Below are 111764 nucleotides of genomic sequence, written 5' to 3'. Positions count from 1 at the left end.
CGCCAAGGCGATGGACACGGAGGAATCTCCGGTAAAGGGACGCTTGCCAGCCAGCATTTCATAGCCGACGACGCCGAGCGAATAGACGTCGGAAGCCGGCGTGACGTCCTTGCCCTGTGCTTGCTCGGGCGATACATATTGCGCGGTACCCACCACCATGCCGGTGCGGGTCAGCGGCACGGCCGCGGCCGCCTTGGCAATGCCAAAGTCCGTGATCTTGACCTGGCCATTTTGCGTAATGAGGAGGTTGCCGGGCTTAATATCGCGGTGGACCAGCTCCATGCGGTGAATGATGGATAGGCCATGTGCTGCCTGCTCGAGGACGTCGAGAGCGAGCTCTTCTTGCAGCGTATTTTCGCGCGCCAAAAGGTCTGCGAGGGATTCGCCGCGCACATACTCCAAGGCCATGAAGCAGAACTTGCGGCCGTTATCCTCTAGCTCGCGGTAGTCATAGGTGGCCACCACGTTCTCGGATTGAATGGATTTGGCCGATTTCGCCTCGTTGCGGAAGCGGGAGAGGAATTCGTGATTATCGGAAAACTCCGGGCGCAGGACTTTGATCGCCACCTCGCGATCGTTGCGGGTGTCATCGGCCAGCCACACGGTGGACATTCCGCCGTGGCCGATGATCCACTGGAGCTCGTAGTCGCTGCCAATAAGTTCTTGGAGATGTTCTTTATTCTCAGCGCTATTCATTACTGCTCCCCCTGGTATGCGCGCAGGATGGCGCGGCCAATCGGGCCGGAAACCTTGCCGCCCGTAGCGGACTCACCCAAGTTACCACCATTTTTCACCACGACGCCCACGGCGATATCGCGTTCCGGATCGAAGGCAACGTACCACACGTGCGGGGCCAGCCCCTCGCCGTGCTCGGCGGTGCCGGTCTTCGAGGCAAAGCCGTTACCGTCATAGCCCCAGGACGAACGCTCAGAGGCATACATCAAATCAGTAAGCGTAGCCGCGGTCTCCTCATTAACCGCCTGGTCTGCCTTCTTGGGTTTGGTGGTGCGGACATCTTTCATCTGGGCGTCGGTAATGCGATTGACCAGGTAAGGCTGCATGCGGGTACCCTTATTGGCCACGGTGCCTGCCATGACTGCGGCCTGTAGCGCGGTCATGGTGACATCGCGCTGGCCGATGGCAGACTGCGCCGTGGCCGCACCGTCCGGCAAATCGCCCAAGGTGCCGCCGGAGGTGGACACGCCAAGGTCGTAGTTCTCACCCACGCCAAAGGCCTTGGCGTACTTGCGCAGCTCATCCGCGCCGATCTGCTCCGACATTTCCACAAACGCGGTATTGCAGGACAGCGCAAACGCGGTCTGGAGCGTTACCGAATCCTGGCCATTGCACTTTTGATTGGCGTAGTTGGTCAGCTCCGTAACCGTATCCGGCAAAGTAATGACGTTGGAACCGGTCAGCGTGGAAGAGGGATCAAAACCATTGTTTAGGCCTGCCGCAGTGGTGATGATCTTGAAGATGGAGCCAGGGGGCAGCGTTTCTGCACCGGCGTGGTTGACCAGCGGCTGGCCCTCCTGCTCTTGCAGGTTGGCCCAATTATCCTCGGCAGAATCGCCCATCAGATCATTGGGGTTATAGCCAGGGTTGGAGGCCATGGCCAGGACCTTGCCGGTGGAAGGTTGAATGGCAACCGCAGAGCCCTCGTAGCCAGGACCCACCAGCTGATCATAGGCAGCCTGCTGGAGCGCAGGATCGATGGTGACCTCCACATTTGCGCCCTGCTTCGGCTTATCGGCCAGAGTATCCAGCCAGTTTTGCTTCATTAAAGAATCATCAGAGCCATTGAGGATGTCATTTTGGGAGGACTCCAGTTCCGAGGCACCAAATTGGCTAGACAAGTAGCCGGTCAAGTTGCCAAAGGCCGGTGAATCAATGGGGTAGGAGCGCGAGTAGGTTTCATCCGGGTTCTGCGTCGACTGTGCCAACACGGTATTGCCCGCAAAGATCTGGCCGCGCGGAGTGGTCTGCATTTCCATGAAGCCGCGCATATTCCGTGGATTATGGGCGTACTTATCTTCAGAAAATGCCTGGATCACCGTCAAATTGACCAGCAAAATAGCGGTCAAAATGACGGCAAATAAGGACACTAGACGGATGGATCTATTCATCGGTGAGCCTCCTGGACCGACGGGAACATGGAGGTATCGCTCGGCGCATTGCTCGAGGTCTCCTGCATGGGGCGGCGAGCCGCGTTAGAGATCCGCAGCAAGATCGCCAACAATACATAGTTAGCCATGAGAGAGGAACCACCGGCAGACATGAATGGCGTGGTCAAACCGGTCATCGGCAGCAGGGCAGAAATACCGCCGGTGACCACAAAGACCTGCACGGCCAAGGTAAGAGAAAGACCGGAAGCCACCAGCTTGCCGTAGGTATCGCGGGTGCGCAGCGCAGTGCCAAAGCCGCGGGTGGCCAGCATACCGAAAAGCACCAGTACGGCGGCTAGGCCAATGAGGCCGAATTCTTCACCTATTGCGGCAAGGATGTAATCCGAGTGGGCCACCGGAACGAGTTCTGGATGCCCCTCGCCCAAGCCGCTGCCAGAGATGCCGCCGGAAGACAAGCCGAATAGCGACTGGGAAAGCTGGAAACCCGTGACGTCATAATTGCCGAGCGGGTCTAAGAAGTTAGAAAAGCGTTGCTGGATTTTTGCGGAGATCTGATAAATACCAAAACCGCCCACACCGACGAGGACAACGCCGATAAGCAGCCAGCTCACCCGGCCGGTGGCCATAAACAGCATGCCAAGGACGGTGCTAAATAACAGCAGCGCTGGGCCGAAGTCATTGGAGATACCCATGATGACGATCGCGACGGCCCAAATGATCAGGATGGGTGCGAGGTCGCGCAAGCGCGGCAGGGAGATACCCAGTACTCGGTATCCCGCCACGGTAAATAGGGAGCGCTTCTGCGTCAGCAGCATGGCAAAGAACAAGATCAGCAAGATCTTGGAGAACTCGCCGGGCTGGATTGAAAACGGACCCAAGTTTATCCAGATGCGTGCCTCCACGTCCGCAGGCTGCGGCCATACCAGCGGCAGGGCCAGCAGGACAAGGCCTGCGGCGCCCAAGATATAGGAGTAGCGCGTCAGTGACCTGTGGTCCTTTAATATGGCTAAGACCAGCACGAAGAGTACGAGTCCGACGATGGTCCACATGACTTGACGCACCGCGAGCCCGCTTTCATTGACCAGATCCAGGCGGGCCAACATGATAAGCCCGATGCCGTTGAGAATCGCCACAATGGGCAGCATGATCTGATCGGCATAAGGCGCTAAGAAACACATCACCAAATGGGCGACGGTGAAGACGCCAATGAATCCGCCAATAAGGTAAACCAGATCCATGGTCAGCGCGTTGTCTTGGGATAGCTCCAGGCTGACCAAAGTGATAGCAAAGACGATGGCGGCTAGGATGAGCAGGCCGAGTTCGGTTCCTCGGCTAAAAAACTTTTTCACAACCTACACCTCCCGGCAGGTGACGCCAGGCTTGTTCTTCTTGGCATCTTTTTTATCTTTTTGGCTCGGCGCAGTGATACATGGCTTGAGCGCCTTATCGCCCAAATCATTGACTTGCTGCTGTACCTCACCTAGATCACCAGTGGAGAGATGGTCGACGGCGCTGCGTTCAGATTCCGGTAGGTCCGTAACCTTTAGTGGTGCAAAGTCGCCCTTGCACGGCTCGCCGGAAAAGAGGAGCGAATTGCTGTCATTAATGCACACGTTTTGGTGCGTGGAGTGTAGTTCCTTGCCAAAGACGGAGTAGTCAGCACCCTGTTGGATGGTGATTTCCTGTGCCTCGTTGGTAGCCACGTAGTAATTATTGGACAAGAAGTTCTTCGCCCACAGTCCGGCACCGATGACCAACGCTAGGACGATGAGCAAGGCAAGGAGTACTTTCCAGCCGATCTTTCGGCCGGAAGTTTCCTCCTCCGCTTCGTCATCATTAGGCTCTGGGTGCTCGTCCTTGCCATCCGCCATGACGGCCGGCGGAATTACTTGAGGCTTGCGGGAGAGCTGTGCCGCCCGCGAGGCGGAAGAATCCGGATGGGTTGGTTCTTCCGTAGGACCCGCGAGGGCGCCTACGCGGAATGGTTCGTGCTCCTGGGGGCTTTCCTCGGTTACTTCACCAATAACCACGGTGACATTATCCGGACCTCCGGAGCGAATGGCCAGGTCTACCAGCGCGGATCCCGCCTGCTCGATGCTGCCTTGCCCCAGTGCGGTTTCAATAGTGGAGGCTGTTACCGGATCAGAAAGCCCATCGGAGCACAACAGGATACGGTCGCCGGGCTTGGCGTCGAGGGTAAATAGCGTTGCTTCGACCGGGCGGCCCGTATAAGCCTTTAGAATGAGGGACTTTTGCGGGTGCGACGAGACATCGCCTGGGTCCAGTTCGCCTTTATCGACCAAGGATTGCACGTAGGTATCATCCTTGGTGATCTGCTCGAGTTTGCCGTCGCGTAGCAAGTAGCCGCGGGAATCACCCACGTGGCAGACGCCGAAATCCGTGCCGTTGAAGAGCATGGTGGACAGCGTGGTGCCCATGCCTTCGGTTTCTGGGTGGGCCTTGACGTGATCACTAATGGCCTCATTGGCTTGTTCGGCGGCCGCTTCTAGTAGCGCCGTGGTGTCTTCTTGGCCCGGATCTTGGTCCAAGATTTCTAGGTGGTTGACCATCAGCTCGGAGGCAACCTCGCCCGCCGCGTGGCCACCCATGCCATCGGCCAAAATCAAAAGGTGAGGACCGGCGTAACCTGAGTCCTCGTTGTTATCGCGAATGAGGCCGCGATCGGACTTAGCAAAGAAGTTCAGCTTCAGTGTCATGCGTTCAACCTCACGGTAGTGCGCCCCAGTTTAATTTCGGAGTCCGCGCCGACTACCTCGGGTTGGTCGATGCGCACGCCATTGACAAAGGTGCCATTGCGAGATTCCAAATCTTCCACAACCCATTCGCTACCGCGGCGGAATAGCCGAGCATGGTGGCCGGAAGAATAGTCGTCGCCCGTGACAAAGTCGCAGTCAGAGGCTCGGCCCAGCGTGCAGTCCTCCAATGTGCCCAATTCCATATGGGATCCCTGCAAGGGGCCCTCAACGATGGACAGTTGCTTAATCGCTTCCCGACGCCGCGGTGCCCCCACCTTCTTCGATTGCTGGCGGATAGCCCCAGCAGATTTATTAGTATCGCGGCGCATGGCGTTTAAGGCCACCAGGATAAAAATCCACAGCAGAGCCAACAAGCCGATGCGAAGCGCCAGCATGATGACTGCATCCATGGCGACCTCCCTTCCTTAACTGAACTTAGTAGCTGTGCGAATCAAGGCCCGTGATGCGGACCTCGATGTGGGAATGGCCCATAGTGATCACATCGCCATCGGCCAGCAGCCAATTATCAATCGGCGTCTCATTCACCGTGGTGCCATTAGTGGACTGCAAATCCACCAGCACCGCATCCTGGCCGTTCCAGGTGATTTCCGCGTGCTGGCGGGATACGCCCGTATCCGGAAGGCGCAGGTCCGCGTCATTGCTGCGGCCGATAATATTGGAGCCTTCTTGCACGTGATAAACGCGCGAAGAGCCATCCTGCAGCATCAGGTTGACTGCGGGGCCCTGCGGCTGCGGGGCGGGTTGACTATCTGGAGCAATGAAAGCGGTAGTTACCGCGTCATCAGCCGTATTCTCGTGCTGCTCGGTCATCTGGTCCTCCTGACCATCAAAGTCGTGGAAAATAGCCTCAAAACCGGTCTCTTCCGTGGGCTCGTGATCAATAAACGAGGACACGCGAAGCTGACCCGTGCGCAAACCAGATTCCTCCGCCACTCGCACAATCACGGGGCCCGCGAGGGACCATCCGCTATTGCGAATAAACCGCGTCAACTGGTCTGCACAATCGGCCGGCAAATTGCGATCCTGCGACAAGTTCTCCAAATCCTTGGAGGAGACACCCACAGTCATCACATTCGGACTATAAAGGTTGTCATCGTCCCCGCGTGCGAGATTATCCTGGGCTTCCTGCTTTAAAAGCTCATCAATCTCCGCTGGAACGACCTTGCCGCCGAAGACAAGAGCCATGCCATTATCAAGGCCGCGTTGCATGGCGGAGTCCAGCTTCGCCAGCTTTTCCAAAAACGCCACGAGCCATTCTCCTTTCCACCATGCAGCGATCAGTAGCGATCAGTATAGTTTGTTCACTCCCTCGAAACGTAGATGGCGACGCGAAAGTTCCCAGAAATTTCGCTGCTCCTTCCCCGAAATAGTTTATTTTTCCTGCAGATTTGTAGTTCTGAGGAGCATTCGTGGTATCTTTATCAAGTCGCTAAGACATTCACACCCTGCCCGGGTGGCGGAATTGGCAGACGCGCTGGCTTCAGGTGCCAGTGTTCGATAAGGACGTGCGGGTTCAAGTCCCGCCCCGGGCACCATGAGCAGTTGAACAAACTGCACGACCGGAAGTAACAAACTCGAAAGGGTATGTTACCTCCGGTTTCTTTCGTTTTCCGGTTTTTAAGGGCCGAGGATTGAACGTGCGGGGATTGAGGGCGCACATCCCGTTTGAGGGCAATGTTTGATGTGACGATGGGTTATGGGTTCGCGAGTTCGGAGGGATTTCGCTAGGAGCGGAATCCGTGGCTTTTTTATGTGGGGATGGGGATTATTGACGGCATGGAACAATCAACGAAGAAAGCCGCATTAGTTACTGGTGGGTCGCGTGGTATTGGACGTGCGGTAGTAGAAACCCTTGCACGGGGTGGGTACGACGTTGTACTGACGTGGAATAGTAACCGCACCGCTGCGGATGAGGCGGTCACTGATTTGTCGTCCCGGGGCTATCAGGTTCGTGCTGTACGTGCAGATCTAAGTGCCAGTGATTCTGTCGAAGAAACGGTTAAAGAGCTAGCGCAAGAAGGTCTTTTTAATGTCGTTGTCAACAACGCCAGTGCCGGAACTGAGATCGGGCCCATAGTTGATACTGAGTTAGACGAATGGAATAAGGCCATCACTATTAATGCGACGGCCCCTTTCCTGCTTATTAAGCATCTTGCTCCTTCGATGCCTCAGGGAAGTTCCATTATTAATATTTCGTCGTTGAATACTTTGTTGCCGCAACCTGGGATCGCTGAGTATTGCGCGGGGAAGTCTGCTTTGGAAGCACTGACGCAAGTAGCTGCTAAAGAACTTGCAGCTAAAGATATTACGGTCAACGCAATTCGGCCAGGAGTAACAGATACCGACGGCCAGCAAGAGGCCAATCCGGACCCGGAACTAAGGCAACAGCTCGCACAGATGACCCCTATGGGTAGGTTGGGCCGCCCGGAAGATATTGCAAAGGTAGCCGCTTTCCTTGCGGGGCCAGAGTCGCGCTGGGTTACTGGCCAAATGATTACGGCCTCAGGCGGACTGTAAATCGGTGCTTGGATGTGTTTAGGCTGCTAGGCACAGGCCCTGATTCGACGAGTGTGAGGCGCGGTCGAGTAAATCGTCGATGCTGAGGTTTAAGGATTGGTGGATGCTGCGAATGACTTCTGAGGATGCTTCTTTCCTGCCACGTTCAATATCTGATAGGTGGGATCGTGACAGGTTTGCCTCATCGGCTACGTCTTGGAGAGTCTTGGATTGTGCTATCCGCGTTTGGCGAAGTGCTTGTCCGATGCGTGTTCGAAGCAAGTCGGGTGTTGGGTCGGTTGATAAGGAAACGAGTGTCAGCGGCATACTCTTACCCTACGGTCAATGTGCAAATCGCGCATAGCGAATTTGTGAATTGAAGTGCCCCGGGTTTTGTTCCGTACCCTCAAATTGACGGCATAGATTCAATCTCCGATGCCCACTTTCAAGGGTTCAGCCCGGTAGCCTCAGCCTGTTGATAAGAGATGCCCTAGCCTTTACTTTATCGGGCGAATGCGCGTACGTCTTACCGCGGGCTGTGGCTAAAAAGCTCGTCCACTGTTGATTGAAGAACATTTGCCACCCTTTTTGCTACCGAAAGGCGCAGATCGGCTCCCTGCTCAGCGGCATAGATTGTTTGGCGTGATACTCCTGCGGATTCCGCAAGTTTCGATTGGGTTAGCCCTTTCCGAATTCGCGTGGTTCTTAGCATGTTGTTTGTTCTATCGGGCGTTTGCATCTTTGTCACTGACATCAACGGCCTGAGCCACTGCAACACCGCCAAAAACCACCGCTAGCATTGCCAGGCCAGCGTATACATAGATATTGCCCCAACCCTGAGAGTAAAGAGTCACTAGGGCCATCATGATTAAGACGTTTACGGTTGCTACCAGGGTGCGTTGCTTAGTCACATTTCCTCCTCGGATGTCTTTAACGTCGGTGACGTAAATATACTTTACACAATGACAACCATTTAATGCCTAGGAAAGGTCAAATCAACGCTTATTGATCGCTATGAATTTTCCTAACAGAGAGGGGAAAGTCGGTTCTGTAAGTCGATCTTTCCTTTTGGCTCGTTCTTAAAGCAGAAAGCTTGAAAGAGTCTCCAATCTGCTGTTTTGGTTTTCCGGTTTTGGGGTGTGAGTAGAGGTGCTGGGCTCTCTTGGAGAGCAAAGTCGATGAGGTTCCAAAAATGCTTTTCACTCGCCCCGTTTCGTGCAGGGGTGGAAGGTTACCGGCCTGACCGAGGGGCTACTGACTTGTCGAATGTGTCGGTGCCAGGTGGTTGGGTTGCTGGATTAGGAGTTAGTAAATCCGCCGGATGGTTTAGTCCACCTGAGTGTGTATCGGTAGTAAAAACGTCGTTGAATGCGGCATCCGGGGAGAACAATTTTGGCTATGTCGCAAATTTCTTTCAGCGACTTTTGTGGTTTTGAAGTCTTCATACCGGGATAATATTCCTCACGATGGGCTTTACTCATCAAACGTACTGGGATGACGAGTGCTCCGGAGATGAACCAGTCGGCCGCAGTTTTGTTGGAGGCAATCCCTATCACGAATAGTTCTCCTCCGGGTGATAGGAGTTCTGCGAGCCGTTTGAGTGCCGGTTCGAGTGGGAGGTGGTGGAGTGTTGCCACTGCCGTGATGAGATCGAACTGCTGTCCTAGTAGTTCTGGGGCGTCGAAAACATCGCCGAGAATTACAGTTGCGTTTGGGACGGTGGCCAGAAGGGCCCTAGCCTGTTTGACTGCATGGGGGTCTGAGTCTATGCCTCTTACGTCATGGACTACCTCCGCGAATTTGCTGACTAGCAGTCCGTCTCCCGAACCAACGTCAAGGACTTTCGAATCCGGCCCCGGGGCAGCGGCGAGCAGTTCAGAATGGTAGGCCGTGTTGTGATTCCAGCGACTTGTCATGGCATGGTCAATTTTACCGAATTGGATGGAGCTGAATTGTCAGAATCTTGCAAGCTAACTATTGGGACAATCGTTCCATTACTAATTTGTAGTTCACTTGCCGCCGCAACAGACTCAGAGGAAGCGCAAGATGAGGCGTCCTGCGTTGCGTTTCGTCTATTTCGGTATTTTTTAAGAGACTGAATTGAGAGTGGAAAGGAAATGGAAGAGTTTACGGTCGGGGCTAGAGCAGCGGCATGCAGAGCTTGCAGTGAATGCTGCTCGTCTGTGGTGTGACATGGTGCTTACAACTTACAGTTCTGAAACCGCACCTTGGCGTTCCGAGGAGCCGGAAGAATAAGACTGTCAATCCAGTTGCGGAATGTCGACCGATAAACCTCTGGGAGATTTTATAAAACAAATGTTCTAATGCTCGTCTGGTCCTGCTGGCGAGTTTTTCATGTCCACAGTATGTGCTAGATAAGGGAAGGAAACGGTTTAGCGGTGATTCTGTGGCCTAATTTGCGGCCGATTGAAGCGCCTTAGTAGCGGAATTAATACTCGGGAGATTCCATATCCGCAGCTCGGGAGACACTTTTTGAAAAGCCATGCTGAGCTGCCATCGTGAACATCACACCACCAAGACCGGAGATGGAAATACTTTTCCACTCCGGTTCTTTTTGTGTGTCCTAGTCGCTATTCTTTTGCTTGGTGCGCAGCATATCCATGCTCATCACGGCGCCGATGATGGCGGCGTGATGTTGCTCATTGAGGCCCGGCGTGATGCGCAGGCGGTACGTGTTTTTGCCCATGAAGAAATTACCCATGCCAGTCCATTCGTTAGAGACGTCAGCAAGCAGGCGATCTTCTGAAGTGATGGAAAGGTTCCAATCCCAGAAGTCGCCGTGAATTTCGACGTCGGCAAAGCCCTCCATGGTCAAGTCCAACTTTGTCTTGAGCATGGAGAAACGCTTGGTGATAACGGCCATGGGCTTTTCGATTCCCGGCAAGTGCACCTCATAGGTATCCCGCAGAAAATTCGGCGGATCCGAAATCGTCATGACCGTCTGTAGCGGGTTGCCTTCAGCATCCGTGAGTGCGACCTCCAAGCTTCGAGAGGATTTAAACACCATGTCTTTGAGACTGGTGGATTGCAGGATAGTGCCCACAGGAGTGCCGTCTAGATCGGTGATCATGAACTGATCGTTGAGGAAGGACTTGGTCTGAGAAATTACGAGCTCGTCAAGTGTGAATAAATTTTGCGTCATGCCAGCCACTGTAGGGAAGCTGGTGGTTTTATTCCTCCTCCCTAGGGGTGGTTTTCTGCTGGCGCATGAGTGCTTGCGCTTCCTCGTAGGCGCGAGCGCGGTGGGCGGTCATGGTTTGGGCGAAGGTCTGCACCCAGTTTTTGTTCTTGTGCGCCAGTGGACCGGAGGGTTCGGTGGTGGTCCAGGTGCCATCTTCAAATAGCCAGATGATGTCGCGCGTATGCGGGTCCATGATATAAAAGGCCCGGCCATCGGTCTTCACATTGTGGTGGTGCTGGCACAGGCAGGCAAGGTTTGCCGGGGTGGTCGGCCCGCCATCCGCGTGGTTGATGCGGTGATCTTTCTGGCAGGCCGTGGCCGGGCGGTTGCAGCCGGGGTAGCGGCAGGTACCGTCAAATCCTTCCAGGTACGCGGCCATGGCCGCGGGAGTGACATAGCCCTTGACCTCGTGGTTAGGGTCCATCTCCCGGATTTTAGTGTAGGGCAGCGCATTGGAGCGCGCCGGGTCGAGCCAGCCCACGGACTCAATAAATGCCGGGGAATTGGGCACGTCGGTGGCCTTGTAGGCGTTGAGAATGATCTCGGGGGCTTGGGTGCGGCCGGTGAGGAGTGCAACGGCGGCGTCGGCAAGCGAGCAATCTAGCTCCAGCGCGGTCTGCCGGACGCACTTATCGACGCTCGCGATAACCGCCGGGTCCGCACTCAAAGTCACCGCCGAGGTGTTATCGCCCCAATTTTCCATGGTGTAGCGCGGCTGTGTAGGGCCCTGGGTGACGGCTAGTGTGTCATCGGCGAGGTTGATGAGCTCGTTGAGCTTGCGCTTGATCTGTGCCTGCGTACGCATGGTCTGGTTCGGCCGGGTAGGGGTGAGGTAGTCGGTGAGCTGCTCATCGATGCGCGCCACTACCTCCGGTGTGGGGTTACCCAAGCGGTTGAGGGACTTATTGATGGCAATAATCCGGTCGAGGTCTAAATGATAGAGGCGGTGCTGTAAGGCCTGCAGCTCAGGCAGCTCCTCCAAGCGGTGCAGCGCCATGAGGATATGGCCGATCCGGCCTTCGTTAACGCCGGTAGTGCGGTAGAGGGATTGGGTAACTAATTCGAAATCAGAATCGAGATCCGGGACTTGGCTCACCCAGAACTCGTACTCCGCCTTTCGCATCTCAAAGGCTAAGCGTGTGGTGGGGTCGGTGGTGTTGGTCGTGGAAAAGTAGGGTTCTTCCATGGCGCATAGTACCTAAATTATCGTGTGAACTGGTGTACGATTCACACCTTATAACACCCCTCGGACACGAGCCTTTTTCTCCACATTGAACCAGCTCAGGAGCTATATTCCGGATCTTTAGTGGGGAGGGAATTTTCGCTGCTTTGTGCCGCGTATTTCTTGTCCTGCTTGCGTATGAATCGCAGACCCCAGATAATAAGCGCCCACGTGATGAGGACGATAACGAGGAAGGTCGCCGGCCATTCACCCACAATCATGGTCGCGCCATTGAACAAGGTATGCAGGGCGATAGCGGCCAGCCAGAATCCGGCCACCTGCCAGTAGCCGTGGCGCGCGCCCACATAGAGCTTGCCGACGCCCCACGCCGCAACCCCCGTATACAGCGCATGGCCAAAGGCGCCAGTGAAGATTCGCCCGGTACCAGTAATGAGCACGCCCCAGAGATCGCCGTCCAGGTCATCGATGGCCGCGTTCAGGATGAACGGCACGTTTTCCATGGCATCGAAGCCTAGGCCTACCGCCATGCCGATCGCGGCGGCCTGGTAGGGATGTCGCACGTTTCCAAAGGCCGCAATAATAATGACGACGCCGAGGAGCTTGATGGTTTCCTCCGGAAGCGGCGAGTAAAAGGCCGCGTCCAAGTAGGCAAGCCCCAGCTTGTCTGAAATCCCCACCATTTGATCGTTGAGGCTTACCACCACCGGCTGGGCGAGCGCGCCCCAGAGGATGCCGTGCCACATCGGTCGCGGCCTAAACCACAAGAATCCCAGCCCGAGCGTCAGGCCCGCGCAGATGAGCGCGCCGAGGAGGCCAACCTCGGTAAACCGACGACCAGGCAAAAAGAAGCCGGAGACTACCAGGCCAAAAGCGATAAATAGCCAGTACAGATTCTTCATGCCTTTTCTACCTCCTGGGCGAGTTCTTCAGCGCGCGGTCCGCGCAGGGAAACGAACGTGGTGGGGCCATCGCCCTCGACGCTGATGGCTACTAGGTCGCCATCGACAAGCGTGCGCTTATCGCCGTCGCGCACGATGTCTCCTCCCGGCATGGCCGTGCCCTCGCCCATTGCCCGCAGGTACCGGCGGGTTGCTTGGTCTTTGTCCTGGACGCCGGCTTCCTTGGCGCGGATTTGGGTGCCATCACAGTCCCAGCGCGGATTGCCAGTGGTGGAGCCATCTTCTTCGAGGCAGGACAAACCGGGGATGCGAGCCGAGCCGGCCTGCACCTCAGAGGTGGGGTTGTCATACATGTCTGGCAGGAGCGCATTGGTGCCGTAGATGGCACCAAATATCACGCCCGCCGCGAGGATGAGTGGTGTGCTTTTCATACACTCAACGCTAGGTATGCCCTGCTCAGCGCGGTATCCTCCGCGGGGAGGATTAAGCCGGACATAGGGAGGATTTCTCCCCCATAAGTTCTGCCAAGCCCTGTGATAGGTTGGGTGCGTGTTTGAGGAGCTAGCGGAAGAAGCAGAAGCAAAGGACGAGCCCACCCGCGTGTGGTGGCAGTGGTGGGCACCCGTCGCCATGGCCGCGGTCTTTGTTGGCCTTCCGCCCGCGGTCTATCACCTAGTCTCCGGCGTAGTTCTGCTCATCCTCATGGCCGTGCTGACGGTGGTCATTGCTCTTGCCGACGGCGCCACCTTCCGCGCCTCCTGGACCATCTTTAGCGTGGCAGGGTTGGCCTATTTTGCCGCCATGTCCCTGTACTTCAACGAAGGCACCTGGATATACCTCCCGGTATTTGTTTTCCTGGCATGGGCCGCGAGCAGGCTGGGCGCCGTGGTGGGCTCTAAGGCAGGGAAGAGTTAATGGAAACGTGGCGCCTAGAGCACCCCGAAGTGGGCACCATCGAGGTGCAGCGCGGGTATGATGCCGAGTTCGCGGAGATGGGCCAGTGGCCTAAGAAAGCGAAGGACTTCACCCCGGTTCCAGGCGATGCCACCCTGCCGGAACGCCTCCGGCTCTGGCGGAAGAACCCGAGCCCACGCTTGCAGATTGTGGTGAACGGTCAGGTACGCAGCCGCCACGATCGGCCGCGTGCGGGCCGCTATTCACTTAAGAAGAAGATCGAAAAAGACCTCACCCTGCTCGAGAACTCCGCCCCGCGAACCAAGCCTTACCTAGATATCCAAGCCTCCCCCTTTGGCGAGCTCCTCGACGTCTACTACCGCAATGGGGAGGAGGCAGTCGCCCTCGATCCCCCGGCCGGCTCCGTGGGGGAAAAGCGCCGCCACGCCATGGAGGAAAGCTCCTTTAAACGGGTGCTGTATCCGCTTTTGGGTGGCTTGGGAAAGTCCGGCTGGGCCATTGGCGTGATCGTGCTAGGCCCGATCATCAGCCGCATTTTGTCCCGATTGCTGCCGGATTGGGAGCTGCCGGAGATTAACCTGCCGGATATCGCGCTCCCGGTGCCGGAGTTTCCGCAGATAGAGCTGCCGGTGCCGAATCTCGACTTCAACATCGACATCGATCTGCCCGACTGGCTCGTATTCCTCATGGATTACAGCAAGGTGTGGGTGCCGATCATCATTGCCATTGTGGTGGGCATTCAGGCAGTGCGCAATGCCAAAAAGTCTGAAGAAAAGAAGCACCAGTGGCAGCAGAATGGCGCGTATGCTGACGGCCATGAAGATTCACGGCGCGATTGATGCGGAGGGCCGGTGCAAGCATTGGCATTCCCCGCTGGACGTGGTGGCCAATAAGTGCGCCACCTGCGGGAAGTATTTTGCCTGCGCGCTGTGCCATGCCGAGCTCACTGAGCATGAGTTTGGGCCCATGCTTGTCGACGCCCCCTCGGTCCTCTGCGGCGCTTGCCGCACCGAAATGAACTATCACGCCTATTCCGCCGCGCCTGCCTGTCCCTACTGCGGGCATAAATTTAATCCCGGCTGCAGTGCGCATGCCGGGATCTATTTTCAGCTAGACCGCTAAGCGGTCCGGCCAAGTCAGTGTCTTAGAAGGAAGACAGCTGCTGCAGCTGCTGGATCTGCGGGATCTGTGGCAGCTGGAACTGGGATACGGCGTTCTGGGCAATCTTGGCCGCGTCCGGGATGCGGAAGGTCTGGCCCAGGAAGGGGACGTCGACAGTCGGCTGGCCAGGGATGGTGCCCAGCTCGATGACCTTGGCGTTCTTGGCTGGCGCTGGGGCAGGGGCCGGTGCCGGTGCCGGCTTTGGCGCAGGAGCATTGCCGCGCTGGCCGCCGGTGTTGACCGGCTTGCCCTGACCGGTGGTGCCGTTTAGGCCGCAGCGGGCAATGGCCTCATCCATGCGGCCGATGGCGCCGCGGACTTCGTTGCCGCGTGGGTGCACGGTGGCAACGGCGAGGGCCTGGGACTTCTTCTGGTTGTAGTCAGCGGAGTTGGTCCAGTATTGCTGTGCCTGGGAGCAGGAAATCTGGCCGGCAGGCATCTTGTCGAGGAGATTATCAACGGCGTCGGCATGGGCAGCGGCAGGGGCGGCAAGGGTTACGGTCAGGGCGGTAGCTGCAGATAGCAGCGCGGACTTACGTGCAAAGCTCATGCCAGACATCTTGCCACATTTGTTACGCCTGTGACAGGCCTAGGAAGCGATTGACCAGGCTGCGGTAGGCACGCACGGTGAGCTCGAGGTCCTCTAGGTAGAGGTGCTCGTCGTGGCTGTGCAGCTGCGAATTGGCACTAGCCATATCGCGGCCCTCGGCGTGCATGGCAAAGCCATAGGCATTGCCGCCCTTGCGGCGGGCGAAGCGCAGATCGGAGCCGCCGGTGGCGTGAACTGGGACAACGTCCTTGTCGGGGAAGAATTCCTTGGAGGTGGCCTCAATGGCGCGCCAGAGCTCGGTATCGGTGGAAGATTGCGTGGCATCTTCGGTGATGAGGTGCTCGATTTCTACCTCATCGGCCATGTCCCCGAGGGCGCTGCGCAGGAAGTCATCCAGATCCTCCTGGGTCTGGCCGGGGAAGGGGCGCACATCCATTTCCAGGTAAGCGTGCGAAGGCAGCACATTGATGGCGCCGCCCGCGCGCAGGACGGTCTCGGCGATGGTGGTGTGGCTAAAGGCGTGGGCGTAGGCGTCGAGGTTGCCGAACTTGGAGTAGTCACCCGTGCCGTCGATAAGCTCCTGCTCCGTCTGGGGATCAAACTTGAAGGTGCGCACGAAGCCCTCCCAGATCTCATTGGAGGCCGTGGGCGGCTCAGCGGTGGCGATGCGGCGAGCGACCTCACCGATCTTCACGATGGCAAAGTCCTTGCCATAAGGCGTGGAGCCATGGCCAGCATCGCCATGTACGTGCAGTCGGCGCTGGCCAGCGCCCTTTTCTCCCACGTTGAAGCCCACCGCGCCGGGCAGGTGGCTGCCGCCGGTCTCAGACAGGCAGTTCTTCCACGAAAAGGCATCGGGGTGGTTCTCGGACATAAAGCGCACGCCAAGGCCGCCGCGGGCCTCTTCATCGGCCATGCCGACGAAGGCGAGGGTGCCGCCCGTGTTACCGGTGCGGGCGACCTCGCGCGTGACGGCGGCCATGGTGGCGGTAATAAAGAGCATGTCTACGGAACCGCGGCCGTAGAGCTTGCCGTCCTCGATGAGGGCCTCGAAAGGCGGCTTGGTCCACTTGGGCTCATCCACGGGGACGACGTCTGTGTGGCCCATGAGGGTGAGCGGTTCCTTTTCTGGATCGCCGGGGACGGTTACCACGATGGAAACGCGGCCCGGGTGGGACTCGAAGCGCTCAATCTGTACGTCTTCGCCCGCGAAGAATTTTTCCAGGCTATCCGCATTGCGCACCTCGTGGCCGGAATCTGGGGTGAGGTCATTAACGCAGGCATTGCGGATAAGCTCTTGGAGGAGGGAGAGGGTGTCATCATAAAGCGTCATGCCCCCGAGGGTAGTTCCGTACAGATTTATATGTGGTTTTAACCAAAGTTGAACGCCGTTCAAGTAAGGTTTAGCACCATGAGCATCGTTGACATCGCCCGTGAGAAAGCCCTGGAGCAAGGCAAAGGCCTCAACCAGGAAGAGCTACTGCAGGTATTGCAGGTTCCGGATTCCCAGCTGGAGGAGATCGCCGATATTGCGCACCAGACCCGCCTGAAGTGGTGCGGCCCGGACGTATCGGTGGAAGGCATTATCTCCATTAAGACCGGCGGCTGCCCAGAGGATTGCCACTTCTGTTCCCAGTCCGGCCTTTTTGAGTCCCCGGTGCGCGCCGTGCGCCTGAACATCCCGGAGCTGGTGGAGGCGGCACAGAAGACCGCTAAGTCCGGCGCTACCGAGTTCTGCATTGTTGCCGCGGTGAAGTCCCCGGACGATCGCTTGCTGGACCAGGTGGGCGAGGCGATTGCCGCGATTAATGACGCCGTCGATATCGAGATTTCTTGCTCGCTGGGCACCCTGACCCGCGAGCAGGCGCAGCGCCTGAAGGATATGGGCGCGCAGCGCTATAACCACAACCTGGAGACCTCCCGTTCCTTCTTCCCTAATGTGGTCACCACCCACACCTGGGAGGAGCGCAAGCAGACCCTCGACTACGTGCGCGAGGTGGGAATGGAGGTCTGCTGCGGCGGCATCATCGGCATGGGCGAGTCCCTGGAGCAGCGCGCCGAGTTCGCCGCGCAGCTGGCAGAGATTGATCCGTGCGAGGTACCGATGAACTTCCTTGATCCGCGCCCGGGCACCCCCTTCGCCGATCGCCCGCTGGTTCCCTTGGGTGAGGGCCTGCGCGCCGTGGCGGCGTTCCGCTTGGCCATGCCGTCTACCACCTTGCGCTTTGCTGGTGGCCGCGAGCTTTCGCTTGGCGACGACGGCACTGAGCGCGGCCTCCTCGGCGGCATCAACGCCATTATCGCCGGCAACTACCTGACTACCCTGGGCCAGCAGATTGAAAAGGATGTGGACATGTTGCACCGCATCGATCTGCCGATTAAGGCCCTGTAGTGCCTGGTTTTTCCGAGCCAACATCCGAATTGGCTGCTGCCGTACTGGCTGGGGACGAGCCGATTTTCCATCCAAATACCGGCAAGCCGGTCGAAGAGGAATTCACGCTGCACCCGGCGGCCGCAGCCGGCCTCGACGTGCCACGCTATTGCCAGATCTGTGGCCGCCGCATGGTGGCCCAGGTGCGCCCCGATGGTTGGCACACTAAGTGCTCACGCCACGGGGAGCTGGATTCGGAGTGGCTTTATGTAGAGCACCTGCCCGAAAGCTAGCATCGGGGGCATGGATCCCGCCGTCTCCCTTGCCCACCAGTCTGCGCTGCGTTCGATCGCCCGAGTGGTCGAAGAATCGGCGCCGCATACGGAGGAAGGGAAGGCCTTAGGGGACGTCGTCAAGCAGCTGCGCGAGGGCCCCGTAATGGTGCTGACCGGGGCTGGGGTGTCTACGGACTCGGGCGTGCCGGACTATCGGGGGCCGCGCGGCTCACTCAGTAGGCACCGGCCGATGACCTATCAGGAATTTCGCCACGACCCGGCCGCGAGCCATAGGTATTGGGCCCGCAGCTTTGTGGGATGGCGGGTTATGGATTCCGCGGTGCCGAATCGCACGCACTATGCACTCGTGGAACTGGAGCGCGCCGGGCTGGTCAATGGCGTGGTCACGCAAAACGTGGATGGCCTGCATAAACAGGCGGGAACCGCGAACTTGGTGGCGCTGCATGGCGATATGGAAACCGTGGTGTGCTTGATGTGCGGGCACCGGGAGGCGCGGCCGCACTTCGATGCGCGCCTAGCTGCAGCGAACCCGGGTTACCTGGAACGCCTCGTGGTGGAGGCGGATCAGGTGAACCCGGACGGTGACGTGACGCTCGCTGAAGCAGACGTGGCAGCCTTCCGCATGGCAGGGTGTGAGCGCTGTGGTTCTGCCTTGTTGAAGCCGGACGTCGTCTACTTTGGCGAGCCCGTGCCGGCGGAGCGCCGCGATGCTGCTTTTGCACTGCTGGGCCAGGCGCGTTCGCTCGTGGTGGCCGGCTCTTCGCTGGCGGTTATGAGCGGGTACCGCTTTGTGCTGGAGGCAAAGAAGCAGGGCAAGCGCGTGGCCGTTATCAATGGCGGGCCCGGCCGGGGTGATCAGAAAGTGGATACGCTGTGGCGCACCCAGGTGGGTCCGGCCTTTGACGCGGTACTCGATGAGCTGGGGCTATAACTAGCGCGGGATGCTCTCCACCAATTCCAAAATGGTGCGCACGATGGCGCGAACGCGCTTATCCATCGGCATATCCTCATGCATGACCATCGCGAGGCGGTCAAAGTCCTGGACATAAATATTGCGGACCGTGCCCTCTGCGACGCCGCGGGGGTCGAGAAAGCAGGTCTCGGGCGGGACAACGACGGCGTCGGACCGCGTGGCAATGCAGGTATAGCTCACGCCGGATTCCAGATCGCCGTCCCGGTTGGTTTCGCGCAGAGCCTCACTGCCGACGACCTGGTCCATGCCCGCCGGCCCAAACCAGCCATCAATGATGGAGCGCAGGACCGCCTCTTGGCGCGGAGTGCGGATGAGGCGGCTGGCGATTCCGCCATAGGTGGTCCCGTGATTCGGCGCGCTAATGCACATCAGGTGCAGGACGTTTTCGGCGCCTCCCTCCATACGCATCCAATGGCGGGCAAGAAGCCCGCCCTGGGAGTGGCCGATGAGGATGACCTTGTCCGCGCCGGTAGCTGCGCGGACGGTATCGATATAAGCGCCAAGCTGGCGTGCAGATTCCGCGAGCGGCTGGGTAGCGCGGTGCCCATAATCAGGGGCGAAGACGGCCCAGCCGTCCTGGCGCAGTTCATTGCCTAGGAGCTGCCATACGCCTTTGGTATCGCAGGTGCCGTGGATGAGGATGACCGGCCAGGGTCGTTCCGCAGTAGGACGCGCGCCCCAGTCATCTTCAAAGACGCCGCGCGGTTTGATGCGGGCTCCAAGGGGAAGGGTAGCGGCGGCATCGGCGTCGAGGGCGGTATCGCCTGGGCTGGTCTTGACCTTCTGGGCTTTGATGAGGTCCGCGATTTCGGCCGCGACCTCCTCGCGCAGTGCCGTGGCCTCGGCAGGGGAGGCGACGCCGCGACGCGGGGAATCGGTCAATTCCTTCTCGTTGGCACGCCAGAATTTGCGGAGTTGTTCGGAAATAGTGGATTTCAACTCAGCCATGGTTCCGGATTGTACTCGTTATTGCAGGTTACCTGTGTTTTTGCCAGGGGTGAAGAAATTTATGGGCAAACCCTTGACCATCCTACGAAAGGTTTATAAACTTAGGCTTGCCTAATCACGGGCGGTGCTTGCAGGAGGGTGCGCTCCACTCCCTCCTTGGGTGCCGAGAGATTAGTCATGGGGAGAAGGCCCACCGATGCGCTGTCGGTGGGCCTTCGTTTATGCAAGAAATCTTGCACGAATGTCTCGGGTAACTTAGTGTGGCTAATCGTTCAAGAATTATTGCACGATTGGAGTTGGAATGAGCCCACGAAAATATGAGCATCCGGCTACCGAGGATTTAGAATTCGTCCGTGTATTGGCTGCAGTAAGTGATCCCATCCGGTTGGAAATGGTCAAGCGCTTAGCAGACGGCAAGGAGCACGATAGCTTGACGCTTGCTGACGATCTGCCTCGGTCGACCCTGACTTACCACACTCGGCGGCTGCGTGAAGCCGGTGTGACGTGGACAAGAAGCCAGGGGCGCAGTTGTGTCATCTCTTTGCGCCGAGACGATCTAGACGAGTGCTTTCCAGGTTTGCTTGACATGGTGATTTCTAATGCTTAAACAGCTATGGCCGTTAGTTTTGGGCAGCGTAGCACTCGGGTTGGATGCGTATGTTATTGCTGGGCTGCTGCCTCAGATTGCCGAAGACTTGGGTGCAAGTGGCAGCGTGATTGGCTTAGGTGTTACCGCTTTTACCGGTGCGTACGCGGTATGCGGCCCACTATTATCAGGTAGGGCGGGCAAGAATCCGCGAAATGGACTGCTGGGCGCTATTGCTGTGTTTTCTCTGGCCAATGTTGTGACCGCTGTATCCCCTACGGTAGGTGTTTTTATAGTTTCGAGGCTGATTGCGGGGGCGGCAGCGGGAATCTATTCGCCATTGTCCGCGGCGGTAGCGGGCATGTCGGTCACAGCGGAGCGTCGCGGACGTGCGCTTTCATTGGTACTAGCCGGTTTGGCGGTAGGAACTGTTGCGGGTGTACCAGCGGGACTGGGAGTGGCCAAGCAGCTAGGCTGGCGGGCTGCCATTGCTTTGGTATCGGTGGTTGGCATGGCGGCGTTGGCAGGTTTAGCGATACGTAAAACGAGTGCTGTACCAGCTGTGCCCTCTTCCTCGCTAGGGCAGCGACTCCGAATCATTGGTCGGGTGGATAATTTCCTAACGGTCTTGGTTACTTTCTTCGTGGGAGTCGGTTCGCTGGGACTGTATACCTATATTTCCGTGGTGCTCGAACGAGTGCAGGTAGACACCATTCCTGGCATGTGGATTTGGGGAATTGGTGGTGCAGTTGGTGCATTTGGAATCGGGCGGGTGCTCGATAAGGTAGATAGTTCTCGCAAGCTAACGACCATAATCATTGTTTTGCTTGCTGCTGATTTTGCAATGTTGTTGCTATTTCCCTCGAGCCGCATGGTGGCACTGGTGTGTCTTTTTGTATGGGGGCTTTTGGGATGGTCTTCCATGGCGCCGCAACAGCATTCGCTGCTCAGTGCAAATCCTGATGAAGGTGCGACTGCCGTTGCTGCTAATGCGTCCGCGAATTATCTGGGTTCGGCTGTTGGCTCCGCAGTAGGTGGCCTATTTTTGCCCTCCTACACGGGAATCTTATTGGGGGCGCTATTCGTAGTCTTAGTAGGAATCGTCTGCAGTATCGGAGTGGGAGCCTTGTCTTTCCCTAAGCCTAGGGACAATGAGAATTAGGAATCTCACGGATCAAAGGCAGGATGCCTTTGTCGGCAGAGGCGCATATATTTCTCGTGGTGCAGTGTGCCGATAGGGTTCGGCAGACCGCAGTTCTTTGCGTGTTAACCGTGGCAATCTGCTTGCCGAATGCGGGGTTCGAACTTCATGGCCTCTGAAATGAGGTTCGTACCGACGATGGTCATGGGAACTCATAGTCCGCGCCTCATCATCGCGTGGTGGGAGGGGAATCTCAGCAGGAGCTTCGCGGGAGTCCTCATGAAGCGCTACCCCAAAGGTTCTTCGGTTGAATTGTATCGCTGACTACCGTACGCACTTCCGCCTCCATGTAACGGATACTGTTTTGGCTCGTTGACTTTCGTGCGCCTTTCTTTTTGACAACGGTATCAGCAGCCATATCGCCAAAACCACAGCGAAAAGAGGAGTGAAAAGCGCAGACCGCTGCCGCGCAGCTAAGTCCCCGCTACACTCACGTCTATGACCGACCTGCAGCATGTCCACTCCGTTGATGAGGCGGTAAACCGCCTGATTGAGCTCTATGAGAATTCCTGCGAGCTTGCCCGCAAGACGTTGGAATCAGGAAACCTGGATGACTATCGCTACGTGGTTTATCCGAAGGTCACGGTGGATATCCGCAAGTGGCAGCCTATCGATCGTTCCGAGCCCTTCGGCTACGTCAACGAGGCTGGCAAGTACTCGGCGGTAATTTCCAAGCCGCACATTATTCGGGACTACCTGCACGAGCAGCTCACCCGCTTGGCGGGCAATTATCCTTGCGATATCTTTGTTGGCCAGTCGGACCAGCGCATCCCGCCGGAATACATCAAGGACACCGCCACGGCCCCGCAGGAACGCGGGCCCATTCCGCGGCCCACGTTGGATGAGGTCAACGATGCGATCATTGATGGCGAATGGGATGCCTTCCATGGCGAGGAAAAGCCGCTATTCCACTTTGGCGCCCAGCGCTTCGATATCGCCTGTGCGCGCATCGAGCATTACACCGGTATCGAGGTCGATACGGTGCAGAAATACATTCTGTTTACTAACTACGCGATGCACACCACCGAGTTTGTGAAGTTTGGTCTGCGTGAGCTGACCAAGGAAGACTCGCGCTATACCGCCTTGGTGCTGCCCAATGGTGAGACCATCCACCCCAACGATGCGGTGGACCTTGATGTGGACGGTTTAACGTTGACCTCCCGGTACCAGATGCCCCGCTTTGACCTAATTACTGCCGGCGGCGATGGCATCACGATGATCAATATCGGCGTAGGCCCCTCGAATGCAAAGACCATTACGGATTGCTTGGCGGTGCTGCGCCCGGAGGCATGGATCATGATTGGGCACTGCGCCGGCATGGACGGCCGCATGCGCATCGGTGACCTGATTTTGGGCAATGCCTATCAGCGCAATGACCACATCTTGGATCAGAAGGTTGCGGCGACCTCGCCCATCCCGGCGATTCCGGAGGTACAGCGCATGCTCGAGTCCGCGGTAAAGGCGGTATACGGCGACGATAATTCGCTCATGCGCACTGGCACGGTGCTCTCCACCGATGATCGCAACTGGGAGTGGCGTACCAATCGGGATCTGTGGGAGTGGTTGCGCACCTCCACCGCGGTGGCAGTGGATATGGAATCGTGCACGCTTGCGGCCAATGGCTACCGCTACCGCGTTCCTTATGGCACGCTGCTGTCGGTCTCTGACCTGCCGCTGCATGCGGTGCCGAAGCTGCCGGCGCAGGCGCAGGCCTTCTACTCCAATTCGAAGGAAGCTCACGTGATGTGCGCGGTGCGCGCCATGGAGCATCTGGCCGAGAATCCGGAGCGCTTGCGCACCCGCAAGCTGCGCCGGACTTTGGGCGAGGTTCCATTCCGGTAGCTGCCTTTCCTTTGGCAGGCATCGCTCGTTAAACTACAAAGAAAGCCCATGACGCAAAAGGAGCCACACAATCGTGACTGAAAATTGGATCCACCCGGACCGGGAAAACCTCACCTGGGAGGTCTTCGGCGAGGCGAGCCGTAACCTGTCGGAACAGATTGTGGAATCTGGCTGGTTCCCAGACCTTATCGTGGGCGTCGCCCGCGGCGGCCTGATCCCAGCCGGTGCTATCGGTTATGCCATCGGTGTCAAGGCCATGGGCGCTATCAATGTGGAGTTCTACACTGACATCGGCCAGACCTTGGATGAGCCTGTAATTCTTTCCCCGCAGCTGGATACGGATTCGCTAAAGGGCAAGAAGGTCCTGGTTGTCGATGACGTCGCGGACTCCGGCAAGACCCTCGATCTGGCGGTTAACCTGCTCAAGGAAACCGCAGATGATGTGCGCTCGGCCGTCATTTACACCAAGCCGAAGACCATTTTTGAGCCGGACTTCTCGTGGAAGAAGACCGATCAGTGGATCAACTTCGCGTGGTCCGTGCTGCCCGTGATCACCGCGGATGGCTCGTTTAAGGAAGGCTCCTAAAGTCCACTAGGATGTGCAGGCGTGATTAAAGAACAGCCTGCTCCTACCGGCGTCATCGCCAGTTTCCGCTATGCATTTTCCTCGCCTGCGCGCCTGCGCAAGGAGGTCTTCGGCGGACTAGCGGTGGCGCTTGCTTTGATCCCGGAGGTCTTAAGCTTTTCCATCCTCGCAGGGTTGGATCCGCGGGTGGGATTGTTTTCCTCCGTGGTGATGGCCATGTCCATCGCCTTTACTGGCGGCAGGCCGGCGATGATTTCCGCCGCGGCCGGTGCGGTGGCACTGGTGGTCTCTCCGCTCGCGCATGAGCATGGGCATGACTATGTGGTCGCTGCAGTGCTCTTGGCGGGAATCATGCAGGTGGTATTGGCCGCGGTAGGTGTGGCCAAGCTCATGCGCTTTATCCCGCGCTCGGTGATGACGGGATTTGTGAATGCGTTGGGCATCATGATGTTTACTACGCAGCTGCCGCACCTTATAGATGTGCCGTGGATGGTGTATCTGCTGGTGGCCATTGGCCTGGCTATCATGCTGGGGCTACCGCGGTTGACCACGGTGATTCCCGCCCCGCTGATCACCATTCTGGTGGTCAGCATCATTGCGGTGGCGGCTGGGTGGAAGGTGCCCGATGTGGCGGACCAGGGCGAGCTGCCCACCACGCTGCCGGGGCTTTTCGTGCCGGATATTCCGTGGAACCTAGATACCCTGCAGCTTATTGCTCCGTATGCCTTTGGCATGGCCTTGGTGGGCCTGATGGAATCGCTGCTGACGGCCAAGCTGGTCGATGACATTACGGATACCCACTCCGATAAGACGCGCGAGTCCTTTGGCCAGGGCGTGGGCAATATCCTCGCCGCGGCCATTGGCGGCATGGGTGTGTGCGCCATGATTGGCCAGACCATCATCGGTGTGAAGGCATCCCAGGCGCGCACGCGCTTGTCGACGTTCCTCGCGGGCGTCTTCCTCCTCATCCTCTGCCTGCTCTTTGGCGAGACCGTCGGCCGCATTCCGATGGCCGCGCTGGTGGCGGTGATGATCATCGTGGCCGCAACGACGGTGGATTGGCATTCGGTTCACCCGCGCACGCTTAAGCTCATGCCGCTATCAGAAACGCTCGTGATGCTGGTGACGGTGGTAGGAACGCTGGCCACGCATAACTTGGCGGTGGGCGTGGTGCTCGGCGTGGTGGCAGCCTCGATCGGCTTTGCCCGCCGCGTGGCCCACCTGGTGGAGGTGAAGCACGTAGGCGATGCCGAGTATGCGGTGCGCGGCCAGCTTTTCTTCGCCTCCTCCAATGACTTGGTCTACGCCTTTGACTACACGCTGGATACCCAGCGCGTGGTTATTGATATGTGCAAGGCGGAGGTCTGGGATGCTTCTACCGTGGCGACGCTGGATGCGGTACAGAAGAAGTACGCCGAGCGTGGCATTGAGGTGGAGTTCCGTGGCTTGGGAGGCGCGAGTGCACAGCGCCTGCATCGCCTGAGTGGCCGCCTGGGTGATTAAAGTCACACTCGCACCCTAGCGTGCGGCGGCTTAAACCTTAGCCGCCGAAGTGGCCGCGGGGTTCGCGTAGGTATAAGTGCGGGGTATCCGCGATGACCTCGCGTTCTTAGGGCAACTTTGCCCGCGCTTGGGCGCTAGCTTTGTCTTGGCTAACTTAGGTTATCCAATCTAAAAAAGCATAATGACGTGCAAGTTTACTTAAGTAGGCCTTGCTGGATCGCGGGAGAATCTTCGGTAGTGTGGTGCTTAGCACTAATTAATTTCCCCACACAGAAAGGTTTTTACGATGGACGAGAAGCTGCAAACCCTGTTGAATGACCAGGTTATTAGCGAATACGGCGCTTCCATGGTCTACACCCAGCTGGCCTTCGAGATGGATAACCTCTCCTTCCCGGGCATGCGTGATTGGTTCATGGGCCAGGCTGCGGAGGAGCGCGAGCACGCCGAGAAGATTGCGGACCACTTGCTCTCCCGCGGTTACCGCGTAGAGCTCAATGACATCCCGGTTGGCTCCGTCAAGGCCGCTAACCCGCAGGATGCCTTCCAGGCTTCCCTCGAGCACGAGCAGAAGGTGTCCGAGGAGATCCGCACCATCGCCCGCGCGGCGCTAGACGCACAGGATCTGGAATCCCGCCAGCTCGTTGACTGGTTCCTGAGCGAGCAGGTGGAGGAAGAAGCTACCGTTTCTGAGATTCTGGACCAGATCAAGCTGGTGGGCAATGACGGCTCTGGTCTGCTGCGCATCGATGAGCGCCTGGCTGGCCGCCCCGATGGCGGCGCTGCCTAAGCGCGCGTGGGTGAATAACAAACCCATCAAGATTTAGCTCAATCCTCCCATGGCACTGCGGTGCGGTGGGAGGATTGTTTCTATGTCAACGCAACGCAAGGCTTCGTGCGCCATAACCCTGTTAGTTCTGGCGCTCTTTCTCATCGTGGGAGCGGCAATCATGTCCACGCACATGGCCTTGGGGGTATTTCTGACCACTGCGGCGCTGATGCTCGGCCCATTCGCCGGGCTCGCCCTGCTGGTTTATGGCGTCGCCGGAAAGCGTGGGGTAGTCACGCGCTCGCTCTACAGCCTCGGCGGCATGCTGCTCCTCGGTGCCATCGGCGGCATCTTCGCTCTGTCCATGGACCAGGCTCCTGCGATGCTGCCTCTCTTTGTCGCTGGTGCGGGCGTGGGGATCGTAGCCGTGCTGACCCAAGCGCCGAAACGCGCCTAAACTGGCCCCCGTTATGCCCAAACTCCTCTTTGATATGTACGGCGTGCTCATGCGCCCGGCCACCCCAGAAAGCCATGCGGACTTGGAGCGCCTCCTCGCGCCGCCAGATGCAGAGGCGATGTGGGAGGCCTACGGGTTTTATCGGCCAGACTACGATGCCGGCATCTTTAGCGATAGCCACTACTGGAACGAGGTAGCGGCCCGCGCCGGGCTAGGGGAGGTTCCCGTCGCGGAGGCGGTAGCGTGCGAAAACAGCGGCCTACTGGAGGCGGATCCGGAGATGGTGGCGCTGGTCAAGGGCCTTATCGGGGAAGGCTATAGCGTGGGCATCTTGTCCAATATCCCCACCACGCTGGCGGGCCAGGTGCGAAAGAAGCAGCCGTGGCTCGAGGACTGCGCGGCGGTGACGTTTAGCTGCGATATTGGCGTGGCCAAGCCGCACCCAGAAGCCTATCGCGTGGCCGTGGATGCGCTCGCCGCGCAGCCGAAGGATACGCACTTTTTTGATGACCGCATCGACTACGTGGAAGGCGCGAACTACTGCGGGCTCAACGCCCACCTCTTCCGCGGCATCGACTCGGTACGCGAGGTGCTAAGCGTGCTGGAGTGAGCGGCCCAAATCCAGCGGCTGGCGCAGTAGCTGATCGGTGGCCACGGTGCGGGCTACCGCGCGGACAATCTCCTTATGGCCGGGGATCATGCGCAGCTGCAACTCTTCGCCCGCAGAGGCGCGGACGGTGGCGGCGAATTGCTTGGGGGCCTTCGGGTCGTCGGTAAACGCGCCGCCGGCGATAACCACGGTGGCCGGGGAGTGGGCCTTGACCAGTTCCGCGGTGATGGCGCCCAACTGGCGGGCGCGCTCGTCCAAAATGGCGCGGACGGCGGGGTGGGAGTCGGCTACTTGGGCGGCGTCGGCAAGCGAGGCTGCCTCCACGCCCTCATGGCGTATCGCCTCCAGGATGTGCTGGGTGGCCAGCAGGTGCTCGGACGCGCCGTGGCCCAGCAGCTCGGAGTGAGTCGCAGGCACGGGAATAATGGGGCTGACCTCGTCCTCTACGGAGAGGGCGGAGCCGATGGAATCGTCCGCGAAGAGCACCAGGACGCGCTCGCTGGTGCCAATCTCGGCCGCCTGGGTTTCGGAGCCGAGGATGGCCGGGATGACGGAGGAGACCACCACGGGTACGCCGAACTGGAAGCGCAGGCGCTCGGCAATGTCCACGCCGTGCCAATTGAGATTTTCCGCGGTGACCAGGCCGTTATCATCCACGGTGCCGGAGGTGGTCACGCCGAGGGAGACCAAGCGGTGGTTCAGGTTGGTCATCATGCGGTTGATGCCGGCCATGATGTGCTCGAGGAAGTCATCCTCGCTGAGGTTAGCCACCGGGGTGGTCAATTCCTCTTCGCTCAACGTGCGGCCCTTGATGTCATAGAGGCCGATGTAGGTCTGTTTGGTGCCCACGGAAATGCCGCCGAGCGCCCAGTCATTATCGGCCGCCTCAAGCGGCACGGTGGGCCGGCCGCGCCCGCGGGACTGGGTGAGGTCGGTGCGTTCCTGGATGAGGCCCGCGTTGAGTAGGGAAGTAGTAGCGCGCGTGATGGTGGGCTGGGAAAGTCCGGTGGCTTCCACCAGCTCGCTCCGGGTGATGATCGGGTTCAGGCGCACCAAATGAAGGCACTTTGCGGCCGGTGTGCGGGGGCGCGTGAACACTGGGCCAGGTTTGATCATAAAAAGAAGTATAAATATTCCAGACTGCTTTGTCTAATCTCATAAACTCACCATGTACCGAATGGTCTAAAGGTGGTGGTGGGCGCGCAGATATCTATGCTGGAGAGCATGCAGTCAGTAGCGGTTTATTGTGGTTCAGCAACAGGAAACTCGCCGGCCTATACGCAGGCGGCACAGGAATTGGGCGCGGAGCTGGCCCGACGCGGCCTGACTCTGGTTTACGGCGGCGGCAATATCGGCTTGATGCGCGAGGTGGCAGAGGCCTGCCTGGCCGCCGGCGGTACCGTCACCGGCGTGATGCCGCAGTCGCTGGTGGACCTGGAGATTTCCCACCCCGGCCTGACCGCCCTTGAGGTGGTCGGCTCCATGGCTGAGCGCAAGACCCGCATGGAGCAGCTTGCTGATGCCTATATTTGCCTCCCCGGCGGCGTCGGCACCCTCGAAGAGCTCACCGAGGTGCTCACCTTGCAGCAGCTGGGCCACATCCGCGGCCCGGTAGGCCTTGTTAATACGGAGGACTTTTGGCGCCCGTTCTATGCCATGTACGCCGCCATGGCCGAGTCCGGCTTCATCCTGCCGCGTTTTGTCGACGCCTTGGTGATGGAGGAGAAACCGCAGGATATCCTGGATAAATTCAGCGGCTGGAGCTACCCCGGAACAAAGTGGGACAACGATTAGTTAACAAGTTCGCAACTTCAGCCCGCCCGGGTGGCCTATAGGCGATACTTAGGGATAGACTTCCTCGTTATGAGTTCTGAGCAGACCGCTAAGCGCCAGCCCTCTCTACTGGACGCTTCGTGCGATAACTTCGTTCACGACCTAGCCGAGCTTTCCCCCACCGATGCCACCGCGTGGGGCATTGACGGCTACGAGGGCGAATTGCAGGATTTCTCCCCCGAGTACTTCACCGCCATCGCAGACCGCACCCGCGAAATGGTCGCGGACCTGGATGCCCTGGATGACACCACCGATGAGTCCGATGATGAGGATGACTTTGATGACGTGGACTATGTCACCGCGGCCGTCCTGCGCGATCGCCTCTGCCTTGACCTCGATCTGCACCACCACAGCGAGGATGTACGCTGCCTGAATAACATCGCCTCCCCGGTGCAGACCATCCGCGATACCCTGCTGCTCATGCCGCAGGATACGGACGAGGACCGCGATGCCATCCGCTCCCGCCTGTCCAAGGTGAAGACCTCCCTGGCCGGATACCGCAGCTCCTTGGAGGAGGCGGCCTCCCACGGCATGGTGGCACCGCACCGCCAGATCTCTGAGGTCATTGTGCAGTGCGAGCGGCTTGCCGACGCCGACTCGATGCTCGAGTCCCTCGGCCTCGACGCCGACTCCGCCGAGGTGCAGCAGGCCAAGGAGGCCTTTGGCGAGTTCTCCGATTGGCTCTCCAATGAACTGCAGCCCCAGGCGCCCACCAAGGACGCCGTGGGCCGCGAGCGCTACGAGCGTTTTTCCAAGCTCTTTGTGGGCGATGCCGTCGACCTCGACGAGGCCTATGAGTGGGGCCTGGACCAGGTGCGTAGCCTGCGCGCGGAGCAGGAAAAGATCGCCCACGAGCTCTACGGCTCTGAGTGCTCGGTGCGCTCGGCGATGCGCAAGCTCAACCACGAGGACCGCTACACCCTGCGCGGCACCGATGCGCTGGTGGAGTGGATGCAGTCCACCGCCGATGGCGTCATTGCCGAGCTCAACGGCAAGGAATTCGATATTCCGGAGGAAGTAGAAGAGATCGAGTGCTGCATCGATCCAGCCGGCACCGGCGGCATCTTCTATACTCCGCCGAGCGATGACTTCTCCCGCCCGGGCCGCATGTGGTGGTCCGTGCCAGAGGGCCAGGACACCTTCCACACCTGGCAGGAGCTGACCACCGTCCACCACGAGGGCGTGCCAGGCCACCACCTGCAGCTCGGCTCCGCGCTGGTGCAAGAAGATCTCAATCTGTGGCGCCGCGCGGTGACGTGGAACTCTGGTCATGGCGAGGGTTGGGCGCTCTACGCCGAACAGCTCATGGCCGAGCTGGGCTACATGGACGATCCGGGCTTCCGCATGGGCATGTTGGATGCGCAGCGCCTGCGCGCCGCCCGCGTGGTCGTGGACATCGGATTGCACTTGGGCAAGCAGTTGCCGGATTGCTCGACGTCCGGCGTGTGGGACAAGGCGCACGTGAAGACCTTCATGCGTGAGAACACCGCTATGGATGATGCGAACCTCAACTTTGAGGTCAATCGCTACCTCGGCTGGCCGGGCCAGGCGCCGTCCTATGCATTGGGGCAGCGCCTGTGGCAGGAGACCCGCGCCGCGGCCGAGAAGCAGGGCATGAGCGCGCGCGAGTTCCACTCCGAGGCCCTCGCCCTTGGCTCCGTGCCGATGTCCGTCCTGCGCGAGGCCGTCTTGGACAACTAGCGGCGCAGCAGCCGCTGGGCCAGCCGCAGCAGCTGTGGCAAATAACCAGCGACGACGAGCACCCCGATGAGACGGGTGAGCTGTACCGCGATGACCGCTGGGCCCGCCCCGCCCTCCGCTGAGAGAGCGAGCACCGTTTCCAGCGCGCCGGGGCTGGTGGCCAGGTAGGCCTCAAAGTAGGTGATGTGCAGCCACATGGTCAGCGGCCAGGCGGTGGCCGCGCAGATGCCGATGATGACCACGATGAAAAGAACCGTGGCAGGCAATTGCTTGGCAAAGGCCTTGAGCGCGGGCAGCGAAAGCCCGCCACCGCAGACCCAGCCGATGGACAAAAACGCCATCACTTTAAAGGCGTAGAGCGGCTCGAGCGTGTGACCCTCCGGCAACACGAAAGAGGCTAGAACCGTCAGCAGTAAGGGGCCGAGCACCGCGGCGGCGGGGAGATGGAGGAACTTGCCTACCTTTTCTCCTATGCAAGCAATGACAACCACTAGGGCAACTATCCACCACGTGGTTTCCCCGTCGACTGAAAGATCTGCCCCCTCGCCGGCGGGCGTGTCCAATAAGACGACCACGGCGGGTAGCGATACCGAGACTACTAAGAGGCGCAGGTATTGGGCGAGGGCGACGTAGCGGAAGTCGGCACCGAGTTCGTCGGCAAGCGCGGGCATCAGCGAGGCACCACCGGGCAACATGGACAAAATTCCTGTCTCTGAGGACACATCGCGCGGCTGCGCGCGGTGTAAGAGTTGGCCGCCGATAACGCCTACCATCAGTGTGACAAAGGACATCGTCAGGGCGGCAGGCAGGAAGCCAAGCAATTGGCCCACCGGCACCACGGTCAGCGGGATCGCAGCCATTATGCCGATAAATCCACGCGACATGCTATAAAAACTGCGGTTCACGCGCAGATCTTCCCCAGTAAAAAGCGCCATGGCGCCGGAGGAGAGGATCGCTGCCAAGATCCAAGCCGCAGGTACGTGCCACATGCTAAAAAGCCAGCCCAGTACGACCGATGCCGGAACAACAATGGCCCACCGTGCCACGGTATGGGCACTAAGCCCGGTGCCTTCCTGCTGTGCGGCCATGCGAGCCTCCTAGTTCTGCTGCGACAAAAGTATAGTGCCTCTTTCTGCTCTACTACGGAGAGGGCGGTAGACGGGTTATCACCTTACATCATTCAAGATTTATGATCGGGGGCATGGAAATCGATGTGGTGCAGTGGATAATTCTCTTCTTTGGTACCGCGGCCGCGGGGTGGGTCGATGCGGTCATTGGTGGTGGCGGATTGATCCTGATCCCGATGCTGCTGGCGGTCCTGCCGGGCCTTGCTCCGGCCGCCGCTTTGGGCACTAGCAAGCTCGCCGCGGTAACCGGCACCGGCTCGGCAGCTGTGACCCTTGCGCGCAAGGTGAAGCTGGACAAGGCAGAAATGGCGCGCTTCATCCTTATCGCGCTGGTCTGCTCCGGGTTGGGGGCCAGCGTGGCCTCGAGCCTCGATAAAGACATCATGCGCCCCATCATCATCGTGCTCATGGTGGCCGTGGGCGTCTTCGTTGCCTTCAAGCCAGATTTTGGCAGTAGCGACTCGGCCGGTACCCGTGGTGGTTGGCGGACCGTCGTGGTCTTGGTGCTCTCCGGCATCATTTCCTTTTATGATGGCATCTTCGGTCCGGGTACCGGAATGTTTTTGATCATGGCCTTCACCTCTATTTTTGCGCAGAATTTCTTGACCTCTGCGGCCATGGCCAAGGTAGTCAATACCGCTACCAACTTAGGTGCGCTTATCGTATTTATTATTGGCGGGCACGTGTGGTGGACGCTCGGCATTGTGCTCGGCGTAGCCAATATCGCCGGCGCACTTCTCGGCGCTCGTACCGTACTTGGTGGCGGTGCCAAATTCATCCGCTACGCCTTGCTTACCCTGGTCGTGGTCATGAGCTGCTACCTGGGCTGGCAGCAGTGGGGTTAGCTACATCCGGTTTTTAGTGCGCGCGGTAGCAACGGCATTCCACGGATCCTCGGGCCATGGGTGCTTGGGGTAGCGCCCGCGCATATCGGCGCGCACACCGGCATAAGGGCCGGACCAGAAGCTGGCAAGATCATCGGTTACCGCGAGCGGGCGGCCGGCGGGGGAGAGCAGGTGGAATTGCACACGGTGGCCGCAGTATTCGGGGGATTCGGCCAAGCCGAAGCATTCCTGCAGCTTGATGTGGACCACGGGGCGATCGCCGGACCAATCGATGGCGGCATCACGGCCGGAGGGAACCGGAAGGCGCTCGGGAGCGAGATCGTCCAGATGGGTGGCTTCCGGCCAGGGCAGAAGGCGTTGCAGCGCGGGGTACATGTCGAGCTTGGCAGCGGGAGTGCCCTCCGCAATGCGGTGGAGCTCGGGCCCGAGCCACTCGGCGGGATCCGCGGAATCGACATCGGGCCACGGCTTGCCATAGTGGGCGTGCAGGTGGCGCAAACGGTCTTTTAAGTTTTGGGCTTTCTCGCTGAAGGTGAAAAGCCCCAACCCTTCCTCGCGGATGCCGGCGGCAAGGGCTTCCTCGGCCGCGGGGCCGGTGACCTTGACTGGGGTTTCAGAGAGCGTGATGGCGCCCGCAGCCTTGACCTTGACGCCGCGCACGCGACCATCGCGCAGGAAGGCGCGGGTCTCCTCGGTGACGCCGATGGTCTCGAGGGCTGCGGTTTCCTCGATGCGCGCGGCCGAGCGGATGATGGCATTGCCCGCGTTGGACAGGGATACCTCCGCGATGGCGAGCCACGGGGCGCCGGCCAGGCCCGAGTTGTCCAGCAGCCGTGCGCGGGTGCCGCTGGCCAGCAGGTAATCCTCGCCCACGCGCTTGGCAACCTGCTCGGGAAAGGCGGTGGCGACGACCTCGCCGGGATCGGCGGGGCCGAAATCGTCGACGAGGCGGGCGAGCCGCTTGACCTCTTTTTGAGGTGGGCGGTGACGGGTGAGGTTGGGGGTTAAGGGGGCGTCGGCAAGCGAGGCAATAATGGGCGCGGCCTGACTGCCGTGCCGGAGCAAGGAGGCGCCGAGGCGCGGATCGGTGGGCAGGAGGGCGAGCTCCTGCGTGGCACCAATGCGCTCAAGGGTGGCGTGCGCGGCCGCAAGGGCCGGGGCTGGCGGCGGATCGAGCAACGGGAAGTCCGGGCCTGCGCCCCAGCAGTCCAGAAATAGCGCGGCCTGGGTCAGATCCGCGGACAAGATCTCCGGGGTGGTATGCGGAGAAAAGTGCTGGTAATCATCCTGCGAGTAGCAGCGAATGACGGTGCCAGGCGCCTCACGGCCGGCACGACCAGCGCGCTGATCGGCACTCGACTTCGAGGTAGACACCGTCACCAGCCCGGACATGCCACGCTGCGCATCGCGCCGGGGAACGCGGGAGAGCCCGGCATCCACCACTACGCGCACGCCCGGCACGGTAAGCGAGGACTCCGCGATGGAGGTAGCCACGACGATGCGCCGCTCCTCGGTATACAGCGCGGCGTCTTGCTCCGCGGTGGTTTGCTTGCCGTGCAGCGGGAAAACATTATGGCCGTCCAGCGCCTCGCACACGAGGTTCACCTCGCGCACGCCGGGCACAAAGACCAGCGTTGATTCGTGCTGGCGGGCTGCTTGCTTGGCGACGTCCCCGTAAAACTCCCTCGCCCCCGCCGCCCTGCCCGGCATGGGGGCGTAGTGGATATCGAGCGGGTGGGTGACTGCCTCGGTGACGTGGACGGGGGCGTCCATGAGCTGGGAAAAGCGCTGCGCATCCACGGTGGCGGACATGGCGATGACGCGGAAGTCCTCGCGTAGCTCGGCTAGTTCCAGGCACATGCCCAGCACCAGATCCGTATCAAGCTGGCGCTCGTGGACCTCGTCGATGGCAACGGCGGCTACGCCCTCGAGCTCCGGATCCTTCAGCAGGCGGCGCAGCAGCACACCGGGCGTGACGAACTCGACCTCGCTGCCCTTGCGGGACTCGCCGCGGATGGCAAAGCCAACCTTGTCCGGGGTGCCGCTGAGGGTACTCAAGCGCTGCGCGGCCGCACGCACGGCCACACGGCGCGGGGCGGTGACGATGACCTTGCCGCGCCCGGCGGCATGATTGGCTAGCGCCGGTGGCACGAGCGTGGTTTTACCCGTACCGGGCGGGGCCTGAATAACTACGTTTCCGGTGCTCGGCAGCGATTCGATGGTCTCGGCTACGGGCAAGCCCGCGCCGATTCTGGCGAGATCAAACATCTAGTTGGCGGCTCCAAAACCTTCCACGGGACCGTTGAGATCCTGGCGCTCCCAGGCGTCCTCGTTATTCTCCAGCTGGCGCACCACGCGGCCGGGAGTGCCGAGAACCAGCGAATTATCCGGAATATCGGTGGTAATAAGCGTGCCTGCGCCGACGACGCAGTTCTTTCCAATGCTGATCCCCGGCAGCACGGTGACATTGGCGCCGAACCAGGTGTTGTCCCCGATGGTGATGGGCTTGGCAATCTCCCACCCACCGGCGCGCATCTCATGATCATTGACCGGATGCCCCACCGTAATCAAGGAGCAATTGGGGCCCATCATGACGCCATCGCCGAGTGTCACCTTGGCCTGCGCCAAGATGGTGGCACCGAAATTAATGAAGACGCGCTCCCCGCACACCAGATTGCATCCATATTCCAGGTTCAGCGGAACGTGCAGGCCCGGCACCGCGGATTCCTCCGGCAGAATCTCGCGCAGGATGCCCTTCGCGCGCTCCGGGTCCGTATTCTGCAGCTCATTGAGCTGCTTGACCATGCGAAAACCGCGCTGATGCTCTTTCTTCGCCTCCGGCATGCTCGGCAGGAACCACTCCCCGCCGGTCATCCGCTCCCATGAGCCGTAACGCTCCAAGTCCTGCCGCCTCTGTGCATCCATGGGTGTCATTGTAGAGGGCGAGTGGTGCTTAATAGGCACCTGCGAAATTCACTTAGGTTTCCGTAAATCACAAACCCCACAGGCCGCTTTTGCTAGTTCGATAAAAATCGTAGCCAACATTGGCAAAGCGGTTGCTAATTCTCAGAGTTAAGGTTGAGTGCTAGTAGAAGGCGCAAACACAACGAGTGAACATATGGAAACAGATTTGGGGTTACCCGCAAGTCGTGGACCCGTTGTTAAGCTGCTTAGGGGTTAAGCAGCGGCTTTCTTATTACCGTTTTGATTAGCGAGCTGGGCTTCGAAATTGACGGGGCTTACCATCCCGATGGACGAGTGGCGACGGCGCCGGTTGTAGACGATCTCAATCCAGCGAGCCACCGTCTTCCGGGCTTCGTTGCGGGTTTGTCATTTCTTCCGATCGTAAAATTCGGTCTTTACTGTCGACCAGAACGACTCGGCCATCGCATTGTCAAAGCAGACACCAGTACGGCCGACCGATTGTGCAATCCCTAGTTCTTGTCAGACCTGCCGCAGCTGTTCGCTGGTGAACTGGGTACCACGATCGGCGTGGAAGACCACGCCGTCGGGTACTTCACCACGCAGGGTGTAAGCCATGCGCAGTGCACGTTCAACCAGGTAAGAATCCTGCACGCTATCCATGGACCAGCCTAGGACTCGGCGGGAGTGTCCATCGCGGATAACGCATTGGTACAGCTAGCCCTCATTCGTGCGCAGATGGGTAAAATCCGACATCCACACTCGATTAAGCTGCCCTTGATCAAATAGGCGTTTTACCAGGTCTACAAGCGTGAACTTCTGCTTGGATTGAATTGTCGTTACGGGAACAAACGCCCTGTGTGAGATACCCTCAATACTCATCATCCGCATGCGTTTGGCCACGGTTTAGCGATTGACATAGACCCCATCCTCAGAGAGTTCTGCACTAATCCGTGGGGCACCGTAGACTTCGTCAGAATCTTCCCAGATATCAAGAATTTTCCTGTCTAACTGGTCGAGGAATCTCTGACGCTGATTTTCACCACGATGTCGTACTGCTTGAGCCTTTTGCCATTTATAGTAGCCAGAATGGGAAACCTCTAATAACCTGCTCATTCGTTTTATGCTGTAGTTCGCCTTCTCCTGGTGTAGTAGCTCAAATTTTTCCGATCGCGTTGCCTCAAAGCGACGAAGGCGGTGGCTTTTGACAAGAACTCATTACCCATCTTGGCCTCAGCTAACTCACGACGCAGGCGAGCGTTTTCGGCTCGTATATCGGCATCACTGCGGCCATCTACCGAGCCTTGGCGTTCCCGCTCGAGTGTGACCCACCTGCCTAAAATTGTGGCTGATACGTTAATTTCCTTAGCCGCATGAGCGATTGGGTGCCCGGACTCAATGACCAGTCTGGCGGCCTCCTGCCGGTACTCCGGGGTGTACTTCTTCCCTGACGAACTCACAATGAACACCCGCTCCTACAGGCACAAGATCCGTACTAATAGGGTGTCCACTAAACGAGGGTAACCTCACCAGTGCCCGAGGTTGTGGGGCCCTCCTCGCCTTCCTGCTTGCGGAAGTTCTTCCACCACCAGCGGATCAGCAGCAGCACGATGATCGCCGCGGCAGCGAGGATGGCCCACATCCACCACTGCCAGGTGGTGCCCTGCCCGTCGAAGACGGACTCTTCCTGCGGGTCCATCGGCACGCGCTCGGCGGTGATGATCAGTCGGTGGGTGTTGATGCCATAGGGGGTGCAGGTGATGAGCGTGACCAGGTCCTTATTCGGCGTGCGACGCAGCAGGCTGGTCTTATCCGGGGTGACGACCTCGATGTCTCGGACCTCGTACTTCAGCTTCTCGCCCGCCGCGGCGACGTAGACCGGGTCGCCCTTCTCGATCTGGTCGAGGTTGTCCCACAGGGTGGCGTTCTGCAGTCCGGTATGGGCAGAAAGCGCGGAGAGTCGGCCCTCTGGTGGGGCGGGCAGGATAGCGCCATCTTCGCCGAGCTCGCCGGGTGCGCCGACAGGCAGGTCCGTGCCGTAAAGGTGGCCGACCCCGCGGGCCAGCACGCGGTCGGAGGTGCCGTGGAAGATTGGCAGATCGGACTTGATGGAGGGCAGCACAATGCGGCCCATGGCCTCGGTCTCGTTCAGGACGGAGAGGTAATTCAGGTAGCGCTGATACGCCGGGGAGCTCTCGTCGTCGGAGCTGGTCCACGCATCGCTGGGGTCGATGTCCCCGAGGCTAGCGTTGTATTGCTGTGCCTCCTCCCGGGCCTTGTTGAGGACTTCTGGGGGTACGCCCTTTTCTAGCTGCGAGTAGGCCTCGGCGGCGCGGGACTGCTGGTAGTTATTCCACTGGGTGGCGAGCACCGGGTATAGCAGTACGCCCAGGCCGGCGAGGATGAGGGCGACGGCAATGATTGCGTTGGCGTTCAGTTTCTTATCTCGGCGGTGCGGGGTCGCGTCCGTCGTGTTCGGCGTTGGGGGTTGGTCTGTCATAGGCCTTAACTTCTACTGAGGGGTTGGGGCTCGCTCCGGTGGAACGTGGACAGTTGGAGTCTATTCTTCGCTGCGAGGTTACAAAAAGGCGCAATTTTTGCTGTGAGATGCTTATCACTTATCACCCTAATGTGGGGGGGCTATTACTGGTGCGCATAGAGCGAAAAACTGTTCAACAGTCCAGTTCAGGGACGATTTTGAGTGGCTCCAGCCGGGTTTGTGTTGGGGGCAATAACGCATGTCTCAATCGTTTTAGCTGTAGGGGGTGCCGAATATGTGCCATTGGCTATAAGCTAATTATGTGCGATTCACTAGGTGGGGATCGCGGGACTGAAGCCCGAGAATTGGTGGCATCACAACAAAAGTGATCTGTCAACAAAGGGGTTTTGGCGCGTGTGACCACCAGCGAATTTTAAGGTGTCGTGACCGAAAGGGCGGCAAGCTTAAAATCAGCTAACCGGAGTGGGTCGCTGAACGTCGAGGGGTGCTACGCGCTCCAGTCACTACTGATGTAAAGGAATTCACTCCAGTGAAGAAGAACTCTCTGACCATTCGTTCGGTCACTTTCGCCGCCATCGCTGGTCTCTCTTTGGGTATCGCTGCCCCGGGCTCGATCGCTGTTGCTCAGGAAGGTCAGGACCCGACCGTCAACCAGACTGCAGGCGACTCCCCGCTGGTGAATAAGAACGCCAAGGGTGCACTGACCATCCACAAGTTCGGCAACCCGATCAATGAAGGCACCCCGTCGGGCACTCTTGAAGATGCGAAGGACGTCGAGCGCAACGGTGGCGAGCCTCTGGAAGGTGTCGGCTTCACCGTATACAAGATCAACACGACTGCGGATGGCGCTACCGACATCGATGTCACCACGAATGAGGGGCTCGTCGCTGCCTCCAAGCTCAAGGCTGCAGACTTCTCCCAGGGAGCACAGCTGAAGGACGGCCTCCCGGCTGGAGCCCTCACCAAGGTCGATACCGGTACGACCGGTGCAAACGGCACCTGGGAGGTAAGCAAGGAGCTGGAGCTCGGTGCCTACCTCGTCGTGGAGACCACCCCGAAGGAGGGCTACGACCCGGCTGTCCCGTTCATTGCATTCGTCCCGATGACCGCGGATAACGGTGCGGATAACCAGGGCACTAGCTGGAACTACGACGTCCACGCGTTCCCGAAGAACTACAAGGACGAAGAACCGACCAAGACCGTCAAGGACAAGGACCAGAACGCCGGCGACGAGAACCTCATCTACACCGTCACTGGTACTGCTCGCCAGCTGAAGCCGAACACGGAGCGCACCCAGTTCCGTATCACTGACCAGATTGACCCGAAGCTGGAGATCACTGGCGTTAACGTGACGGCCGCGGGCAAGGAGATCCAGCCCGAGCAGGATGTAGACGGAAAGTTCTACGAGGGTAACAACGTCGACGTCGCCCTGAAGCCTGAAGTAGCTAAGACGCTGGAGGCGGGCGACAAGGTCGAGGTAACGATCACCACCAAGCTGAAGGCTGAGTTCGCGAAGGACACCGACATCGCGCCGAATAAGGCTCGGGTGTTCCAGAACAACCCGGACGGCTCGGAGTCTGACAAGCCTAAGGAGACCCCGGAGGTCAAGACCTACTGGGGTGGCCTGCAGTTCAAGAAGGTCGATGGCGACCGCAAGGCTCTGGAAGGCGCCGAGTTCCAGATTGCTCGCCAGGCAGCTGGCAAGCAGTGCTCCGAGATCGACACCACCAAGAAGGGTTCCTGGACCCCGGTCAACGGTCAGCAGGGTGGAAAGGTTAAGACCACCTTCGTCTCTGGCCAGGACGGCATGGTGAAGATCACCGGTCTCCACGTCAACGATTTCGAAGACAATGCCGAGGTTGCCGCTGGTGACCAGTCCCACTACTGCCTGATTGAGACCAAGGCTCCGAAGGGCAAGGAGCTGCTGCCGGAGGCACTCGAGTTCAAGCTGGTTGCTACCTCGACTGACCCGGAGCGCGTCTACGAGCTGGCTTCCGTCCAGGTCGGCGCAAACAAGGGCGAGGTCGTTAACTCCGACGACACCACCCCGAACCTGCCGATGACCGGTGGCATGGGTATTGGCATCCTGGCCGCAATTGGTGCCGCCATCGTGGCAGCCGGTGCATGGTTCGCACGCCGCGGCGCTAAGAACTAATAGCCCGCTGAACCGGTAAAACCTTCGCCCAACGGACAACCCCGGGGGCGAAGGTTTCACCCAGGCGAACCCAAGCAGAACCAGCCCCAGGAGCACCCCGTGGATCACACCCTCAGCACAGACGTGGAACCAAAGAAGGAACCACGCCGTGCCAACAGCACCAAGACCAGCCCCGTGCTGGCCGCGGTGCTCGTGATCCTCGGGGTGCTCGTGATGCTGTACCCGGTGACGTCCACCCTGTGGAACAACTACGTCGCCACGAAGGTCGCGCAAGACTACGCGGAACTCGAAAAAAGTACTCCAGAAGAAGTCAAAAACACGCAGTGGGATAACGCCCACAAATACAACGAGAACCGAACCACCGGCCCCATCCTCGACCCCTGGCTCGCCCGCTTCGACGAGAACAACCCGGACTACCAGGAATACCTGGACCAACTCGACGCGAACGACGCGATGGCGCGCCTCATCTTCCCAAAGATCAAGGCCGACCTGCCGATCTTCCACGGAACAGATAGCGACACTTTGCAACGAGGCTTGGGCCACCTGTTCGGCTCCGACCTGCCGGTCGGCGGCAAGGGCACGCACTCGGTGATCACTGGCCACACGGGCCTGGCGAACTCCACCATGTTCGATCACCTCAACAAGGCGGAGAAGGGTGATGCCTTCTACGTCCAGGTCTCCGGCGAGAAGCTGAAGTACGTGGTCGACCAGATCAAGGTCGTGCTGCCCACCGAAACCGAGGACCTCCGCCCCGAGCAGGGCAAGGATTACATCACCCTGATCACCTGCACCCCCTATGGGATCAACACGCACCGCCTGCTGGTGCGCGGCCACCAGGTTCCGCTGGACGAATCGGATCACGAGATCTTCGACAAGAACCACGGTGCTGGGTGGCAGTGGTGGATGTACGCCCTCGTCGCGGCAGCAGCGCTGGTGCTGACCCTGCTGCTGCGGTGGCTGCTGAAGCAAAAGCGGGATCGCGAATCCCAGGAAACGACAGAAACGATGAATGACGAAGGGGCTGGCGCAGATGACTAGCCAAGCACGCGCGGCGCGGACCAGCCGCAGCCTCGTGGCGGCCATCGCCCTCAGCGCTGGCCTGCTCGGCGGCGCACACGGTGCCGTCGGTATCGCCGACGCAGCCAAGGTTGCCGGGCTCAGTGATCAACCCGGGGTGTCCCGCGACTACGGGACCGACACGCTGAGCATCACGCTCTCCCCGGGCAATGGGGACCCGGTCAACCCTGCCACGGGCAAGGTCGCGGGCGTGACCATCAAACTGGAGCGGCTGAAGGGCATCGACCCGGAGAACGCCGCAGACATGGCGAAGGTCCGCAACACCGGTGCAGACAAGATCGCTGACTGGCCGACCGACCGCACGATCAGGGCCGTGACTAACGACGCCGGCCAGGTCCGCTTCCAGGGGCTCGAGAAGGGCATCTACCTGGTCACCTCCCAGGCGCCGGCTGGTGCCGCGGCGGGGGAGTACCGGGAGATCAGCCCCTTCCTCGTGGCGGTGCCGTTCCACACCGTTGCCGATAACCCCCGACCAGTGGAAGGCGTGATCGTGGCGAAGACGAACACCACGGTTCCGCCGACCACCCCACCGACCGAACCTCCGGAGACGCCGCCGTCGACCCCACCGGGGACGCCACCGACAGCACCATCTACCACCCCACCCCCAGGGGACACCCCACCGGGCGAGACCCCGCCACCAGGCGAAACCCCCGTGCCGGGCGATGAGAAAGAACGTGAACAGGGCGACCTGGCGATGACTGGTGTACAGATCATCGGGCTCGTCCTCGCCGCGGTGGCGCTGATGGGCGCCGGGCTGTTGATGCTGTTGATCACGAAGAAGCGAAAGCAAGAAGGGTAGCGACGATGAAAACAAAGTTCATGGGAGTAGCGGCCGCGCTGACCGTTGCGCTTGCGTTGGTTTTTGGCGTCGCTATCCCGGGCGCGCTACCGAGCCTGCCGGCCCCTGTTGCGCAGGCGCAGACCACGGCGATCCCGGTGAGCCCGCAGAAGCGAGACTTCAAAGACCTGGATACCAGAAAGTACAACCCGCCGTTCGAGTTCACGGTTGAGGAAGACGCCACGATCACGAGCCTTGATTTTCAAATTGGTGGTTCTGGCTGGCTGAAGGCATACGAGCTGAAAGTCGGGAACACTACACTTTCCCCGAAAATTTCACCATCGGGCAGTGCACAGCAAGCTCCGTTGACGGTTACCCATGATGGTCTGAATATTGCAGTGAAAAAGGGCGAAATCATTAGAATTTCGCCGTACTTTACTGCGCCTAAAGTATCGGGAACGGTGTCCGTTAGCCCGAAGGGCACTTTGAGCGGCAGTACCCCTCCGCCAACCGAGCCGAACCCGGAGCCGCAGCCTGACCCAGAGCCAACTCCGGAACCGAACCCGGGGGCGTCCGTGACTCCCGCAGCGCCAACTGCAGTTGATCCAGCCACCGCTCCCTCGTGTGTTGAGAAGGGCTACATCAACATTCCAGACACGAAGGGTGTTGACTACTTCATTGGTGGCGAGCGAAAGCCCGCTGGGCAGCACTTCTACGAGGGCCAAAAGGCCACCGTTAAGGTTACGGCGAAGCCGCAGAACGGATACCAGTTCGCTGCCGGTGCGAAGACCGAGTGGTTCTTCGACTTCAGCGGGGAGGTGAAAGACTGTTCAGATTCTTCTGAAGACCCCAAGCCACCGGCGGTCGAAGGGCGTCACTTTGATGCCATCGGCCACGAGTTTGCAGTTAAAGCTGACCCAGTAGATCCGACCAAGCCCAATGCCTTTACGGCTAAGGTGACTGCGGAATCTCACATGAAGTACGCAACCGTGCGTATCGAGACTGACGCGACTTTCTTGGATCCGCAGAAGTACAACCTCACCCTGGATCAGATTGAGCCAGGTGTGACCTTGCAGAAACGCAACGTCAATATTGGCAACGGCTTCATCACCATGGACGTTGTTCCGGTAAAGGATGGTAAACCGGTTGACTCTGCCGTTGTACCGAAGGATGCGGTATTCACCTTCACTAATAATCTCTCGGAGAACAAGAATTTGAAGGTCGGTCTTGATGTGTATGGCGCGAATGAGAGCACACCAAAACCACCAGAGATTATCTCTCAGCCGTATGGAGCTCAGTGGGTTAACGGACGTGTCCCTAACCCGCCGATGCCACAGCGTTGTGGTCTGCGCATTGCTTTGGTGGCCGACCTATCGACATCGCTCCGCTACGCAGATACTAATGGCTTCGAGGCATCCAAAAAGGCTGCGAATGCATTTATTGATTCCCTGCAGGGCACCCCAGCTGAACTCGGAATCTATAATTTCGCAAGTGGCGGTCCGGCTAATCAGGCTGGAACGACACACGGTCAGAACCCACCCTATATTTCAATGCTGTCGGAGCAGGGCGTCCAGCGAGCAAAGGACGTAGTTAAGAACTGGAGTTATAACGCAAATAACAGTGCTACGAACTGGGAAGCGGGCCTGAAGCAGGTCAAGGATCACGACTACGACGTGGTGTACTTCATCACGGATGGTATGCCCACGACCTCCTCGACAATCAAGAGCAAGGGCCTCGGTGGTGAATTCGTTCAGGCTAGTGCTCTCAACGACGCGATTAAGGCAGCCAACGAACTCAAAGCTGCCGGTACCCGTGTTGTGCCAATCATGGTTGATCTGACGCTTGGCGGAAATACGGGTAAAGATTGGGTTGTTGAGCAAGACTATGTTCTCAAGGACATCAAACGCATCGGTCTGAATGCCGAAGTGCCGCAACAACCTGGTGTCTACTACAAAATCGACTCCGGGATTCAAGCCGCGCGAGAAGCAAACTACAACGACAAGGAACGTAAAGGAACTAACGAAAGCGGCGAGCTCATTATGGCGAACCTAGAGAGAGCTGCGAAGCTGGCGCCGAATCGGGCACTGCAGGTGTTTGAGCGGTTGCCTAATGGGAGGTCAGTGACAGTCACTTCGGACATGTCGAGGTGGACTTACGGTGCACGTGGTGTCAAGACCATGGGCGAGGATATCTCGGGCACGGGTCACACGGTGAAGGTGTCTAACTACAGCAACCTTACCGAACAGATGAAGAAAATCGCCCAAGACGTAACCGCACGATGCAATGGTGCGGTGACCGTCAAGAAGCGGATCGTTGACGAAAACGGCAAGGTTCTTGAAGACGGTGTCCCAGGCTGGGAGTTCACCCTGTCTGCCGGTGGCCAGGACATCATCGACCCAGGTAATGGCGAGCTCGTTCGGAGGTCGCTGAAGGCAACGTCCTCGGCCGACAGGGACCTTGGCACTGCCTCCTGGAACATCATGAGCGAACAAGAGCAGCAACTGACTCTGGTAGAGACACAGCAACCGGGTTTCAACCTCTATAAGAGGAATGACAAGAATGCCGTGTGTACCGAAACCCGTGACGGGGTAACGAAACCGGTTGAGGTCACAAATGACGGTGAGTTCGGTTTCAAGGTCAAGATGAGCGAGAAAGATAAGAAGCTGTCTTCGGTTTCCTGCGTAGTTGATAACTACAAGCAGCCGGAAACTCCGCCGGGCAAGCTGACCTTCAAGAAGGCTCAGTACGACGGCGATAAGATCGTGGAGATGTCTGGGCTGGGTGGCGCGACCTTCAAGATCTACCCGTCCAAGGGAGGCCAGCCGGACTACAGCGCTGGAGAGCTCTACACCATCAAGCCCGGGCAGGAGTCTATCGAAGTGAAGACGACCGGTACGTTCTTCCTCGTTGAAACGAAGGCTCCTAAGGGGCTCAACCTGCTGGCCCAGCCGGTCGAGTTTCAGATTTCAGTGGATGAGCAGACTAAGCAATATAAGATTTCTGCGGTCAGCACTAGCAGCGGACAAATCCAAGTGAGTGGCCAAGGCGATAAGATGATCCTGCAGGTGGCGGACACCACTGCCGGTAAGCTCCCGAAGACCGGCGGGTACGGCGTGGCCCTCGTGGGGCTCATTGGTGCCGTGCTCGCAGGCGCGGGCCTCCTGCTCGGCCGCCGTAAGACCGCCTAAGCGGTAAAACCAGGCAGGGGAGTGGCGCGTGCATCGCGCCACCTGACCTAGGTAGTAGGCACATAAAGGAGGGGCGGGCTCAGCACACAACGCTGAGCCCGCCCCTTTTTCCTTGGGCTGCGTGCCACGGGCATGATCTCGATGCCAAGAACCGCTACCCCCGGTGGGCACTAATCGCTGCGTCACGCCAGAAGCAGAGGCAAGCGTTCAGAGGAGATGGACACCGGTTGAGGGCAAGCAAAGAATAAGGTTACCCTCGTTTAGCGGACACCCTATTAGTACGGATCTTGTGCCTGTAGGAGCGGGTGTTCATTGTGAGTTCGTCAGGGAAGAAGTACACCCCGGAGTACCGGCAGGAGGCCGCCAGACTGGTCATTGAGTCCGGGCACCCAATCGCTCATGCGGCTAAGGAAATTAACGTATCAGCCACAATTTTAGGCAGGTGGGTCACACTCGAGCGGGAACGCCAAGGCTCGGTAGATGGCCGCAGTGATGCCGATATACGAGCCGAAAACGCTCGCCTGCGTCGTGAGTTAGCTGAGGCCAAGATGGATAGTGAGTTCTTGTCAAAAGCCACCGCCTTCGTCGCTTTGAGGCAACGCGATCGGAAAAATTTGAGCTACTACACCAGGAGAAGGCGAACTACAGCATAAAACGAATGAGCAGGTTATTAGAGGTTTCCCATTCTGGCTACTATAAATGGCAAAAGGCTCAAGCAGTACGACATCGTGGTGAAAATCAGCGTCAGAGATTCCTCGACCAGTTAGACAGGAAAATTCTTGATATCTGGGAAGATTCTGACGAAGTCTACGGTGCCCCACGGATTAGTGCAGAACTCTCTGAGGATGGGGTCTATGTCAATCGCTAAACCGTGGCCAAACGCATGCGGATGATGAGTATTGAGGGTATCTCACACAGGGCGTTTGTTCCCGTAACGACAATTCAATCCAAGCAGAAGTTCACGCTTGTAGACCTGGTAAAACGCCTATTTGATCAAGGGCAGCTTAATCGAGTGTGGATGTCGGATTTTACCCATCTGCGCACGAATGAGGGCTAGCTGTACCAATGCGTTATCCGCGATGGACACTCCCGCCGAGTCCTAGGCTGGTCCATGGATAGTGTGCAGGATTCTTACCTGGTTGAACGTGCACTGCGCATGGCTTACACCCTGCGTGGTGAAGTACCCGACGGCGTGGTCTTCCACGCCGATCGTGGTACCCAGTTCACCAGCGAACAGCTGTGGCAGGTCTGTCAAGAACTAGGGATTGCACAATCGGTCGGCCGTACTGGTGTCTGCTTTGACAATGCGATGGCCGAGTCGTTCTGGTCGACATTGAAGACCGAATTTTACGATCGGAAGAAATGGCAAACCCGCAACGAAGCCCGGAAGACGGTGGCTCGCTGGATTGAGATCGTCTATAACCGGCGCCGTCGCCACTCGTCCATCGGGATGGTAAGCCCCGTCGATTTCGAAGCCCAGCTCGCTGATCAAAACGGTAATAAGAAGGCCGCTGCTTAACTCCTAAGCAGCTTAACAACGTGTCCACGACTTGCGGGTAACCCCACTACCGCTGACGATGGTCAGCGGCGAGGGCCGAGTCTGCGGGATATTTCCCAGCAGAAGTTAAACGCTGCCACCGATTACATGATTGATGAGTTAATGAGCCAGGGCATGAGCGAGAAGGAAGCCATCGAGTATTTAGACCGTGAGTTGGAAGAGGCTATCCCGGATGATTTCTGGGAAAGCACCGACTAAGGACTAATCCTGTTCCGGCTCCGGTGTGATTAGAGTTCGGCGTCCTAATCGTCTTCATGCTGTGCTTCCAGCTCTGGTGCCTTGTTCTCACTCTGGGTGTCGTGTGCGTTATCCACGGTCTGGTAGCCGGTAGGAGCCTCCTCGCCTAGTTCGAGGCTGGTGAGAAAGTCGAGGTTGTTGTGTTCCTACGGGCCGTGTGCAGTGGTGGTCTGGGGCACTTCAATAGGCCATTTGGAACCAGATAAACCAGCCGGAGAAACCCGCGTGAGGTGCCCTAGGCTTGGGCCTATTGGTCTTGAACAGATTCTGATCCTTGGCGAGGATAATAGGTCTTGGTCGATTTATCGGGGCGTTGGGTTAGGGTGAGGTCATGCTTTTTGATTCGCTGCCGCGGCCGAGCGTGCGTGTAGCTCCGGGGGTGGGGCATGTGCCGGGATGGGTGGGCGTCGATAAGCAGAAGGCCTTGGTAGAAGAGATGCGCGGCATTGCGCGCGAGTATGCGGCGACACCGATGGCGATGGTGCGCCCGCGGTTGAAATCCGGCGGGCAAATGAGTGTATTTCAGCTGCATGTGGGTAGGTATTGGCATTATCCCAGCTATCGGTACGTGGACAATATAGACGGCACGCGGGTTCCGCCGGTGCCGGAGAGCCTGCGGCGGATTGTTCCGGGGGCATTGCGCGCCGCGGCGGAGGTAGCACCCGAGATAGAGCCATGGGTGGAGACTTTCGTGCCGGAGATGGCGCTGGTGAATTACTATCCACCGGGATCGGCCATGGGTATGCACGTGGATGCCTTTGAGGAATCACCTGCGCCGGTGATTTCGCTTTCCATTGGGGATGAGGCACTTTTCCGTATGGGGCATACCGAGGCGCGCACGCGGCCGTGGGACGATATCACGTTGTGCTCAGGGGATTTGGTGGTCTTTGGCGGACCGAAGCGCTTTGCCTACCACGGGGTAGTGCGCGTCAATGATGGCACGTTGCCGCAGGGGTGTGGGCTTAAAGAGGGACGTATCAACATCACTATCAGACAAGTATCTGTACGGGCGGTAAGCTAGGGATGTTACATAAAGCTTAAAGGAAAGAAGGTTCTTTTATGTCTCGTATCGGCATCATCATCGGCACTACCCGCGATAACTCGGCCGGCAAGGTAGTGGGCGAGTGGCTTTATGATCTTGCCCAGGGGCGCCAGGATGGGGTGGAGTACACCCTGCTGGATCTCAAGGAGTTTGATATTCCGCTGCTGACCACTGACGTCATTCCTGCCACCGCCAATAAGCAGTATGCGGATGAAAAGGTACAGGCGTGGTCTGATGCAGTGGATGCCTGCGATGGTTTCGTATTTGTCACCCCAGAGTACAACCGCTCCGTGCCGGGTCCATTCAAGAATGCCTTCGACTGCTTGGCAGGGGAGTGGACCGGTAAGCCGGTTGCGTTCGCCGGTTACGGTCCAGCGGGCGCAATCCGCGGTGTGGAAGCATGGCGCACCATCGTGGTCAACTTCTCCATGCCGCAGCTGCGCAACCAGCTCAATTTCGGTTTCTTTACTGACTGGACCGATGGCGAATTCCGCCCCGTGGATGCAAAGGTGGAGCGCACCAACTCCTTGCTGGCTGAGCTGGAAGACGTCGTTTCCGCATAATCAGAGCCTGTTGGCCGCATACAAAAGTCAGCCCCCGCGCTCTTTCCGAGCAGCGGGGGCTGACTATTATGCGGCCGGCTTAGTTACTGCAGGCCAAATTGCTCCCAAGCGGCAGGGGAGAGGTTCTGGTACACGTGCTTGTGCTCCTGGTACTCGGCCAAGCCGGTGGGGCCAAGCTCGCGGCCGTTGCCGGACTGCTTGTAGCCGCCCCACTCTGCCTGCGGCAGGTAGGGGTGGAAGTCGTTGATCCAGATGGTGCCGTGGCGCAGGGCGCGGGCGACGCGCTCGGCGCGGCCGGCGTCGGAAGTGTAGACGGCGCCTGCCAAGCCGTACTCGGTGTCATTAGCGATGGCGATGGCCTCCTCCTCGGTGGTGAAGGTCTCGATGGTCACGGTCGGGCCGAAGGCCTCGTCGTGCACGCAATCCATCTCGCGGGTGGCTCCATCGATGATGGTTGGCAGGTAGTAGACACCAGCGCCTAGGTCGGTGGTGCCGGTGCCGTGCTGGCCATTGGTGTCCTCGCTGGTAGCGGCGCGGCCGCCGGTAAGGATCTTGGCGCCCTGCTCGCGAGCCTTGTCCACGTAGGCGGCAACCTTCTCGCGGTGCTCGGCGGAGATGAGCGGGCCGGTCTCGGCCTTGTCATCGGTCGGGCCGCCGATCTTGATCTTATTGGCGCGCTTTACCAGGGCATCGACGAACTTATCGTGCAGGGACTCTTCTACGACGATGCGGGAGCCTGCGGAGCAGACCTGGCCGGAGTGGAAGAAGGCGCCATTGAGGGCGTTGTCCACGGCGACGTCGAAATCGGCATCGGCGAAGATGACGTTCGGGTTCTTGCCACCGAGCTCGAGTGCGGTGCGCTTGACGGTTTCTGCCGCATTCTTGGCGATGATCTTGCCGGTAACAAGGCCACCGGTGAAAGAGACCATGTCCACATCAGGGTGCTGGGAGAGTGGGTTGCCGCAGTTAGCGCCAGCACCGGTGATGAGGTTGCCCACGCCGTCTGGCAGGCCGCACTCCTTGAGGGCGGCCATGAGCAGCATGGCGGTGTGTGGGGTGAGCTCCGCCTGCTTGAGGACGAAGGTATTGCCGGCGGCCAGGGCTGGGCCGACCTTCCAGGAGACCTGCAGCAGCGGGTAGTTCCACGGGGTAATCAGGCCGCAGACGCCAACGGGCTCGGCGTCGATGCGCGAGCGCAGGTTGGGATCCTGTGGGTCGACTACGCGGCCGGCCTGGTGCTGGGCCAGGGTGCCGAAGAACTCGAAGGCGTTGGCGATGTCATCCATATCGCCCAGGGACTCCTCGTAGCGCTTGCCGGTATCGGCGGACTCGGCTTGGGCGAAAAGCTCCTTGTGCTCGCGGATGAAATCGGCCACGCGGATGACGAGCTTGCCGCGCTCGGCGGACGGGGTATTGGCCCACTCGCCGTTGTCGAAGTTTTCACGTGCAACCTTGATGGCGCGCTCGGTGTCCTCGTCGGAGGCCTCGGAGACCAGGCCGACGGTGGAGCCATCGGCCGGGCAGATGATCGTACGGGTCTCGCCGCTTTGGGCGGCTTCCCACTTACCGTTGATGAACAGGGACTTCGGGGTGCCGTCGGCATGCACGCCCTTCAGCAAATCAGTCTGGGTGGGGTCGAACAGAGTGTTCTGGGTGCTCAAGTGAAAAGCAACCTTTCTCTCATAGAGGTAGTTGTACTGGCCAGCTTAGCTATCTTCGCGCCAGGTGCGCTCAGGCTCGGCGCCATCGGAGACATCGGACTCACCCGGTTGGGTCTGCTGCATGTGCAGGAAGGCCAGGTGGCGCTCGTAGAGGTCCAGCACGTTATTGATGATTTGGTTCTCGGAGTAACCGTAGACGTCATAGCCCAAGGAGCCAGTCATGTCATAGACCTCGAGGCGGTAGTATTCGTCTCCTTCGCCCGTGCTGAAGTCGGGGCGCTCGGCCGCGACTGGGAAGAGCTGATAGCGGAACATGCGCTCATTGTGCAGCTTAACTTCTAGGTCGAGCTGGGGAAGTTCGACGTCGGGAAGCTCGCTGGTGAGCAAGAGGGCATCGTAGCCGCGGCTGCGCATGTGCGTTGCTACCTGCTCCAAGGCGTAGGTAGCGGTCTCGCGCAGGTAGGTATCCATCTCCTTCTTGGAGGGGAAGGTATTGGCGCGGTCGAGGCGGCTCTTCCAGAGGTCGGCATTGGCCGGTTCGCGCTCGGTACGCGAGGAAATCACGCCATGCATAGCGGTGGTGCGGGCCTCGCGCTGGATATTTTCCAGGCGCAGGGACTTCCACAGCGAGAACATAATGAGGTAGACCACGAATGCGAAGGGCAGGCCCATCACGACGGTCGCGGACTGCACGGTGGCAATACCATCGATCTGCAGCAAGGCCAGGGTGAGCGCGCCCACGGTGACGGACCAGAAGATGCGCAGCCAGCGGGAACCGTCCTGGCGGTTATCGGTAATGCGGGAGGTGAAGTTGGACATCACCAACGCGCCGGAATCGGCCGAGGTGATGTAGAGCAGCAGGCCGATGAACGTGGTCAAGAAGATAACGATGCCAGAGCCCGGGAACTCGTGCAGCATGTCATAGAAGCCCTGCTCCGGAACGTTAATGGCGTTCTCGGCGAATTCAGGGTAGTCACCGGAGCGGACCATGTCCAAGGCAGTGTTACCGAAGAAGGACATCCACATCAGGATGAACAGGAACGGGAAGGTCAAGGTGCCGAAGATGAACTGGCGCAGGGTGCGGCCGCGGGAGATGCGGGCCAGGAAGAGGCCGACGAAGGTCGCCCAGGCGATCCACCATGCCCAGAAGAACAGGGTCCAGGACTGCATCCAGGTATCGGCGGCCGCTTGGTCCTCGGCGAAGGCAAAGGTCTCCATGGTCCAGGACGGGAACTTCGAGACATAGTCGCCGATATTGGTCACGATGGCATCGAAGAGGTACGCGGTCTTGCCAAAGACGACGACGTAAATCATCAACGCGATGGCCAGGTAGACGTTGAGCTCGGAGAGGAAGCGAATGCCCTTATCCACGCCGGATACGGCCGAGAGGGTCGCAATAGTAATGGCGATGATGATGAGCGCGGCCTGCAGACCGAAGCCCTGCTCAAAGCCGAAGATGAGGTGAATGCCGTAGGACAGCTGCACCACGCCGATACCCAGGGAGGCGGTCACACCGAAGACGGTGCCCAGCATGGCGGCGATGTCGACAGCGGAGCCAATAGGACCGTGCACGCGCTTGCCGATGAGCGGGTAGAGCGCGGAGCGAATAGCCAGCGGCATATTCAGGCGGTAGGCAAAGTAACCGAAGGCCATGCCCATGAGGGCGTAGAGCGCCCAGCCGGTCAGGCCATAGTGGAACATGGCGTAGACCACGGCTTCCTTGGCGGCCTCCATAGTCTCGCCCTCGCCCACGGGCGGCGCCATGTACATGGTGACCGGCTCGGCGACGGCGAAAAACATAAGATCCACGCCAATGCCGGCGGCAAAGAGCATGGACACCCAGGAGAAAGTATTGAATTTGGGCCGCGAGTGGTCCGGGCCTAGGCGGATATTGCCGGCATTGGAGATGGCAATATAAAGGACAAAGACCACGGCGATGGTGGCGGTGAGAACATAGAACCAGCCGAGGTTAGTACCAATCCAGCCGGTGACATTGGCCAGGGTCTCCGCCGCCGATTCACGGCCAAAGCCGGCGTAGAGCACCATGGCGATGATCAACACGCCAGAGATAATAAATACCGGCCAGTTGGTTTTGGGTGCGGGGACCTCGGCTGCGCCTACATCATCGCCGGTTTCTGCCTTATAGCTGCCGACGAGGGCGCGGACTTGGTAGCGCGGGCTGCGCTTTTTGGTATCCCCAGAGGGGGTTGCGAGAGAGGTGTCTTTACCCCCGTGTTGGGGGGAAGTGCTCGAAGTGTGGGACTCCTCAGGGTCGTGAGGATCGAAGTTTGCCATCTACTTCTCCTAGTGTTGGTTGGTTTGGGCCGAATCTTTCGCACGAGTGCCCCAAAAGTCTCACAAGATCGCAGGGAGAGATAGGTGAGTGAAATGAATCATATGAGGGTGAACTATGCGCAAAGACTTCGGATTTCATCTCCAGAGATATCCATCCGGACAAGGTAAATATACATTAAGATGGGCAAACTTCTAGGGGGATGTGTACTCTGGAGGTAGTGCCCGCACATAAGGCGATGTGAATAAATACACACTTTTGTATAAATTACAATATTTTCACTTCCAGTGGGGCAATCTTGACGTGTGAAATATTTCACAGAAAGAAGGGGATTTATGGGTTTTATGGACAAGCTGACCAAGAAGCGTTCCGCTAAAAAGGTCACCGATGAAGTAAGCGACGTAGTCGTCGTTGGCGGTGGCTCCGCAGGCTCCGTCATCGCCGCACGCCTGACTGAAGACAAGAACACCCGCGTGCTGGTCCTTGAGGCTGGCCGCCCAGATTCCCTGTGGGATCTGTTCATTCACATGCCGTCCGGTTTCTCTTTCCCAATCGGTGCAAAGAACTATGACTGGATGTACGAGTCCGATCCGGAGCCGGAGATGAACGGCCGCCGCGTTTACCATGCCCGCGGCAAGGTTCTCGGCGGATCTTCTTCTATCAACGGCATGATCTACCAGCGCGGTAACCCGATGGACTATGAGAAGTGGGGCCAGGGCCCGGGCATGGAGAACTGGGACTTCGCCCACTGCCTGCCGTACTTCAACCGCATGGAAACCGCCGCTGCGGCCGAGCCGAACGATCCGCGCCGTGGCCACGATGGCCCGCTGTACCTCTCCCGCGGTCCGGCTACCTCCGAGCTTTTCCAAGCCCTGTTTAAGTCCGTGCAGGAAGCCGGCTACAACCTGACTAATGACGTCAATGGTTACCGCCAGGAGGGCTTCGCTCCGTTCGACCGCAATATTAAGAACGGCAAGCGCTGGTCCGCTGCCCGTGCCTACCTCTACCCCAATATGGATCGCGAGAACCTCGAGATCCGCACCCGCGCTTTCACCACCAAGATCCTCTTCGAGGGCCAGAAGGCCATCGGCGTCGAGTACGAGTGGCAGGGTGGCGTGCACCGCGTTTATGCCGAGAAGATCGTGCTGTCCGCCGGTGCCATTAACACCCCGCAGCTGCTGGAAATCTCCGGTATTGGTGACCGTGAAATTCTGGAGAAGCACGGCATTGACGTCGTCAAGCACCTGCCAGGTGTGGGCGAGAACCTGCAGGACCACCTCGAGGTCTACATCCAGTATGAGACCACCAAGTCCACCGCTTCCTCCCAGCCTTACCTGGATAAGTGGCGCTGGCCGTTCATGGGCCTGCAGTGGCTGCTGACCCACAAGGGCCCGGTTGCTACCTCCCACTTTGAAGGCGGCGGCTTCGTGCGCTCCAATGAGAATGAGGACTACCCGAACCTCATGTTCCACTTCCTGCCGATGGCCGTGCGTTATGACGGCCAGAAGGCGGACGTCAAGCACGGCTTCCAGTGGCACGTGGGCCCGATGTTCTCCGATACCAAGGGGCACGTTCACATCAAGAGCGCCGATATCCACGACAAGCCGTCCATCCTCTTCAACTACCTGAAGACCGACCAGGACCGCCGCGAGTGGGTTGAGGCCGTACGCGTTGCCCGCTCCCTGCTGGATACCAAGGCTATGGAAGAGGTAGGCGCCCGCGAGTTCAGCCCAGGCCCGGATGTCCAGACCGACGAGGAGATCCTGGAGTGGGTCCGCAACGACGGCGAGACCGCGCTGCACCCATCCTGCACCGCCAAGATGGGTGTGGAGTCCGATCCGATGGCCGTTGTTAACCCAGACACCATGGGTGTGTGGGGCGTCGAAGGCCTCTACATTGCGGATGCCTCCGTCTTCCCGTCCGTGACCAACGGCAATATCTACGCCCCAACCATGATGGTGGGCGAGAAGGCTGCCGACCTCATCGCCGGCCGCACCCCGCTGGAGCCAAACCACGCCGAGTGGTACAAGGCCAAGCAGGATATGCCGCTCTACGCTGAGGGCGAAGCAGTCCGCGATCACAAGCACTCCATCCAGGGCGCTGACCACTAAGCACCCTCCCGCCGGATGGCTGTAGCGCCGCGTTCCCTTTTTCTGGGGGCGCGGCGCTTTTGCTTGCCGACGTCCTCCTTTTTCCTCACCGTGACTCCCTATCCGCTGGGCCAGAGCCATGGTTTAATCTCCTGGCAAGGAATCAGGGCCAATCTAGTGAAGCGCCAGAGTAAAGGAAGGCATTAATGCTCAGCATTATCGCTTTAGTCATTAGTATCGTTTTCGCCGTTGCCGTTATTAAAAAGCTCGATGACATCGATGCGCACTTAAAGGAACTACTCGCCTTGCGCGAAGATGACCAAACACCGTGTTAAGCGTGTGGGTGGCTAAGGAGACGGTGAACAAATTTCGAATTAACCAACTGCAAAAGGCCCATACCGACCGTGAAATGGAATTTTCCTGCGATGCAGCTTGAAGGGCTATGGCTTCGTAGGCCAAAGTGCTTTCCAAGCAGCAGTTCCAGTACTTCGTACGTGGGGTAGCCAACACCGCCGACTTCAAGGAAGTATCATTCCAGGATACCAGCGAAAAGAGTTAGTCATTTGGCTATTAGAAAGCTTCGCTACGTGTGGTTCGACCCGTACGCAATGTCCGTGAGCGTCTAGCTCTTCATGGAGAACCTGGTGTCAGTGTCGCTGGCCGCACCTACGCCGGCGTCATGTCCGCCGACACCCTGTTCATCACCATCCCCACAGGGGTGGGTGTGGACATCCACGTGAAGATTCTGGAGAACTTCGCCGCCCACGCCGCCCCCGCGTTGAGTTGGCAGCCGAACCGCGAATGACCAGTCATCGGCTATCCCATCGACTAATTATTGCAGGTCGCAGGACTTTCGCGTGACTGTTAGTTCAGCCCATTTTAAATAGTTCATCGCATACTGTATAGTTCAGCATATGCTGACTATTGCTTCGCGCCTCGACGTCATGAACCGGCTCGGCCGGGCCATGGCTGATCCGACGCGCTCCCGAATCCTGATAACCCTACTAGACGGTCCGAGCTACCCGGCCGTGCTTTCGCAAAGCTTGGATCTGACCCGCTCGAACGTCTCGAACCACCTGTCCTGCCTTCGCGATTGTGGCATTGTCGTCGCTGAGCCGGAGGGCCGCAAGACCCGCTACGAAATCGCCGATCCCCACCTCGCGGCAGCGCTCGAAGCGCTGGTCCACGCGACGCTGGCCGTCGACGAGAATGCCCCTTGCATCGACACTGAGTGCTCGGTGCCCGACTGCGGCGAGAAAGGAACGGACGCATGAGTTCAGCATGTGGATGCGAACACGAACCTGCTACGGAGATTGACGAGCTCGATCGGCCATGGTGGAAGGACCCTGAGCTACTGCTACCGATCTTCTCCGGCGTAGCCCTCATAACAGGACTGGCGCTGGACTGGTCCGACTTGGAGACGCCCGCGACGGTACTGTATTGGGTTGGCCTGCTGTTGGGCGCTTACACGTTCGCGCCTGGAGCGATCCGAAACCTTGTCACGAAGCGCAAGCTCGGCATTGGCTTGCTAATGACGATCAGCGCGGTCGGTGCGGTGATCCTCGGATTCGTCGGAGAGGCCGCGGCGCTAGCGTTCCTGTATTCGATCGCCGAGGCACTGGAAGACAAGGCGATGGACCGGGCCCAAGGCGGACTGCGGGCGCTGTTGAAGCTGGTACCGCAGACCGCGACGGTGCTGCGCGACGGCACAGCGGCCGAGGTCGCAGCGAAGGACCTCGAGGTTGGCGAGCTAATGCTCGTGCGCCCCGGGGAGCGGATCGCCACGGACGGCATCATTCGGTCTGGGCGCTCCAGCCTTGACACCTCAGCGATCACCGGAGAATCCATTCCGGAGGAGGTTGCGCCCGGCGACGAAGTGCCTGCGGGAGCGATCAACTCCGCCGGGGTGCTGGAGGTCGAGACGACCGCAGCTGGAACGGACAACTCGCTGACCACACTCGTGGACCTAGTCGAGCAAGCGCAGGCGGAAAAGGGCGACCGCGCCCGGATCGCCGACCGGATTGCCCAACCCCTAGTGCCCGGGGTGATGATCCTGGCGGTGCTGGTCGGCGTGATCGGCTCGCTGCTGGGCGACCCTGAGACGTGGATCACCCGTGCGCTGGTAGTCCTGGTCGCAGCGTCGCCGTGCGCGCTGGCAATCTCCGTGCCGCTGACGGTCGTGGCCGCGATCGGCGCGGCCAGCCAGTTCGGAGTGGTCATCAAGTCCGGCGCGGCGTTCGAGCGACTCGGCGGCATCCGTCACCTGGCAGTGGACAAAACCGGAACCCTTACCCGCAACCAGCCTGAGGTTACCGGAGTGGTCCCGGCAGACGGATTCGATCGGGCGCAGGTGCTTTCCTTCGCGGCGGCAGTTGAGCAGCAATCGACACACCCCCTCGCCGCGGCGATCGCGGCAGCGGGGCCCGAAGCGCCCACCGCCTCGGACATCAGCGAGGAAGCTGGGCATGGCATCGGCGGCACCGTCGAAGGCCGACGGGTGCTGGTGGGCAGCCCCCGATGGATCGACGCCGGGCCACTGAAAGCGGACGTTGAGCGCATGGAGTCCGAGGGCCAGACCTGCGTCCTGGTCACCGTCGATGACGCTCTCGCCGGGGCGATCGGGGTCCGCGACGAGTTGCGGCCCGAGGTGCCCGAAGCCGTGCAGGCCCTGCACGCCAACGACGTGGAAGTAAGCATGCTCACCGGCGACAACACACGCACCGCCCGGGCGCTGGCTGGAATCGCCGGAATCGACGACGTGCGCGCCGAGCTGCGCCCTGAGGACAAGGCAAGCATCGTGGCCGAATTCTCCTCCAAGACGCCGACGGCGATGATCGGCGACGGCATCAACGACGCGCCGGCACTGGCGGGCGCGACGGTGGGCATAGCGATGGGAGCGACCGGCTCTGACGCCGCGATCGAGTCCGCTGACGTCGCCTTCACCGGCCACGACCTCCGGCTAATCCCGAAGGCGCTGCAGCACGCCCGCCGAGGAAGCAGGATCATCAACCAAAACATCGTGCTGTCTCTGGCCATCATCATCGTGTTGATGCCACTGGCGATCAGCGGCGTGCTGGGCCTGGCCGCCGTCGTGTTGGTTCACGAGGTCGCCGAAGTGATCGTGATCTTGAACGGCCTGCGGGCTGCGCAAGCGAAGCGCTGAGGCTGCGACCGGCAAGTCTCATAAGGGTTAAACCACACGCCGAGCGGACACACCTTGGGCCAGGCACGTCATTCGAGTTCATGGTCCGTCTCCGTGGAATCGGGATCGTACTCGGTGATCTGTCCCTTCTCGGTGCGGGTGGGCACGGGGGCTGTGGGCGAGCCACCACCCGGCACGTGCCCCAGCCGGTCAAGGGCCCCCGAGCGCTCGGCGTCTTCAGCGCAGATCGTGGAAGGAGCGAACTTGCGCAGGGACCAAGCGTCACTGCGAGACTCTTTTCGTCCCGCAACTTGAATAGTTCAGCGGCCTTGATACCGCGGACATCCATTCGGAGTGCTGCCGAGTCTCATCGACACAGCCTGCGACTACCTGGTCAGTGTGTTTGACAAAGGACCCCACCCTCATCAGCGTTGCCGAGCCCTCGCCGTTCCAGTTGCCGTAACCGACTAGATGCAGATTCTTCACCGCGGTTTCGCGGCCGCGCATGAGGTGGCGGAATAGACCGAGAGCCGAACGAAAACCAGCGCACCAGATCAGATGGTCGTGGTCGTGCTCACTAAAGCTATCGAAGATGGGGGGATGTCCCCGAGGTTCGGGCCGGAATCGCCGCCGAGAATCCGGCGGCGGCTGCGTCGGTGAACGAACGGACCGCGCTTCAACCTACCCCCAATAAAGCGAAGCGTCATCAACGCCCAGCGTTACACGTTTAATTTGAACTCCACAGAGTGTCGGCGCAGTTTAACGTGTGCGAGATTCATTCTTGGACCCAGCCCAGTCGCTGGCGTTAACCTTGCACAAAACTACGGCGATGGTCCTGGACGGCCTTGCTGACTGAGCACCCGGCACCTCCATCACAGGCGTTCGTGCTCCCCACATCCTTCGCTCAAGCGGACTGCTATCCCGTAAACCGATGTTGTCACCCTTCCAGGACGGTAGCCTTATCAACCCAGCGAGCCAATAGACTGAAAGCCGCGAGCTGCTCCAACGCGACTTGCTCCTCACCACCGTCGTGTGGAACATGCATCCCGGGATTGCGGATAGCCGCGTACAAGCCCTCTGCAAAGGCGCGGGCGCCCCGATGCAGGTTCTCAAACGTCTTACTGCCATCATTTTCCATAAGCCGAAGGCGCGGCACATTACGCTTCGGATCATGGAGTGAAAACGCCTCGTTGAAAAGTGCTGTTTCAGATACGTCTAGGCGGTTCAGTTTCGCTTGGGTCTCTGCATTGACGCGGATGGCAGCCTGCATCACGGCTTGATGGTAGTGCCCGTGATTCCAGTAACCCTTGCCATTTTCCCACGCCCACGGATGCAGATTGGCTGCATCTAAGTCTGGCGTGTTCTCTCCGAGCTTTTCAGCGAGTTCAGACCGACGTTCAAGCGCTGTCTTGGCCTGGGCCGCTTGACCCCTCAGCCAGCTATACTCCTTGTCCTGGACCGGGAGTCCTTGTCTCCACCCGGGAAGCACTCGGTCAAGGATCATTTCAACGACATGGGCGCGCGCCGCAGCCTCAGTCGGCGATCCACTCATAACGGTTCCAAGGTAGGCGATGCCCGGGCCCATGTCGGGGACTACCTTCGCTGTGACTTGCAGGAACGCGTCTATCTCATTGATCGCCCACTCGGGGTCCAGCTCGGCCATGCCTCCATTATGACGTATGGGGCTGACATGGCCGGAGAGAACTGGTCTGATACCCCCACCAGAAACACCTCGCATTGTTGCAGGCGCGCTGACGCGCGCACATAATGGAAACCATGAGCGACCCCAACTTCACGATCCGCCAGATCACCTTCGACTGCCACGATCCCTCAAAGCTCGCCAAGTTTTGGTCCGCCGCAACCGGCTGCGAAATCGCCGCGGATTACGGCGATTTCGTGATGGTTGATTCCACCCCGGCGCTGGGATTTCAGCGCGTTGAGGAACCGACACCTGGGAAAAACCGCATGCACGTCGACGTTGGCGGGGCGGAGCGCGAAACTTTAATAGAACGCCTCAAAGACCTAGGCGCCACCGAACTCACCACCCACGAAGCGCCGGGATTGGTGTGGACCGTCATGCAGGACCCGGAAGGCAACGATTTCTGCGTGGGTAACCCCGGGGCCTAGCTACACGTTGAACTTGAACTCGACTTGGTTCAAGTTATCCGTGTGACCCCGCGGGCGACCCGCGCCGGGTTGATGTGTGCGTTGGGGTGTGCAGCGGCACAGAGTTTTGGGTGACAGCATCCTTGGCTGGCGCTCCGCGGTGATCACTGCACGGCCTAGTGTGTTGGGTGCGCTGCAACTCATTGGCGGGCTTTTCTTGTCTATATGGGCGTGTCTTAGATTCGTTCCGGCTTTACGTCCGCCGCGTACCTACCGTGGTGGCGGGCACTGAGAATTACACGGAACAGGCCATTGCGGCCGGCAGCATCGATGACATGACCGGGTGGCGCGCTTATAAGCTCGGGGTGGTCACGAACCTGTCCAATCCGAAAGCGCTCGTATTCTTTGGTGCGCTTTTCGCGCAGTTTATTCGTCCCGATATGTCGCCCACTTGCACCGTTGCGGTGGCGGTAATCCTCGTGGCGATGTCCGTGACGTGGATTTCTACCTTTGCACTCATTGTGCGCGCGGCATCGCGCTGGATTGCACATCATTCCGCGGGTATCGTTTCCGGTCTTATCTTTGCGGTGCTGGGATTCATTATGGTCGTGGAGGGCGCTATCGAGCTCTTCGGTTAGTACAGGTGGCGGATTTCTATAAAAGAGTTGATATAGGAGCTACCTAAATCACAGAACTTACCTGTTTCGCTGCAGGTGAGAGGGTTCTTATAGTGGCATGTGTTAATCCAATCGCATGCGAGTATGGAGGTGTTAGGTGGCTATTAGCGCCCTGGTGACCTTAATGGGCGTGTGGTTCGCGGCGATGGCCTCGCCGGGCCCAGACGTAGTGCAAATCATTCGCTTAGGTGCGCGTTCTACGCGCGCAGCCGTATGGGCGGCGCTTGGTAGTACCACCGGCCTTACCATTTGGACCGTGGCCTCCTTGGCGGGGCTATCCGCTCTGATTTCCGCGCACCCTGGCATCCTCGTGGCGCTGCAGGTTCTCGGTGGTTGTTACCTGCTGTGGATGGCCTATACCGCCATTACCGGTGGCATTAAGGAGCGCCGCGCACCCGCAACCGTAGTGGGCACCGAAACCCGCGCCCCGCAGCCGCGCGGGTTTACGCCGGACGGCATTATCAAGGCGGCCACCGCCTATCGCATGGGATTCATCTGCGATCTCTCGAACCCCAAGGTGGTCATTTTCTTCGGCGCTATCTTTGCCAATTTCATTGATCCCGGCATGGGCATTGGCGCCAATCTCATGGTGGGTGCCGTATTGATTTTGGAAAGCCTCGTGCTCTTTGTAGGCGTGGCTTTGAGTACCCGCGCGGTATCGAAGTGGATGGCCAAGAATTCCGCGTGGGTGGATATTGTCAGTGGCGTGGTCTTCCTGCTGCTGGGCATCATCATCCTTTTTGAAGGAGTGCGTGGCCTTATAGCCATGTAATCTGGGTCCATGATTTTTACCACTACTAACACCGTTGATGGTTATGAGATTACGGACTATATCCGCATTATCGCCGGAGAGACCGTCATCGGTATTAATATGCTGAAGGATTTCGGGGCATCCCTCCGCAATATCACCGGTGGGCGCTCCGCTGGATACGAAAGCGAAGCCATCAAGGCACGCGAGGCGGCACTCGATGAGTTGTGGCGCCGCGGACAGGAGCTCGGGGCCGATGGCGTGGTGGGCATCGCCTTTGATTATTCGCCCATGGGCACCTCGAATGACATGCTGATGGTCACGGCCACCGGCACGGCGGTGAAGCTGCGCGCCCGTGACTAAGGTAGGCAAGAAAACACTGGCTCTATGCGCTGGGTTATGCGCGGCCGCCGGGCTCATGGCGGGGTGCGAGGAAGAACCGCCGCGGCCGGGCAGCGTGCCGAATGAATCGCACGGCGCGGCCGATGGCTATATCACCACGCTGCCGGACCAAGGCACAACGGCTAATGGCCGCTACCAGATCATTAACCTACAAAATCATCGCAGTTTTGTAGTCCACGTGCCGTTTAATGCGGATAAGCACCACCGCCTGCCCGTGGTCGTGGCGATGCACGGCTATGAGATGGACGCCGGCAACATGTTCAAAGGCACCGACTTATCCCAGGGCGATGCCATTACCGTCTTTGTCCAAGGTGCGGGCAAGGCGTGGGCACCGGCACCCTATGCGGTAACCAGCTTGGAAGATGACCTCAAGTACGTGGATGACACGATTGATTTCGTCCGGCGCCATTATCCCGCCACGGACACCACCTATGGCGTGGGCTTTTCCAATGGCGGCGGATTCGCTCGCGCGATGACGTGCAAGCGGCCGGGCCTATTCGATGCGGTGGCCACGGTTTCGGCGGCCAAGTATGACCGCGTGGAAAAGGACTGCGCCAGCGAGCCTACCGATTACCTCGATATTCACGGCACGGACGACGTGCTTATGAAATACGGTGGCGGGCACCAGCACGGCGCGCACTACCGCTCGGTGAAGCAATCGCTACGCGGAATCGCGAGGGAGAATGGGTGCAATCCGTTTCCAAAGCGGCGTCGGAAAGAAGCAGTGGAGCACTTCACCTGGCGGGTATGTGATGCGCGCACCGAGCAGTACACCATCCACGGTGGCACGCACACGTGGAATGGCGGGGCCACGGACCATTCCGGTTTGGTGAAAGCGGAGTGGACCACCGATACGGTCCTGGATTTCTTCCATATCGCCCACCCGTAGTAGGCGCAGCGCGCGGGCTGGGTAAGCTGGGCGGCATGCTAGACATTCCTATCAACGGCGACTCCATCAAATTGGGCCAGTTCATCAAGCTGGCCAGCTTGGTGGCTACCGGCGGCGAGGCTAAAGAGCTCATCGCAGAAGGCGTAGTTACGGTCAATGGCGAGCCTGAAACGCGCCGGGGCGCCATGCTCCACCCAGGCGATGAGGTGTGCATCGAGGACGCCTGCGCGCGCGTGGGCGAGCCGGACGATGACGATGATTACTTTGATGAAGCCACGGCCGACGATGACTTTGATCCGGAAAAGTGGAGGAATATGTAGATGCCAGCATTCGAAGCTGAAGTGGGCATGCCCTACTGGATCGACCTGACCACCTCGGACCCGCGCAAGTCCGCGCACTTCTACGAGCAGGTGCTGGGATGGGAAATCTCCGCCGAGTCCGGCGAAGACAATCCCTACCAGATGGCGCGCCTGCAGGGCCTGCCCATCGCCGGTCTGATCCCGCAGCCGGAGGAGGCCCCCATGCCGGATACGTGGGTGACCTACTTCCTGTCCAAGGACATCGCGGGCGATTGCCAGCACGCGCAGAACCTCGGCGGGCGCATCCTCGTGGAGCCGCAGCAGGTGCAGCTGGGGCACATGGCCCTGCTTGTCGACGCCGCCGGGGGCATGTTCGGCCTCATCCAACCCGCCGGCCCAGAGCACTTCGTGGCCGCCGGCGAGCCCGGCACCCCGGTCTGGCACGAGCTCACCGCTACCTCGGGCTTCCAGAACGCGATGGATTTTTATGGCGAGCTTTTCAACTGGGAAATTCGCGCCATGCAGTCCGAGGATGAGAACTTCATTTACGCTACCGCGGAAGAAGACGGTGCGCCCTTTGCTGGCCTGTGGAACGCCGAGGGCCAGTTCCCGCCGCAGGTCCCGAGCTTCTGGCAGACCTACCTGGGCGTGCGCGATATCGACGCCGCTGCGAAGAAGACCGTGGAACTAGGCGGCGAGATCATCCGCGAACCATGGGATTCGCCCTTCGGCCGCATGTGCCTTTTAGCCGATTCCACCGGTGCAACCATAACCCTCACCGAGGTCGAAGACGCCCCCGAAGAAGAGCCCACCGAGTCGGATGATGTGCTGGGCCTCGACCCGCAATAATTGCAATGAGTGAATCGCCACTGGTCAAGCGCGTATTAGCGGTCGTTGCCGTAATCCCACCCGGCAACGTCACTTCCTATGGCGAGGTGGCTAAGGTGGCCGGCTGCGGTGCGCGCAACGTCGGCACCGTACTGAAACGCCACGGCGGCGGTGCCACTACCGCTTGGTGGCGCGTGGTCCGCGCCGATGGTGCCTCCCACGATCCCGCCCGTGCCGCAGAATTGTGGGATCTCGAGGCCATCGCGCACGCCAATGGCCGCGTTAAAATGCACGAGCACGGAATCGACGCCCGCGAATTACAGGAGTTGATGGAGTGAGGGCCTGGGTCATTCTTTTTCTCGCGATTGCCAGCGAAGTCGTGGGCACTGTCGCGCTGAAATACGCCGTGGACCATTTCTGGATCTACGGCGTGGCCGCCCTCTGCTTCATCCTTGCCTTCGTGCTGCTGCACCGCGTGATGCAAGAAGGCGTCAACGTGGGCGTGGCCTACGGTCTCTGGGCATCCGGCGGGGTCATTTCCACTGCGCTGCTTTCCGCCGCGCTATTTGGCGAGCCGCTCGGCGCCGTAAAGCTCGCCGGCATTGCGCTCATCATGGGCGGCGTATTCTGCGTGGAAATGGGCGCTAAGTCGGACAAGGATCACGACCGCACCGTGGAGGTGGCGCCGCAATGATCTGGTTCCTCCTTTTCCTCGCCACCGCCATTGAGGTCACAGGCACGCTGTGCCTGCGCATGTCCGCGGTAACCGGCCGCCGTTTCTGGGTGGCGCTCGTTGCCCTGTGCTATGTCTCTGCCTACGGCTTCTTGGCGCTCGTGCTCAAGGCCGGCATGGATCTGGGTGTGGCCTACGGCATTTGGGCTGCCACCGGTGTTGCTTTGACCGCCATCGCCTCCTACCTCCTGTTCAAGGAGCCATTTACCTGGCTGAAATCCCTCGGCGTGGTGCTCATTGTCGGGGGAGTCCTGCTCGTAGAAGCCGGTGCGTAATACCCACGGTGGCGCTAGGATATTTTCTGATGAAAAAGCTGGCGGTAGGCTCCTTGGTTACCGCACTCTCCCTCGTTACCATCCCCGCCGCCCAGGCTGTCACTCTCGACCCGCACGCTGTGCCCGCGCGCACCCAAATCACCGTCCGGCACGATTCTGGGGCCACGGTGTCCACCGCTAATTCCCATGAGTCTCGCCCCGCGCTGTCTTTGAGCAAGCTCTACTTGGGCTATTGGGTCCTAAAATACGGTGCGCCGGCCGATAAAGCCCGCGTGGAGCATATGATTCGTGTGAGCGATGACAACGTGGCTACCGACTTGGACCGCCGCTACCCGCAGGCCATCCCCAGCATCATCCACGAGTTTGGCCTGCGCGAAACGCACTACACCGGCTACTGGGGGACAACGACCACCTCCACCGAGGATGTAGCGCGGTTTACCTCGCGTATCCAGCACGATCCCGTTGCCACACCCATCAGGACCGGCATGGCTACTGCCGCTCCTGTGGCTGCCGATGGCTACCGGCAAGACTTTGGCACCTCCCGGATTCCAGGGGTTATCGGTACCAAGTTTGGCTGGTCAGACAATCGCCGCATCCATGCCTCGGTATCCACCGCCCCTGGATTTACCGTAGCCGCCAATACCTATGGTGATGCGGCCACCCATACCGCTGACGTCACCCGCGCCGTACATAATGCCCCAGGCGCAATCCCCGGCGGTTCGAGCGAGGCCATTGGAGCTCGTATCGAGCACGATCTGCACCTGCAAGGCCCAGCGCGACAGGCTGTACGAGATGCCACCCGCACGGCAGCGAACTACGAGCGCCAGGCTTGCGCGAGCGCTAATCGAGCACTGGCGCAGGTAACGCCGATGCGCGTGTGCAACTAGGGCTTTTAGAGGCTCGAGAAAATGCAGAACAAGCACGTTTCGTCTCTCACGGAGCATGAAAAGGGCGAAACGTGCTTGTTGTGCAGAGTGGTCGGCGGCTCTAGCGGATGTAGGCGAGGGCGTCGTCGGCAGTGCTGTGGCTATAACTCTCATCGGCCTTGGCGAGCTTATTGCCGCGCAGCACCAGCCATATGCTCAGCGGGTAGAGGATAAGCGCTACCGTGACGGCCTGGATGATGGCGGCCACCTCGGAATCGTGCATGTAGTTCCAGCAAAAGTGCAGGAGGAAAGCGGCGGCGAGGCAGCCGAGAAAGACGCCGATACGCCACCACAGCGGTTTGGCGGCGGCATAGAGCGCCCAGCCGATGCCCCAGCCGGCCAGCGCGGTGAGCAAGACGTGTAGGCCAGGGCCGGCGATAAGCCGCAGGCCCCACATCTCAAATAGGCCCTGAATATCGCTATCGGGGTGCATGGTCGCGCCCATGGCGCCGTAGAGGATGTTTTCGCAGGCCTCGAAGCCTAGGCCCACCACTGCGCCCACCATCCAGCCATGCCACGGGCGGTTGAGCTGGCGGAAGGACATGAGCACGAAGATAACGCCGGTAGCCTTGGAGATTTCCTCTGGGTAGGCGCCGCTCCAGGACATCATGGCATCCACCCAGCCGGTGTCGATGGCAAGCTGCATGACAGGACCGGAGCTGATAAGCGCTAGGGCTACGGCCACCCCGCCGCCCCAAAGGAAAGCCAGTAGGGCCCACAGGCGCGCCGGGCGGGCCCACATGGGGCTGCGCTGCAGCAAGAAGATGACCAGCGCCACGAGAACGGCGGCGATGAGCAGGCTGAGCAGGCCCATCAGGGGAGAGATCAAAAATGTGCTCAGCGTCTGGAAAAAGAACGCGATGAGGCCAATGCCGGACAGGATCCACAGCGTGGTGCGAAAGAGCTTAGACATCTAGAACATCAACTCCCCGGAGAAGTCAGCGAATTCTGCATCGGCCGCAGCGGGCAGATCCTCTTGGCCGAAGGCATGCCAGATGCGGGAGGTGGTGGCCCGGGCCTGATCGCCCTTGCCGGTCACGGTGACCACCCAATCCTTGTTTTCGTCCTCGCCGGTGCCGTCGAGGGAGAGGGCGGCGGTGGAGGAGGGGGCGTCGGCAAGCAGGAGCGCTCCATTCGTGCCGTCAAAGGTGGGGGCGTCGGCCGGCAGGGAAGCCATGGTTAGGGCGCGGACCATGCGGCGCAAGGTGGTGGCATCGTCCTTGGCATCCTCGGTAAGGGTGGCTTGCACACTGACATCACCGCAGGTCCAGCCGATGCTGGCGAGGGATTCATAATCGCGCTCGCAGTAGAGATCGGCAACGTCAATCTCCCAATCCTGGCTGGGCTCGGTCAGGGTGACCTGCTCGACGTCCGCGGAGGAATCCACCAGCGCCGCCTGCACAATTGTGGGCAAAGCGAGAACCACCGCCACGAACGCAATGACGGCGAGGAAAAGGCGCCGCGGATGCGCTGGAGGAAAGCGATAAAATTCCATAGCCCACACCTTATCTTGCTGCTTTGACCTAGAGTGGCAAGCATGAAAGATCTTTATCAACTAGTCAATGGACCCTGGCTGGAAAGCCACGTCATTCCCGATGATCGCGGCGTGGATGGCACCTTCCACGCGCTGCGCGATGAGGCGGAGGAACTCGTGCACGAGATCGTGGACAAGGACACCGGCCGCCCGGGCAAGCTCTATGCCTCCTTTATGGATACCGAGGGGGTCAACTCGGCCGGCATGGCTCCATTGGACGCGGATCTGGACCGCCTGAGCGCGGCCGACCCCGAGGAACTGGCGCAGCGCCTGGGTGAGCTGGAGCGCACCGGCGTTGGCTCCCCGGTGACCTTCTGGGTGTCCAAGGACTCCGGTTCCGAGGATGCCATTGCTTATGTCATCCAATCCGGCTTGGGCCTGCCGGATGAGGCTTATTACCGCGAGGAAGCCCACGCCGAAACTCTCGCCGCCTATGAAAAGCATGTGGCCGAGATGCTGGAATTCCTCGACCCAGCCCGCCTCTTTGGCCTGGGCGCCGAGGTGGCCGCCCATCGCATCGTTGCCTTGGAAAAGGAGCTGGCCGCTGGTCATTGGGACGTGGTCTCCACCCGCGATGCGGTTAAGACCTATAACCCCTGCGAATTTAGCGAGCTGCCCACCATGACCCGCGCTCTGCTCTCCGGCGGCAACCTGCCAGAGCACCGCGTGGTCAATATGATGCCGTCCTACCTCGAGCACTTCGAGAGCCTCTTTACCACCGCGCGCATGGCCGATTGGCAGCTATGGGCCACCTGGCACATCCTGCGCTCCCGCGCGGCTATGTTGCCGGAGGAGGTAGGCGCGAAGAACTTCGAGTTCTATGGCACCAAGCTCTCCGGCGCTACCCAGCAGCGCGACCGCTGGAAGCGCGCCGTGGGCTTGGCCGAGTCCCTCGTGGGCGAAGAGATTGGCCAGGTATTTGTGGATAAGCACTTCCCGGCCTCTTCCAAGCGCGAGATGGATGAGCTGGTGGACTACCTCATCGCCGCCTACCGTGAGCGCATTTCCCAGCTGGAGTGGATGACGCCGGCCACCCGCGAGCGCGCGCTGGAAAAGCTATCCCAGTTCAAGGCCAAGATTGGCTTCCCGGATTCCTGGCGCGATTACTCTGGCCTCGAGGTCTCTGGCAAGGGCGCGGACCTGCTGGCCAATGCCCGCGCCGGTTCCGCGTTCTCCCATGACTTTGAGCTGGCCAAGATTGGCAAGCCGGCCGACCGCGATGAATGGGTAACCACCCCGCAGACGGTCAACGCCTTCTATAACCCGGTGGTCAATGACATCACCTTCCCGGCCGCCATCCTGCGCCCGCCGTTTTATAACCCGGATGCTGATGCCGCAGAAAACTTCGGCGCCATCGGTGCCGTCATCGGCCACGAGATTGGACATGGCTTTGATGACCAGGGCTCGCAATTTGATGGCCAGGGCAACCTGAACTCCTGGTGGTCCGAGGAGGACCGCGCGGCCTTTGACAAGCTCACCGCCAAGCTGGTGGAGCAATTCAATGGACAGGTACCGACGGTGCTCAAGGAGGCTGGCATCGACTCCACCGGTGTCAACGGCAGCTTCACCCTGGGCGAGAATATCGGTGACCTCGGTGGCCTGGGCATCGCCGTGGTGGCTTTCAAGAACTACTGCGCCGATAAGGGCATTGACCTGCAGGGAAAGGAGGAGAAGTTCGAGGTAGAAGGCGCCGAGCCAGAGCTGGCCGAGCACACCTACAACGGCCTACAACGCTTCTTCCTCGCCTGGGCCCGCGTTTGGCGCACCGCCATCCGTCCAGAGATGGCCACCCAGTACCTGGCCATTGACCCGCACTCGCCAGCGGAGTTCCGCTGCAACCTCATCGCTGCCAATATCGCGGAGTTCTACGAGGCCTTTGACGTGGCGGAGGATTCTGCCATGTACATTGCGCCAGAGGACCGCGTCACCATCTGGTAGCCCTTTTAGCCGCTAGGCGGTGCGCGTAGGCTCGGTGGCATGACTAACGCAGACGCTAACCAGGACCCGCACCGCCCGCTGGAGCCCGGCCAGGAATGGCACATCGGCGGCCAAGACCGCCAGATGGAGGAAAAGGAACAGCTCGAGCAGCTCGTTGCCTATATCGACGCCCACTATGACACCCCGGATTTTCGCCCGCCGTGGGCCGGGGGCGGCTCCCCTGAGGCGGACCAATATTGCGCGCTTTTGCCGGATCGCATTACGCATGCGGCAATGATGGTGCTCGGTACTGCGGTGGACCATGCGCTACCGGGCACTGCGTACACGGAGGGCATTAGCGTAGAAGAGTCTGAGGTGGGCGCCATCTTCCAGCCCACAAAGCCAACCGGCCGTTGGGCGGTATCGCTGCATTCGGGCGGCTGGTGGCGCGGTGACGGTCAGGCGTTGGAGATGCAGTGGCGCCCCGAGGTAGCCGCCGCCGCGCAGCTATCCGGCACCACCATTATTGACGTGGATTATCCGCTCGCTCCCGAGCACACCGTGGCAGAGATGGTCAGTGCCGTACAGCAAGCCATCGACTATGCCCGCGCGCAGGGCGCTTCTAGCGTTACTACCTGGGGGTATTCTTCCGGCGGGGCGCTGGCGGCGCTCGTGCCTGCCGACGCCCTCCTGCTCACCTTCCCCGATTTCGGCGCCCTGGCAAATCTGCCCGAGGAGCTGCGCGCCGGATACGACATCCCGGCGGACCTATCTGAGCTAAGTCCGCACACTTTCGTGCAAACCGCAACCGAGGATGAGATTGCCGCGCGCGTTTGCGTGCCCGGTGCCGTTGCGCGCGATTACGTCTCTACCCACCGCGTGTCTACCCCGGCGGTAGCCCGGCAGCGCGTGCGAGATGCGGCCGCGTTCCTGGCAGGCGAGCTAGAAAAATAGCTCCCCGCCGTGCTGGCGGGGAGCGGGCAGTGGAGAGCGGTAGCTGAGGAGGCTACTCCTCGCCCTCGGGGCGGATCTTCATCTCGGAATCTTGCCACAGTCCGGAACGGGTAATGTCCTCATAATCAATCTCGGCTGGGACTGGGGCATTGCCCTGTGAATCGGTACGCAGCTCGTACTTTTCAATGGCACCCCAGTCGCGTGCCCAGTCATTATTGAGGTAGCTCGGAATCTCATAGGAGTAGTTCACCGCCTCCGCGGTGGACATGGCGCCACCGCCGGAGAAGGACTGGAAATCCGTCAGGGAGGTCTGTGCCGAGGAATCCGGCAGGATGCGGTACTCCGGGATTTCCGTGACACCGGCAAAGTGGTCAAAGGTGCGTTGGCACGGGAACTGCAGGGCTACGGCCCAGTCCAGCAGCGCCGGGGTGTCCTTGGAGAACTGGTTATTGATGGTATCCAGCTCTGGGACGCGCGGCGGAGTAAAGGCCAGCCAGTCATCCTCATCGGTGGAGTCATCCGTTGCTACCAGGCGCACCACGTTGGCATCCTTTGGCAACTTATCCAGCGGCAGGCGCAGGTTACGCCACTTCGGCGTGGCGCCGACGGCGGAGAGTTCCTCCTCGCCGGTATTGGTGACCTTGCCGGAGTCATCGATGGTGCCGTACTCGAGGCTAAGCTCCATGCCTTCCTGCTCCACCCCGTTGACATCGTGGTGGTGGATATTGCCGGCTGCGGACACGGCGAGAACCGGGGTATTGTCCTTGGCCTCTGGCAGGTTGTACCACTTGGTGGTCACCTCAGAGGTAGAGTCTTGGTCTTCGTTATAGGAACCGAGCACCGGCACCTTGGTGTAATCCAGGTTGAACGGCAGGTGCATGGTGGAACCATTGACGCCCTGGGTGCCGCGCACGCCGCCCTCAGAGGTATTGGTGGTTTCCTTGGATTTCTTGTCCTTCTTTTCCTTCTTATCCTTCGACTCCTGGGAGTCGGCGGAATCGCTCGCGCCGCCGGATTCAGCATCCGCGCCGGAGGTAGCGGTCTCGGCGCTATCGGAGGAGGAATCGCTGGAGCCATCCGCGATGGCACCCACGGAGGCGGAGTTCTGGTTTTCCGGCTCGATGGATTCGGGGATGAAGTTCGGATCGAAACCAGTGTGGGTTTCGTCCTCATCCACCAGGGAATCGCCCAAGTCGCCGTCCACCGGGGTCAGGAAGGAGTCATTGGTATTGGTCTCCACCACGGTCTGATCCGCCAGCGCGCAGGTATTGCCGCGCAGGGAAGCCAGGTTGCCCTTGCCCACGGAGTAGGAATCCGCCTGGGAGACGGTGGCCTTGGCAAAGGAAGCACAAGAAAGCGCTACCACGATGGCGCAGGCCAGGGCGATGGGCGCGGACATGATGCCGGCCGAACGCGAGACCTTGGCGGCGGCATTCTGTTCAAACTCTGCGAGCGCGCCCGCCTCTTCCGCCTGGGACTTGCGGTAGCTATGGCGCAGGGACTGCACCACGCCAATGGCGAAGATGATGAGGGCGATGGCGAGCAGCACCTTATTGGCCTCGATGGCCTTGAGCTGCACCGTGCGATCCCACCACGGAATGCCAAAGGAGGATACGTACCACCAGGCGTTCCAGCCGGCGAAGGAGATGGCCAGCAAGAAGATCACCGCGGCGATGGCGAAGGTGCGAGCGCGCGGCGAGCGCAGCGCAAACTGGGAGAGCACCACGGCGCCGAGGGCGGCGATGACACCGGCCACGCCGGCGTAGATGCCAAAGTGGTGGGTCCACTTGGTGGGGGTGAACATGAGGAAGAACATGGACAGCGCCACGATGATGAGCAGGCGCTGGGTCGGGCCGACGGCAGCACCAACGACGCGACGGTTCTTGATAAAGGCCGCCACGATGAGCACCAGGCAGAAGAGCATGGTGAAGACCGCGAAGCGGCGGGTCAGCGAGCCATCCACGGATTCCTGGAAGAGGGTGGAGTAGCGCGCGTACTCGGCGTACCACGGCAGGGAGGGGCCGACCTCGGAGCGCACGCGGGTGGACTCCAGCACGGTGGAGAGCGTCTGGTCGCCAAAGGCGGCGACCATGATGGCGGTGCCAGCGCTCAGGAACGGCGCGATGAGCGAAAGCCAGCCGAGGGCGCCACCGCCCATGGACGGCACGCGCTCGGCCATGGCGCGGAAGAGGTGCGGCAGGCTGACGAGGAAGACGCCCACGGCAAAAAGGCCGGTGGGGCCGGCGGCCAGAGTGATGGTTGCGGCGATGGTGCCCACGGCCGCCGGAAGCAGGCGGCGGGTGGCAATGGCGCGCTCGAAGGAAGCCCAGGTAAACATCACGCCGAGCGCCACGATGGGCTCTGGGCGGGTGCCGTTGTTATACGGCAGCCAGAAGGCCAGGAACATCAGCGCTGCGGTCCAGTGGGCGACCCGACGGCCGTCGACAAGCTGGCCAAAGCGCGGCAGCATCTCGCGGGAAAGGATAAACCAGATGATGAGCCCGGAAATCAGGCCCGGCAGGCGCACGAAGACCGAGGCGGTAGAAATCTGGGAGAGTACGGCAACCAGGTCATAGTAAGGGGAGCCGAAGGGCGCCTCCGGCACGCCGTACCAGCGGTAGTAATTGGCCATGTAGGTCGCGTGATCGAAGACGCGGCTCATGGAGAAGATGAAGCCATCATCGGAGGTATTGGCGCCGAGGATGTACCAGAATCCCAAAATGGCAGCGACCACCCCATCGAGCGGGCGTACCTTCTTCCACGTCTCGGGCATGAAGCCGAAGCAGCGGCCATCGAGGCGGTCGATGCGCCACAGGCAGAATAGGGACACGACCACCATGGCGATGCCCAGCCACATGGCAATGGTCTTGAGCAACGTCGGGGACGAGGTAAAGCGGGAGTTGATATCGACGTGGACATTAAGGCCGTCGTCAAGCAGGGCTTGCACATTAGCCTTCTCGTCGATTTCGGTATAGACGCCGGTGACCTGCGGGCGCAGATCCTCCTCGGTGGTCTTTTCATGCTCGCCCACGCTCACGGAGGTGCCATCGCCCTTAGCGGAAATTTCAATCGTGGCGTCCTTGGGGAGCTTGGCTACCTCTTTGGCGTTGAGGGTAAGCAGCACCTCATCCAAGGACACGACGGACAGGCCCTCGTCATTCGCGCGGACGAAAAGGCCGCGGTTGGAGGCCTTCTTGGACTCCGGTGGGACGGTGCCGTAGACCATGGACTGGCCCTCGCGCAGTTCATCGACTGCGGAGATGGGGATGGTGGCCTTCAGGTCCTCTGGGGCGACGGAAATGAGCGGCGCGTTGATGGACTGCACAGAATCATGCTGCGGCCAATCATAAGAAGACTGGGTTTGGGTCACCGGCAGTAGCGGGGTCGCTACAAAACACAGGAAACCAATCAGCCCGGCAATGATTGCGGTCCACCGCAGGCCCGCGGGGGCGGCGGTGAAGCGGGAGCCGGCAGCGGCAGGTCGCGCTTGGGTGGTATTCGTAGTGAGGCTATCTGACACGGCGATTAGTTTACGTCAGATAACCCCCTCGGCCCGCGGGCACACCCTGCCGCGGGCGGGAAGTGTGGGTGAACTTACTTGGTGCGAACGGCTGTTACAAAGGGGCCGGTTTGCTGTAGCTTCCAGCCCTCGTCAAAGACATCCGCATTGAAGAAGACCGCGCGGTAGCGAATATTCGGCTGGTTGGGATAGATATCTTCTGCCAGGTGGAACTTGAAGCCATCGTCCTTATTTTCCAGGTCGCCGCGGAACATCATGACATCCGGACCGCGCCAGGGAGCAGAATCCAAGGCCTTTCGGAACTCTTCCGGCTGCATATCCCAGGAATCATTGGCCCAAGTTTCAATCTGCTCGTTGCGGGTGCTGAACTCGCCCAAGGGATTGGCGTAGTGGCTGGTAAAGGCGTTAAAGCCCCAGTAGGGGTAATAAGACATGAAGGTCTTTTCATCCGTGAGCACCACCGTCTCATCCGGCGTATAACCCTGGTCCTGAATGAAGTTGTGGATATCCAGGTAGTAGTGGGCGGAATCGCTGGTGAAGCGGTCCGCGCGTTCGCCATAGCCATCGGTATCGCTATAGGCGTGATCGATGGCGTCCTCGTTGGCCTCTGGAATCTGCTGCGCATAGAAGACGCCGGCCAAGGCCAAGACGATGCCAAAGACCGCGGTGATCTGCTTATTGGTGGTGCGGGAAAAACGCGCCGGGTAAAGGCGGTGCACGCCGAGTAGACGAATCTCTGCCAGGGCCAGGATGCCGGCGGTGGCAAAGAGGAGCACCACGATCACCTCGAGGCGGAAGCTGAGCAGCGTGGTTCCGGCCAGGGTTGCCACCATAGACACCACGGTCCACAGGTAGATGCCAAGGAGGGAGATACCCAGCGCGCGTACCTCCACGTCATTGAGGCGGATGACGATGTAAATGAGCCCCATGAGGCAGAGGAAACCCACAATGCTCAAGGACAAGAAAGGCACTGGAATTTGCGTGCCTTCCTCCGGCAGGTAGTGCTGCGCGGTGGTTTGCAGCGGCACCGGTGAGTGCATGACCGACCATAGGTAGGGCCCCCAGGCGATGAGGGCGATGGCAATAGAGCCTACCGCCATGATTACCAGGCGCAGGATGGGGCGCCACGTATGCTCATAGAGCGCGGTAAACAGCGCGATGAGGCTGACTACGGTAAGTGCGGCCGCACCGGTGAAAAGGGTATAGAACGTAGCGGAAATGCCCAGGTAGAGCGTTACTCCCAGGATGGCCAGCCAAGAGCCGCGGAAGGCGCGGGCGCTAAGTACCGCAACGGCGGGCAGCCCCATGGCAATCACCGCGGAATAGGGCTCCTCGGCCGCGATGGTGAGCGTAATCGCGGTGGTCACCAGGGCGATGGCGGTGGCGACCGGCAGGGAACTGGTCAGGCGCTGCCAGATGGGCACCAAAATACAGCCGGCCACGGCAATGGAGATGAGCGCCCAGGGCTGGTAGACCTCCCAGCCCGGAATTCTCATGAGCGCACCCAAGCGGCCGCCCAACCAGAACCAGCCAATCGGATAGAAGGACGGCATGTCCTGGTAGTTCATGTCCGCATAGCCCATCTCATCCACCGAACGGGTGAGGAACTGGGTGCGGAAGGCCTGGTCCACCTGCACGCCATCGAGCCACAAGCGGGAGGCGGACAGCGGCAGGCCCACGGCGGCCAGGGTCAACAGGGCTGGGGAGAGGTAGGTGACCGCGTAGGTCAGCCAGGCCCGCCAGCGCGGCCGGGTAAAGGAATCCTTGTAGTGGTCATAGAGCCACCACACGCACAGCCCGCCGGTCAGGGCCAGCGTGAGCACCACCCCCACCGTGGTCAACGCGCGGGTGACCATGGAGGTATTAAAGGACGGCAGTGAGACCGTCTTGAAGGCAAACCAGCCCAGCAGTGTTACCACGCCACCGGCCAGGGCGGCCAGCACAATACCCAGCAAGGTCGCGCGAGGGGTCAGCGCATCGGCGCGGTAAGCCTCGCTCACGGGCGTTGACTGGGCGGGTACAGCGGTGCTTGTCATGCCCATTAGTTTCGCATACCCAAGCCCCACAGCCCAGATTTGGCGCGGGCAGGACAGCACTTGCTTGGCGGCATCCCCCTGATACACCACCGCCCCCGTCACCTCCCTCGCCGCGGGCGTGCGGCGAGGAGGTAGAGCGGGGGCGGGGCGGCTAGGCCTACGCGGAAAGCCGCGGCGTTTAGAACGGCAGCTTGCGGAAGATGGCTTGCGGGATGAACTTGAATGCCAAAGACACGTACTCAAAAAGTGGGTGTACGAAGATGGACTGCTTGCCTTCGAGCACGGCCTTGACGGTGGCCTCGGCAACGTCGGAAACGTTGACGGTTAGTGGGGCGTCGCCAGCCTCGGCGGACATCTTGGTGCGCACCTGGCCCGGGCGCACAACTAGCACGTTGGCTCCGGTGCCGCGCAGGGCCTCACCCAAGTTGATGTAGAAGCCGTCCACGCCGGCCTTGGAGGCGCCGTAGACAAAGTTGGAACGGCGCACGCGCATGCCTGCCACGGAGGACATAGCGATGATGGTGCCGTGGCCCTGGTGCTTGAACTTCTCGCCCAAGAGCACGCCTACGGACACCGGTGCGGTGTAGTTGGTCTGTGCGGAGGCGACGGCCTTGTCGTGGTTTTGCCACAGCTCTTCCTGGTCACCCAGGGTGCCGAAGGCAACGATGGCTACGTCGACGTCGCCGCTTTCCCAGGCTTTATTAATAACGTCTGGGTGGGAGTCGAAGTCGGTGGCATCGAAGTCCAAGACCTCTACGTCAGCGCCGCGGGATTCCAGGTCAGCCTTGGCCTGGGCGATGCGCGGGGACTCCGGGCGGGCGGCCAGGGTGACCTTGGCGGGGCCGCGCTGCAGGAACTCGGAGACGACACCGAGGCCGATCTCAGAGGTGCCGCCCAGAAGCAGGATGTGTTGTGCTTGGCCTACTGCATTAAGCATGGTCAGTAAATCTCCTTAAAGGTGTTATTTCCAGTGATTAGTGCAGCTCGAGGCGGCGGGACATATCGGAGGCAAAGACGCCGGTCGGGTCGATCTCGTTGCGGGTCTTCAGCCAGCCTTCCATGCCCGGGTACATCTTGTGGAAGTTTTCGGCGGAGGTGCGGGATTCCTTGGCCAGGTAGAGGCGGCCGCCGAATTCCATCACGCGGCGGTCCAGGTCATCCAGGAACTTGCCCAGGCCCGGACGGATGGGGAAGTCCACGCAGACGTTCCAGCCCGGCATCGGGTAGGACAGCGGTGCGCGGTTGCCTTCACCGAAGAGCTTGAACACGTTGAGGGCGGAGTAGTGGCCGGAGCGCTGCATATCGCGGATGATCTCCTTGAACGGCTCCACAGCCTCGGTCGGTACCACGAACTGGTACTGCAGGAAGCCCTTGGAACCGTAGCCGCGGTTCCACTCGCCGATGAGATCCAGCGGCTGGTAGAACTGCGTCAGGTTCTTGACCTGGTTCTTCGCCGGTGCACCCATGGTGTAGTACGCCAGACCCACAGCGGAGAGGGAGAGCTTATTCATGGTCCAGGACGGGAAGATATCCGGCACCGTCATCAGCTGCGGCGCATTGAACTTCAGTGGGTCCTTGGCCAGCTTCGGGGCGAGCTCTTCCAGCTGTGCCAGGGTGGCTAGCGAGCCGCGGGAAATGGTGGAGCGACCCAGCTTTGGCTCCGGCGAAATGACATCGAACCAGGCGGAAGAATAGGTGTAGTTGTGCTCGGAACCATCGGAGTGGAAGGCGATGGTTTCATCCAAGTTATCTGTGCGGTCCGTATCCGCGATGAAGTAGGCGGTTTCCGTCTTGGTCATGCGGATGGTGGCGCGCAGGATGATGCCGGTTAGGCCCATGCCGCCAACGGTGGCCCAGAAGAGGTCGCCGCTCGGGTCATCCTCAGAGCCTTCCGGGGTCAGGTGCAGCACGCGGCCATCGGCCACGAGCAGCTCCATGGAGACCACGTGGTCACCAAAGGAACCGGCAGAGTGGTGGTTCTTGCCGTGAATATCCGGGCCGATAGCACCACCGATGGTGACCTGGCGGGTACCCGGTAGAACCGGAACCCACAGGCCATAAGGCAGGGCGGCCTTCATCAGCTGGTCCAAGGTGACGCCACCATCGACGTCCACCAGAGCTGACTCTGGGTCGATGGAGTGGATCTTATTGAGCTTTTGCATGTCGATGACCAGGCCGCCGCCGTTTTGGGCGGGGTCACCGTAGGAGCGGCCCATACCGCGGGCGATAACGCCGCGGCGCAGGTGGGTGGGCTTATCCGAGTTATCTTCTGCAACCTGAGCCACGGCCTTCTTTATCACGTCCACGTCTTCGGTGGCGAGTACATGGGCGGTCGTCGGGGCGGTGCGGCCCCAGCCGTGCAGGGACTTTTCAGTGGTATGTAATTCCATCTCTTACTCTTTGCTCGACGGATGTGTATCGCCTCTCTAGCCTACCTAGCTCACACAAGGGTAGATGGAGTGACGCGAGTGATATTCGGAACAAAAAGGACGCTTGTACTGCCCGAATGTGTCCGTTTATAGATCCATAAGCGCGCGGATTTCCTCCGGCAGTTCTTCCTGAGATTCAATAGTCGGGCCATCGTACTCCCGCAAAAGGTCATAGACACGAGCGCGCGAGGAGGAATCCAGCATGGGCAATTCCTCTGCCATCAGGCGAGTCATGAAAGGGCTCAACGGCACATCGGTATGCTCCGTGGCCTCGAAGTGGCCGTTGCGCTTATCGTCTTCCGCACGCACATCCTGTGCCGCCTGCTGCGCCGGCGTCATATGCTCTGTCTTATCCGAGTACATGCGCATCAGCTTACCGCCGCGTAAAGTAGTCGCTATGACCAACAATCGCGAAACGCAAGATCAGCACCAAGATAATTACGCCCTAGATGACACCCTGGCTGGTCGCATCACCCAGGCCGCCGCCGTGGGTATCGCGACCTCTTATCCAGATTGGATTAAATCCAAAGGCGGTTTGATTACTGCTTATACCTTGTCTTTCTTTGGTTTTGGCGCCCTGGTGGCCTACACCAACGCACATGCGGAGCAGGATGGGAATGAGCCGCGCTCGCCACAGGATATGTCCGATCAGGGTCTTAAGCCCTGGGCCAATTTTGCCGCAGTGGTGCTGCTGCTCATCCTGGGCGGGTGGATGAACGTTGCCCTTTCCCGCCGGATGGTGAAGTTCCTGCGCAAGCGCGGCGCCAAGCGGCCGTGGACCCTCTTGGGCGCCATTGGGGCGGCGCTGACGTTCCTCATTAGTGAACTGGAAGCGCGCGATATTGCAAAACTAGCTTCCTAAAACTTGCGTATGGTGGGGCTCATGAATGCAGGGGTCACCGATATCGCACAGGCGCGGGCCAAACGCGCCGATAGCGTGGTATCCCTCAAGCGCGAGCCCCTCACCATCATCTGCCAAGCCGCGAATATTCGCGCCGATGGCGAGGTGCACCGCCAGATTGGTTTTAGCGATGCCCTGACCTTCACCGAGCTGCACCGCGTTCTGCGTATCTGCTTTGGCCTGCCGGAGGAGGAATCTCCCTGGCACTTTTATGAACACACCGAAGCCCGTGGCCCGCGCATCGATCCGGAGCGCCAGGCCTCCGAATTCCTGTGGCGCGAAGGCGATCAAGTCGACTTCGCCTGGGGACTGTGGGACTTCGACCTGGTAGTAGCCGAGATCTATCCCCGCGATAATGGCACCCCAGAGGCGCTGTGCGTGGGCGGCTCCGGATCGCTCTTTCAGCCCTTTGAGCTGACCAGCGTCAACCGTGAATTGACCGGACAGGAAGTTACCGATGAGGTCTTTTCCGCGGTATCGTCCCCCGTGCGCGATTTAATTGAGCGCACCAAACTCTATGACTTCGTCCCGCTGCTGCAAGCGATGGACCTAGGCAGGGAAACCGACCTCACACCGCATGCTTCCCGCGTGCTCGCCAGCTTGCCGCGCGAGGTGACCCATGAAGGCAAAGACGCCTTTTGGTCCATGGCGCTTGCCCTTTCCTGTATGGGCGGCGCGGAGCTGACCGATTCCGTCGTGGAGACCACCATGGATGCGCTCGGCTGGGTCAATGACGATGGCACAGCTCTCTCCGGCGCCGACGTGCGGCAGCTTTGCGCGGCGTCGTTACAGCAATTGGCCGAGATCGGCGCTTATGGCACCGAATCCGCCGCGCCGGTGGATCGGTTGGACATGTACCGAGCGCTCTTGCGCGGGTAGGCTACTCACTCGTGACTAATTCCGCTGACGACGCCGTAGAAGTAAAGCCCTCATCCACCTCGCTGCACACCCAGCTGGTGCGTTTTATTTCCGTGGGCGTATTTACCGCCGCCATTGACTATGGTCTCACGCTTTTATTGACCTATCTGGGGCTGCACCGTTCTGCCGCCAAGGCCATCGGTTGGGTTTTTGGCACCATCGCCGCCTACCTGGCCAATGCGCGGTGGACCTTTGGGGCCAAGGTGTCTGGCCGCACGGCTGCGACCGTGGGCATTTTGTACGCCTCTACCTTTGCGGTCCAAAACTTCCTGTACTGGGTGCTCAATGAGCCGCTTATGGCGCTCGGCTTTGAGGGTGCGGTAAAAGACACCATCGCCTTTGTCATCGCCCAAGGCGTGGCCACGGTGACCAACTTTGCCATTCAAAGGGCCTTTATCTTTAAGGAAAAATAGATGGCAGCAGCCTCCCCACGGACGTGGCGCGGCGCGGCCCAGCGGGCTTCGCGCTCGACCAGCCTGCGCGCGCAAAGCGCCAAGTTCGCGGTGACGGGGGCACTTGCCGCGCTTATCGACGTCTCCTTAACCTGGCTCCTGCAGATCGGCGTCGGCCTGCTGAGCGCCGATCCCGCGCGGGCGGTGGCCTTTGCCATCTCGCAGGGCACCGCCACCGTGGTGAACTTTGCGGTGCAACGCTGGATTATTTTTAGGAAGGCGGGGGTCCGGGTCGTCGCCAAGCAGGATCCGTCCTAGCCCTGGTCAGGCCGGCGGAAATCTTCTTGGCGCCCGCGGTTGTGGAGCTTGAGCCATTCGATAAAGCCGGCTGGGTCGTGGCGCTGGACCAAGAAGAACCAGCCAAAGCGGGCAAATTCCTGGGGCAGTAGCTTGCGCATGCCGCGCTGCCACAGCAAGTAGCCGCGATTGCGGTAGGTGAAAAAGCGCTTGAACTCACCTTCTGGGTACTGGGTATGCATCTTGCCGCCGAGGATGGGCTTGAACTCATCCGATCCGTCCGGGTGCAGGTAGCTGGTGGTCAGCGCCGTGCCGAAGGAGAGACCGGAATTAACCAGCCGGCGGTGGTATTCCACCTCATCGCCACGGATAAACAGCCGGTAGTCCGGCACACCAATGATCTCCATGGCCGCGGCGGAAATCAGCGCACCGTTAAAAAGCGAGGCGATGCCGGGCAGGAAATCGCCCTCCAGCTCGTCCATCCGGCGGCGCCATACCAGCCCCTGGCGCAGGGGGAAGGCGAGGCGGCCGGGATCGTCAATATTGCATACCGCCGGGGAGACCTCATGCAGGCGGTTGGCTTCCGCCACTCGATACAGCTCCGCTAGTACCGCGTGATCGGCAGGGCGGCCGTCATCATCGGCACACCACACGGCATCGGCGCCCAAAGACAGCGCGGTGAGAAAACCCAACGCAAAGCCACCGGCGCCGCCCAGGTTGGTTTCCGAAGGCACGTAGACGCCCCGGTCACCCGCCATGGATTCGACGAGTTCGCGCACCGCATCTTCCGCGCCATTATCCACCACGACTACCCACTGCACGGGGTGGGTTTGGTGGACTACCTGTTCAAGCGAGGCCCGCAGTAGCTCGGCGCGCTGATGGGTAACAATGACGGCGGCGGTGGAACCGGTGGAAGTCAGGGTGGCAGTCATGGGTTCCATCTTGCCACCGGGCTGGGGCGGGCTAGCGCAGAAACACTCCGCGCAGCGGAAGCAAGATGCGAAAAAGAGTGCTGCTAGCTGTCGTTCGTATCCTCATTTTCAAAACGCTCGCGCAGGTCGCGCACGTACTCGCCCACCTCAGGGCCTTCGTATTCACCGACAACGTCAGAAACTTCGCCCACCGAGCGGATCTCGCCATGGTCGATCCACAGCGCGGTATTGCACAGCTGCGCCAAGAAGTCATTGGAGTGGGAGGCAAAGACCAGGATGCCGGAGCGCTTCACCAGCTCTTGCAGGCGCACACGGGCCTTGGCCATGAAAGCGGCGTCGACGGCGCCGATGCCCTCATCCAACAGCAAGATTTCCGGCTCAATGGATGTCACCACGCCGAGCGCCAAGCGCACGCGCATACCGGTGGAATAGGTGCGCAGCGGCATGGAGAGATAATCGCCGAGTTCAGAAAACTCCGCAATCTCATCCATCTTTTTCTTCATCTGCTTGATGGACTGGCCCAAAAAGAGGCCACGGATAATGATGTTGTCGTAGCCAGAGACCTCTGGGTCCATGCCTACGCCCAAATCAAAGACGGGGGCCACGCGGCCGCGCACATCGGCAGAACCACGGGTTGGTTCATAAATGCCAGACAAAAGGCGCAGCAAGGTGGACTTGCCGGCGCCGTTATGGCCCACCAAACCCACGCGGTCGCCCTCGCGCAGGTGCAGGTTAATATCCTTTAGCGCCTCCACCACGACGGTGTTCTGGGCATTTTTGCCAATGGCGCCGCCGGCGGAAGAAAGCATGGCCTTCTTGAGCGAGCGGGATTTGGCATCAAAGATAGGAAAGTCCACGCACGCGTTATACGTATCAATCGAGACCATCAGTCTGTATCCTTTCGAGGAATCTCAGGAAGTGCAGGGCGTGGGCTTAAACCCAGTAGCTGACGCGGAAGCGCCACTTGCGCATGACCAAGCCGGCGATGAGCAGGCCGAGAACCGTGCAGCCGATGACGATCCACCAGTGGTAGGCGGCCACCGGCTCACCGATCATGGGCGCACGGACGATTTCTAGGTAGTGGTAGAGCGGGTTGATTTCCGCGATGCGGGCGCGGCTGGACACCGCCCCGCCCTGGTCCTTCAAGGTATTGGTCATCCACACAATCGGGGTGACGTAAAACAGCAGCTGGGTCAGTGCTTCTAGCAGTGGAGCGACGTCACGGAAGCGGGTAGCGATGATGCCAAAGAACATCGTGACCCACACGCCGTTGACCAACAACAAGGCCAGACCTGGGAGGAAGAGGAAGAACTCCCACCCCAAGTTGCGCGGGAAGATAAGGATAAGCAGCAACCAGATGATGAGGTTATGGCCCAAAAACAGCGTCTGGCGCCACACCAAGCGGTAAACGTGCACCGAAAGCGGGGCGGGGAGCTGTTTAATTAAGCCCTCGTTGTCAATGAAGACCGTGGAGCCTTCTTTGATGCAGCCCGAAATGAAGGTCCACATAATAAGGCCCACGGTGACGTGGGGGAGGAACTCCGCGACGGGAATCTGGAAGAGCATGGAATACAACAGGCCCAAGGCAAGGGCCATCACGCCGGTGGCGATGGTGATCCAAAACGGGCCCAGGACAGAGCGGCGGTAGCGCTGCTTAATATCTTGAATGCCCAGTTTGAACCACAGCTCGCGCTGCTGTGCACCCTGCGCCAGGTCCGCGAAGGCGGCCTTGAGGGTCTCGGACTGGGACGCTGGGGTGGCCTCGCCGTCTGGCTGGGAGGTCATGCGGGCGATATCAGCGCGCAGTTGATTGTTATCTTGCACGCTCAACACCCTAGCGCGCGGGCTGGGCAAACGGGAACTACACGCCACCAGCCTGCGAAAACAACGGTATCCAGCGAAAATTCAGATTTGGGAAACTTGGGCCAAACGCGTATACAGTAGGGAACCGACCGCCACTGTGTGGCGATGCCTAGCGCGATAAAGAAGGGGACCGTAATGCCAGCAGGAGCTTCGGCACACTACGACGTATTCAGTGTGCGCGGTTTATACACCGGGCTATCTGATGGTTGGACCTACCTCAACGCGCACGCGGTCCCCCAAATCTCTGAGCGCGTCGCCTCCGGCGTGGCGCGCTCCTTCCGGATGTCCACCGCAGTGGCCACCCAGGAGGGCCCAGGCGGCGCCCACTCTGCCACTCCCGCGCCGGGCCGTTTGGAAGGCGATGGTAATTACACCGCCGCACGCATGGCTGTAGCGGATCTGACCGGGTCCAAGGCGGACCGCGTGGTGCTTGGCCCGTCCTTGCCCGTGTTGTACCAGTCCTTGGCGCACGCGGCCCGCCCGCTATTGGGCAGCAACTCTTCGGTGGTGCTCTCCAAGCTGGATCCACCGTCTTTGTACTCGGCATTTTCTGAGGTCAAGGCAGAAACCCGCTGGGCCCAGCCAGACTTGGGCACGGGTGAGCTGCCAGGTTTCCAATTTGCCGAGCTTGTCGATGGCTCCACGCGCCTCGTTGCCTTCTCCGCCGCGCACGAGCTTTTGGGCACGGTATCCCCGGCCGCCGAGATCATTGACACCGTCCATGAGCGCTCCCGCGCCTGGACGCTTCTCGACGTCTCCGCGATCGCTCCCTACCGCCCCATCAACTTTGATGATCTCGGCGCCGATATCTTGGGCCTCGACCTGGGGCTGCTGGGCGGACCGCAGCTAGCGGCGCTTGTCTTCCGCGATACCCGCATGTTCCGCCGCCTCGACGCCCTCGATCCGGTGCATACCGGCAAGGGTTCTCGCAAGCTGGAAACACCCATTTCCTCTGGCTTGGCCGGCGGTGTCGGACCGCTCGTGGACCATCTTGCCGCCCTCGCCGGTGGGGAGAGCGGCTCGCGCCGCAAGCGTCTGCGCACCTCCATGGATGCGCTCAGCGTCTACTTGGAGGATCTGCGCGCTGACCTCTATTCCTTCTTGAGCACCCTGCCCGCCGTGCATATCCTCGGCGTGACCGGGGAGGCGGCCGCGGGCGCCTCCGACGATCGCCTGCCTCGCCTCACCTTCGCGGTAAAGGGTGTTCCGGCCGAGACGGTTTACAAGCGCCTCTTTGATAACGGACTTGTTACCACGCTTGCCCCGCAGACCCCGTTGCTTACGGAGATGGGCGTGGAAGAAATTGGCGGCGCCGTTACTGTTGCGCTCGGCCCCTTCAACACCTATCACGACGTTGAGCATCTCATCCGCGTCGTAGCCTCGCTGGCTTAAACGGTAAGAACCAAGGTGCCGGTGACCTCGCCGCTGTCTAGGGCGGTGTGGGCCTGGGCGGCGTCGGCAAGCGGGTAAGTAGCATGCAGCGCGTGCTTTACGCGGCCGTCTTCCAACATGGGCCACACATTTTCTACCGTGCCCGCCACAATCTGTGCCTTGTCTTCTAAGTCGCGGGCGCGCAGCGTCGTGCCCTGGATGGTCAGGCGCTTGGGCAGCATAGCGCCCAAGTTGATTTCCGCCTTGGTACCGCCTTGCATGCCAATGATGATGAGCTTGCCGTCCTTAGCCAGGCACTTCATATTCTTTTCCAGATATTTCGCACCGATGATGTCCAAAATGACATCGCAGCTTCCCTTCAACTCTTCTACGAAGTCCTGCTCCTTATAGTCGATGAGAATATCGGCACCCAGCTCGCGGCAACGCTCCAACTTCTCCTGCGACCCGGCCGTCACCGCCACCTCTGCGCCGAGGGCCTTGGCTACCTGAATGGCAAAAGTGCCAATGCCGCCGCCTCCGCCATGGATGAGGACGCGCTGGCCCTCGTGAAGGCCTGCCTCAATGCCCAGGTTGGACCACACGGTGCATCCGACCTCAACCACCGCTGCAGTTTCCTCGACGCTCAACCCCTTGGGCACGGGAAGCAGCTGGCCCTGCGGAACCGCGACGTATTCGGCGTAGCCACCACCGGCAAGCAGGCAGCCCACCTCGGTGCCTACCTCCCAGTTCGTATCCCCGGCATCGGCAATGGTGCCTGCTGCTTCTAAGCCCAAGATTTCGGACGCTCCCGGTGGCGGCGGATAGGCACCCATCGTCTGCAGGATATCGCCGCGGTTAACGCCGGCAGCGTGTACCTTGACGAGTACTTCACCTGGTTGCAGCTGCGGGACAGCGACTTCGCGGAGCTCTAAGGACCGACGATCCTGCGGGTCGGTCTGAACGATGGCCTTCATGTGTGTTTTAGTCATGGGCCCAATCTAACGAACCTTGTGTGTCCTGTGCCACGAAATTCGGAGTATCCTACGGTGACATTCAGTGCTGCAGGTGGCTTTTTGGGAAACCGGGCTATCTATTTAGTACACTGACCAAGTTGCTTCGTAGGCACGATGAGCGTTTTCGAAGAACACCATGGAGACGTGGCAGAGCGGCCGAATGCACCGGTCTTGAAAACCGGCGAGGTAATACCTCCGCGGGTTCAAATCCCGCCGTCTCCGCAGCTGCCTAAGCTTCCTTTCTAAATTAAAGGAGCATAGAAGCTTATAGCTTCTGAGTGAGAGAGTGCAGTATTAAGGCACCCTACCGATCCGGTAGGGTGCCTACTCACGTTTTGGGACGGATGCGCCGAGAGGCAGTGAAAATTAAGTCCACGGCCAGTCAGCGTTTACATTGAGCTCCTACCTTGAGGTACGGACTTTCAAACACCGTTAACGTCGAGGCGACTATGACAAGTTGCATTTCCTACTTGGCAGAGGACCAGATACCGGCATCGTATGACTGGCTATGGAGCGGGCTAGGAGCCGTCATCGTTATTGGGCTGTTGGTCTTTTGGTTGGCCTCTCTCATTTCCATCATCCGTTCGGGATATAGCGTTGGCGTCAAGGTATTGCTGGTGATGGCGGCATTTGCCTACCCATTCCTCGGGCCACTTGTATGGTTCCTTTTTGCGCGAAATAAGGAGCATAAGACCAAAATCGACCGTTAGGCTGCGGTCTTGCCAAGGGGCATTCGGTTACTGCTGCTCGAGCCAGGAATTGATGCCGCCGCGCAAGGAGACGACGTGGGGGAAGCCGCGTTTGCGGAGGACATCGACGGCTTGGGCGGAGCGGATGCCGCTGGCGCAATAGATAACGGCCGCAGCATCTGGTTCGATGTCAGGATCTTCGCCGGCGAGGATGCGGTCGAGCTCAAAGTGTGCGGAATTGGGGATCGCGGATTGGGCACGCTCGGGGGAGGTGCGGACGTCGATAAGCGGGGCGTGCGGGGGAATCTCGCGGACCTCGGGGGCGTCGGCCGGCTGAGTAGGCTGCGCGCCGGTGGGCTGGAGCGGGATATATTCCCAGGTACCCGAAAGGGCGTCGAAGTAGCCGAGCGTGCCGATGAGTGGGGTGCCCACGCCGGTGATGAGTTTGAGGGCTTCGAGCGCCATCGCTGAGCCGACAACGCCGACCACTGGGCCTAGGACTCCGGCCTGCGAGCAGGAAGGAACCTCGCCGGGTGCGGGAGCTGTAGGAAAGACATCCTCGTAGACGGGGCCGTGGCCGGACCAGAAAACGCTGAGTTGGGCATCGAAGCCCAGGATGGAGGCCCATACGTGCGGGATGCCGAGCTCGTGGGCAGCCCAGGAGCTGAGGTAGCGCGCGTCGAAGTTATCGGTGCCGTCGAGGATCAGATCGCAGCCGCGCAATTCTTTCAGCGCCGTCGCTGATTCGAGGCGGCCGTAACAGGTGATATTCACCTCCGGATTAAGCGCGTGAACGGCGGCCGCGGCGGACTCCGTCTTCGGTGCGCCGATGGCGGCGGTGGTGTGGATGACTTGGCGGTGCAGGTTGGAGGGGGAGACCACGTCGTCGTCGAAAAGCGAAATGCGGCCCACACCCGCTCCGGCGAGGTAGAGCAGGGCCGGGGAGCCCAGGCCGCCGGCACCGATGACCGCTACGTGGGCGCCGCTGAGCTTGCGCTGACCGTCCTCGCCCCAGAGCGCTTCCTGGCGGGCATAGCGGATGCTCATTCCAGGCCCACCCAATTGGTGGAGCCATCGCTGTGGCTTTGCTCCTTCCAGATGGGGACCTCTGCCTTGACGCGATCGGCGCATTCCTCGGCGGCACGGAATGCATCGCCGCGGTGCGCGGCGGCAGCTACTACGGCAAAGGCGAGGTCGCCGACCTTGAGATCCCCCGTGCGGTGGGCGGCCCACAGGCGCACAGGGTGGTTGGCTGCGACGGAATCGGTGACGTCTTGCAGCTTCTCTGGCGCGGATGGGTGGGCGCTATAGGAAAGCAGGGTGACATTCGGCCGGCCGCCATCGTGATCGCGCACAACCCCTTCAAACGTGACTACAGCACCCATGGCGGCCGTGGCGGCCTCTTCTTTGGCAGCGGCAAGGAGGGATTCAAGGGGTTGATCACTCAGCAGCGTGCCAATGGTGCGGCCGGTTTGCTCGGCCACATAGGAGGGATCAGTGCTCATGTTTTCCTTCTAACATATCGACGATCGGAACGATCAATTCTTCCAAAACCGCGCAGCCGTCTTTTACCCCGCCGGTAGAACCGGGAAGAGTCATGGCAAAGGTGGAGTCATTGACGCCGGCGATGGCGCGGGAGGCCACCGCGGTGGGCACGCTTTCCAATCCCTTCTGCCAGAAGGCGACCGCGATGCCAGGAAGCTCGCGGGTGATGTGTGGTGCTACGGCCTCTACCGTCTGGTCATCGTGTGTCAGCCCAGTGCCGCCAGAAGTCAAGATGACCGCGGGCTTTTCCGCAAAGGCGGCGGCAACGGCGGCGGCAATATCGGCATCGGGGACGATGCGCGCGTCGGGGCAGTCAAAGCCCTTGCGACGCAAGAAGTCCACCGCGATGGGGCCGGAGCGGTCGTCGTAGATGCCCGCGGCGGCGCGGGTAGAGGCGACGATGACGATGGCGGTGCGCTGTGGACTCATAGTGGGTAAACCTCAACTTCTTGGCCTTCTTCCAAGCGTTGACCGGCAGGAATGCGGATGAGATGGGTGGCGTCTGCCGCTTGGGCGAGCAGGTGGGAGCTGGCACCACCGAGGATATGGGCGCGGGAATCGACGCGCCCGCGGCGAAATTGGTCCTTGTGCGGGAGGCCCTCGACGCCCGCGGCAAGGGGGACGAGGAAAGGCCGCGGAGCCCAACCGAGCGCAGGGGCGACGAAGAGGCGGAAACTTACCAAGGTGGAAATGGGGTTTCCGGGCAGGCTGATTACCGGCGTGCCGTCGAATGCGGCGATGCCCTGCGGGCCACCGGGTTGCTGGTCCACATGGCCGAACCAGCCATCGAGTACCTGGCGGACTACTTCAAATTTCCCGGCGGAGATTCCGCCTGAGGTAATGATGGCATCCGGGTGGTGTTGCGCGATGGCCTCCGTGAAAGCGCGCTCTAGGGCCTGTGGGTCATCGTCGGTAGTGATATAGCCGGCGACGTCGATGCCGACGCGGCCGGCCATTGCCGTTAAGAGTGGCGCATTAGCATCCGGAATGGCGGCGCTGCCGTGGCCGATCTCGGCGCCGCCGGTGCAGATGAGGATGCGGGCGGGGCGGTAGACCTCTACCTCGGCGATTCCTTGGGAGGCGAGGGCGGCCAAGCGCACAGGGGTGAGTTTATCGCCGCGGGCGGCAAGGAGGGCGCCTTCTTCCAGATCGGAGCCGGTGCGGCGGATGAATTGGCCTGGCGAGGTCTCTGGCACGGTGATGCGGCCGCCCGGGGCGAGGAATTCTCGTGGTTCGCAGCGCTCGATGGGCACGATGGCTGCAGTTCCTTCCGGCACCTTGGCGCCGGTCATGATGGGGCAGGCGCTGGCAAGTGGGCCGTCGAGAACCTGGGCGGGCTCAGTGCCGGCCGCGATGGTGGGGCCCACCGGGTAGGTCCCGGCCGCACACTGCGGGAGGGCGTAGCCATCCATCTGGGAGTTATCAAAGCGAGGGGAGGGGAACCCGGCGTGGATATCCGCAGCCAGAACCATATCCTGCGCCTGGGTGAGGGGCACGGTGGTGGCTTGGCGTGCGGGCAGGGCCGCTGCGACCTCGCGCGCGTGAGTCTCGGGTGTGCGCATGGCGGCTAGTTTACCCGCGGTCTCGACATGACATGGGCGTGCGGGGCATAGTAGAGGGCATGTTGACCGTTCACTATTTCGCCGCCGCCCGCGCCGCTGCGGGCGTGGCTTCTGAGCAGGTAGAAGCCCCCGCCACCTTGGGTGATCTGGTGGCGCAGCTGAGCGAGGAGCATACCGGCACCACCGAGGCCGGCATGAGCCTGAAGGAGGTCTTGGGGCGCTGTAGCTTTCTTATCGACGGCGCCGGGAACACCGCCATGGATTCCCCACTGGCTGGCGTCACCCGGGTGGACGTCCTGCCGCCGTTTGCGGGCGGCTAATCGCGCTGCCGCAGCGGGCTAGTAAAGAAGTTGATGACGCTGCTGACGATGGACAGCACGATGGCGCCGATGATCGCGGCGCCCCAGGAGTCGATGACGAGGTGGCCGATTCCCAGGTCCAGGGAATTGAGCGCCCACTCCACGATGATGAGCGCGGCACCGTTGATGACGAGGGAGAAAAGCCCGAGCGTCAGGCAGGTCAGCGGCGCGCCGAGGACGCGCAGGACCGGCATGACCACGGCATTAATAATGATGAAAACGATGGCGATGGCGATGAAATTGCCGGTCTCTGCCGGGGTGATGGTGATGCCGGGAATCACGGCAACTACCGCCCACAGCGCCACCGCGATGGCAAAGACGTTCAGGGCAAAGTTAATGAGTGAGCGCATTTAGCCTCCTATGGTTGCGTTCCACGCCTGCAGTAGGGTGTCGGTTTCTTCCTCGGTGGTCACGGTAATGCGTATGCCTTCGCTAAACGCGCGCACGAGCACGCCGCGATCGGCCAGGCGGGCGGCCACCTCCTGCGGGGTACCAAGGCGGGCCAGATTCGCGGCCGGCAGCCAGACATGGTTTGCCTCGGAATGCGGCACTCCCCAGTCCTGCAAGGCTTCTTCTAGGCGCTCGCGCTGGCCGACGGCCTCATCGGTGCGCTCCCGCAGCGAATCCTGCGCCGCCAATGCCGCGCGCGCACCAACCTGCGCCACGGTGCTAGCGGAGAAGGGGATGGCCACCTTATTGAGGGCCTCAATAATATTTTCCGGGCCAAAGGCATAACCGATGCGCACCCCGGCCAGGCCATAAGCCTTTGAGAAGGTGCGCAGGCACACCAGGTTGGGATAGGTGCCCACCAGCTCCGTACCCAACGGAGTGTTGGTGGCACGGTTGTATTCGATATAGGCCTCGTCGAGGGCAACGAGGACGTCGGCAGGCACGGCATCCATGAAGGCGGCGAACTCCTCCTTGGTCACCGTGGTGCCGGACGGGTTATTGGGATTGCACACGAAGATAAGCCGGGTCTTGTCCGTAATCTTGTCCGCCATGGCCGGCAGATCCACGCGCTGGTCTGCACCTAGCGGAACCGGGATGGGGTGGGCGCCGACTACCTGGGCGAAGATGGGGTAGGCCTCGAAGGAGCGCCATGGGAAGAGAATTTCATCGCCCGGAGTGGCGGCAATTTCTACCAACTGTTGGCACAGCGCGGACGATCCGGTGCCCACCGCAACCTGTCCATAATCCACGCCCAGGTGCGCGGCGAGGTCCTCGCGCAGCGCGGTGGCCGCAATGTCCGGGTAACGGTTGGCCTTCGTCACGGCCTCTGCCATGGCTGCGGCCGCCTCCGGCAGCGGCGGGTGCGCCGCCTCGTTGGAGGAAAGCTTGAGCGCGTCATCGTTGCGCGCACCGGCGACGTAGGCGGGGATGGCTTTCAGGTCTGGGCGAATCATGCCTCCCACTTTAGGGCCTGCGTCTTTGCTGCGGGCGCGAAAGCAGGGGGCTAGTTTGGCAGCGGCGGGGCAGGCAGGTATTCTCAAACGAGGTTCCTTGCGAACCGTGGAGATGTGCCAGAGCGGCCGAATGGGGCTCCCTGCTAAGGAGTTGACCCTTCTGGGGTCCGGAGGTTCGAATCCTCTCATCTCCGCCATCTAATCCCGAGCGTGCGAGCTTGGGGTTTTTCTCATTTCAGGTGGCGGCGCAAAGCTCTGGTTAAGGGTTAAGAATTCTGCTATTAGCGCTGGTACGCGGCGCAGCGGCGGAAGAGCACGAGCATGCCGGTGCCGAAGATAAAGCTTCCGGTAAATGCCGCAGCACGCAAAGAAGTGACCTCGTGGAAGAGGGCGGGCACCAAGAGAATGGCGATAACAGAGCTAATAACTCCGAGGACGAGGATACAAATCGTTGTGATAGGCCCAGGTGTGGATGGTTGCGGCATGGCGGGGTGTCCTTTCATCAATAAGTCCTGATGAAAATAACTTTAAGTTAACCTCCTAGGAGGTGCAATAGGAAGCGAGAAAGCGCCTTAGAGCCGGTCGGGGGTTAGGGACGCAAGGCGGGAAAGACCTCGTCGCGCAAGAGGTGGGCGAGCTCGCGGTCCGGGTTGGTGGGGTCGACCCACGCGATTTCGGCAATTTCTGCGGCAGCGCGGGCAAGGACGGGGCGCGGATAAGTAAAGATGCGTCCGCGCACGGTCTCGCCGGGTTCGTTGGCGGCCGGGGCATCGAAGGTCCCGAGTGGGGATAGCTCAGGGAGGCGGACATCAACGCCGATTTCCTCTGCGACCTCGCGGGCCGCGGCCTGTACTGGGGTTTCGCCGACCTCTAGCTTGCCGCCGGGCAGCTGGAACTTGGTGGAAGACTCCTTGCGCACGGTGAGGACATGGCCAAAGGAATTACGGAAAACTACGGCGGCAACTTCAATCATGTGCCCGACTATAACTCGCGGCAGCGGATTAATTCAGAAAGCCTGGTACCCACTCGCGCCCACACACAGACCGTCGGGCTTATCACGACGCGGATGGCAAATGAATATAAAGTGGTGCCCATGAGTGACTCGAGGTTTCCCCGCTCGGTGTTCGCGGTTGGCACCGACCCTGATCCGCGTTTCACGCTTGCTAATGAACGCACGTTCTTGGCCTGGATCCGCACCTCCCTGGCTTTGATTGCTGGTGGCGTGGCGCTGGAGGCCTTTGACGTGCCCCTGCCGGCTGAATTGCGCTCTGCAGTGTCGGTATTTATGCTGGTCGTCGCCATTATTCTGCCGCTCGTGGCATGGGTGCATTGGAAGCAGTCCGAACGCGCGATGCGCGAGGAACGCCCGTTGCCCTTTAGCTTTGCCATCCCGGTGCTCGTCGTGGCGATCATGGTGGTAGCGGGCGCGCTTGTGGTGGGCGAGTTCCTTGGCTAGCCCACTTTTTGATCCCGGCCTGCAGCCCGAACGCACCCGCCTATCGTGGCAGCGCACCCTTCTGGCGTTGTCCTTGGTGGTGCTGGGGGTAATGCGGGCGGTAAGCGTGCACGTCTTCTTGCCACTGGTCTTCCTGGCCGCCGGCGTTGTGGCGTTGGCCTTGGCTGTGTGGCAGCGTGCCGCGCTTGTCGACGCCGCCTTGTCCACCCACCGCTCCCTCCCCCACGCCATCATCCTTGTGAGCACCGCGGGGCTCGTGTCCCTGCTGGCTGCCTTCGCGCTGTGGGGGCTCTTCTTCTAGGTTTTCACCCGGCCTGGGAAGCCGCGGCGCTGTATATTATGCCTATGCCTAAATCCCTATCTCTCCCTCTTGCCGTCCTCGCGGTGACCGCCGTTGCCGCCTTGAGCGGCTGTTCCAATTCCACTGACTCCACCGAGGCCGCGGATAAGCCGAATTTCACCGGCACTGCCCCGAGCTCCTCTGCGGCGGCCGCTTCCGATACAGAGGCCGAGTCTCAGTCCTCGGCCACGGACTCCCCGGCAGAAGAAACCACCACCGAAGCCGCAGCGGATAAAGATGAAAACGATGCAGACAAGGACGCCGAGGGCGGCGGGAAAAATAAGATCATCCCGGTAGAGGCCCTCGATTCCCTGTGGGTACCGGCGTTGTGCGATAACCAAGCTGGCAACCTAGAAGGCGGCTTTTTGCCGGAAAACCTGAAGGCCGGCTACCCCCATGCGATGGCTGGCCTGAAACGGAATCAGGACGATACGCCAAAGGGCGCCTACGCGGATATCAACGGTGATGGCAGGGACGAAGCCGTTATTACCTACGTCTGTAATAAGGGCGGTACGGGGTGGCCGGATAACTTGCTGATCTATGACAACGACCTGAATTACCTCACCAAGGTGGATGATTGGGAACGCGAGGGAATGCCACCCGCGCGTGGGCATATCCAGCAGCTGCAGTGGACCAAAGATACGGTCACCGTTACCTGGCGTGCCTATGCTGACGATGACCCGGCCTGCTGCGCTACTGAAGAATTCACCGGAAACCTCACGTTGGACGGGGATAGGCCGCACCTTGCGGTAACCGGTCACCGGCAGGTTGCCGGCTAGCGGAGTTCCCTGCATCATGGCGTAGTCTAAATGGGCTGAGGATAATACTCAGGGGGAATAAATACCCAAGGGCAAGGAAGGTAGACAGGGCGATGGCGGAAACCACCAAGCAGGCTAGCGATATCGTCGAGGCGTGGCTGAAGCAAGAAGATGCCATCGATCCGCAAAAGGCCCCGCGCCTGCAAGAGCTTTTGGATAAGGTGCCGCTGCAGGAGCTCATCGCCGTCGTCGAGCGGCAAAATGCCATCCGGGCGGCTTTGGCTTTGCGACTATTGCCGCGGCGAAAATCCATTGTGGTGTTCGATGCGCTGGATGCTAAACATCAGGCCGATATCATTGATGAGCTGGGCAATGCCGATGTTTACGAGTTCTTCGATGAGCTCGATCCGGAAGACCGCGTGGCCCTGCTGGATGAGCTGCCCGCAGAAATCGCGGATCGCCTGCTGCGCTCGCTGACCCAATCCAAGCGCGATGTCACGGGCGTGGTGTTGGGCTATGACAAGGGGTCGGTGGGCCGCCGCATGTCGCCCGAGGTGCCCGTAATCCACCCAGAGATGAGCGTTAAGGACGCGCTATTTAAACTGCGGGAGACGGCGAATGAGCTAGAAACCATCTATACCGTGCCCATCACGCGCGAAGATCGGCGCCTGGTGGGCGTGGTGAGCCTGCGTGAAATTTTTACCGCCGATGCCGCTTTGACCATGGCCGATATTATGCACGATCCCATCTTTGCTCGTGCCGGTGCTGATGCCGAGGAAACCGCGCGTTGGTTCCTGCCATTGGATATCCTCGCGTTGCCCATTGTGGATGATTCGCACCGCCTCGTCGGCCTGCTGACGTGGGATGACGCTACCGATATCGTGGAGGAAGAAGATAGCGAGGACTCTGCTCGCGCCGGCGGTACAGAGGCTCTCCAGCAGCCGTACCTGTCGACGCCGCTGCTTAAGCTGGTACGTTCGCGCATCGTGTGGCTGCTCGTGCTGGCCGTCTCTGCGCTGCTGACGGTGCAGGTGCTGGATTCCTTTGAAGACACACTGGCCAAAGCTGTGGTTCTCTCGCTCTTTATTCCGCTGCTGACCGGTACCGGTGGAAATACCGGCAACCAGGCGGCTACCACGGTGACGCGTGCCTTGGCGCTGGGCGACGTCCGCACGCGCGACCTTCTCGCCGTCATGTGGCGCGAGCTGCGCGTCGGCATGCTGCTCGGCGCTGTGCTGGGACTAGCCGGCCTGGCGCTGGCCACCCTGGTCTATGGCCTAAGCATCGGCCTCGTCATCGGCTCGACGCTGTTTTTGATCTGTTCCATTTCCGCGACCGTCGGCGGGCTTATGCCCATCGTGGCTAAGACCATCGGCGCCGATCCGGCGGTCTTTTCCAACCCCTTCATCTCTACCTTCTGCGATGCCACGGGCCTGATTATCTACTTCCTGATTGCCAAGACCGTGCTGGGTATCTAGCGCGCCTCCCTACGGTTCGGGGGTGGGGAAGTGGTGGGGTCATTTCTGGTTTCGGGCAGGTGCAGTGTGTGCTCTACGGGGGTGCGGGGGTGACTGTGTGTGGCGGGATATGGTTTCTGCGTCACATGTTTTGTATGGTCAGTGCATGCTTCGCAGTGAACTGGATAACTTTCGGTCTGCTGCCTCGGCCTAGCTAATAAACTGGGAAATACGGAGCATAACCCACAGCACAATCCCCTCTAAGTGAAGGAGCGCGCGGTATGACCACCCCGCATACTCACGAATCTACCGCCCACACCGAAGGTGACGAGGCCCCCGGGGCGCCGCGCAGCGAGTGGCGCCGCCAGTTCATCGGCCTTTTCATCGGCTTGGGTTTGGCCGTACTGGTCTTCTTTATCTTTCCCTCGAATGCGATCGAGACCGTACAGGGCTCCGCGGGTGCAGATCCGGAAGCCGAGTACACGCTTAGTGCCATCCGCACCGTCGCCGCAGTAACCATTTTGATGGGCGTGTGGTGGATGACCGAGGCCATTCCGCTCGCCGCCACCGCGCTGCTGCCGCTGGTCATCTTCCCGCTCGCCGGGGTGGGCACGATTAAGGAAGTAGGCGCCCCATACGCGTCCGCCACCATTTTCTTGTTCATGGGTGGCTTCCTTATCGCGCTTGCCCTGCAGCGCTGGAACCTGCACCGCCGCCTAGCGCTGTACGTGGTGAAGATCATCGGCACCTCGCCCAAGCGCCTGATCTTGGGATTCATGCTGGCCACCGGCTTCTTGTCCATGTGGGTATCTAATACCGCCACGGCAGTGGTGATGCTGCCGATCGGTACCTCGGTGCTCGCGCTGACCGCGGAAACCGTAGGTGGTTGGGATAAGCAGAAGAAGTTTGCCACGGCACTGATGCTCGGTATCGCGTATTCCGCCTCCATCGGTTCGCTGGGTACGCTCATCGGCACCCCGCCGAATGCCTTCCTTAATGCATATATGGCCGATACCTGGGGCGTGACCCTCGGCTTTGGCCGGTGGATGGCGGTTGGTGTGCCGCTCGCCGTGATCTTCTTGCTGATTGCCTGGGCCCTGCTTATCACCATTTTCAAGCCGGAGATGAAGGATATTCCAGGCGGGCGCGAGCTCATTAACGACGAAATTAAGGCACTCGGCCCCTGGACCCGCCCTCAGATCATGACCGGCATCATCTTTGTCCTCGCCGCCGCAGCCTGGGTTACCCTGCCTTTGGTCCTCAAGAAATTTGAGAATTATGACGATGCCATCGTGGGTATCGCCGCCGGCACCTTGCTCTTTATCCTGCCCGCGGATAACCAGCGCCGCATCCGTTTGCTGGACTGGAAGACGGCCAATGAAATGCCGTGGGACGTCCTCCTGCTCTTCGGCGGCGGCCTGTCGCTGTCCTCGGTCTTTAATTCCTCCGGCCTGTCCCTGTGGATTGGTGAGATGGCCAAGGGGCTAAGCGTCCTGCCGGTTGTCCTCATCGTCTCTGCCGTGGCTGCGCTGGTGCTCTTCCTGACGGAGATCACCTCCAATACCGCGACGGCGGCTACGTTTATCCCGATTATGGGTGGTGTTGCCGTGGGCGTGGGGCTTACTGCCGATGGCGATATCAACGTCCTTCTCCTCACCATCCCGGTGGCCCTCGCGGCAACCTGCGCATTCATGCTTCCTGTCGCTACCCCGCCGAACGCCATTGCCTATGGTTCTGGCTACGTCAAGATTGGCGAGATGATCAAGGGTGGCCTTGGCCTCAATATCATCGGCATCTTCCTCATCACGCTGACGGTGTACTTGCTGGCAGTGCCAATCTTCGGCCTGTCCATTTAAGATTAGGAGCTTCGTAGCCATTCCCTAATGAAAAACGTTACCATTAGGGAATGGCTACACCCGTTACTGTACTGTCCGGATTTTTGGGCAGCGGAAAAACCACGCTCTTGAACCACCTGCTTGCCAACCGCGAAGGGCGCAAGCTTGCCGTCATCGTCAACGACTTCTCCGAGGTAAATATCGATGCCGCCCTCGTTGCTGGCGAAGGGCACCTCGAGCGCGGCGAGGACCGCTTTGTCGAGCTATCCAATGGCTGTATCTGCTGCACCCTGCGCGAAGATCTCATCGAATCCGTAGGTAAGCTGGCCCGCTCCGGCCGCTTCGATCAGATCGTCATCGAGTCCACTGGTATTTCCGAGCCTATGCCCGTGGCCGCCACCTTTGAATGGGAGTTTGCGGACGGCACCACGCTTGCCGACGTCGCCCCTATTGACACCATGGTCTCTCTCGTGGATGCTTCCACCTTTCTTGATTACCTGCGTCGCGGCAAGAGCCTCGCGTCCGAGAATATTGAGGCCACACCCAGCGATGATCGCACCGTGGCGGACCTACTCGTGGACCAAGTCGAGTTTGCTGACCTCATCCTTGTTACCAAGACCGATCTGGTTGATGCTGCCGAAACCGAACGTGTCATCGCGACCGTTCGCGCTATGAACCCCCGTGCTCGAGTCGTAATGGTCACCGATGGTGCCATTGACCCACGGCTGGTCCTTGATGCCCACCTGTACGACGCCGCCACTGCCGCGACTTACCATGGCTACGCCGAGGAGCTGGCTAAGCCGCACACGCCCGAAACCGAGGAATATGGCATTTCCTCCGTCGTTTTCCGCGCCGACCGCCCCTTTAACCGCGACCGTCTGCTCGCCGCCCTTCGTGCCAGTACCGGCCTGGTGCGCTCTAAGGGGTATTGCTGGCTCGATACCGATCTTCAACTCGCCCACGCTTGGCAGCAGGCTGGGCCTAACCTTCAAATCCTGCCCGCTTCGCTCTGGGCTGCAAATGATGTGACGCCCGGTACCGAAATTGTCCTTATCGGTATCGACTTCGATCACCGGTCCACCCTCAGGGCGCTTCAGGGTGCCTTGCTTTCCGACGCCGAAGTTGCCGCCCTCATCGCTTCCTAATTGCCTCCGTTTCCGTCAGGTGAACGGCGGGTGAACAGGCGATTTGTTAGTTTTCCGGACCGTGGGTATAGTAAATTCTCGTTGCACAGCAGAGCACACGCACTGCTTACCAACGGTCTGCGCCCGTAGCTCAACGGATAGAGCATCTGACTACGGATCAGAAGGTTGGGGGTTCGAATCCCTCCGGGCGCACAAATGTCATGAGTCGCGACATGTTTGACAGATGAGTCGCGACATCGTTAACAAACCGGCATTCCAGTTGCTTTTTGTTCTGGGGTGCCGGTTTCTTCGATCAGGCGAGCAGTGCCAGGGCGCATCGTTCCAAGCAGCAGTACCAAGACGCCGTAAGAACACCTACGTCTGACGGGCGGAGCCCTTTCCCTCTTGGGCTCTAGAAGGTGCCTTAGGCCCTGAATGGCCGCACTCTATTTCGACGCCACCGGATTGGCGTACAGCTTTGACGATGGCCATATTGCGGTTAGGACTGTTCATAGTGTCAAACATGTCCCGACTCACCAGTCAAGCATCACCCGACACGGTAAGGTAGCCCTAAGCGTCAAATATGTCGCGGCTCACCTGTCAAGCATCACGACGATTCCCTCAGGCACAGACTGTCAAATATGTCATGAACTCAGACACCTCCGGGCGCACAAAATCAGCCGCCTTCGGGCGGCTTTTCTTGTATCTTAGCCCGCCTCACCCAGGTCTCGATCTATGAAGTCTTCCTCGCTTGTTTCCGGCCTCATTGCCGGCGCCATCCTTGGCTTAATGCTGTGGCTGGGCTCTGGCATGTTCTGGCTCTTTTTGGCCGGCTTGGCCATCGGCATCGCCGCAGCCCCGCTTCTAAAGCTGGCCGCCGATCCTTCCCGTTCGCGCAAGCGCCGCGATAGTTCCTTCCGTGACTAGTCCCGCACCGCTGTACACCGTGCTCCACACAAGTCTCACTCAATCCACTTATAAAATGCAGGACACGTATAAAATATTTGCAGCAACCTTCCAGACAGACTTAGTAGAAAAAGAAAGTCTTTATTAACAAGGGGAGCGTGGCGACGCGTTCCCCTCCGTCTTGAAGGAGAACGCTAGGTGTTAGCACCCTCGCGCATTGTAGGGCTCGATATAGTCCGCTCACTTGCGATTATCGGCATGATAGTTCTGCATATGGCCTCATTGGTGTGGCATACCAAGGTCATTTTAAATGGCCTGCCCGCAGCACTATTCGCCGTTCTGGCCGGCGTCACGTTGATGCTTATTTCCCGCGATTTCACGGCGACGACGTTCCTGCGCATCATCGCTCGCGGCTGCATAATTACGCTTATCGGCCTCGCCCTGCTGCCCGTGGGCGGTGAGATTCAAATCGTCCTCGTGGTCATCGGCATCACGATGATCTTGGTGTCCTGGGTTCCGCCGCTGCGCTGGTGGTGGAAGCTCCTGCTCCTCGCCGCTGCCACCGCCGCCGCGACTATAAAATATGCGCCGCTGACCCTTCCGCAGGTCTATCCGCTGCTGGCCTATTGTGCTTATTTCCTCGCTGGCATGCTGCTCTATGAGGTCTATATCCGCAGCTCCCGTGCTGCTGCCCAGTGGGTGTCCACCGGCATCGCAGCAGCCGTTGCGGCTGCCGGCTTTTACTTCCGCTTTAACCCGGATATGCCAGGCTGGCTGCGTTTTACCGGCCACACCGGCGTGCTAGGAGAGATTGTCCTATCCATCGCCGTCGCCGCCATCGTCCTCCACCTATGCCTGCTTATCGGTCGAGCGGTGCCTAAGCTGGCGTATCCCTTTGCTGCGCTGGGGGCGATGTCGCTAAGCATCTACATCCTGCATGTGCTCACCGCTTACTACTGGCAGAGCCACGTCTCCCTCCACAACACCGGGTGGGCCTGCGCGTTTATCGCCTTCTTCCTCGTCCTCGCGAGCCTATGGCGCCGCCTGATAGGGAAGGGGCCGGCCGAATGGGCCGTCGCTAAGACCATCGCCATCGCCGTTCCTGCCGGAAAGAAGGACTAATCATGCAGCACAAAATCTTCCCCGCTCTCCTTACCGCCGGCATCGTGGCATTAACCGCCGCCCCTGCCAGTGCCCTCGAGCACGGTGAGCCGGCCCCAGACTCGGCGGCGTCTCGCACCGTGGCGCAGTTGAAAATCGGGCGCGTGGGCAGCTTCGGTGATTGCACCGGCACCCTCGTGGCTACCCAGTGGGTGCTTACCGCCCGCCACTGCCTCGAGTCCGTCAACAATGAGGGCACGCAGGCCTGCATCAATGGCACCACCTACGACGCTGATTCGTGGGCACTATCCCCGCTTGCCGACGCCGCCCTTCTCCACCTCACCACCCCCGTCACCGACACCACCTCGGCCGAGATTTCCACTCACGTGCCAGAACCTGGCCAGCGCGGCACGCTTTACGGCTGGAGCAGCAGTTCCTCCATGGCACGCCGTGGCCAGCTGCCGCAGGCGGAGATGGAAGTGGCCGAGTTCCTCGGCGCCGACCCTGCTAGCCCCGCCAGCTCCACCGCACCAGGTGCCGCAGACGCCTCCGAGGTTGGCGCCGAGGTTGCCGCCGAGGATGCCGCTGGCGGAGAAAGCATTCCTGCGGCCGAGGCCATGCCGGGGCTCAGCGCACCAGAGGGGACAGAAAGTGTGCCGGCCGGCGAAGCGATGCCGCTGATTGAAAGCGCGATCCTTGATGTGCACTCCACCGGCCGCGCCGGCATGCAGGGCGGTGACTCCGGCGGTCCCTTCTTCGTCGACGGAAAGCTTGCCGGCCTGGCCACCGCGGGAACGGCGAATGGGGATCCGGACTTGCCCTCGCCAAGCGCGGCAATCACCACGCTGGCCGGCACCAAGGATTGGATAGAAGGCGTGGTGAGCGACCGCGATAAAGGCGCCATCCTTTCCGCTAAGACCACCCCTGAACCGCCGAAAACCCCGCAGACCAGTGCAGATCATGCGGGGCTCTATGCGGGCATAGCCGCCATCGGCCTGATCGCCGCCGCGGTGCTGGCGCGGATTCCCCGTCTGCGCAACCGCGGCCGCAAGGGCTAGAAAATCTCGATGCGTCCGCCCAGGGACTCGGATTGGCGCAACTGTGCCACCCACTTCGGGCCGCCTGGGTGCAGGCGCAGCACCGGGCGCGAAGAAATCTTGACCGGGGAGACCGATTCCTTGCGCGCGCCGGAGCGGGCATCGATGCGGGTGCGGGCGCGGTAGCCGGCGTCGGTAAGCTCAGCGATGGAAGGCTCGGGGGAATCGAGCTTTTCTCGGGCATCGCGCAGCAAGTCCAAGGCCTCGTCCAATGCTTCCACCAGCGCCGGCGCATTGGTCTCGCACATCTGCTGCACCAGCTCCGGGTGCGTGCCGGCCACGCGGGTAGCGTCTTTGAAAGAACCGGCAGACAGGGACTGTGCCAGGATTCCGCCGTTATCGCCCACCACGGCGAGGATCTCCGCAAAGACGTGTGGCAGGTGGGAAATGCGCGCCACCGCGGCATCGTGATTAGCCACGCGGATAGGAACCGCCTCTGCGTGCACCATCTGGGTCATGCGCACGACCTCGGTGAAGGTCTCAATCCACTGCTTCGGAATCTTTTCCCCGCGCGCCTCACACTCGGCGGCGTAGTCATAGGTAATGCCCCACGCCGCGCGGCGGAACAGGTCCTTCTGCGAGTTATCCCAACCGGACTTGGACGTGCCCGCCATCGGGTGGCCGCCCACGTAGCGCGACTCCATTCCGCGCTCCAATACCTGCTGGCGTACGGCTGTCTTAACGGAAACGACGTCCGTAATACCGCAGCTCGGCGCGTGCTCCTGAATGGCGTCGAGCACCTCGCCCACCGCGCCCATAGGCACGGCTATGACAATGAGCGCGTTCTCCGTCTCCGCGCGGGTCAAAATCGCCGGAAGAACATCGGTGACGTCAAAACCCTGTTTTACTGCAGTGCGGGCGCCGGACGTGGAGTGGTTGTAGCCAAAAACGGGGTGATTGTATCCGGCGAGATCGCGCAGCAAAGAGCCGCCGATGAGGCCGAGGCCGATAATGCAGATGGGGCGTTGAACATCTTGAGAACTCACGATGACAATTGTGGCACAACACGACTAATCTCACGAGGTATGAGCAACGAAAATTACTCCTTCGCAGTAACCGTCGCCCGCAACGCGGGCCAATGGCTGGTGCGCAGCTTCAACGATGATTTTGAGGATCCGCAGACCTCCATCAATGCGGTGCGCAGCCTGCGTTCCGAGGGCGCTGCGTTCGCGCTGCTGTGCGTGGAGGACGCCTATTTTATTGCCGTGCGCCCGGTGCCGGGCGGGGTGAAGATGCTCATCTCGGATGCCACCTATGGCGTGGACGATGACTTTGCCGCCGATTTCATGGATATCAACGATCATGAAATCCCGGATGTGGACCCCGAAGAGGCCGATCCTTATGGCGAGGGCGATTTCGATATCTTCGCCGACCTTGGCCTATCCGAGGACCAGGTGGGCTACATCATCGACAACGACGATGACTGGCCTTCCGATATGTTGCTGCGCATCGCCGGCGAGCTCGGCTTTGGCGATGAGTTGGAAGACGTCATTGATAACGCCTGAGCCCTTGCTGCGCGCTGAGGCTCGGATGCGCCGCGCCCTCGACGTCGCCAAGCGTACGCCGGCCGGCGACGTCCCCGTGGGTGCGGTGCTTTACGACGCCGCCGGAACCGAACTTGCCACCGGCGTCAACCGCCGCGAAGAGCTGGCGGACCCCACCGCCCACGCCGAGGTCGAGGCCATTCGCCAGGCCGTCCGCGTGCACGGCGATGGCTGGCGGCTTTCTGGCTGCGAACTCGTTGTCACCCTGGAACCTTGCGCCATGTGTGCCGGTGCGTTGCAGGCCGCGCGGGTGTCTTCCGTCGTCTTCGGCGCCTTTGAACCCAAGACGGGCGCGTGCGGCTCGCTTATCGATGTCCTGCGTGCCCCCACCGCCCCCTTTACCCCGCAGGTCCGCGGCGGCGTCCTCGAAGGTGAATGCGCTGGGTTGCTCCGAAACTTCTTCGACGGCCTGCGCTAAACGCGCGTACACTGGGCGTTATACAACAACCGTCTACTCAAAGGAGTGATTATGGGCGATTTGGAAAACAAGAAGGATGGCCTCGTAGGCAAGGCAAAGGAAGCCTACGGCGACGCTACCGGCAACGAGGACGTAGCTAACGAGGGCAAGGCCGACCAGGTCACCTCCGAGGCTAAGGACAAGCTGTCTGACGCCGCTGAAGGCGTTAAGGACAAGGCCAACGAGGTTATCGGCGGCCTGAAGGACGACTAATCCTCGTTCCTCGTTTCCACATCTCGCTGCGCTGGCACCCCGCCGGCGCAGCGATTTTGTCGCTCGGGCCCACTCCCGTAATCTGGAACGCGGTGGCGTGTCCGAGCGGCCGAAGGTGATCGCCTCGAAAGCGATTGTTGGGTAACCCCCAACCGCGGGTTCAAATCCCGCCGCCACCGCACCGGGATCCCGGCCTGTTTGCGCAGGTCGGGATTTTCTTTTGCCCAATTTTCCGGGAGGCGCGGGGAATCCGGCTGGCTGGCCGCCAGCTGTGAAAACTGGGACGCAGGTGGCTTCGCGATAGGGGATTAGAGGGGATGGCCACTACACTAGGGCAAAGTTCAACCCGTCCCCCACGCGAATGCAAAGGTACATCTACCCGTGGCTAAACTGCTTTATCGTCTTGGGCGCTGGTCTTTCCTCCATAAGTGGAAGGTCATCGTGGCATGGCTGCTGCTGCTCGCCGCCGTCGGCGGTGCCGCCGCCTTGCTGATGAAACCGATGACGAGCGAGTTCTCCATCAAGGGAACCCCGTCCATCGACGCCACCTACAAGACCATGGACCTCTTCCCAGAGGGCGGCAACCCTGCCAACTCGCCCTCGGTCAACGTGGTCTTCAAGGCCCCAGACGGCCAGAAGCTTTCTGATCCCGCCAACCGCGAGGCTATCGACGCCACCATCTCCTACCTCGAGGACAACCTAGAGATGGGCGATACCACGCGCTTTGGCAACCCGCTTGAGGTCTCGCCGCGATTGCAGGATCAGGTCATCCACCAGTTCACGGATATGGGATTGCCGGAAGCATCCGCCCGCGCGGACGCGGACAACCTCGCCATGGTCAATGATGACGAGACCATTGCCTATACCACCTTTAATTTCGACGCCGAGTCGCCCTATAGCGTGGAGCAAGAAGATAAAGACACCGTCACCGAGGCGATGAACATCGCCCGCGACCGCGGCCTCACGGTAGAGGGCAATGGTGCCGGCTTCGGCGATGAAATTGCGGTCAATTCCACCTCTGAGATCATCGGCCTCGGCGTTGCCTTTATCGTGCTCATCTTTACCTTCGGCTCCCTGGTGGCCTCGGGCATGCCTTTGGTGTCCGCCGTTATCGGCGTGGGGCTCGGCGCCCTGGGCATGTTCATTGCCACCCACTGGATTGAGCTCAATAATATGACCCCGGTTCTGGCCATCATGATTGGCCTTGCCGTGGGCATCGACTATGCGTTGTTCATCCTGTCGCGTTACCGCGCCGAGCGCCGCCGCATGGACGGGCCCGATGCCGCAGGCATGGCGGTGGGAACCGCCGGCTCCTCCGTGGTCTTTGCCGGCGCGACGGTCTTTACCGCGCTCTTCGCGCTCCTCATTGCGCGCATCGGCTTCCTGACGGCGATGGGCTTGGCCGCCGCCGGCACCGTGGCCATCGCCGTATTGGTCTCGCTGACGCTCATCCCCGCGATGCTGGGCGTGCTGGGCGATAAGGCCTTCAATGGCCGCATCCCCGGCGTGGCCGGCAACCCGACCCGCAAGGGCAAGCGCCGCCGCGGGCCTACCATGGGCAACCGCTGGGTGCGCCTGGTTCAGAAGGTCCCCGGCCTGGCCATGGCGCTGGTTGTGCTCTCCTTGGGCGCGATGACCGCGCCGGTGCTCCACATGGAGCTCGCCCTTCCGGCCGATACCACCTCCAATCCCGATACCACCCAGCGCAAGGCCGCCGACATCATGTCCGAGGGCTTCGGCCCCGGCGTCAATGGCCCCTTCCTCGCCGTGGTCGATGCCCACACGGTCAACGCGGATGCCGGCGCCCTCGCCCCGCTTGTCGACGCCCAATCCCGGCCCGAACCAGCCCCCGCTCCTGCGCCGGAGCAGGACGCAGCCGAGAATGCTGCCCCTGAAGAGGAGATGCCTGAGCAGCCGCAACAGGACCAGCCCGCAGCCGAGCCGGAAATCGCCCCGGCCGCCGAGGTAGTAGACACCTCCGCAGACGCTGCGGACAATTCCTCGCCGGAGGATAAGGCCGCGCTCGCGTCCTTCCTGTACACCGCGGACCAGCTCAAGGGGCTGGGCGGCGTGAAGCACGCGCAGATCGTCGGCCTGAGCCAGGACCAGCGCGCCGCGCAGATCATGGTCAGCCCAGAAACCGCGCCGACGGACGCCGCGACGGTCAACCTTGCGCACGCGCTGCGCTCGGCCACCAGCGAGATTGAAGACGCCACCGGTACCGACATCGGCTTGACCGGCCTGACCGCCGTGCAGCTCGATATCACCGAGCGCCTCGAGGAAGCCATGGCGCCGTACCTGGCCATCGTCGTGGGCCTGGCCATCGTGCTGCTGCTGTTGGTCTTCCGCTCCATCCTGGTGCCGCTGGTTGCCGGCCTGGGCTTCCTGCTGTCCGTCGGCGGCGCCTTCGGCCTGACCGTTCTGGTCTGGCAGGAAGGCCTGTGGAACCTGGTTCCCGCGCCGGGCCCGCTGATTTCCTTCATGCCCATCTTCCTCATCGGCGTGACCTTCGGCCTTGCGATGGATTACCAGGTCTTCCTCGTCACCCGCATGCGCGAGCACATTTCTCGCCACCCGGAGGGCACCGGCGGGCGATATAACGCCGTCGACGAGGCCACCATCACCGGCTTTACCCAGGGCGCCCGCGTGGTGACGGCCGCGGCAATTATTATGATTTCGGTCTTCGTGGCCTTTATTAATCAGCCGCTGCCCTTCATCCAGATCTTCGGCTTTGCCCTAGCCGCCGGCGTGCTTTTCGACGCCTTCTTTATCCGCATGACCCTCGTCCCTGCCACCATGTTCCTCATGGGCCGCGCGACGTGGTGGATGCCGAAGTGGTTGGCGAAGATTCTGCCCACCCTGGATATCGAAGGCACCGCCTTGGAAGAAGAATGGGAAGCTAAACACGCCGCCCCGGCCCCAACCCCTAGCCCTGCAGACAAGGAAGAAGAGTAAAGATGGACTTGAGTTTCGACGTCGGCAAGCGCCTGCCTGAAGGCCCCGGCAAGCACGGCCGCAGCGGTGTCATCCACACCCCGCACGGTGATATTAAGACCCCGGCCTTCATCCCAGTGGCCACCAAAGCCACGGTCAAGACGCTGACCCCGGAGCAGATTCGCGCCACCGGTGCGCAGGCCATCTTGTCGAATGCGTATCACCTCTACCTGCAGCCGGGCCACGACATCGTGGACGAGGCCGGCGGCGTGGCCAAGTTTGAAAACTGGCACGGCCCGACCTACACCGATTCCGGCGGATTCCAGGTCATGTCCCTGGGCGTGGGGTTCAAAAAGGTCCTTGCGATGGATATTGCGGATCTCAGCGATAAGGACATCCGCGCCGCCAAGAAGGAACGCATGGCGCAGGTGGACGAGGACGGCGTGGATTTTAAATCCGTCATCGACGGCTCCAAGCACCGCTTTACCCCCGAGAAGTCCATGCAGATCCAGCACGGGCTGGGCGCAGACATCATGTTTGCCTTCGACGAGCTGACCACGCTGGTTGATACGCGCACCTACCAGGAAGAATCCGTCGCGCGCACGCACCGCTGGGCCAAGCGCTGCCTGGACGAGCACGACCGCCTCACCCGCGAGCGCGCCCACCGCCCGAAGCAGTCGCTGTGGGGCGTTGTTCAAGGCGCGCAGTACGAGGATCTGCGCCGCCAAGCCACCCGCGGCCTGCTCGACCTCGACCGCGCCGCCCGCGAGGACGGCAAGCGCGGCTTCGGCGGCTTCGGCATCGGCGGCGCGCTGGAAAAGGAAAACCTGGGCACCATCGTCGGCTGGGTCTGCGATGAGCTACCCGAGGACAAGCCGCGCCACCTGCTCGGCATCTCCGAGCCGGACGATATCTTCACCGCCGTCGAGGCCGGCGCCGATACCTTCGACTGTGTGGCGCCCACCCGCTTGGCGCGCCGCGGCGGCGTCTACACCCTTGACGGCCGCATGAACCTTACCAATGCGCGCTTCAAGCGGGATTTTGCCGGCGTGGACGAGGAATTCGGCGGCTACGTATCCGAGAATTACTCTCGCGCCTACCTGCACCACCTGCTCAAGGCGAAGGAATTCCTCGCCGGCACGCTGTGCACCATCCACAATGTGGAGTTCATGATTCGCTTGGTGGATAATATCCGCGCCGCCATCGACGGCGGCTACTACGAGGCCTACCGCGATGAATTCCTCGGCCGCTACTACGCCGGCAAGTAGTCCTCGCGCTTCTTCACCCACTTAATGACCGCGGCCGTCACCGGCAGCATGACGGCCTCCATCAGGGTCTTCCACACGAAGCCCACGACGACGTAATTGATGAACCCGCCCACGGTGTCTACGCCGATAACCGGCGCGGCGATGGCGCAAAAGAGTAGCGTATCGCCGAACTCGCCCACCACGGTGGAGGCGATAAGGCGCGCGAAGAGGCCCTTTTCGCCGGACCGCTTCTTCATGGCGGTCAGCGTCCAGGCATTCAGCAGCTGGCCCACCAGGTAGCCGGCCAGCGAAGCTGCCAGGATCTGCGGCATCAGGCCGAGCGTGGCGGCGAAGGCCTCTTGGCCCTCGTAGAAATCGGCTGCCGGCAGCCAGATGGCGATATAGAAGCACACGGCCGCCAGAATTGCCATCGCGAAGCCGATGTAGACCGCGCGCCGGGTGGACTTGAAGCCATAGCACTCGGAGAGCACATCGCCGACAATATAGGCCAGCGGGAAGAGGAAGAAGGCGCCGTCGGTAACCAGCGGGCCGAGCTGGACGCCCTTGGTGGCGTTGATATTAGAAATCAGGAAGGTCACCACAAACACGGTGACCAGCCAGGGGTAGAGGGTGGAGCGGACGGGAATGAAGCGCACCTCAGCGCCGTTCGATTTTTCCATGCCCGCCATTGTGCCAGCCCGTAGACTGTGGGCATGAATTCCGCGACCACCGGCGCCGGCCGCTACGCGCCCAGCCCCTCTGGCGATCTGCACTTTGGCAACCTCCGCACGGCGCTTCTGGCGTGGCTTTTCGCCCGGTCGACGGGCAGGCGCTTTGTGGTGCGCGTGGAGGACATCGATAAGCAGCGCTCCTCCCAGGAGTCGGCCGAGCGCCAGCTTGCGGACCTGCGCGCGCTCGGGCTGGACTGGGACGGCGAGGTCATCTACCAGCACGACCGCGACGCCGCCTATGAGCAGGCCCTGTCCCAGCTGCCGACCTACGAGTGCTATTGCTCCCGCAAGGATATCCGTGAGGCCTCCCGCGCCCCGCACGCCATTCCCGGCCAGTACCCGGGCACCTGCCGCAACCTCACCGAAGACCAGCGCGCGGCCAAGCGCGCCGAGCTTGCGGCCCAGAATCGCCAGCCTGCTCTTCGCCTGCTTGCCGACGTCCCCACATTCACCATCCACGACGCCCTCCACGGCACCTATACGGGCGACGTGGACGACTTTATCCTGCGCCGCGGCGGCCAGGATGCTGGATGGGCCTATAACTTGGCCGTCGTCGTCGACGATGCCTACCAAGACATCGACCAAGTGGTCCGCGGCGATGACCTGCTCTCCTCCGCGCCGCGGCAGGCCTACCTCGCCTCGCTGCTTGGCATCGAACCGCCGGAGTATATCCATGTCCCGCTCGTACTCAATGAATCCGGCGAGCGCCTGGCCAAGCGCGATGGCGCGGTGACGCTGCGGGAGATGGGGGAGGAGGGGGACGTCGTCAAGCAGCTGGCGGCCTCGCTGGGGTACGAAGCTCACAGTGCCGCGGAGCTGCTCGCGCAATTCGCGCCCGATCGACTCAGCCCTGAGCCTTATATCTGGCGCGGGTAAAATCTGAGCCCATGGAAGTTCTACTGGTGCTCATTGGGCTCATGCTGCTGACCGTGTTCGTCGTCGCCATCGGTGACAAGATTGGGCTGCCGTGGCCGGCCCTGCTGACGATCATCACCGCCTGCGCGGTCTTCGTGCCCGGCCTGCCCCAGTTCGAGCCGCCAACCGAGCTCATCCTGCCCATTTTTCTGCCGCCGCTGCTGTGGGCGCTGGCCCGGCGCACCTCGTGGGGTGTTATCCGTGAGCAATGGGTGACCATCTTGAGCCTGTCCGTGCTTTTGGTGGTCGCCACCACGCTGGCCGTCGGCGCTACGGCTTACGCCTTCCTGCCGGGCATTAGCCTGGCCGCAGCCATCCTCATCGGTGCGGCCATCGCCCCGCCGGACCCCGTCGCCGTTGACGCCGTGGCCGATCCTGCAGGCATCCCACGCCGCATCATCACCACCTTGCAGACCGAGGGCCTGTTTAACGATGCCGCCTCCATCGTCGCCTTCAACCTAGCCTTGACGGCCGTAACCCAAGGCGATGAGCTTTCCTTCGGCGGCGGCGTGCTCAACTTCTTCTACTCCGCATTCGTCGCGGGCGGCCTCGGCTGGGGCGTCGGCCGGCTGGTGGCGCTGTTTATTACCCACGTCCACGACGTCACCGCGCGCAACGCACTGACCTGGGTGACGCCGTTTGCGGTCTACCTCATCTCGGAGGAACTCGGCGCCTCCGGCGTTATCGCCGTGGTCATTGCGGCCGTGGAGCTTAATTCCCGTGCCGATATCCAGGCCGAAGACCGCCTGTCCGGCCAGTCCTTCTGGGAGACCATCGAGCTGCTCTTTACCGGCGTGGCCTTTGGACTCATTGGCCTGACGGTCAATACCGCTATCGGGGAGGTGGGCTCGGACCTATGGCACTCCGTGGTGGTGGGCGTCATCTTGTCCCTTGTGGCCTTCGTCGTTCGCTTGGTGTGGATGTACATCTATTACCGCATCAACGTCTCCCGCGGCCGCCCGCGCGTGGCGCCGCTGCGCCTGCAGGAGGTGCTGCTGATGACGTGGTCCGGCATGCGCGGCCTCGTCACCTTGGCACTGGTTTTGTCCATCCCAGCCGGCGTGTTCAGCTTCCACCACGAACTGGCGGTCATTGCGCTGACCGTTCTCCTGGTCACGATGGTGGTACCCGGCCTGCTGCTGCCGTGGCTGATGGAGCGCCTCGACCTCACGGAGGCCTCCCAGATTGCCAGCGATAAAATGCGCGCCGCCGTGGTGAGCCGCGCGCGTGCGGCCAGCATCGAGGCCCTGTCACACTTCCGGCCGGACGGCCACATTACTGCCGACGCCGAAAAGGTCGACCCCGAAATTTCCGCCAACGTGATTCAGTGGTTCGAGGACCGGCTGGGCGATGGCGAGGATGTTTCCGATGATTCCCGCAAGCAGCGCGCCTGGCAGGCCCGCCACGTGGCTCTGGAGGCCCGCCGGACCGCTTTGGCGGCGGCGCAGGAGGAGCTGCTACGCATGCGCGGCGATCGGGCTTATAACCCGGCCATTGTGGACGAGGTGCTCGAGGAGATTGACCGCATGGTTCTAGGCGCCAAGCGCCACTAGGCTGGGCGGCATGGATCCCTTCGATTATGCGCAGCTTGAGGACGCGCTGGATTACCTCTACGACTTCCTCGACCAGGACCTAGCGGACCGCGTGCGCGCCGAGCGCGAATATGTCCCGGCCGGGTTGGAGGGCCTGCTTGCCGACGACTCCCTCGACGACTACGTCTGGCTCTGGATCAAGGACCCAGGCCCGAATGGCTTCCGGCAATACCTGCGCGATGGGGGCTATTCCGAGGCCGAGGTCTCCCAGGCTTTCCTCTGGGCGCGCACCGAGTGGGGGATGAATACGCCGCCGCACGTCGCGTGGCTGAAGGCGGATGGCTATGAGCCACCGGTCATCGATTAGGGAGGAGGGGAGCGGCGTCGGCAAGCGCGCCGCGCGCCCGTATACAACAAAAATCCCGGCTCCATGCTGTGT

112 protein-coding genes, 5 tRNA genes and 2 pseudogenes (1 of these 119 cut by a window edge) are annotated in these 111764 nt (G+C 60.5%); 72 read left to right on the top strand and 47 right to left on the bottom strand.

Annotated elements, in window-relative coordinates; all coding sequences use genetic code 11:
• The 6 genes in view from I6J28_RS02590 to I6J28_RS02565 are tightly spaced (at most 25 nt apart) and all read right to left on the bottom strand, a layout consistent with a single transcriptional unit that may run on beyond the window.
• On the bottom strand, positions 1 to 696 hold the 5' portion of the coding sequence (locus I6J28_RS02590) for a serine/threonine-protein kinase (protein ID WP_204610603.1). 753 nt of this gene lie to the left of the window's left edge; only the first 696 of its 1449 coding nucleotides appear in the window; it begins with the start codon at positions 694 to 696; its stop codon lies beyond the left edge, outside the window.
• Entirely contained in the window at positions 696 to 2126 is a 1431-nt protein-coding gene (locus I6J28_RS02585; protein WP_204610601.1) for a penicillin-binding transpeptidase domain-containing protein, read from the bottom strand. The genes I6J28_RS02590 and I6J28_RS02585 overlap by 1 nt, the downstream gene beginning before the upstream one ends.
• Positions 2123 to 3475 carry an FtsW/RodA/SpoVE family cell cycle protein gene (locus I6J28_RS02580; RefSeq protein ID WP_204610600.1) on the bottom strand — a complete coding sequence of 451 codons (1353 nt, stop codon included), beginning with the start codon at positions 3473 to 3475 and terminating at the stop codon, positions 2123 to 2125. Before I6J28_RS02580 ends, I6J28_RS02585 begins: the two co-directional genes overlap by 4 nt.
• A 3-nt stretch (positions 3476 to 3478) precedes the next feature.
• Positions 3479 to 4843: a PP2C family protein-serine/threonine phosphatase gene (locus tag I6J28_RS02575; RefSeq protein ID WP_204610599.1), complete on the bottom strand. Its 1365-nt coding sequence runs from the start codon at positions 4841 to 4843 to the stop codon at positions 3479 to 3481.
• Positions 4840 to 5292 (bottom strand): FHA domain-containing protein FhaB/FipA, encoded by a 453-nt coding sequence (locus I6J28_RS02570; protein WP_005329668.1) that lies wholly within the window; start codon positions 5290 to 5292, stop codon positions 4840 to 4842. Before I6J28_RS02570 ends, I6J28_RS02575 begins: the two co-directional genes overlap by 4 nt.
• A gap of 25 nt (positions 5293 to 5317) precedes the next feature.
• Positions 5318 to 6151 carry a DUF3662 and FHA domain-containing protein gene (locus tag I6J28_RS02565; protein ID WP_005329666.1) on the bottom strand — a complete coding sequence of 278 codons (834 nt, stop codon included), beginning with the start codon at positions 6149 to 6151 and terminating at the stop codon, positions 5318 to 5320.
• Between the two features lie 199 nt (positions 6152 to 6350).
• Between I6J28_RS02565 and I6J28_RS02560 the strand changes: the two genes are divergently transcribed.
• Both I6J28_RS02560 and I6J28_RS02555 read left to right on the top strand, forming a co-directional pair.
• A tRNA-Leu gene (locus tag I6J28_RS02560) sits at positions 6351 to 6438 on the top strand.
• A gap of 241 nt (positions 6439 to 6679) precedes the next feature.
• Positions 6680 to 7420 carry an SDR family NAD(P)-dependent oxidoreductase gene (locus I6J28_RS02555; protein WP_204610598.1) on the top strand — a complete coding sequence of 247 codons (741 nt, stop codon included), beginning with the start codon at positions 6680 to 6682 and terminating at the stop codon, positions 7418 to 7420.
• Positions 7421 to 7438: 18 nt separating this feature from the next.
• Here the strand turns inward: I6J28_RS02555 and I6J28_RS11970 are convergent, their stop codons facing one another.
• From I6J28_RS11970 to I6J28_RS02515, 8 genes are all read right to left on the bottom strand, one after another.
• Entirely contained in the window at positions 7439 to 7726 is a 288-nt protein-coding gene (locus tag I6J28_RS11970) for a helix-turn-helix domain-containing protein (RefSeq protein WP_204610597.1), read from the bottom strand.
• 199 nt (positions 7727 to 7925) lie between these two features.
• The gene (locus I6J28_RS02545; RefSeq protein WP_150850804.1) at positions 7926 to 8111 is read right to left on the bottom strand and encodes a helix-turn-helix transcriptional regulator; all 186 of its coding nucleotides are present in this window, start codon (positions 8109 to 8111) and stop codon (positions 7926 to 7928) included.
• 10 nt (positions 8112 to 8121) lie between these two features.
• Positions 8122 to 8310: a hypothetical protein gene (locus tag I6J28_RS02540; protein WP_204611472.1), complete on the bottom strand. Its 189-nt coding sequence runs from the start codon at positions 8308 to 8310 to the stop codon at positions 8122 to 8124.
• A gap of 387 nt (positions 8311 to 8697) precedes the next feature.
• Positions 8698 to 9315: a class I SAM-dependent methyltransferase gene (locus tag I6J28_RS02535; RefSeq protein ID WP_204610596.1), complete on the bottom strand. Its 618-nt coding sequence runs from the start codon at positions 9313 to 9315 to the stop codon at positions 8698 to 8700.
• Between the two features lie 668 nt (positions 9316 to 9983).
• Positions 9984 to 10562 (bottom strand): LURP-one-related/scramblase family protein, encoded by a 579-nt coding sequence (locus tag I6J28_RS02530; RefSeq protein ID WP_049378597.1) that lies wholly within the window; start codon positions 10560 to 10562, stop codon positions 9984 to 9986.
• Between the two features lie 28 nt (positions 10563 to 10590).
• The gene (locus I6J28_RS02525) at positions 10591 to 11787 is read right to left on the bottom strand and encodes an HNH endonuclease (RefSeq protein WP_204610595.1); all 1197 of its coding nucleotides are present in this window, start codon (positions 11785 to 11787) and stop codon (positions 10591 to 10593) included.
• Between the two features lie 95 nt (positions 11788 to 11882).
• Entirely contained in the window at positions 11883 to 12683 is an 801-nt protein-coding gene (locus I6J28_RS02520) for a PrsW family intramembrane metalloprotease (protein ID WP_204610593.1), read from the bottom strand.
• Positions 12680 to 13114 carry a hypothetical protein gene (locus I6J28_RS02515; RefSeq protein ID WP_204610590.1) on the bottom strand — a complete coding sequence of 145 codons (435 nt, stop codon included), beginning with the start codon at positions 13112 to 13114 and terminating at the stop codon, positions 12680 to 12682. The genes I6J28_RS02520 and I6J28_RS02515 overlap by 4 nt, the downstream gene beginning before the upstream one ends.
• Positions 13115 to 13232: 118 nt before the next feature.
• Between I6J28_RS02515 and I6J28_RS02510 the strand changes: the two genes are divergently transcribed.
• Genes I6J28_RS02510 through I6J28_RS02500 form a run of 3 tightly spaced genes read left to right on the top strand, consistent with a single transcriptional unit; the run spans position 13233 to position 14720 of the window.
• On the top strand, positions 13233 to 13598 hold the full coding sequence (locus I6J28_RS02510; RefSeq protein ID WP_204610588.1) for a heme transporter: 366 nt from the start codon (positions 13233 to 13235) through the stop codon (positions 13596 to 13598).
• Positions 13598 to 14437, top strand: a complete 840-nt coding sequence (locus I6J28_RS02505) for a hypothetical protein (protein ID WP_204610586.1) — start codon at positions 13598 to 13600, stop codon at positions 14435 to 14437. Before I6J28_RS02510 ends, I6J28_RS02505 begins: the two co-directional genes overlap by 1 nt.
• Positions 14415 to 14720, top strand: coding sequence for a CHY zinc finger protein (locus tag I6J28_RS02500; RefSeq protein ID WP_204610585.1), 306 nt, complete (start codon positions 14415 to 14417; stop codon positions 14718 to 14720). The genes I6J28_RS02505 and I6J28_RS02500 overlap by 23 nt, the downstream gene beginning before the upstream one ends.
• Before the next feature lie 22 nt (positions 14721 to 14742).
• On the opposite strand, the gene I6J28_RS02495 is transcribed toward I6J28_RS02500, so the two are convergent.
• Together I6J28_RS02495 and I6J28_RS02490 are read right to left on the bottom strand one after the other, a co-directional pair.
• Positions 14743 to 15309, bottom strand: a complete 567-nt coding sequence (locus I6J28_RS02495) for a hypothetical protein (protein WP_239454646.1) — start codon at positions 15307 to 15309, stop codon at positions 14743 to 14745.
• Between the two features lie 22 nt (positions 15310 to 15331).
• Positions 15332 to 16642: a M20/M25/M40 family metallo-hydrolase gene (locus tag I6J28_RS02490; protein WP_204610583.1), complete on the bottom strand. Its 1311-nt coding sequence runs from the start codon at positions 16640 to 16642 to the stop codon at positions 15332 to 15334.
• Positions 16643 to 16720: 78 nt separating this feature from the next.
• Between I6J28_RS02490 and bioB the strand changes: the two genes are divergently transcribed.
• The 3 genes from bioB to I6J28_RS02475 are packed head-to-tail and all read left to right on the top strand — an operon-like array spanning position 16721 to position 18907.
• Positions 16721 to 17701 carry a biotin synthase BioB gene (gene bioB / locus I6J28_RS02485; protein WP_005326317.1) on the top strand — a complete coding sequence of 327 codons (981 nt, stop codon included), beginning with the start codon at positions 16721 to 16723 and terminating at the stop codon, positions 17699 to 17701.
• Positions 17701 to 17973: a hypothetical protein gene (locus I6J28_RS02480; RefSeq protein WP_204610582.1), complete on the top strand. Its 273-nt coding sequence runs from the start codon at positions 17701 to 17703 to the stop codon at positions 17971 to 17973. The genes bioB and I6J28_RS02480 overlap by 1 nt, the downstream gene beginning before the upstream one ends.
• A 10-nt stretch (positions 17974 to 17983) precedes the next feature.
• Entirely contained in the window at positions 17984 to 18907 is a 924-nt protein-coding gene (locus I6J28_RS02475; RefSeq protein ID WP_204610581.1) for a Sir2 family NAD-dependent protein deacetylase, read from the top strand.
• Here the strand turns inward: I6J28_RS02475 and I6J28_RS02470 are convergent, their stop codons facing one another.
• Positions 18908 to 19897, bottom strand: coding sequence for a lipase family alpha/beta hydrolase (locus I6J28_RS02470; RefSeq protein WP_204610580.1), 990 nt, complete (start codon positions 19895 to 19897; stop codon positions 18908 to 18910).
• Positions 19898 to 20198: 301 nt separating this feature from the next.
• Here I6J28_RS02470 and I6J28_RS02465 point away from each other — a divergent pair, with 301 nt between their 5' ends.
• The 8 genes from I6J28_RS02465 to I6J28_RS02430 all read left to right on the top strand — a co-directional run bounded on the left by I6J28_RS02465 (position 20199) and on the right by I6J28_RS02430 (position 27448).
• Positions 20199 to 20504, top strand: a complete 306-nt coding sequence (locus I6J28_RS02465; protein WP_204610578.1) for an ArsR/SmtB family transcription factor — start codon at positions 20199 to 20201, stop codon at positions 20502 to 20504.
• Positions 20497 to 21645 carry an MFS transporter gene (locus I6J28_RS02460; protein ID WP_204610576.1) on the top strand — a complete coding sequence of 383 codons (1149 nt, stop codon included), beginning with the start codon at positions 20497 to 20499 and terminating at the stop codon, positions 21643 to 21645. The genes I6J28_RS02465 and I6J28_RS02460 overlap by 8 nt, the downstream gene beginning before the upstream one ends.
• 477 nt (positions 21646 to 22122) lie before the next feature.
• Positions 22123 to 23526, top strand: a complete 1404-nt coding sequence (gene amn, locus I6J28_RS02455) for an AMP nucleosidase (protein WP_204610575.1) — start codon at positions 22123 to 22125, stop codon at positions 23524 to 23526.
• 73 nt (positions 23527 to 23599) lie between these two features.
• The gene (locus I6J28_RS02450) at positions 23600 to 24112 is read left to right on the top strand and encodes a phosphoribosyltransferase (RefSeq protein ID WP_204610574.1); all 513 of its coding nucleotides are present in this window, start codon (positions 23600 to 23602) and stop codon (positions 24110 to 24112) included.
• A 21-nt stretch (positions 24113 to 24133) separates the two neighbouring features.
• A complete protein-coding gene (locus tag I6J28_RS02445) occupies positions 24134 to 25615 on the top strand; it encodes a SulP family inorganic anion transporter (protein ID WP_204610573.1) in 1482 nt (493 codons plus the stop codon).
• 286 nt (positions 25616 to 25901) lie between these two features.
• A complete protein-coding gene (locus tag I6J28_RS02440) occupies positions 25902 to 26402 on the top strand; it encodes a ferritin (RefSeq protein WP_179387230.1) in 501 nt (166 codons plus the stop codon).
• A gap of 82 nt (positions 26403 to 26484) precedes the next feature.
• Positions 26485 to 26838, top strand: a complete 354-nt coding sequence (locus I6J28_RS02435; protein WP_204610572.1) for a hypothetical protein — start codon at positions 26485 to 26487, stop codon at positions 26836 to 26838.
• Between the two features lie 13 nt (positions 26839 to 26851).
• Positions 26852 to 27448 carry an HAD-IA family hydrolase gene (locus I6J28_RS02430; protein WP_204610571.1) on the top strand — a complete coding sequence of 199 codons (597 nt, stop codon included), beginning with the start codon at positions 26852 to 26854 and terminating at the stop codon, positions 27446 to 27448.
• On the opposite strand, the gene I6J28_RS02425 is transcribed toward I6J28_RS02430, so the two are convergent.
• The gene (locus tag I6J28_RS02425) at positions 27431 to 28564 is read right to left on the bottom strand and encodes an ROK family transcriptional regulator (RefSeq protein ID WP_204610570.1); all 1134 of its coding nucleotides are present in this window, start codon (positions 28562 to 28564) and stop codon (positions 27431 to 27433) included. The genes I6J28_RS02430 and I6J28_RS02425 overlap by 18 nt on opposite strands.
• Before the next feature lie 108 nt (positions 28565 to 28672).
• Here I6J28_RS02425 and I6J28_RS02420 point away from each other — a divergent pair, with 108 nt between their 5' ends.
• Entirely contained in the window at positions 28673 to 29242 is a 570-nt protein-coding gene (locus tag I6J28_RS02420) for a TIGR00730 family Rossman fold protein (protein ID WP_239454645.1), read from the top strand.
• A 69-nt stretch (positions 29243 to 29311) separates the two neighbouring features.
• Positions 29312 to 30982 carry a DUF885 domain-containing protein gene (locus I6J28_RS02415; RefSeq protein WP_204610566.1) on the top strand — a complete coding sequence of 557 codons (1671 nt, stop codon included), beginning with the start codon at positions 29312 to 29314 and terminating at the stop codon, positions 30980 to 30982.
• Here the strand turns inward: I6J28_RS02415 and I6J28_RS02410 are convergent.
• Positions 30979 to 32070, bottom strand: a complete 1092-nt coding sequence (locus I6J28_RS02410) for an AbrB family transcriptional regulator (protein ID WP_204610564.1) — start codon at positions 32068 to 32070, stop codon at positions 30979 to 30981. The genes I6J28_RS02415 and I6J28_RS02410 overlap by 4 nt on opposite strands.
• Before the next feature lie 113 nt (positions 32071 to 32183).
• Between I6J28_RS02410 and I6J28_RS02405 the strand changes: the two genes are divergently transcribed.
• Entirely contained in the window at positions 32184 to 32954 is a 771-nt protein-coding gene (locus tag I6J28_RS02405) for a TSUP family transporter (RefSeq protein ID WP_204610562.1), read from the top strand.
• Here I6J28_RS02405 and I6J28_RS02400 read toward each other — a convergent pair whose 3' ends face one another.
• The 4 genes and pseudogenes from I6J28_RS02400 to srtB form a co-directional block, all read right to left on the bottom strand.
• Positions 32955 to 35222 carry an ATP-dependent RNA helicase gene (locus I6J28_RS02400; RefSeq protein ID WP_204610560.1) on the bottom strand — a complete coding sequence of 756 codons (2268 nt, stop codon included), beginning with the start codon at positions 35220 to 35222 and terminating at the stop codon, positions 32955 to 32957.
• Positions 35223 to 35888 (bottom strand): sugar O-acetyltransferase, encoded by a 666-nt coding sequence (locus I6J28_RS02395; RefSeq protein WP_204610558.1) that lies wholly within the window; start codon positions 35886 to 35888, stop codon positions 35223 to 35225. It lies immediately after the preceding gene.
• 243 nt (positions 35889 to 36131) lie between these two features.
• A pseudogene (locus I6J28_RS02390) lies at positions 36132 to 37345 on the bottom strand (IS3 family transposase).
• A 41-nt stretch (positions 37346 to 37386) separates the two neighbouring features.
• On the bottom strand, positions 37387 to 38376 hold the full coding sequence (gene srtB / locus I6J28_RS02385) for a class B sortase SrtB (RefSeq protein ID WP_204610556.1): 990 nt from the start codon (positions 38374 to 38376) through the stop codon (positions 37387 to 37389).
• Positions 38377 to 38905: 529 nt separating this feature from the next.
• On the opposite strand from srtB, the gene I6J28_RS02380 reads away from it, so the two are divergent.
• The 7 genes and pseudogenes from I6J28_RS02380 (at position 38906) to I6J28_RS02350 (ending at position 48974) form a co-directional block, all read left to right on the top strand.
• Positions 38906 to 40531 carry a SpaH/EbpB family LPXTG-anchored major pilin gene (locus tag I6J28_RS02380; RefSeq protein ID WP_204610554.1) on the top strand — a complete coding sequence of 542 codons (1626 nt, stop codon included), beginning with the start codon at positions 38906 to 38908 and terminating at the stop codon, positions 40529 to 40531.
• A 99-nt stretch (positions 40532 to 40630) separates the two neighbouring features.
• Complete coding sequence (locus I6J28_RS02375) at positions 40631 to 41569, top strand: class C sortase (RefSeq protein ID WP_204610552.1); 939 nt, start codon at positions 40631 to 40633, stop codon at positions 41567 to 41569.
• The gene (locus I6J28_RS02370) at positions 41562 to 42407 is read left to right on the top strand and encodes an adhesin (RefSeq protein WP_204610550.1); all 846 of its coding nucleotides are present in this window, start codon (positions 41562 to 41564) and stop codon (positions 42405 to 42407) included. The genes I6J28_RS02375 and I6J28_RS02370 overlap by 8 nt, the downstream gene beginning before the upstream one ends.
• A gap of 5 nt (positions 42408 to 42412) precedes the next feature.
• Entirely contained in the window at positions 42413 to 45574 is a 3162-nt protein-coding gene (locus tag I6J28_RS02365; protein WP_204610549.1) for a SpaA isopeptide-forming pilin-related protein, read from the top strand.
• Positions 45575 to 45879: 305 nt separating this feature from the next.
• Positions 45880 to 47093 (top strand): annotated as a pseudogene (locus tag I6J28_RS02360) (IS3 family transposase).
• Between the two features lie 607 nt (positions 47094 to 47700).
• Positions 47701 to 48390: an alpha-ketoglutarate-dependent dioxygenase AlkB family protein gene (locus I6J28_RS02355; protein ID WP_204610548.1), complete on the top strand. Its 690-nt coding sequence runs from the start codon at positions 47701 to 47703 to the stop codon at positions 48388 to 48390.
• Positions 48391 to 48428: 38 nt separating this feature from the next.
• On the top strand, positions 48429 to 48974 hold the full coding sequence (locus tag I6J28_RS02350; protein WP_204610547.1) for an NADPH-dependent FMN reductase: 546 nt from the start codon (positions 48429 to 48431) through the stop codon (positions 48972 to 48974).
• An 83-nt stretch (positions 48975 to 49057) separates the two neighbouring features.
• Here the strand turns inward: I6J28_RS02350 and I6J28_RS02345 are convergent, their stop codons facing one another.
• Together I6J28_RS02345 and betT are read right to left on the bottom strand one after the other, a co-directional pair.
• Positions 49058 to 50635, bottom strand: a complete 1578-nt coding sequence (locus tag I6J28_RS02345; protein ID WP_204610546.1) for an aldehyde dehydrogenase family protein — start codon at positions 50633 to 50635, stop codon at positions 49058 to 49060.
• A 45-nt stretch (positions 50636 to 50680) separates the two neighbouring features.
• Positions 50681 to 52930, bottom strand: coding sequence for a choline BCCT transporter BetT (betT, locus tag I6J28_RS02340; RefSeq protein ID WP_204610545.1), 2250 nt, complete (start codon positions 52928 to 52930; stop codon positions 50681 to 50683).
• Between the two features lie 333 nt (positions 52931 to 53263).
• Here betT and betA point away from each other — a divergent pair, with 333 nt between their 5' ends.
• The 5 genes from betA to I6J28_RS02315 all read left to right on the top strand — a co-directional run bounded on the left by betA (position 53264) and on the right by I6J28_RS02315 (position 58181).
• On the top strand, positions 53264 to 55039 hold the full coding sequence (betA, locus tag I6J28_RS02335; protein WP_204610544.1) for a choline dehydrogenase: 1776 nt from the start codon (positions 53264 to 53266) through the stop codon (positions 55037 to 55039).
• A gap of 185 nt (positions 55040 to 55224) precedes the next feature.
• Positions 55225 to 55353, top strand: coding sequence for a chemotaxis protein (locus tag I6J28_RS02330; protein WP_204610542.1), 129 nt, complete (start codon positions 55225 to 55227; stop codon positions 55351 to 55353).
• A gap of 254 nt (positions 55354 to 55607) precedes the next feature.
• Positions 55608 to 55823: a hypothetical protein gene (locus tag I6J28_RS11705; protein ID WP_239454644.1), complete on the top strand. Its 216-nt coding sequence runs from the start codon at positions 55608 to 55610 to the stop codon at positions 55821 to 55823.
• A 109-nt stretch (positions 55824 to 55932) separates the two neighbouring features.
• Positions 55933 to 56292: a Cd(II)/Pb(II)-sensing metalloregulatory transcriptional regulator CmtR gene (gene cmtR, locus I6J28_RS02320; protein ID WP_204610540.1), complete on the top strand. Its 360-nt coding sequence runs from the start codon at positions 55933 to 55935 to the stop codon at positions 56290 to 56292.
• Positions 56289 to 58181, top strand: coding sequence for a heavy metal translocating P-type ATPase (locus I6J28_RS02315; RefSeq protein ID WP_204610538.1), 1893 nt, complete (start codon positions 56289 to 56291; stop codon positions 58179 to 58181). Before cmtR ends, I6J28_RS02315 begins: the two co-directional genes overlap by 4 nt.
• A 916-nt stretch (positions 58182 to 59097) precedes the next feature.
• On the opposite strand, the gene I6J28_RS02310 is transcribed toward I6J28_RS02315, so the two are convergent.
• The gene (locus tag I6J28_RS02310; RefSeq protein WP_204610536.1) at positions 59098 to 59823 is read right to left on the bottom strand and encodes a TIGR02391 family protein; all 726 of its coding nucleotides are present in this window, start codon (positions 59821 to 59823) and stop codon (positions 59098 to 59100) included.
• Positions 59824 to 59936: 113 nt separating this feature from the next.
• Here I6J28_RS02310 and I6J28_RS02305 point away from each other — a divergent pair, with 113 nt between their 5' ends.
• The 11 genes from I6J28_RS02305 (at position 59937) to I6J28_RS02255 (ending at position 66004) form a co-directional block, all read left to right on the top strand.
• On the top strand, positions 59937 to 60287 hold the full coding sequence (locus I6J28_RS02305; protein ID WP_343287601.1) for a VOC family protein: 351 nt from the start codon (positions 59937 to 59939) through the stop codon (positions 60285 to 60287).
• 257 nt (positions 60288 to 60544) lie between these two features.
• Positions 60545 to 60904 carry a LysE family translocator gene (locus I6J28_RS02300; protein WP_239454643.1) on the top strand — a complete coding sequence of 120 codons (360 nt, stop codon included), beginning with the start codon at positions 60545 to 60547 and terminating at the stop codon, positions 60902 to 60904.
• A 136-nt stretch (positions 60905 to 61040) separates the two neighbouring features.
• A complete protein-coding gene (locus I6J28_RS02295) occupies positions 61041 to 61715 on the top strand; it encodes a LysE family translocator (RefSeq protein ID WP_198492333.1) in 675 nt (224 codons plus the stop codon).
• 9 nt (positions 61716 to 61724) lie between these two features.
• On the top strand, positions 61725 to 62054 hold the full coding sequence (locus I6J28_RS02290) for a YbjQ family protein (RefSeq protein WP_005323228.1): 330 nt from the start codon (positions 61725 to 61727) through the stop codon (positions 62052 to 62054).
• Entirely contained in the window at positions 62047 to 62982 is a 936-nt protein-coding gene (locus I6J28_RS02285; RefSeq protein ID WP_204610533.1) for an alpha/beta hydrolase family esterase, read from the top strand. Before I6J28_RS02290 ends, I6J28_RS02285 begins: the two co-directional genes overlap by 8 nt.
• Before the next feature lie 35 nt (positions 62983 to 63017).
• A complete protein-coding gene (locus I6J28_RS02280) occupies positions 63018 to 63302 on the top strand; it encodes an RNA-binding S4 domain-containing protein (protein WP_005323225.1) in 285 nt (94 codons plus the stop codon).
• Positions 63303 to 64130, top strand: a complete 828-nt coding sequence (locus I6J28_RS02275; RefSeq protein WP_204610532.1) for a VOC family protein — start codon at positions 63303 to 63305, stop codon at positions 64128 to 64130.
• 5 nt (positions 64131 to 64135) lie between these two features.
• Complete coding sequence (locus I6J28_RS02270; RefSeq protein WP_204610531.1) at positions 64136 to 64447, top strand: MGMT family protein; 312 nt, start codon at positions 64136 to 64138, stop codon at positions 64445 to 64447.
• Complete coding sequence (locus I6J28_RS02265) at positions 64444 to 64803, top strand: DMT family transporter (protein ID WP_204610530.1); 360 nt, start codon at positions 64444 to 64446, stop codon at positions 64801 to 64803. The genes I6J28_RS02270 and I6J28_RS02265 overlap by 4 nt, the downstream gene beginning before the upstream one ends.
• Positions 64800 to 65117 (top strand): DMT family transporter, encoded by a 318-nt coding sequence (locus I6J28_RS02260; RefSeq protein WP_005323220.1) that lies wholly within the window; start codon positions 64800 to 64802, stop codon positions 65115 to 65117. Before I6J28_RS02265 ends, I6J28_RS02260 begins: the two co-directional genes overlap by 4 nt.
• Before the next feature lie 29 nt (positions 65118 to 65146).
• Positions 65147 to 66004, top strand: a complete 858-nt coding sequence (locus tag I6J28_RS02255; protein ID WP_204610529.1) for a hypothetical protein — start codon at positions 65147 to 65149, stop codon at positions 66002 to 66004.
• 100 nt (positions 66005 to 66104) lie between these two features.
• Here the strand turns inward: I6J28_RS02255 and I6J28_RS02250 are convergent, their stop codons facing one another.
• Together I6J28_RS02250 and I6J28_RS02245 are read right to left on the bottom strand one after the other, a co-directional pair.
• Positions 66105 to 66956 carry a PrsW family intramembrane metalloprotease gene (locus tag I6J28_RS02250; protein ID WP_204610528.1) on the bottom strand — a complete coding sequence of 284 codons (852 nt, stop codon included), beginning with the start codon at positions 66954 to 66956 and terminating at the stop codon, positions 66105 to 66107.
• On the bottom strand, positions 66957 to 67538 hold the full coding sequence (locus tag I6J28_RS02245; protein ID WP_204610526.1) for a hypothetical protein: 582 nt from the start codon (positions 67536 to 67538) through the stop codon (positions 66957 to 66959).
• Between the two features lie 42 nt (positions 67539 to 67580).
• Here I6J28_RS02245 and I6J28_RS02240 point away from each other — a divergent pair, with 42 nt between their 5' ends.
• Both I6J28_RS02240 and I6J28_RS02235 read left to right on the top strand, forming a co-directional pair.
• The gene (locus tag I6J28_RS02240; protein WP_204610524.1) at positions 67581 to 69515 is read left to right on the top strand and encodes a M13 family metallopeptidase; all 1935 of its coding nucleotides are present in this window, start codon (positions 67581 to 67583) and stop codon (positions 69513 to 69515) included.
• 39 nt (positions 69516 to 69554) lie between these two features.
• A complete protein-coding gene (locus I6J28_RS02235) occupies positions 69555 to 70448 on the top strand; it encodes an alpha/beta hydrolase (protein ID WP_204610522.1) in 894 nt (297 codons plus the stop codon).
• A 52-nt stretch (positions 70449 to 70500) separates the two neighbouring features.
• On the opposite strand, the gene I6J28_RS02230 is transcribed toward I6J28_RS02235, so the two are convergent.
• The 5 genes from I6J28_RS02230 to I6J28_RS02210 form a co-directional block, all read right to left on the bottom strand.
• Positions 70501 to 73968, bottom strand: coding sequence for an arabinosyltransferase domain-containing protein (locus I6J28_RS02230; RefSeq protein ID WP_204610520.1), 3468 nt, complete (start codon positions 73966 to 73968; stop codon positions 70501 to 70503).
• 74 nt (positions 73969 to 74042) lie between these two features.
• The gene (locus tag I6J28_RS02225) at positions 74043 to 76004 is read right to left on the bottom strand and encodes a galactan 5-O-arabinofuranosyltransferase (RefSeq protein WP_204610518.1); all 1962 of its coding nucleotides are present in this window, start codon (positions 76002 to 76004) and stop codon (positions 74043 to 74045) included.
• Between the two features lie 178 nt (positions 76005 to 76182).
• Positions 76183 to 76941 (bottom strand): decaprenylphospho-beta-D-erythro-pentofuranosid-2-ulose 2-reductase, encoded by a 759-nt coding sequence (locus I6J28_RS02220; protein WP_049377072.1) that lies wholly within the window; start codon positions 76939 to 76941, stop codon positions 76183 to 76185.
• Positions 76942 to 76978: 37 nt separating this feature from the next.
• On the bottom strand, positions 76979 to 78394 hold the full coding sequence (locus I6J28_RS02215; RefSeq protein ID WP_204610516.1) for an FAD-binding oxidoreductase: 1416 nt from the start codon (positions 78392 to 78394) through the stop codon (positions 76979 to 76981).
• 126 nt (positions 78395 to 78520) lie between these two features.
• Complete coding sequence (locus I6J28_RS02210; RefSeq protein ID WP_200288400.1) at positions 78521 to 78796, bottom strand: hypothetical protein; 276 nt, start codon at positions 78794 to 78796, stop codon at positions 78521 to 78523.
• Between the two features lie 34 nt (positions 78797 to 78830).
• Between I6J28_RS02210 and I6J28_RS02205 the strand changes: the two genes are divergently transcribed.
• From I6J28_RS02205 to I6J28_RS02190, 4 genes are read left to right on the top strand one after another with little or no spacing between them, the layout of a single operon-like run.
• Positions 78831 to 79295 (top strand): hypothetical protein, encoded by a 465-nt coding sequence (locus I6J28_RS02205; protein WP_204610514.1) that lies wholly within the window; start codon positions 78831 to 78833, stop codon positions 79293 to 79295.
• Between the two features lie 9 nt (positions 79296 to 79304).
• Positions 79305 to 80213, top strand: a complete 909-nt coding sequence (locus I6J28_RS02200) for a hypothetical protein (RefSeq protein ID WP_204610513.1) — start codon at positions 79305 to 79307, stop codon at positions 80211 to 80213.
• An 11-nt stretch (positions 80214 to 80224) separates the two neighbouring features.
• Positions 80225 to 80665 (top strand): GtrA family protein, encoded by a 441-nt coding sequence (locus tag I6J28_RS02195; RefSeq protein WP_005323207.1) that lies wholly within the window; start codon positions 80225 to 80227, stop codon positions 80663 to 80665.
• Positions 80666 to 80962 (top strand): GtrA family protein, encoded by a 297-nt coding sequence (locus tag I6J28_RS02190; protein ID WP_204610512.1) that lies wholly within the window; start codon positions 80666 to 80668, stop codon positions 80960 to 80962. It begins immediately after the preceding gene.
• Here I6J28_RS02190 and glfT1 read toward each other — a convergent pair.
• The 3 genes from glfT1 to wzm all read right to left on the bottom strand — a co-directional run bounded on the left by glfT1 (position 80959) and on the right by wzm (position 83658).
• A complete protein-coding gene (gene glfT1, locus I6J28_RS02185; protein ID WP_204610511.1) occupies positions 80959 to 81882 on the bottom strand; it encodes a galactofuranosyltransferase GlfT1 in 924 nt (307 codons plus the stop codon). The two genes, I6J28_RS02190 and glfT1, sit on opposite strands and share 4 nt — an antisense overlap.
• A gap of 74 nt (positions 81883 to 81956) precedes the next feature.
• A complete protein-coding gene (gene wzt / locus I6J28_RS02180; protein WP_204610510.1) occupies positions 81957 to 82760 on the bottom strand; it encodes a galactan export ABC transporter ATP-binding subunit Wzt/RfbE in 804 nt (267 codons plus the stop codon).
• 46 nt (positions 82761 to 82806) lie between these two features.
• Positions 82807 to 83658, bottom strand: a complete 852-nt coding sequence (gene wzm, locus I6J28_RS02175) for a galactan export ABC transporter permease subunit Wzm/RfbD (RefSeq protein ID WP_204611390.1) — start codon at positions 83656 to 83658, stop codon at positions 82807 to 82809.
• Between the two features lie 213 nt (positions 83659 to 83871).
• Here wzm and I6J28_RS02170 point away from each other — a divergent pair, with 213 nt between their 5' ends.
• On the top strand, positions 83872 to 85128 hold the full coding sequence (locus I6J28_RS02170) for an aminotransferase class V-fold PLP-dependent enzyme (RefSeq protein WP_204610509.1): 1257 nt from the start codon (positions 83872 to 83874) through the stop codon (positions 85126 to 85128).
• On the opposite strand, the gene I6J28_RS02165 is transcribed toward I6J28_RS02170, so the two are convergent.
• A complete protein-coding gene (locus I6J28_RS02165; protein WP_204611389.1) occupies positions 85125 to 86081 on the bottom strand; it encodes an NAD(P)H-quinone oxidoreductase in 957 nt (318 codons plus the stop codon). The genes I6J28_RS02170 and I6J28_RS02165 overlap by 4 nt on opposite strands.
• 177 nt (positions 86082 to 86258) lie before the next feature.
• Between I6J28_RS02165 and I6J28_RS02160 the strand changes: the two genes are divergently transcribed.
• Both I6J28_RS02160 and I6J28_RS02155 read left to right on the top strand, forming a co-directional pair.
• A tRNA-Ser gene (locus tag I6J28_RS02160) sits at positions 86259 to 86342 on the top strand.
• A gap of 227 nt (positions 86343 to 86569) precedes the next feature.
• Positions 86570 to 86830, top strand: a complete 261-nt coding sequence (locus I6J28_RS02155) for a hypothetical protein (protein WP_204610507.1) — start codon at positions 86570 to 86572, stop codon at positions 86828 to 86830.
• 27 nt (positions 86831 to 86857) lie between these two features.
• Here I6J28_RS02155 and I6J28_RS02150 read toward each other — a convergent pair whose 3' ends face one another.
• Genes I6J28_RS02150 through I6J28_RS02135 form a run of 4 tightly spaced genes read right to left on the bottom strand, consistent with a single transcriptional unit; the run spans position 86858 to position 89916 of the window.
• Positions 86858 to 87856 carry a ThiF family adenylyltransferase gene (locus I6J28_RS02150; protein WP_204610505.1) on the bottom strand — a complete coding sequence of 333 codons (999 nt, stop codon included), beginning with the start codon at positions 87854 to 87856 and terminating at the stop codon, positions 86858 to 86860.
• The gene (locus I6J28_RS02145; protein WP_204610503.1) at positions 87853 to 88314 is read right to left on the bottom strand and encodes a molybdenum cofactor biosynthesis protein MoaE; all 462 of its coding nucleotides are present in this window, start codon (positions 88312 to 88314) and stop codon (positions 87853 to 87855) included. The genes I6J28_RS02150 and I6J28_RS02145 overlap by 4 nt, the downstream gene beginning before the upstream one ends.
• Positions 88304 to 88783 (bottom strand): MogA/MoaB family molybdenum cofactor biosynthesis protein, encoded by a 480-nt coding sequence (locus I6J28_RS02140; RefSeq protein ID WP_204610502.1) that lies wholly within the window; start codon positions 88781 to 88783, stop codon positions 88304 to 88306. Before I6J28_RS02140 ends, I6J28_RS02145 begins: the two co-directional genes overlap by 11 nt.
• Positions 88780 to 89916 carry a molybdopterin molybdotransferase MoeA gene (locus I6J28_RS02135; RefSeq protein ID WP_204610501.1) on the bottom strand — a complete coding sequence of 379 codons (1137 nt, stop codon included), beginning with the start codon at positions 89914 to 89916 and terminating at the stop codon, positions 88780 to 88782. The genes I6J28_RS02140 and I6J28_RS02135 overlap by 4 nt, the downstream gene beginning before the upstream one ends.
• A 59-nt stretch (positions 89917 to 89975) precedes the next feature.
• Between I6J28_RS02135 and I6J28_RS02130 the strand changes: the two genes are divergently transcribed.
• Positions 89976 to 90236, top strand: coding sequence for a MoaD/ThiS family protein (locus I6J28_RS02130; protein ID WP_005329732.1), 261 nt, complete (start codon positions 89976 to 89978; stop codon positions 90234 to 90236).
• Here the strand turns inward: I6J28_RS02130 and I6J28_RS02125 are convergent.
• Both I6J28_RS02125 and hisC read right to left on the bottom strand, forming a co-directional pair.
• Positions 90233 to 90625 (bottom strand): phage holin family protein, encoded by a 393-nt coding sequence (locus tag I6J28_RS02125; RefSeq protein ID WP_204610500.1) that lies wholly within the window; start codon positions 90623 to 90625, stop codon positions 90233 to 90235. The genes I6J28_RS02130 and I6J28_RS02125 overlap by 4 nt on opposite strands.
• On the bottom strand, positions 90626 to 91678 hold the full coding sequence (gene hisC, locus I6J28_RS02120; RefSeq protein WP_204610499.1) for a histidinol-phosphate transaminase: 1053 nt from the start codon (positions 91676 to 91678) through the stop codon (positions 90626 to 90628). It abuts the gene before it with no gap.
• Between the two features lie 108 nt (positions 91679 to 91786).
• Between hisC and I6J28_RS02115 the strand changes: the two genes are divergently transcribed.
• Positions 91787 to 91875 (top strand) — tRNA-Ser (locus tag I6J28_RS02115).
• An 84-nt stretch (positions 91876 to 91959) separates the two neighbouring features.
• Here the strand turns inward: I6J28_RS02115 and I6J28_RS02110 are convergent.
• Both I6J28_RS02110 and I6J28_RS02105 read right to left on the bottom strand, forming a co-directional pair.
• Positions 91960 to 92163 (bottom strand): hemolysin III family channel protein, encoded by a 204-nt coding sequence (locus I6J28_RS02110; RefSeq protein ID WP_239194009.1) that lies wholly within the window; start codon positions 92161 to 92163, stop codon positions 91960 to 91962.
• Between the two features lie 104 nt (positions 92164 to 92267).
• On the bottom strand, positions 92268 to 92651 hold the full coding sequence (locus I6J28_RS02105; RefSeq protein WP_204610497.1) for an NUDIX hydrolase: 384 nt from the start codon (positions 92649 to 92651) through the stop codon (positions 92268 to 92270).
• Positions 92652 to 92771: 120 nt separating this feature from the next.
• On the opposite strand from I6J28_RS02105, the gene I6J28_RS02100 reads away from it, so the two are divergent.
• The 10 genes from I6J28_RS02100 (at position 92772) to I6J28_RS02055 (ending at position 101713) form a co-directional block, all read left to right on the top strand.
• On the top strand, positions 92772 to 93134 hold the full coding sequence (locus I6J28_RS02100) for a YidH family protein (protein WP_204610495.1): 363 nt from the start codon (positions 92772 to 92774) through the stop codon (positions 93132 to 93134).
• Entirely contained in the window at positions 93127 to 93435 is a 309-nt protein-coding gene (locus I6J28_RS02095; protein WP_204610493.1) for a DUF202 domain-containing protein, read from the top strand. Before I6J28_RS02100 ends, I6J28_RS02095 begins: the two co-directional genes overlap by 8 nt.
• A gap of 44 nt (positions 93436 to 93479) precedes the next feature.
• Positions 93480 to 94253, top strand: coding sequence for an LppP/LprE family lipoprotein (locus I6J28_RS02090; RefSeq protein ID WP_239282688.1), 774 nt, complete (start codon positions 93480 to 93482; stop codon positions 94251 to 94253).
• Between the two features lie 92 nt (positions 94254 to 94345).
• Complete coding sequence (gene mgtE / locus I6J28_RS02085; protein WP_204610489.1) at positions 94346 to 95710, top strand: magnesium transporter; 1365 nt, start codon at positions 94346 to 94348, stop codon at positions 95708 to 95710.
• Positions 95711 to 95970: 260 nt separating this feature from the next.
• Complete coding sequence (locus I6J28_RS02080) at positions 95971 to 97545, top strand: SLC13 family permease (protein ID WP_204610487.1); 1575 nt, start codon at positions 95971 to 95973, stop codon at positions 97543 to 97545.
• Between the two features lie 50 nt (positions 97546 to 97595).
• Positions 97596 to 98669 carry a GTP-binding protein gene (locus I6J28_RS02075; RefSeq protein ID WP_204610485.1) on the top strand — a complete coding sequence of 358 codons (1074 nt, stop codon included), beginning with the start codon at positions 97596 to 97598 and terminating at the stop codon, positions 98667 to 98669.
• Between the two features lie 119 nt (positions 98670 to 98788).
• A tRNA-Arg gene (locus I6J28_RS02070) sits at positions 98789 to 98861 on the top strand.
• Between the two features lie 522 nt (positions 98862 to 99383).
• Positions 99384 to 99575: a hypothetical protein gene (locus I6J28_RS02065; protein WP_204610484.1), complete on the top strand. Its 192-nt coding sequence runs from the start codon at positions 99384 to 99386 to the stop codon at positions 99573 to 99575.
• A 237-nt stretch (positions 99576 to 99812) separates the two neighbouring features.
• Positions 99813 to 100676, top strand: a complete 864-nt coding sequence (locus I6J28_RS02060; protein ID WP_430516390.1) for an acyltransferase family protein — start codon at positions 99813 to 99815, stop codon at positions 100674 to 100676.
• Positions 100677 to 100678: 2 nt separating this feature from the next.
• Entirely contained in the window at positions 100679 to 101713 is a 1035-nt protein-coding gene (locus tag I6J28_RS02055) for a trypsin-like serine protease (protein ID WP_204610482.1), read from the top strand.
• Here the strand turns inward: I6J28_RS02055 and I6J28_RS02050 are convergent.
• On the bottom strand, positions 101710 to 102738 hold the full coding sequence (locus I6J28_RS02050; protein ID WP_204610481.1) for a prephenate dehydrogenase: 1029 nt from the start codon (positions 102736 to 102738) through the stop codon (positions 101710 to 101712). The two genes, I6J28_RS02055 and I6J28_RS02050, sit on opposite strands and share 4 nt — an antisense overlap.
• 39 nt (positions 102739 to 102777) lie before the next feature.
• Between I6J28_RS02050 and I6J28_RS02045 the strand changes: the two genes are divergently transcribed.
• The 6 genes from I6J28_RS02045 (at position 102778) to tgt (ending at position 108168) form a co-directional block, all read left to right on the top strand.
• Complete coding sequence (locus I6J28_RS02045) at positions 102778 to 103257, top strand: tRNA adenosine deaminase-associated protein (protein ID WP_204610480.1); 480 nt, start codon at positions 102778 to 102780, stop codon at positions 103255 to 103257.
• Positions 103258 to 103282: 25 nt separating this feature from the next.
• Entirely contained in the window at positions 103283 to 103714 is a 432-nt protein-coding gene (locus I6J28_RS02040) for a nucleoside deaminase (protein WP_204611388.1), read from the top strand.
• Positions 103715 to 103765: 51 nt separating this feature from the next.
• Positions 103766 to 103966: a CsbD family protein gene (locus tag I6J28_RS02035; protein ID WP_204610479.1), complete on the top strand. Its 201-nt coding sequence runs from the start codon at positions 103766 to 103768 to the stop codon at positions 103964 to 103966.
• A gap of 91 nt (positions 103967 to 104057) precedes the next feature.
• Positions 104058 to 104145: transfer RNA gene (locus I6J28_RS02030), tRNA-Ser, on the top strand.
• 202 nt (positions 104146 to 104347) lie between these two features.
• The gene (locus tag I6J28_RS02025; RefSeq protein WP_204610477.1) at positions 104348 to 106921 is read left to right on the top strand and encodes an MMPL family transporter; all 2574 of its coding nucleotides are present in this window, start codon (positions 104348 to 104350) and stop codon (positions 106919 to 106921) included.
• A 2-nt stretch (positions 106922 to 106923) separates the two neighbouring features.
• Positions 106924 to 108168 carry a tRNA guanosine(34) transglycosylase Tgt gene (gene tgt / locus I6J28_RS02020; protein WP_204610475.1) on the top strand — a complete coding sequence of 415 codons (1245 nt, stop codon included), beginning with the start codon at positions 106924 to 106926 and terminating at the stop codon, positions 108166 to 108168.
• Here tgt and I6J28_RS02015 read toward each other — a convergent pair.
• Positions 108153 to 108827 (bottom strand): queuosine precursor transporter, encoded by a 675-nt coding sequence (locus I6J28_RS02015; RefSeq protein ID WP_430516385.1) that lies wholly within the window; start codon positions 108825 to 108827, stop codon positions 108153 to 108155. The genes tgt and I6J28_RS02015 overlap by 16 nt on opposite strands.
• Before the next feature lie 33 nt (positions 108828 to 108860).
• On the opposite strand from I6J28_RS02015, the gene gluQRS reads away from it, so the two are divergent.
• Genes gluQRS through I6J28_RS02000 form a run of 3 tightly spaced genes read left to right on the top strand, consistent with a single transcriptional unit; the run spans position 108861 to position 111692 of the window.
• The gene (gene gluQRS, locus I6J28_RS02010) at positions 108861 to 109754 is read left to right on the top strand and encodes a tRNA glutamyl-Q(34) synthetase GluQRS (protein WP_204610472.1); all 894 of its coding nucleotides are present in this window, start codon (positions 108861 to 108863) and stop codon (positions 109752 to 109754) included.
• A gap of 11 nt (positions 109755 to 109765) precedes the next feature.
• Positions 109766 to 111346 carry a cation:proton antiporter gene (locus tag I6J28_RS02005; RefSeq protein WP_204610471.1) on the top strand — a complete coding sequence of 527 codons (1581 nt, stop codon included), beginning with the start codon at positions 109766 to 109768 and terminating at the stop codon, positions 111344 to 111346.
• A 10-nt stretch (positions 111347 to 111356) separates the two neighbouring features.
• A complete protein-coding gene (locus I6J28_RS02000) occupies positions 111357 to 111692 on the top strand; it encodes a hypothetical protein (RefSeq protein WP_005323168.1) in 336 nt (111 codons plus the stop codon).
• Positions 111693 to 111764 lie beyond the last annotated feature (72 nt).

The organism is Corynebacterium tuberculostearicum, assembly GCF_016894265.1.
In the GTDB taxonomy this organism is placed as follows: domain Bacteria; phylum Actinomycetota; class Actinomycetes; order Mycobacteriales; family Mycobacteriaceae; genus Corynebacterium; species Corynebacterium tuberculostearicum_D.
This window is presented reverse-complemented; position numbering and strand designations above follow the sequence as displayed.

Excerpts from the sequence above, each read along its gene's own strand:
- I6J28_RS02585 (WP_204610601.1), bottom strand. The coding sequence starts at position 2,126 with ATGAATAGATCCATCCGTCTAGTGTCCTTATTTGCCGTCATTTTGACC.
- I6J28_RS02575 (WP_204610599.1), bottom strand. The coding sequence starts at position 4,843 with ATGACACTGAAGCTGAACTTCTTTGCTAAGTCCGATCGCGGCCTCATT.
- I6J28_RS02570 (WP_005329668.1), bottom strand. The coding sequence starts at position 5,292 with ATGGATGCAGTCATCATGCTGGCGCTTCGCATCGGCTTGTTGGCTCTG.
- I6J28_RS02555 (WP_204610598.1), top strand. The coding sequence starts at position 6,680 with ATGGAACAATCAACGAAGAAAGCCGCATTAGTTACTGGTGGGTCGCGT.
- I6J28_RS11970 (WP_204610597.1), bottom strand. The coding sequence starts at position 7,726 with ATGCCGCTGACACTCGTTTCCTTATCAACCGACCCAACACCCGACTTG.
- I6J28_RS02545 (WP_150850804.1), bottom strand. The coding sequence starts at position 8,111 with ATGCTAAGAACCACGCGAATTCGGAAAGGGCTAACCCAATCGAAACTT.
- I6J28_RS02535 (WP_204610596.1), bottom strand. The coding sequence starts at position 9,315 with ATGACAAGTCGCTGGAATCACAACACGGCCTACCATTCTGAACTGCTC.
- I6J28_RS02530 (WP_049378597.1), bottom strand. The coding sequence starts at position 10,562 with ATGACGCAAAATTTATTCACACTTGACGAGCTCGTAATTTCTCAGACC.
- I6J28_RS02525 (WP_204610595.1), bottom strand. The coding sequence starts at position 11,787 with ATGGAAGAACCCTACTTTTCCACGACCAACACCACCGACCCCACCACA.
- I6J28_RS02520 (WP_204610593.1), bottom strand. The coding sequence starts at position 12,683 with ATGAAGAATCTGTACTGGCTATTTATCGCTTTTGGCCTGGTAGTCTCC.
- I6J28_RS02515 (WP_204610590.1), bottom strand. The coding sequence starts at position 13,114 with ATGAAAAGCACACCACTCATCCTCGCGGCGGGCGTGATATTTGGTGCC.
- I6J28_RS02505 (WP_204610586.1), top strand. The coding sequence starts at position 13,598 with ATGGAAACGTGGCGCCTAGAGCACCCCGAAGTGGGCACCATCGAGGTG.
- I6J28_RS02500 (WP_204610585.1), top strand. The coding sequence starts at position 14,415 with ATGAAGATTCACGGCGCGATTGATGCGGAGGGCCGGTGCAAGCATTGG.
- I6J28_RS02495 (WP_239454646.1), bottom strand. The coding sequence starts at position 15,309 with ATGAGCTTTGCACGTAAGTCCGCGCTGCTATCTGCAGCTACCGCCCTG.
- I6J28_RS02490 (WP_204610583.1), bottom strand. The coding sequence starts at position 16,642 with ATGACGCTTTATGATGACACCCTCTCCCTCCTCCAAGAGCTTATCCGC.
- bioB (WP_005326317.1), top strand. The coding sequence starts at position 16,721 with ATGAGCATCGTTGACATCGCCCGTGAGAAAGCCCTGGAGCAAGGCAAA.
- I6J28_RS02475 (WP_204610581.1), top strand. The coding sequence starts at position 17,984 with ATGGATCCCGCCGTCTCCCTTGCCCACCAGTCTGCGCTGCGTTCGATC.
- I6J28_RS02470 (WP_204610580.1), bottom strand. The coding sequence starts at position 19,897 with ATGGCTGAGTTGAAATCCACTATTTCCGAACAACTCCGCAAATTCTGG.
- I6J28_RS02465 (WP_204610578.1), top strand. The coding sequence starts at position 20,199 with ATGAGCCCACGAAAATATGAGCATCCGGCTACCGAGGATTTAGAATTC.
- I6J28_RS02460 (WP_204610576.1), top strand. The coding sequence starts at position 20,497 with ATGCTTAAACAGCTATGGCCGTTAGTTTTGGGCAGCGTAGCACTCGGG.
- amn (WP_204610575.1), top strand. The coding sequence starts at position 22,123 with ATGACCGACCTGCAGCATGTCCACTCCGTTGATGAGGCGGTAAACCGC.
- I6J28_RS02440 (WP_179387230.1), top strand. The coding sequence starts at position 25,902 with ATGGACGAGAAGCTGCAAACCCTGTTGAATGACCAGGTTATTAGCGAA.
- I6J28_RS02435 (WP_204610572.1), top strand. The coding sequence starts at position 26,485 with ATGTCAACGCAACGCAAGGCTTCGTGCGCCATAACCCTGTTAGTTCTG.
- I6J28_RS02430 (WP_204610571.1), top strand. The coding sequence starts at position 26,852 with ATGCCCAAACTCCTCTTTGATATGTACGGCGTGCTCATGCGCCCGGCC.
- I6J28_RS02425 (WP_204610570.1), bottom strand. The coding sequence starts at position 28,564 with ATGATCAAACCTGGCCCAGTGTTCACGCGCCCCCGCACACCGGCCGCA.
- I6J28_RS02420 (WP_239454645.1), top strand. The coding sequence starts at position 28,673 with ATGCAGTCAGTAGCGGTTTATTGTGGTTCAGCAACAGGAAACTCGCCG.
- I6J28_RS02415 (WP_204610566.1), top strand. The coding sequence starts at position 29,312 with ATGAGTTCTGAGCAGACCGCTAAGCGCCAGCCCTCTCTACTGGACGCT.
- I6J28_RS02410 (WP_204610564.1), bottom strand. The coding sequence starts at position 32,070 with ATGGCCGCACAGCAGGAAGGCACCGGGCTTAGTGCCCATACCGTGGCA.
- I6J28_RS02405 (WP_204610562.1), top strand. The coding sequence starts at position 32,184 with ATGGAAATCGATGTGGTGCAGTGGATAATTCTCTTCTTTGGTACCGCG.
- I6J28_RS02400 (WP_204610560.1), bottom strand. The coding sequence starts at position 35,222 with ATGTTTGATCTCGCCAGAATCGGCGCGGGCTTGCCCGTAGCCGAGACC.
- I6J28_RS02395 (WP_204610558.1), bottom strand. The coding sequence starts at position 35,888 with ATGACACCCATGGATGCACAGAGGCGGCAGGACTTGGAGCGTTACGGC.
- srtB (WP_204610556.1), bottom strand. The coding sequence starts at position 38,376 with ATGACAGACCAACCCCCAACGCCGAACACGACGGACGCGACCCCGCAC.
- I6J28_RS02370 (WP_204610550.1), top strand. The coding sequence starts at position 41,562 with ATGACTAGCCAAGCACGCGCGGCGCGGACCAGCCGCAGCCTCGTGGCG.
- I6J28_RS02365 (WP_204610549.1), top strand. The coding sequence starts at position 42,413 with ATGAAAACAAAGTTCATGGGAGTAGCGGCCGCGCTGACCGTTGCGCTT.
- I6J28_RS02355 (WP_204610548.1), top strand. The coding sequence starts at position 47,701 with ATGCTTTTTGATTCGCTGCCGCGGCCGAGCGTGCGTGTAGCTCCGGGG.
- I6J28_RS02350 (WP_204610547.1), top strand. The coding sequence starts at position 48,429 with ATGTCTCGTATCGGCATCATCATCGGCACTACCCGCGATAACTCGGCC.
- betT (WP_204610545.1), bottom strand. The coding sequence starts at position 52,930 with ATGGCAAACTTCGATCCTCACGACCCTGAGGAGTCCCACACTTCGAGC.
- betA (WP_204610544.1), top strand. The coding sequence starts at position 53,264 with ATGGGTTTTATGGACAAGCTGACCAAGAAGCGTTCCGCTAAAAAGGTC.
- I6J28_RS02330 (WP_204610542.1), top strand. The coding sequence starts at position 55,225 with ATGCTCAGCATTATCGCTTTAGTCATTAGTATCGTTTTCGCCGTTGCC.
- cmtR (WP_204610540.1), top strand. The coding sequence starts at position 55,933 with ATGCTGACTATTGCTTCGCGCCTCGACGTCATGAACCGGCTCGGCCGG.
- I6J28_RS02315 (WP_204610538.1), top strand. The coding sequence starts at position 56,289 with ATGAGTTCAGCATGTGGATGCGAACACGAACCTGCTACGGAGATTGAC.
- I6J28_RS02310 (WP_204610536.1), bottom strand. The coding sequence starts at position 59,823 with ATGGCCGAGCTGGACCCCGAGTGGGCGATCAATGAGATAGACGCGTTC.
- I6J28_RS02305 (WP_343287601.1), top strand. The coding sequence starts at position 59,937 with ATGAGCGACCCCAACTTCACGATCCGCCAGATCACCTTCGACTGCCAC.
- I6J28_RS02290 (WP_005323228.1), top strand. The coding sequence starts at position 61,725 with ATGATTTTTACCACTACTAACACCGTTGATGGTTATGAGATTACGGAC.
- I6J28_RS02280 (WP_005323225.1), top strand. The coding sequence starts at position 63,018 with ATGCTAGACATTCCTATCAACGGCGACTCCATCAAATTGGGCCAGTTC.
- I6J28_RS02275 (WP_204610532.1), top strand. The coding sequence starts at position 63,303 with ATGCCAGCATTCGAAGCTGAAGTGGGCATGCCCTACTGGATCGACCTG.
- I6J28_RS02270 (WP_204610531.1), top strand. The coding sequence starts at position 64,136 with ATGAGTGAATCGCCACTGGTCAAGCGCGTATTAGCGGTCGTTGCCGTA.
- I6J28_RS02260 (WP_005323220.1), top strand. The coding sequence starts at position 64,800 with ATGATCTGGTTCCTCCTTTTCCTCGCCACCGCCATTGAGGTCACAGGC.
- I6J28_RS02255 (WP_204610529.1), top strand. The coding sequence starts at position 65,147 with ATGAAAAAGCTGGCGGTAGGCTCCTTGGTTACCGCACTCTCCCTCGTT.
- I6J28_RS02250 (WP_204610528.1), bottom strand. The coding sequence starts at position 66,956 with ATGTCTAAGCTCTTTCGCACCACGCTGTGGATCCTGTCCGGCATTGGC.
- I6J28_RS02245 (WP_204610526.1), bottom strand. The coding sequence starts at position 67,538 with ATGGAATTTTATCGCTTTCCTCCAGCGCATCCGCGGCGCCTTTTCCTC.
- I6J28_RS02240 (WP_204610524.1), top strand. The coding sequence starts at position 67,581 with ATGAAAGATCTTTATCAACTAGTCAATGGACCCTGGCTGGAAAGCCAC.
- I6J28_RS02235 (WP_204610522.1), top strand. The coding sequence starts at position 69,555 with ATGACTAACGCAGACGCTAACCAGGACCCGCACCGCCCGCTGGAGCCC.
- I6J28_RS02225 (WP_204610518.1), bottom strand. The coding sequence starts at position 76,004 with ATGACAAGCACCGCTGTACCCGCCCAGTCAACGCCCGTGAGCGAGGCT.
- I6J28_RS02220 (WP_049377072.1), bottom strand. The coding sequence starts at position 76,941 with ATGCTTAATGCAGTAGGCCAAGCACAACACATCCTGCTTCTGGGCGGC.
- I6J28_RS02215 (WP_204610516.1), bottom strand. The coding sequence starts at position 78,394 with ATGGAATTACATACCACTGAAAAGTCCCTGCACGGCTGGGGCCGCACC.
- I6J28_RS02210 (WP_200288400.1), bottom strand. The coding sequence starts at position 78,796 with ATGTACTCGGATAAGACAGAGCATATGACGCCGGCGCAGCAGGCGGCA.
- I6J28_RS02205 (WP_204610514.1), top strand. The coding sequence starts at position 78,831 with ATGACCAACAATCGCGAAACGCAAGATCAGCACCAAGATAATTACGCC.
- I6J28_RS02200 (WP_204610513.1), top strand. The coding sequence starts at position 79,305 with ATGGTGGGGCTCATGAATGCAGGGGTCACCGATATCGCACAGGCGCGG.
- I6J28_RS02190 (WP_204610512.1), top strand. The coding sequence starts at position 80,666 with ATGGCAGCAGCCTCCCCACGGACGTGGCGCGGCGCGGCCCAGCGGGCT.
- glfT1 (WP_204610511.1), bottom strand. The coding sequence starts at position 81,882 with ATGGAACCCATGACTGCCACCCTGACTTCCACCGGTTCCACCGCCGCC.
- wzt (WP_204610510.1), bottom strand. The coding sequence starts at position 82,760 with ATGGTCTCGATTGATACGTATAACGCGTGCGTGGACTTTCCTATCTTT.
- wzm (WP_204611390.1), bottom strand. The coding sequence starts at position 83,658 with ATGACCTCCCAGCCAGACGGCGAGGCCACCCCAGCGTCCCAGTCCGAG.
- I6J28_RS02170 (WP_204610509.1), top strand. The coding sequence starts at position 83,872 with ATGCCAGCAGGAGCTTCGGCACACTACGACGTATTCAGTGTGCGCGGT.
- I6J28_RS02165 (WP_204611389.1), bottom strand. The coding sequence starts at position 86,081 with ATGAAGGCCATCGTTCAGACCGACCCGCAGGATCGTCGGTCCTTAGAG.
- I6J28_RS02155 (WP_204610507.1), top strand. The coding sequence starts at position 86,570 with ATGACAAGTTGCATTTCCTACTTGGCAGAGGACCAGATACCGGCATCG.
- I6J28_RS02150 (WP_204610505.1), bottom strand. The coding sequence starts at position 87,856 with ATGAGCATCCGCTATGCCCGCCAGGAAGCGCTCTGGGGCGAGGACGGT.
- I6J28_RS02145 (WP_204610503.1), bottom strand. The coding sequence starts at position 88,314 with ATGAGCACTGATCCCTCCTATGTGGCCGAGCAAACCGGCCGCACCATT.
- I6J28_RS02140 (WP_204610502.1), bottom strand. The coding sequence starts at position 88,783 with ATGAGTCCACAGCGCACCGCCATCGTCATCGTCGCCTCTACCCGCGCC.
- I6J28_RS02135 (WP_204610501.1), bottom strand. The coding sequence starts at position 89,916 with ATGCGCACACCCGAGACTCACGCGCGCGAGGTCGCAGCGGCCCTGCCC.
- I6J28_RS02130 (WP_005329732.1), top strand. The coding sequence starts at position 89,976 with ATGTTGACCGTTCACTATTTCGCCGCCGCCCGCGCCGCTGCGGGCGTG.
- I6J28_RS02125 (WP_204610500.1), bottom strand. The coding sequence starts at position 90,625 with ATGCGCTCACTCATTAACTTTGCCCTGAACGTCTTTGCCATCGCGGTG.
- hisC (WP_204610499.1), bottom strand. The coding sequence starts at position 91,678 with ATGATTCGCCCAGACCTGAAAGCCATCCCCGCCTACGTCGCCGGTGCG.
- I6J28_RS02110 (WP_239194009.1), bottom strand. The coding sequence starts at position 92,163 with ATGCCGCAACCATCCACACCTGGGCCTATCACAACGATTTGTATCCTC.
- I6J28_RS02105 (WP_204610497.1), bottom strand. The coding sequence starts at position 92,651 with ATGATTGAAGTTGCCGCCGTAGTTTTCCGTAATTCCTTTGGCCATGTC.
- I6J28_RS02100 (WP_204610495.1), top strand. The coding sequence starts at position 92,772 with ATGAGTGACTCGAGGTTTCCCCGCTCGGTGTTCGCGGTTGGCACCGAC.
- I6J28_RS02090 (WP_239282688.1), top strand. The coding sequence starts at position 93,480 with ATGCCTAAATCCCTATCTCTCCCTCTTGCCGTCCTCGCGGTGACCGCC.
- mgtE (WP_204610489.1), top strand. The coding sequence starts at position 94,346 with ATGGCGGAAACCACCAAGCAGGCTAGCGATATCGTCGAGGCGTGGCTG.
- I6J28_RS02080 (WP_204610487.1), top strand. The coding sequence starts at position 95,971 with ATGACCACCCCGCATACTCACGAATCTACCGCCCACACCGAAGGTGAC.
- I6J28_RS02075 (WP_204610485.1), top strand. The coding sequence starts at position 97,596 with ATGGCTACACCCGTTACTGTACTGTCCGGATTTTTGGGCAGCGGAAAA.
- I6J28_RS02065 (WP_204610484.1), top strand. The coding sequence starts at position 99,384 with ATGAAGTCTTCCTCGCTTGTTTCCGGCCTCATTGCCGGCGCCATCCTT.
- I6J28_RS02060 (WP_430516390.1), top strand. The coding sequence starts at position 99,813 with ATGATAGTTCTGCATATGGCCTCATTGGTGTGGCATACCAAGGTCATT.
- I6J28_RS02055 (WP_204610482.1), top strand. The coding sequence starts at position 100,679 with ATGCAGCACAAAATCTTCCCCGCTCTCCTTACCGCCGGCATCGTGGCA.
- I6J28_RS02045 (WP_204610480.1), top strand. The coding sequence starts at position 102,778 with ATGAGCAACGAAAATTACTCCTTCGCAGTAACCGTCGCCCGCAACGCG.
- I6J28_RS02040 (WP_204611388.1), top strand. The coding sequence starts at position 103,283 with ATGCGCCGCGCCCTCGACGTCGCCAAGCGTACGCCGGCCGGCGACGTC.
- I6J28_RS02035 (WP_204610479.1), top strand. The coding sequence starts at position 103,766 with ATGGGCGATTTGGAAAACAAGAAGGATGGCCTCGTAGGCAAGGCAAAG.
- tgt (WP_204610475.1), top strand. The coding sequence starts at position 106,924 with ATGGACTTGAGTTTCGACGTCGGCAAGCGCCTGCCTGAAGGCCCCGGC.
- I6J28_RS02015 (WP_430516385.1), bottom strand. The coding sequence starts at position 108,827 with ATGGAAAAATCGAACGGCGCTGAGGTGCGCTTCATTCCCGTCCGCTCC.
- gluQRS (WP_204610472.1), top strand. The coding sequence starts at position 108,861 with ATGAATTCCGCGACCACCGGCGCCGGCCGCTACGCGCCCAGCCCCTCT.
- I6J28_RS02005 (WP_204610471.1), top strand. The coding sequence starts at position 109,766 with ATGGAAGTTCTACTGGTGCTCATTGGGCTCATGCTGCTGACCGTGTTC.
- I6J28_RS02000 (WP_005323168.1), top strand. The coding sequence starts at position 111,357 with ATGGATCCCTTCGATTATGCGCAGCTTGAGGACGCGCTGGATTACCTC.